This window comes from Flagellimonas marinaquae, from assembly GCF_003992675.1.
GTDB lineage: Bacteria > Bacteroidota > Bacteroidia > Flavobacteriales > Flavobacteriaceae > Flagellimonas > Flagellimonas marinaquae.
In genome coordinates, this window is sequence record NZ_RZMZ01000016.1 from 115,344 (window position 1) to 230,686 (window position 115,343).

Here is a 115,343-nt window from a genome sequence, read left to right on the forward strand (position 1 = left end):
CTTATTGCGATTGAACTGATTTTAGCTTCCATAGAAAACATTATGTTCCAAACCCTTTCAGAAGAAGGTAAGGAACGTTACCTGGAAGCCAAGAGCAAGAAGTTTGAATGGACATGGGCCAAAAACCTCATGGAAAGACTGACGCGGAGCCGCTCCATAGAGCGCGAGGGCGAAATTGTCCTTGACCATAATTACGATGGAATCCGTGAGTTGGACAATGTATTGCCTCCTTGGTGGGTATATCTGTTCTACGCAACCATTGTTTTTGGCGTCGTTTACCTTGTACGGTTCCATGTAATAGGCGAATACGACCAGAAACTGGAGTACGAGCAAGAAGTGGCCGCAGCACAGCAGGCCATAGAGGAATACAAGAGAACGGCCAAGGATTTGGTCGACGCCAGCACGGTTGAGTTCCTTTCGGGAGAATCCGACCTAGCAGCAGGTGAAAAAATATTCCAGACCAATTGTGTGGCTTGTCACATGGCCGATGGTGGCGGCGGAATTGGCCCAAACCTAACCGATAAATATTGGATTTTGGGCGGTGGTATCAAAAATATCTTTACCACTATTTCCGAGGGAGGACGTGATGGAAAAGGCATGGTGGCATGGAAACAAACCTTAAAGCCAGCCGAAATGGCACAAGTAGCCAGTTACGTCATGACTTTGGGAGGAACCACACCAGCCAATCCAAAGGAACCTGAAGGAGAAATATGGGTAGACCCCAATGCTCCCGAAGATGCCAATGGTACCGAATCTGAAATGGAAGAAACTGCACCGGCAGAAATGGAGCAGGCCACAGATTCAACAGAAGTTGCCATGAATTAGTCCCTAACCGGGCAATTCGGCAACAATTATTATCCATAAACCACAAATGCGATGGAAGAGAATTTTAGGGATTCCATAGGCACAATCACACAAGAAGGTAAAAGGAACTGGATTTTTCCAAAGAAACCCAGCGGAAGGTACTATGATTACCGAAAGTATGTTAGTTACTTTCTGCTGATTTTCTTGATTGCAGCTCCCTTTGTCAAAATCAATGGGCACCAATTTTTGTTGTTCAATGTACTGGACCGAAGGTTCAATATTTTTGGGCTTCCGTTTTGGCCACAAGATTTTCATTTGGTGGTGGTGTCCATGATCATTGGAGTGATTTTCATCGCACTCTTTACGGTGGCTTATGGCCGTATTTTTTGTGGGTGGATGTGTCCCCAAACCATTTTCTTGGAAATGGTCTTTCGTCGTATCGAGTATTGGATCGATGGGGATAGGGGAGCACAGATGCGATTGGCCAAGGCTCCGTGGACGGGTAAAAAGCTTAGGAAAAGACTGTTGAAGTGGTTCATCTTCTTTGTCATCTCCTTCTTTATAGCCAATATATTTTTGGCCTATTTGATCGGAAGCGATCAGCTGTTGGCCTATATTACCGATGGGCCCACGGCACACATGGGAACCATGATTCCCTTGTTGATTTTTACAGGAGTGTTCTATTTCATTTTTGCATGGTTCAGGGAGCAGGTTTGTATTATTGCTTGCCCTTATGGTAGATTGCAGGGAGTTCTTTTGGATGATAAATCCATCGTTGTCGCCTACGACCACAAACGTGGAGAAGGTGAAAACGGACGAAAAAAGTTCAGAAAAAACGAAGATAGGGAAGTCTTGGGGCATGGTGACTGTATTGATTGCCTGCAATGTGTAAACGTATGTCCCACGGGAATAGACATCCGCAACGGAACACAGTTGGAATGCGTAAACTGTACGGCCTGTATTGATGAGTGCGACCATATTATGGAAAGTATCGATAAACCCAAAGGGTTGATCAGATACGCCAGCGAGGACGAGATCACCAATAAGAACAAATTTAAGTTCACCGCCCGTATGAAGGGATACACTGCCGTACTCGTGGTTTTGATAGGGGTTTTAGTGGGAATGCTGTTCATGCGGAACGAAATCGAGGCAAACGTGCTCCGCTTGCCGGGACAGTTATACGAGCGTAAAGCGGACAATATCATCAGCAATGTGTATACCTATAAATTGGTGAACAAGACCACCAAGGATATCGAAAATGTGTCCTTTAAACTGATGTCTCACAATGGCGAAATCAAAATGGTATCACAGGACACGTTCACGGTTCCTGCTGAAGAACTTGCGGAGGGAACGCTATTTATAGAAATAAACGCTTCCGCACTCAATGGCGATAAGGATCAACTTGAAATTGGTGTTTACAGCGGAGAAAAACTCATAGAAACTACGGTGACACAGTTTTTGGCACCGAGAAGTTATAATTAAAAAAGAAAACGATGAAAATCAATTGGGGAACCGGAATCGTGCTGGCATTTATTGGCTTCATAGCCTTTATCCTATATTTTGTGGTAAGGATGAGTACCGATGATAGCGCCAACCACGATTTGGTGACGGAAGAGTATTATAAAAAAGAGTTGACCTATCAACAGCAGATAGATGCCTCAAAAACCGCTACCGAAATGGATGCCAACCTCACCGTTGAGAAAACGGATAAGGGTTTGGTCATCTATTTTCCAGAACGTTTCGACCCCAAAAAAATAAGTGGAACAGTGTCCCTATATAGACCGTCTAACAAGCACTTGGATACCAACTTTCCTATAAGTTTATCCAATACACATTTGCTCATACCTGACAATCGCTTGGTAGACGGTCGCTGGGACATTTCCATAGACTGGAATTACGAAGGTAACTCCTTTTTGCATAAAGAAAAACTGGTGTACTGATCATGATGACCTCTGCTTTGGTTTTGGGACTTTTGGGAAGTCTGCACTGTTTGGGCATGTGCGGACCCATAGCCTTTATGCTGCCTTTGGACCATGGCAATACGATAAAAAAGACCACGCAGCTTTCCATTTACCATTTGGGAAGATTGTTGGCTTACGGAATCATAGGAGTACTTTTTGGCTTTTTGGGAAAAGGATTGGCTCTCTTCGGGATACAACAAAAGCTTTCCATCGGGATAGGGGCCCTCATGATTCTTCTGGTACTGATCCCAGGGAAGTACATGAACGGGCATAAATTTTTATCACCTGTTTACTCCATTATCGGTAAGGTGAAATCCAAACTTGGGGCAGAGCTCAAAAAAAAGACTCCCGATACCTTTTTGACCATAGGCTTTTTAAACGGCTTTTTACCCTGTGGCTTGGTTTATATGGCCCTTTTGGGAGCCATTGCTATGGGCAGTCCCATTGAGGGCGGACTTTACATGATGATTTTTGGTCTGGGAACTGTACCGTTAATGTCGGCGGTGGTCTATTCCAAAGGAATGTTCAGTGGCCCCATTAAAGCTAAAATTCAAAAATTGATACCGGTATTTGTGGTGATCATAGGTATTTTGTTTATTATACGTGGACTTGGATTGGGAATTCCCTATGTTTCCCCCAAGGCGGCCCCTGCAGATGCAGTTACGGCGACCATAGAATGCCATCAACCCTAAAAATATAATCCAAAATGAAAATAACATCAGCGGAAGAAGCGGTAGGAATTGTAAAATCAGGAGACCGTGTCTTTTTCCAAGGAGCGGCAATGACGCCCAACGAATTGATTGATGCCCTATGCGAGCGTCACAGCGAATTAAAGAATGTTGAAATTATATCCATCCATACTGAAGGTGATGCCAAATATACAAGGGAACCCTATTGCGAAGCCTTTACCCTTAATGCCTGCTTTGTGGGCGGCAACGTCAGGACCTTTGTAAACACTTATATGGGCGATTATATCCCAGTATTCCTGAGCGAGATACCTTGGTTGTTTGCCGATGAATACTTGCCCTTGGACGTAGCCTTTGTTCAAGTGTCGCCACCAGACAAGCATGGGTATTGTTCTTTGGGGGTTTCCGTGGATGTGGCTTTGCCCGCCATCCGAACCGCTAAAAAAATAGTGGTACAGATCAATCCTCAGGTGCCTAGGACCCATGGTACAGGTATTGTCCATGTGGATGAAATCGTATTTGCTACAGAGGTCAATAGGCCCATACATGCACACCTTCCTACTGAACCTTCCGAAGTGGAGCAGGAAATAGGAAGACATGTGGCATCCTTGATTGAAGACGGTGCAACCCTTCAAATGGGAATCGGTAACATTCCCAATGCGGTATTGTCCAACCTGGGCAACCACAAAAACCTTGGTATCCACACCGAAATGTTCTCTGATGGGGTTTTGCCCCTGTTGGAAAGTGGAGTGATCAATGGGAAGGAAAAGGCGGTAAAACGCGGTAAAATTGTGAGCTGCTTTGCTGTGGGCTCTCAAAAATTATATGATTTTATAGACGATAACCCTATTTGTGATTTTAGAGACTCTGGATATACCAACGACACGGCCAGAATCCGAAGAAATCCCAAAGCAACCGCCATTAACAGTGCCATAGAAATTGACCTTACCGGCCAAGTCTGTGCCGATACCATTGGAGGGTACCAGTTCTCAGGGGTAGGGGGGCAAATGGATTTTATGAGGGGAGCCTCGCTTTCCAAGGGAGGAAAGCCCATTATTGCCATGTCCGCTACCACCAAAAAAGGCGTTTCCAAAATAACCCCATTTTTAAAACAGGGAGCGGGTGTGACCACCACTAGGGCCCACATGCACTATGTGGCCACCGAATATGGCGTGGTAAACTTGTTCGGCAAAAACCTAAAACAGCGTGCCAGCGCTTTAATTTCGATTGCTCATCCCGATCATAGGGAAGATTTGGAAAGAGCGGCTTACGAAAGATTCCACGGTTAGGTAGAAAGGCAAAAATAAAAAGGGGGCAATTTTAAAATTGCCCCCTTTTCGTTAGAATTACACGAAACCAATCAAAAATGTAATTCATTAAATCTTAAAGGTGATTACAGGTGCTTTGGCATGGTTGGCAATGTCTTCGCCAATGCTTCCCATAAAAAAGTGGGATAGCCCTCTTCTTCCATGGGTAGGGATGCCAATAAGATCTGCATCAATTTCGTCACTATAATTGAGAACGCCCTTTTCAACGGTATAATCGTTGAAAATCTCCACAGTCAGATCTGTTTGGGCCTCTTTAAGGAAAGTGTCGATTTTGTTTTGGGCATCGGTGGTGCTCAAAAACTCATCACCAGGAGTGTTTATGTACACCATATGTAATTTTGAGCCAAGGATTTTTGTCATTTTTTGGGCTTTTTTCAAAGCGGGGACACTTTCTTTCTCAAAATCACAGGCAAAAACGAAGTTTTTGGGATCAAAATCATCCGACTCATTCCCTTTGATGACCAGTACAGGCACATCTGATGTACGAACGACTCTTTCGGTATTGGAGCCAATAAAGATTTCTTCCAATCCATCGACACCATTGGAACCCATCACGATGAGGTCGGCCTCATACTTTTCGGCTACTTCGGCCACTTCACTAAACACCTTGTAATGCTTGATAATGGGAGTCAGTTTTATTTCCTTGAGATAGGGTTGGTCCAAAAAGTCGGCAAATCTTTGCTCACCGAGTTTGATAAGGTGCACCACTTGTTCTTGCGAAATATATCCGGACTCTCCCATAATGGCAGGGGAAAGTTCCAGCATGTGGAGTACAAAGAGCTCAGCTTTTTGCTGTTTTGCTAATGAAGCGGCCACTTTTAGGGCCTTTTCTGATTGATTTGAAAAATCAACCGGTACAATAATACTTTTCATCTTGTTGTTTTTTTAGGTTAAACGGTCATGGAAAATATTCGGGTATCTGGTTTTTTTCTTTGCAGTTTAAGGTCAAAGGCCATACTAATGTTTCTTACAAATGGCCTTCCCTTATCGGTTACTTTGATGTGTTGGTTGTCCAGTTCTACCAATCCGTCTTTTTCCAGTTCGGAAAGGTTGGCCAATACCATATCAAAATCTACCGATTGTTCATCTTTGTCATTCCAGCTGGTCTCAAACCGGCACATGATATTTAGGATATGCCTTCTCAAGATTTCATCTTCTTCATTAAGGATATGTCCTCTAAAAATAGGGATAACTCCATGTGAAACCAAACTCTGGTATTCCTCCACATTCTTCACATTTTGTGCAAATCCATACCAACTATCGCTAATGCTGGAAGCGCCTAAACCTACCATAAGCTTGGTCTTGGACGGGGTGTAGCCCATAAAGTTTCTGTGCAGTGTCCCATTTTCCAAGGCCTTGTACAGACTGTCCGTTGGCAGCGCAAAATGGTCCATTCCCACATCCTTATATCCAAATTCGGTGAGCATTCGCTTGCCCATCTCATACTGGGCCTTTTTCTCTACGGATGATGGCAAATCTTCTTCCTTATAACCACGCTGTCCATTTCCTTTGAGCCATGGCACGTGCGCATAGCTATAAAAAGCGATCCTATCTGGTTTGATGGCGTTGGTTTTTATGATGGTGTTTTCTACGTCATCACAATTTTGGAACGGAAGTCCGTAAATGATATCGTGTCCAACCGAGGTATACCCGATTTCCCTGGCCCAATCGGTTACATTCTTTACATTCTCGAAGGGTTGTATCCTATTGATGGCCCGTTGCACGGTAAGGTTGTAATCCTGTACTCCAAAACAGACCCTTCTGAACCCTACATCAAAAAGAGCTTGTAGGTGTTCCCTTGTCGTATTATTGGGGTGTCCTTCAAAACTAAATTCGATATCATCGGTTTTGGTACTCATCCGAACAATTCCCTCGATCAAGATCCTTAGATTTTCTGGAGAGAAAAAAGTGGGTGTCCCGCCGCCCAAATGGAGCTCTTTTATAACGGGTTTTGAACCCAAAAGGTCAACATACAACTCCCACTCTTTTAAAACCGACGTAATATAGGGTCGCTCCACCTCGTGGCGCTTGGTAATCCTTTTATGACATCCACAAAACGTGCACATATGCTCGCAAAAGGGCAAGTGAATGTAAACACTGATACCCTCTTCGGGATTTTCTTGGAATGCCCTGAGTACACTCGAATTCCATTTTTTGCCTGAAAAACTTTCAATGTCCCAATAGGGCACAGTAGGATAACTCGTGTATCGAGGGCCCGGAACATTGTATTTTTGAACTAATCCGCACATAAGCTGCATACCTTTACATTATAAGCCAAAAGTACCGTTGATGGTTCTTATAAAACATGATAATTGTCAGGATAACTACCTAAAAAGCCCACAAGACCAATCAATCTACTGACAAGTATCATATGTTGGACCTGATTGATGGCGTACTTTTATAGGAAGGAGAAGTAGGCACAAACTTAGGTCCCATGGGAGAACATATTGCAAAAAGCGCATTCAACGAAGAAGAGCGGAAACTATTTGTACAGCAACTGATCGATGATATCCAAGCCTTGGAGACCATGATCAAAAAAGGGTTGATTGAAGATGATATTGTGCGAATAGGTGCCGAACAGGAAATGTGCCTCATCAAAGACGATTACAGGCCAGCCTCAAATTCCTTGGATATCCTAAAGGATTTGGACGACCCGCACTACACCACAGAATTTGCGACCTATAACATTGAAGCCAATCTAGATCCCATCACGTTGGAAAGGGATTGTTTTGGTGCCATGGAAACTCAACTGACCGGATTGGTGGAAAAGGCAAAACAATCGGCAAAAAAGAATGGAACTAGGGTGTTGCTTACGGGGATTTTGCCCACCATCAGTAAAGATGAACTGGGTATGGACTTTATGACGCCCATACCTAGGTATTTTAAGATAAACGAAGTTTTAAAGGCATGGCGTGGAGATGATTTTACTTTACGCATCAAAGGAGCTGATGAACTTTCGCTCCACCACGATTCTGTTCTTTTTGAAGCGTGCAACACCAGTTTTCAGCTGCATCTCCAAATACCTCCAGAAGATTTTACCAAAAGTTACAATTGGGCGCAGGCCATTTCTGGTCCGGTTTTGAGCGCGTGCTGTAACTCGCCTTTGCTTTTGGGCAAGGAACTTTGGCGGGAGACACGGATTGCGCTTTTTCAGCAAAGTTTGGATACCCGGGTTTGGACCAAGGCCTTGAGGGAGGAAGTGGCAAGGGTAGGTTTTGGGGAGCGTTGGCAAAAGCACTCCGTGGCCGAAATTTTTAAACAGGATGTTTCTACCCATCGCATTTTATTGACCAAGCCGATTACCCAAAATTCGTTGGAGTTACTAGAGAAGGGCCAAATACCGAAATTGGAAGCACTGAGTCTGTTCAATGGCACGGTGTACCGCTGGAACCGTCCCTGTTATGGAGTTGGCAACGGGAAACCCCATTTGCGTATCGAGAACAGATACATTCCAGCAGGACCTACAGTTTTGGATGAAATGGCCAACTTTGCCTTTTGGGTCGGGCTAATGGCCGGTAGACCACAGAAATATGATGATATGCCCAGTCTAATGGATTTCAGGACTGCCAAGCTCAACTTTTTGAGGGCAGCAACGAGTGGCAGACATGCCATGTTTTCATGGATGGGAAAGGATATGACAGCCAAAAAAATGATCAGGGAAGAACTTCTGCCCATTGCCTATGACGGCCTCCGAAAATTCCATGTTGATGAAAGGGATATTGAACGACTTTTGGGTGTGATCAAAGCAAGGACCGCCGGCAATACAGGAGCCGAATGGCAGATCCATAATTTTAGGGAACTTTGTAAACAGATGAAATTGGACAGTGCGATTGTGCAATTGACCAGATCAATGTATAAAAATCAGCAGACCAACGTTCCTGTGCATCAATGGAAGCCTATCGAGAACATGGGAGAGACCAAGGAAGCCTTTAAGTGGGTCAACCAGATCATGTCCACCAAGCTTATGAAGCTTTATGAGGATGATTATGCGAATTTGGCCCTCTCAATCATGCAATGGAACAATATTCATCACCTCCCCGTGGAAAACGGGAAAGGTGAGCTCGTTGGCTTGCTTACCTGGAGCCATATCGAAAAGTTTGAGCAATTGGACAAGAAGGGAGCCAGGGTAGGGGATATCATGGTGAAGGATGTTATCACCATAACGCCCAAAACTGAGATAAGCAAAGCAAAATCATTGATGGACGAGTACAAAATTGGATGTTTGCCCATCTGTGTGGACACACATATTGTGGGGATCATCAGTAAAGTTGATTTGAAGTAGTATGGTATTGGTTCATAGCACGGCATTGGATGAAACGGTAAAAATTGATAGGGTCATTGATCATATTCGTGGAAGACCGGGAGGTCCTACCGTTGTTTTTTTTGGTGGGGTACACGGTAACGAAACAGCTGGGGTTTTCGCATTAAAGGAAGTTTTTAAAGAGCTTAAATCGAACAATGTCCCTATTGATGGTGAGATTTATGCGATATCTGGAAACTTGGGAGCGCTCACTACAAGACAACGGTTCCAGGACGAGGATTTGAACAGGATCTGGTTTTCGGAACGAATCACAAGGATTGTGGAGAAAAAGGAGATTCACAATAAGGAAGAAAAAGAACTCCATGACTTGTATGTTCTGATAGATTCCATCCTGGAAACAGGAAACCCTCCCTTTTATTTCTTAGATCTGCATACCACCTCGGGTGATACATCACCGTTTATGGTGCTCAACGATAGTTTGTTGAACCGCACCTATGCGTCGCATTACCCATTGCCCATTATATTGGGGATTGAGGAGTATTTAAAAGGAGCCCTATTGAGTTATATCAACGAGTTGGGTTATGTGTCGTTAGGTTTTGAAAGCGGGCAGCATGACGATGATAAGGCAGTGCATAATTGCATTGAGTTTGTGCGGTATTCCTTGGCGTTGGTCGAATCGATGCCCGTTTCTTCCGAAAAACTTAAGGAATTAAAAGAAACTGTTGCCGGATTCAGTGTTCCGCGTCACCGGTTTTTTGAGATTTATCATCAGCATGATATTGGTCCCGATACAACCTTTGAAATGTATCCTGGTTATGTCAATTTTCAAAAGGTACCCAAAGGCGCTCCGTTGGCTTCGGTGGATGGAGTAGCTCTCAAAACCACAAAAACCCGACAGATTTTTATGCCGCTCTATCAAAAACAGGGGAATGAAGGATTCTATTTTATTCGCCCAATTCCCCAATTTGTATTGTGGCTTTCCAAAAAGCTACGAAGGTTTAAGGTAGACCATATTTTGGTAAAACTTCCGGGAGTTTCTTGGGCTGACAATAACAAGGACACTTTGTTGATAGACCTCCGTATTGCCCGGTTTTTTGCCAAGCCCTTTCTGCACCTATTGGGTTATAGGGCCCGCAGGTACGACCACGCGCACCTCATCGCCAAGAACAGGGAAAGTGCCTCTAAATCTCACGAGTATAGCAAAACCACTTGGTTTAGGCCATAAAAAAAAGGCCCAAGAACTGTCTTGGACCTTTAGGTATAAAGGATAGTTGGCTTTAATTTGCTTTCATGACAAAGTTGATGGGAATGCTGTATTTAACACTTACGGCCTTACCTCTTTGCTCGCCAGGCTTCACTTTGGGCAAGGAAGCGATGATACGCTCCGCTTCTTTTTCCAAAAGTTTGTCCGGACCTCTTTTTTGTATGTTGGTCACCCGGCCTTTGGAATCAATCACAAATTGAAGATATACCCTTCCGGTAATGCCCATATCCAAGGCGGCTGGGGGATAGGAAAAGTTCTTTTTGATATGCTCTTGAACTTTCTGATTAAAACACTCTTTTCGTTCAGCTTGGCTTTGAAGGTTTTCACAGCCCGGGAACACAGGTACATTTTCAATAACGGCAAAGGGTATTACTATGTCCTCTTCGACCTCTTCTACATTTACATCCTCGATGCTTACCACGGCATCCTCGATAAAGGTCTCTTGGCTACTCTCGGTGCTCTCTATTACGGTCTCTTTTACATCTTCCACGTCCTCTACGATCTCAATGACATCAGGAGCTGATGGCGGTGGTGGAGGCGGTGCGGTGCGGATTACTTCTGTAATGGGTACATCTTCCTTAAGTTCGTCGGTTACCTGTACAACTTCTGAAACTTTGGATTCCTCGTCATAGAACTTTACTTCAAAGGATTGCCATGTCATAAACAATACGGAAGTAAGTCCTATCATAAAATAAAGACTGCTATTTCGTCCTATTTCTGCGTTTGGGTTCTTTTTTGGTTTCATGACTTCTACTATTTAACTCTGTTAAAGGTAGCCTTCTTCAGTAACGCAAAATATGATAATAATCAGTTTTTGATAGGAGTAAGAATTTTGCTTTCAGAAAGTTACATAGGTCAATCCGTCAAAAGTGCCATATCCTTTTGGGTAAGATCAATAAAGAAAGAGATACTTAATCGTATCATATGGTCGCTGGAATTACTGAATTTATGATTGAAGTATCCGATGTCTGCCTTGATTTCCTTGCTCATCTGACGACCGAAACCAACAAACACTCGATTTTGGTTAAATATATCTCCGTCCATACTAAGAAACAGTTCGTCAAAGGCTTTAAAATAGAAACCATTTTGGATAGGTCGAACATATTGTAGCCGGTATCGAACCCTATTATTTACCTCTGGCGCCTCACCGCCGATCCAACGCCTATTCTCAAATCGTATCCGATGGGAAAATGAATTATCGTTGAATTTGGAATTTAAAGTGTATTCACCGTACAGCCAGAGCTGATTGGTATTTGCTACGGTATTGGTTTCCAAATAAGAATTGGAGTTGAGCAGGGCAAACCCACCAGTAAGTTCTGAGTTTTGACCTGTTTGATACGAAGCGCCCGTCCTAAAGAAGAAAAATCCATACCTGTCCAGCATGTGGTGGTGCCGAATGATGCCTACAGCCGGTATGCTCCAATCTTCATGTACCTTGGCTGTGCCACACAGTAATAGCCATGAGCCATACTCGTTTTCTTCAGGATGCTGTGCGAGAAGCGATTGGGATAGCAGGACGGAACATATAAAGGAACAAACCCATCCAAAAAAATACTTTGCAAACCCCATGGTCAATCGTTTTTGATTGTTGGAGTACAAAGTTTTTCATTAAAATGCTCGACAAAGTATGACGCATGTCATAGAATGACTTTTTCAATAAAAAAGTGGTGCAGCTTAGGCTTGTTTTTTCTTTTCATTTTCCCAGATGAGGGCTGCAGCACCACAGATGGCGGCAGTTTTGCCCTCCATGCTCGAATGTAGCAGCTTTACCTTGCCCTTGTACACATCTAGTAGGAATCCGTTGAAATATTTTTCCAAAGGCGTCATGATCCATTTACCGCTATTGGTGAGTCCGCCCATTAAAATAAACGCTTCTGGTTGGGTAAAAGCGGTGAAATTGGCCAGTGCCTGCGCCATGATGCGAGCGGTATAGTCGAACGCCTTTAGGGCAATCTCATCCCCTTCCTCCGCAGCTTGGGTAATGTCCTCCCCATGTAAATCGTTGTAGGCAATATCCCTAAAACGGCTATCTACCAAGTATTTGCTCTGCATAAACATTACCGTTCGCTTAAGGCCGGTAGCGGAAACATAGGCTTCCAATCCGCCCTTTACACCCAATCCGGTCAATCTCCCATCGCCCATGGTCATGTCCACATGGCCCAATTCGCCTGCAAAGCCATCATACCCATCAATCAACTGACCGTTGGCCACAATCCCCGCACCAAAACCGGTACCGAGGGTGATCACGATAAAATCGGTCATGTTCTTGGCGCCCCCAAATAGCATTTCGCCTAGTGCAGCTGCACTGGCATCGTTCATGATACGTATGGGCATGGGCATGCGCTTTTTTAACTTCTCTACCAAGGGAACGGTGCCCTTCCACAATAAATTACTGGCATTTTCAATAGTACCGTTTTTGCTGGAGGCATTGGGTGCGCCAATGCCGCAGCCAATCACATTGGCCTCTTGTCCCAATTGGGCCAATAACTCATCGGAGGTAGACTTTATTTTGTTCAAATACTCTTCCAAATTGGGGAAATCCTTCGTTCTAAAAAAGGTTTGTTCGTGGCATACACCCTGTTCATCAACAAGGCCTATCTTGGTTTTGGTACCACCAATGTCTATCCCAATGACTAAATCCATAACTAAAGCGGTGTTGTTTTGCGGTTTTTAAATATAACCAAAAAAGGTGGCAATAAAATAACCCTCTCGACTTTTATAACGCCCGTTTTTTTGCTAATATCAAGGAAAAGTTGAAAATACTGACTTCTGTCATGTTTTAGGTCGAAGCCTGATTCTACTTTTGAAAACAAATACAATTAATTAACAATCTTAGGTATGAGCAGTTTAAAAAAAGTATTGATTCCATTTGATTTTTCTGAGGCATCGGTAAATGCCTTGGAGTATGTCGTCAATTTTATAGGCACCCAAAGGTCGATTGGTATTTTAGGCCTTTACGTGGGCACCATGCCCTTGAGCGAAGCGGATAACGAAAAGCTCCGCAAGGAGTTTTCGCAATTGTTGGATTCGTTCAATACAAAGTTGAAGGTTTCTCCTGAGTTCACTACAGATACAGGGGAAGTGATCAGCACCATTCTTTCGGTCCAGGAAAAGAGCAATGCCGATTTGATCATGATGGGCACCATGGGTGATAAAATCACCGATGAGGCTATCACCAATACATCAAAATTGGTTTTAAAGGCAGATTGTCCGGTCCTCGCCATTCCCTATGGCACAGGAATAAAGGAGCCCCAGAACATCGCACTTGTGATGGGAGGAGAAAAAATTGAGGATAAAGCGGTGTTGGAAACCCTGTTGGACATGGCTCGCTCTTTTGATGCCAGGATTCATGTGTTGACCATTTATAAAGAATCCATATACGATGAGGAGGCCATTAAGGAATCCAATGAAAACCTGTTGCAGTACTATTTGGAGCATTTTTATGCGGACCATACCTTTATTAAAAGTGAGGATGTGGAGCAAGGGATATTGGACTACATCAAAGAGAAAAAGATTGATATGTTGACCATATTGCCCCGTAACCACACCGAAAAAAGTACACCTTCGGAAGGTAGGCTCACAAAACTGTTGACCCTGCACTCCGAGATTCCGGTGCTGGCACTGGACTAACCCTTTGAAATATCTAGCATGCTGCCACTGCTGATTATTCTTGGAATTACCATCATATTGTTTATATGGGGCAAATTCCCGCCCGATGTTGTGGCTCTCATGGCCATGTTATCGCTCTTTTTGACCGGTATTTTAGACCTTGGCGAAACCTTGGCGGGATTCAGTAATCCCACCGTAATTATGATTGCAGCCCTTTTCATCATTGGTGAAGGGCTCTCCAGAACAGGATGGACTGCTATGGCCGGACAGTTTTTTGTGAAATGGGCACGTAGGAATGTTTCCCGACTTTTGGTGATCGTCACCTTAGGGTCCAGTCTGTTATCGGGATTTGTTAGCAATACGGGAACCGTGGCAGCTTTGCTGCCAGTAACCGTCACTGCCGCATGGAACGCAGGCACTCTGCCTTCAAAATTGTTGATTCCAGTGGCCTTCGGTTCCAATACGGGCGGATTGTTGACCCTGACAGGGACACCGCCCAATATTATTGTGAGCAATGCCTTGGCCCAAAATGGTTTTACGGGCTTTTCGTTCTTTGAATTTGGATTGATAGGAGTGCCATTGCTCCTTATCTCTATCCTTTATTTTCGATATGTTGGCCACAGGCTGCTTCCCGAACATCGGACGAACAACAAACCCATGGCCATTGATCAGGAAATGCATAAGTGGATCGAAAATTACAGTATCGGGGACAACCTATATCGTCTACGAATTCGTTCCATGTCGCAATTGATCAACACCAAGATTGGGGATTGGAATTTTGAATCGGAACATAAGGTATCCGTAATGAGGCTAAAACGAAGACATCCCAACAAGCTCCAAAGGATTCCCCAATTTGTGGAAATGCCGGGCTTGGATACGGAAATGCGATATCACGATATCATTACCGTAAAGGGCGAGCCCGAGGATGTGGATAAGTTGGTCTTGAAGTTTCATTTGGGTGTAATCCCGTTGAAACCCGAGAAGGATATGCTCAAAAAAGAGTTGATCAACCAAGAGGTGGGCATGGCAGAAATGATCATTACCCCAAAATCGGTTTTTGTTGGGAAAACAGTACCCTTAGGCCACTACCTCAAACAGGCAGGAGTGCAGCTTTTGGCAGTTTCGAGGGATAATGCCCCATTAATGGGAAAAATCAAGATCAAAGCAGGTGATGCCTTTGTAATCAGGGGGCAGTGGGAAAACATTATTGCCCTGAAATCCGTGTATGAGAACTTGGTGATATCGGGAAGTCCGGAAGCACTGTCCAAAAACGTAGACCAATTGACCACCAAGAGTTACATTGCCTTGGGCACTTTGGTGTTGATGGTCCTTCTCTTGGTGCTGAATGTATTGCCGGGTGCCATGGCGGCCCTCATATGTGCAGGGATAATGATGTTGACCGGATGTGTGCCCATTTCCAAGGCATACCAAGGGATAAGTTGGACCAGTGTGGTGATGATTGCTGCCATGATTCCCATGGGATTGGCGTTGCAAAAAACAGGGGTGGCTCAACTTGCCGCAGAAAGTCTGGTAAGCAGTTTGGGAAGCATCCATCCGGTGGCCTTATTGGCTGGAATTTTCCTGTTGACCGCAGCCTTTAGTCAAACCATCAACAATTCGGCAACTGCGGTGTTGATGGCGCCGATAGCCATCATTGCTTCGACCACATTGGGAGTTTCGCCAAAACCCTTTATGATCGCGGTAGCCGTGAGTGCATCTACGGCATTTTTGACCCCGGTAGGCACTACCACAAACGCTATGGTGATGGTGGCGGGAGGATATAAATTTATAGATTATGTAAAAGTGGGCGGCCCGTTGCTCCTGCTTTTCTTTATAGCAACATTAGTATTGGTTCCATGGATATGGAGCTTCTAACCATTAAAATCGAAAGATATGAGCACAAACAAAGATCTTGGTAAGTACGGATTAAAAAATGTCACGGCGCAATGGAACCTGGACGCGGAGACATTACAACGACTGACTGTGGAAAAAGGTATGGGTGTAGAAACCGAAAATGGCACTCTATGCATCAATACCGGAAAATTTACTGGACGTTCTCCGAAGGACCGTTTTTTGGTGAAGGACGATTACACAAAGGACAAGGTATGGTGGGGCAGGATCAATAAGGCCGTTTCACCCGAAAACTTTGATAAATTATATGATGAGGTGGTCAACTATCTTAGCGGAAAGGAAGTTTTTGTCCGAGATGCTGCGGTATGCGCCGATCCCAAATATAAGATGAACGTAAGAACCATTACGGAATACCCATGGTCCAACTACTTCATCAAAAACATGTTCTTGAGATTGGATGAAAGCGAATTGGAGAATTTTGAAGAAGAGTGGTTGGTATTGTGCGCTCCAGGGTATGAGACAGACAAGCCAGCCGAACACGGAATTTTGAGCGGAAACTTTTCTATACTTAACTTCACCAAAAAAATTGCCTTGGTGGCTGGTTCGGCCTACACAGGAGAGATGAAAAAGGGTATTTTTTCTGCTCTGAATCTTATTCTTCCCACGGAAAAAGAGGTTTTGCCAATGCACTGCTCCGCCAATGTTGGCGAAGCTGGCGATACCGCCATTTTCTTCGGACTTTCCGGAACGGGAAAAACTACTTTGTCCGCTGACCCTGAGAGAAAACTTATCGGGGACGATGAGCACGGGTGGACCAAGGAGGATACCATATTCAATTTTGAGGGAGGATGCTATGCGAAGGTGATTGACCTGACCGAAGAAAAGGAACCCGATATTTATAGGGCCATACGCCCAGGGGCACTCTTGGAAAACGTGGTGTTCAAAGAAGGCACCAAAGAAGTGGATTATTTTGATAGCACGATCACCCAAAACACTAGGGTAAGCTATCCCATTCATCATATCGACAACATTCAGGAGCCATCTTATGCTTCCAACCCCAAAAATATCTTTTTCTTAACTTGTGATGCCTTTGGCGTTTTGCCACCTGTCGCTAAATTGACCCCAGGTCAAGCAGCGTACCATTTCATTTCGGGCTATACGGCCAAGGTGGCGGGAACGGAAGCAGGGATTACCGAGCCCGTCCCATCGTTCTCTGCCTGTTTTGGGGAGCCATTTATGCCTTTGCACCCAGCGGTATATGCCGAAATGTTGAGTGAAAAAATGAAGGCATCGGGAGCGAACGTTTGGTTAATCAATACCGGGTGGAGCGGCGGACCCTACGGAGTGGGATCCAGGATCAAGCTGAAATATACCAGAGCTATGATTTCTGCCATCTTGGAAGGTAAATTGGATGATATTGATTATGATACACATCCCATTTTTGGCCTACATATGCCAAAGTATTGTCCCGGCGTTCCAACCGAAATTTTGGACCCGATGAACACATGGCTGCAAAAAGGAGCCTATGTGAGCAAAGCAATACAGTTGGCACATTCGTTCCATATCAACTTTGATAAGTTTGCAAGCCAAGCTACCGAAGAGATTATGAACGGTGGACCACTGATCGATTCGCACCATAGTTTGACAGAACACCTTTAACATATTATATAAGTGACCGATAAGAATAGATTCAACATAGAAAGCTTAGGGGCGTCCAATTTCCGGTCGCCACTACAATTGAGTACGATTAAGGGAGACAACATCTTTAATTTTGTAAGTGATGGGGATAGGTTGGTATTCGACCCTTCCATTTCTTACTTTAATCACTGCCTGACCAATAAAGAGGAACCAGTGTGTCTGGAAAAGGCTGGTCCAAGACAAGACCTCTTTTTTGATGCCAAGAACACTACGGCGGCCATAGTCACCTGTGGTGGCTTGTGCCCGGGAATCAACAATGTGATCCGTGGACTGGTCATGGCACTTCATTATTTCTATGGAATCAAAAAAATTATTGGTATTCCCTACGGCTACGAAGGGCTGAATCCAGATAAAGGACATGAACTTGTGGAACTGACACCGGATAAGGTGAAGGATATCCATCAATTTGGAGGAACTTTTTTAGGGTCTTCCCGTGGTGCACAGGATGTGTCGGTGATGGTGGATACCTTAGAAAACAATCAAGTGGACATGCTGTTCGCCATAGGCGGTGATGGCACCTTGAAAGGGGTGAACGCCATTGGTGAGGAAATCGCCAAACGGAACGGTAAGATCAGCGTGGTCGGCATACCAAAAACCATCGATAATGATATCGATCTCATCGATGAGTCTTTTGGTTTTGAGACAGCTTTTGATGTGGCCAGCCCTATTTTACGCGATGCCCATAATGAGGCCACGGGTGCCTTCAACGGAATTTCCATCATCAAACTCATGGGAAGGGATAGCGGCTTTATAGCGGCATCAGCGGCACTGGCCATGCCTGTGGTCAATTTTGTACTGATACCCGAAATGGACTTTTCCTTGGAAGGGGAACATGGCTTTTTAAAAATTTTGGAGGAGCGATTGGAGCAGAAAAAACATGCCGTAATCGTTGTGGCCGAAGGGGCCGGACAACAATTGTTCACCAAAAAAGAGGAAGTGAAGGACGCATCGGGGAACGTCCAGCATCAAGACATTGGGGTTTTCCTAAAGGAAAAAATAGCAGACCACTTCAAAGGGAAAAGGCCGGTCACCATCAAATACATAGACCCTAGCTACATTGTGAGATGCGCTCCGGCCAACTCCAGCGACAGTGTCTACTGTAGCAGATTGGCCTATCACGCAGTACACGGGGCCATGGCCGGAAAAACCAAGTTTGTGGCCAGTAAGATCAACAACCGGTACGTTTATGTTCCCATTACCGAAGTGACGAAAAAGAGAAAAAAAATCGATTTGGAAGGTGAGTTTTGGTTCTCGGTGCTACAAAGTACGGGACAGCCATTTTCGTTGGGACAATAATCGGATTTAAACTGACAATTGTCATTAAATTTAAAATGAAAGGGTCATAGATTTGACCATAATCAAAACAATAATCATGGAAGTACATGTTCAATATCAAAAGATGATGACCAGCGATGCGCTGACCCAATTGTTAATGAAAAAGTTAGAGGGGCTGGAACAAAAATATAGTTGGTTGATCAAAGCCAATGTGCTGTTCAAGACCGAAAATGATAAAACAGGAGAGGGTAAAATCTGTGAAATAGAATTGAGTGCCCCTGGTCCACGAATTTTTGCCAAATCCGATACCGACGATTTTGAAAAGTCCATGTCCAAGACGATAGACGACCTCAAAAGGCAGTTGGAGAAAAGACAGGCTACCTTTAGCACACACTGAACAAAAGTGAAGTCCTTGCTGCACACGAATCTATAAATCTATACAATGAAAGCGACATTAATCGGTCTAAGTCTTCTGCTCCTTATGGGATGCTCGTCCACCAAATTGGTGGGTACATGGAAGAATCCGGATACCGTAATCTTTGATGCCTATCAAGTACTGGTAGTCGGAATGACACAGGAAGATGCCACTCGTGTGGAATTTGAGACCAAATTTGCCGATGCGCTTAAGAGTCAAGGTGTAGATGCCGTGCGCAGCATTGACCTTTTTGATGTGGAATTTACATCTGCCGAACGATCTGAACAGGAATTGGCAGAAGTAGAGGAGCAGCTATTGGATAAAGGGTTTGATGCCATCCTTTTCACCAAGCTTGTGGGTACGGAGAACCGAAGGACCTTTAAAGAGCATCTCAATGACATGGACAAATTGTTCATGCGATTCAGTACGGATTACCTGGAGCACCAAGACATCTATTACGACCCTGAGTACTACGATACTTTTAGTATTTATCACGCGGAGACGTCGCTCTACTGTATTTGTATTGGAAAGGAAATAGAACTAATTTGGAGGGGAGAGGTTAATGTTACCGAACCCAATAACATCAACAAAGCAATTGATTCCTATATCAAATTAGTGACAAAATCAATGGGAGAGGTAGATGTGATTTTTTAAGACGACATTCCCAAGGCCTCCAAAACCCCTAAAAAGTCCAAAACAATCAAAACCGGAATTGCGATCAGAATAACAATCAATATGAAAACCATGATGCGCAAAAAACCGACCATAAGTTTGTTGCCAAAGCTAATTTCATCTGCCATAATAGTGTAATTTCTTTCAATTTAAGAAATTATTTGCGCATTCCCTTTATTTTCCATTGTACTATTCGACTAACGGATGGATTTGCGGCATGTGCTGTAAACCAATTATTTGGAGCGTTCGTTTTTACGGCTGAGCAATTTGCCTAGCTCTTCGAGGCTAATTCCCTTGGTCTCCGGCATCATAAAGATGACCCACAGCAATTGGAGCACCATCATAACGGCAAAGAAGATAAAGATGGGCCAGGGATTATCCTTAAAAATCCCAATCTCGGCATCAAGAAAAGTTGGGGTGAGTAATGTAATGAGTGCGGCAAAGACCCAGTGTGTACCTGTTCCCCAAGATTGTCCGTAGGAACGCACCTTATTAGGGAATATTTCGGAAATGAACACCCAAATCACTGCACCCTGCCCCACAGCATGCGAGGCGATAAAAATCAATATAAAAGTGAGCAGCAATACCGAACTTGCACCGGAGTAAAAGCACCAGCCCACCATGGCCAAGCTAATGATGTAGCCAATGGAACCGATATACATTAATTGCTTGCGCCCAAGCTTATCGATCAAGGAGATGCCCACAAAGGTGAATATGAGATTGATGACCCCTATGGAAATGGAACTAAAGAGTGATTCGCCCGAAGCAAGGCCAGCACGTTCGAGAATTTCAGGAGCGTAGTACAGTACAAAATTGATGCCCGACAATTGATTGAAAAAGGCAATCAAGAAGGCCAGCATAAGTGGTTTGTTATACTTTCCTGAAAACAGGCTGTCTTGTTGCTTTTCAGTGGTCTCCACCAAAGCGATTTTGATTTCTTCCAAATGTATAGACGCCCTGTCCTTGGCGATGCCCAATAAGGTAATGGACTCCATCACGATGGCATCGGCACGATTCTTCATGAGCAACCATCTGGGGCTGTTCGGTATTTTAAATACCATTAGGGTGTAGATCAAAGCAGGTAGCCCTTCAATGCCCAACATCCAGCGCCAAGCGATGCTTTCATCAAAAATAATCCCAATGAGATAGTTGGAAATAAATGCGATGAGGATACCAAAAACAATATTGAACTGGTACATGGCCGTCAACCGGCCCCGGGTCTGTGCCGTGGAAATCTCCGAAATATAAACCGGAGCCGCAACGGAGGATGCTCCTACGCCAATACCACCGATAAATCTGAACAGTGAAAAACTGTACGGTTCAGGAGCAAACGCAGAGCCAACTGCCGACGCAAAATAGAGGATTCCAATCCAGAACAAGGTTTTCTTGCGTCCCAACCTATCGGTGGGAATCCCGCCAAAAAGCGAGCCCAACACCGTTCCCCAAAGGGCCATGGACATGATAAAAATACCGTGGAACGTAAAAATGGAATCGCCCAAGAACCAGTTGGTCTGCCAAATTTCCTTTATGGGCTGGTTGGCACCGGAGATCACAACGGTGTCGAACCCAAACAAAAAGCCCGCTAGGGCCGCCGTCAACGAAATTCTAAAAATGCGCTTGTCCATGTAGGTTGAATTTTGCTAAAGCTAACCAAATTTTACAAAACCGTGGAAATGTATTTCATGATCAAATCGGACGCCCCCTTGTTGGAGTTGATGTAATCCGAATTGATTTTCCCCTTATTTTGTAGCGTGGTCGGATGGTCGAGCAAATCTTTCATCAAATTGATAAAACTGTCTTTGCTGGAAACTGGAACTATACCTCCTGCCTTAACCAGGTCTTCTGCTTCCTTGAAGCCTTCAAATTGCGGGCCTATGACAATGGGTATCCCAAAAACCGCTGGTTCCATGGTATTGTGCAATCCTGTGGCAAAGCCACCGCCCACATAGGCAATATTGGCATAACTGTAAATCTTGGTCAATAGCCCAATAGTGTCAATGATCAAGACATCCACTTCCTTTAAATTTTGGTTGCCCAGTTCGGAATAGCAAACCGTATTTTTTTTGAGTGCGGCGGTAATTTTATCAATATGCGACGGCTTAATTTGATGTGGGGCAATCACCAACTTCAATCGTTCTTTAGTATGGTTGATGTAATCGATAAGGATGGCCTCGTCTTCCGGCCAAGTGCTCCCCGCAACCAAACACAATTGATTGTTCTTGAAACTGTCCATAAAATCCAACCGATTGTTGCGTTCCAGAATTTCCGATACGCGGTCCAGTCGGGTATCGCCTCCCACTTGCGCGTTTGCAATGCCAATGGACTCCAATAGCTTTTTGGAATCATCATCCTGCACAAAGTATGCATCGAATTTTTGAAGGCTTTTCCGCATAAACCCACCATAGGCCTTAAAATAGATTTGTCTTTTGGAAAAAATGGCCGATATCAAAAGGGTAGGAATGTTTTGTTTTTTTAACTGATGTAGATAGTTGGGCCAAACCTCGTACTTCACAAAAATGGCCAGTTCGGGTTGTACCAGTTTCAAAAAACGTTTGGCGTTGGAAAGATGGTCAATGGGCAGATAGACCACCACATCGGCTGCTGGGGTATTCTTTTTTACCTCATAACCGGAAGGTGAGAAGAAACTGAGCACTAATTTATGGTTGGGATATTGGGAGCGCAAGCGCTCCAAAATGGGCAATCCTTGCTCAAATTCGCCCAAAGAGGCTACATGCATCCAAATGGTTATGTCCCCAGGAGCCAATTTTTCTTTCAAAATGGAGAACGTTTGCTTCCTGCCATGGACAAACAACTTGATCTTGGCATTGAAAAGGGCGACCACATGTAGGCCTAACCAGGTAATGTTGATGAGAATATGGTAAATAAAACGCAAAGACATCTTTTTTGCTAAAATACATTCTTTCGGTCAGAGGCCATTATAGCATCTTAATTTCTTAATTTTGAATCATTAATTTATTCGGATGAAAAAAATTCAAATGGTTGACCTCAAAGGTCAGTATGAAGGCATAAAAACAGAGGTCAATGAAGCCATAGCGGAAATCTTGGACTCTTCCGCGTTCATAAATGGTCCACATGTGCAAGCGTTCCAAAACGAATTGCAGGATTATTTAGGGGTAAAGCATGTGATTCCATGTGCAAACGGAACCGACGCCCTCCAAATATGTATGATGGGACTTGGATTAAAGCCAGGTGATGAGGTGATCACAGCCGATTTCACCTTCGCCGCAACCGTAGAGGTGATTGGTCTGTTACAATTGACGCCGGTTTTGGTAGATGTACGCCAAGATACTTTTAATATCGATGTCAACGCTATTGAAAAGGCCATTACACCAAAAACCAAGGCCATTGTGCCCGTCCATCTATTCGGGCAATGTGCCGATATGGATGCGATTATGGAACTGGCGAAAAAACATGATCTCTATGTAATCGAGGATAATGCGCAAGCCATAGGTGGATCTTACTTCTCCAAAGATGGTTCCAAGCAAAAGGCGGGTACCATTGGGCATATTGGAGCCACCTCTTTTTTTCCATCCAAGAACCTAGGCTGTTATGGGGACGGGGGTGCCATCTTTACCAATGATGATGATTTGGCACATATCATTCGTGGAATCGTAAATCACGGGATGTACAAAAGATATTATCACGATGTGGTCGGTGTCAATTCCCGATTGGACTCCATTCAGGCAGCGGTATTGCGTGCCAAGCTTCCCAAATTGGATTATTATAACCAGAAGCGTTGGGAGGCAGCATCAAAATATACCAAGGCATTCCGAGGCCAAGAGCATATTGTGCCGCCGCGCATACCTTGTGAATGCGAAATCGGGAAAAGTCTTTGCGACTGTCATGTGTTCCACCAGTACACCCTTCGTATTTTGAACGGAAAACGGGATGGTCTTGTGCAACATTTGAACGATAACGACGTTCCCTGTGGTGTGTATTATCCAGTACCACTGCATAAACAAAAGGCCTATGCCGATGAACGATACAATGAAGATGATTTCCCTGTGACCAACCAATTGGTAAACGAGGTGATTTCTTTGCCCATGCATACGGAGCTGGATGATGAACAAATTGATTACATAACCAATTTGGTTATCGACTTTGTAAACAAATAAACATGAAAATACTTGTAACTGGTGGTCTGGGCTTTATTGGTTCCCATACTGCAGTGGAACTCCAGAATGAGGGCCATGAGGTGGTCATTGTGGACAACCTCTCCAATTCTTCCAAGGATGTTTTGGATGGTATTATCGCCATAACGGGAAAAAGACCCATTTTTGAAGAATTTGACCTACGTGAAAAATCAAAGGTTCAAGATTTCTTCACTAAACACAGCGATATTGCAGGTGTTATCCATTTTGCAGCATCCAAAGCGGTAGGGGAAAGCGTGGAAAACCCATTGTTGTATTATGAGAACAATCTTGGGGTGCTGGTCTACATCCTTCAAGAGCTAAAGAAAAAGAACGGTGCGAGTTTTATTTTCAGTAGCTCCTGTACCGTTTATGGCCAAGCGGACCAAATGCCGATTACCGAATCCGCCCCGGTTAAACCTGCCGAATCCCCTTACGGAAATACCAAACAAGTGGGAGAAGAAATTATTCGGGATATCTGCAAGGTAACACCAGAACTTAAGGCGATTGCCCTTCGATATTTTAATCCTATTGGAGCGCATCCTTCCGTAAAGTTGGGTGAATTGCCCATTGGAGTGCCCCAAAATTTGGTTCCTTTTATCACACAAACAGGGGTTGGGTTGCGCAAGGAGCTCTCTGTGTTTGGAGATGACTACCCCACCGAGGACGGCACCTGTATTCGAGATTATATCCATGTAGTGGATTTGGCAAAGGCCCACGTTGCAGCCCTTCAGCGATTGTTGGAAAACAAAAATGAAAGCAACTACGAGGTTTTTAATTTGGGCACAGGAAAAGGCAGTTCCGTATTGGAGGTAATACAGAGCTTTGAGCGTGTTACTGGTGAAAAGTTAAACTATAAAATTGTGGGTAGGCGGCCAGGTGATGTCATTCAGGCGTATGCCGATACCACCAAGGCCAACCAAGTATTGGGGTGGAAAGCAGAATCCAGTTTGGACGATGCCATGAAATCGGCCTGGGAATGGGAGAAAAAGGTAAGAAACGCCACATAGGTCGTCCTAAATTGCCTTTTTTATCGTAGATAAGGTATGCTGTCCAACTTTACAAACAGTCTGGAGTTGCTGGAAGCGGTCCAGCAGGAACAACTCTATCACAAATTGCTACATCAGCTCAAAAAGGATTTTGAATTGGCCAATGTGCCTATAAATATCCCTATGGACATTGCTCCCGAAGAGCTCAAAAGCACCATTCACGAGAAAGTCTATTTTCTAATGGTGGAAAAGTTCCCCGAATATCTAAACCTTTTGTATGTGGTAGATATTTCTGAAAAGGAAGTCAAAAAAATAGCTCCCGCCGATGTGGTCGACATTTCGGCGGAAGTATCTTTTTTACTGTTGAAACGGGAATGGCAAAAGGTATGGTACAAGGCCAAATATAGCCGCTGACCTAGCATCAGACTTTTACGTAGATACCTTTCTTGTCCATAATATAGCCTACCAGCCAGCAGGTGAGCATCACCCAAAGCGCAAACAGGAACGAGCCTACATAGCCTCCCGACCAAGAGATGAATATGGTATCGGCTATCCAACTGTACAGCGACTGCCCATTCACATCAATGGCAAAAAGGGTAATGATGAAAAGTTCTGACAAGAGATAAATGAACAAGGTGTTTTTGCCAAAGACCTCAAAAAAGTAACTCCATCCCTTTGTTTTTTTCATATCGAGGAAATAGATGAGAATGGCTATCACAAAAAGGTCGATACCACAGGTGAGCAAAACAAAGGAGCTGGTCCACAGTTTTTTATTGATGGGCAAAATAAGGTCCCAGGCCAAGCCTGCAAATACAAGTGCACAACCGACCATCATCAATTTGGCAACGGTTTCGAAGTTTTGGCCATTGTTTTGGATAAACCGTCCGGCCAAGTACCCTATAATCACGTTGACAATGGCAGGAAGCGTACTCAATAATCCCTCGGGGTCAAAAGGTATGCCCTCTCCTTTGTACATATGGTCAGTACCTATCAGCCATTGGTCCAGTTGCAGCACGGCATTCCCGGTCAAGGTAAGATCACCAAAGCCTATCAAAATAAGATGGTAGCCCACCAAAAAGGCTACGCTGAGCCATATGGCAGTTCTGGTCTTCACAAAGTGAAGAATGATCGAGGCAAACATATAACAGAGTGCGATTCGCTGTAAAACTCCAAAAATCCGTGTTTCGGAAAAAGGTTTTAGCTGGCCGTCGTCAAAAAACGGGTACCAGTACATCAAAAAGCCCAACAAAAAGATGATGGCCGTTCGCTTCAATATTTTTTTGAAAACAGCGGATTGCCCCATGCTTTCGTACTTCTTCATGCTAAAGCTCATGGAATTTCCCACCACGAACAAAAAGGTGGGAAAAACAAGATCGGTCAAGGTAAAACCGTTCCATTCGGCGTGCAACAATGGGGAAAAGGTAGTAGCGTAGTTCCCAGGAGAATTTACAATGATCATCAAGGCGACATCCAGACCCCTGAAGACATCCAAGGAGAGGTATCGATTTTTAAATAAGGACATATTGGTTTGATTAGTTGGCCCTCCAAGTTAAATTATTTTTAGTTTCCCCTGTTAATTTCAGTTAAAAATTTCATTTTTAGTGCTATCCTGTTTATTCTGTGATATAGTTGTAAATTTGAAGAAGAATTTATGGGCAATGCGAGCATATGAACGCTAAAACCCGTATTTTTGACAAAATTTTCCATAAAGTTTTGGAGAAACAGAAAGAATGGACAAATATTCATTTTTAAACGCTGCGCATACATCATTCTTTGCGGAGCAATACGATAAATATCTAACGAATCCAGATAACGTAGAGCCCAGTTGGAGGGCTTTTTTTCAGGGTTTTGATTTCGGTTTGGAAGGTTCCTTGGAGGATTTGGGCATCGACTCGGATAAGAGTGGCATGGTCGTACTCACCAATGGAAGAAAGGTGGAAATGCCGGAAACCCTGCAAAAGGAGTTCCAGGTCATCCGTTTGATTGACGGATACCGCTCCCGGGGGCACCTCTTTACCAAGACCAACCCCGTTAGGGAAAGGAGAAAGTATGAGCCAACCTTGGAAATCGACAATTTTGGACTTACGCAAGAGGACTTGGATACCGTTTTTGATGCCGGGAAAATCCTAGGAATAGGTCCCGCATCCTTGAAAGAGATCATCCGTCACTTGGAGAGTATCTATTGTGATGCCATTGGGGTGGAGTATATGTACATCCGAACCCCGGAGCGTATTCAGTGGATTCAGGATTGGCTCAACAAGAACGATAATCATCCCGATTATACACCGGAGGAGAAGAAGAACATTCTTAGAAAATTGAACGAGGCTGTATCCTTCGAGAGCTTTTTGCACACCAAATATGTGGGACAAAAGCGTTTTTCATTGGAAGGTGGAGAATCCTTGATTCCTGCTTTGGATGTGATTATTGAAAAGGCCGCCGACCAAGGGGTGAAACAATTTGTGGTGGGGATGGCCCATAGGGGTCGTTTGAACGTGCTCACCAATATCTTTGGGAAATCTCCCAAGGATATTTTTAGCGAGTTTGATGGAAAGGATTACGAGGAAACCATCTTTGATGGGGATGTGAAATATCACTTGGGATGGACCTCCAAAAGAGAGACCGACTCAGGGAAAATGGTCAACATGAACATAGCCCCGAACCCATCGCACTTGGAGACCGTCAATTCCATAGTTGAAGGTATTGCAAGGGCCAAGCAGGATAGAGATCACGGCGACAATATTTCTGAGGTGCTCCCTATTTTGATTCACGGAGATGCCGCCTTTGCTGGGCAGGGTGTGGTGTACGAAGTGATACAGATGGCCCGTTTGGAGGGCTACACTACGGGAGGTACCATTCATATTGTGGTGAACAACCAAATTGGATTTACCACGAACTATTTGGATGCCAGATCATCAACCTACTGTACCGATGTGGGCAAAGTGACCCTTTCCCCGGTACTTCATGTAAATGCTGACGACGCAGAGGCAGTGGTGCACGCCACAACCTTTGCCTTGGAATATAGAATGCGTTACAAGCGCGATATTTTCTTGGACCTGTTGGGTTACCGTAAATACGGGCACAACGAGGGTGACGAACCCAAGTTTACACAGCCCCTATTGTACAAATCCATTTCCAAGCATAAAAATCCAAGGGATATTTACGCAGAGAAGTTGATTGCTGAAGGCATTATCGACGAGAACTACGTTAAAGAGCTAGAGGAAAAATACAAGAACGATTTGGAGGAGAACCTTATGGATTCCCGTAAAATCGAGAAGACCAGGATAACTCCGTTCATGCAAGATGAATGGGAAGGGTTTGAGCAGGTAACCGAAGAGGTGATGCTGCAACCCATGGATACTTCGTACGACCTCAAAAAATTGGATGAAATTGCCAAGAGTATCACCAAACTTCCTGAGGATAAAAAATTCTTGAGGAAATTGGAACGATTGGTGGAGGGCCGTCATCAAATGTATTTTGAGGACAACAAGCTGGATTGGGCCATGGGTGAGTTGTTGGCTTACGGCTCATTGATTGAGGAAGGCTATGATGTGCGTATGACAGGTCAAGATGTGGAAAGGGGAACCTTCTCGCATAGGCATGCGGTCATCAAAACCGAAATGCACGAAGAAGAAGTGGTGTTGTTGAATGAAATGGGTGATAACCAAAATGGGAAGTTCCACATCTATAACTCATTGCTTTCAGAATATGCAGTGATGGGATTTGATTATGGTTACGCCATGGCAAGCCCAAAAACATTGACCATTTGGGAGGCTCAGTTCGGTGATTTCAGTAACGGTGCCCAAATCATCATTGACCAATATCTGTCATCCGCAGAAGACAAATGGAAATTGCAAAATGGATTGGTACTTCTCTTGCCGCATGGGTATGAAGGTCAGGGAGCGGAGCACTCATCTGCCCGCATGGAAAGGTACTTGCAATTGTGCGCCAAGGACAATATGTTCGTGGCCGATGTGACCACGCCTGCCAACTTGTTCCATCTCTTCCGTAGACAAATGAAGGCCAATTTCCGTAAGCCATTGGTGGTTTTTACGCCTAAAAGTTTGTTGAGGCACCCCAAAGTGGTTTCCACTAAGGAAGAAATGGCCAATGGAAGTTTCCAAATGGTTATAGATGATGCAGATGTTAAGGCTAGCAAAGTGAAGACATTGGTATTCTGCACCGGTAAGTTCTACTATGATCTTTTGGAGAAAAGAGAGGAGCTTGGACGGGAGGAAGATGTGGCTTTGGTCCGTTTGGAACAATTGTTTCCACTGCCAGCCAAAGAAATGCGAAGCATTATCAAAAAATACAAGAATGCAGACGACATCGTATGGGCCCAAGAAGAGCCCCGAAACATGGGAGCTTGGAGCCATATGTTGATGCATTTGGACGAAGCTAAGCAATTTAGGGTGGCTTCCCGAAGATTCTATGGCGCCCCTGCAGCAGGTAGTGCCGTGCGCTCCAAAAGACGTCATGCCGAAGTGTTGGAATACGTTTTTGACAAGAGCAAGGACAATATGCAAATAAGATAATATCACGATTAAACGATAAATAGAATGGTTTTAGAAATGAAAGTTCCCTCACCAGGGGAATCCATTACAGAGGTAGAGATTGCCGAGTGGTTGGTCGAGGATGGAGACTATGTGGAGAAGGACCAGGCCATAGCCGAGGTAGACTCGGACAAGGCTACATTGGAGCTTCCTGCCGAGGAGAGCGGAATTATTACCCTTAAGGCCGAAGTAGGCGACGCTGTTGCCGTTGGTGAGGTAGTTTGCCTTATTGATACAAGCGCCAAAAAACCAGAAGGTTCATCTGGTGATTCTGGTAAAAAAGAGGAGTCCAAAAAAGAAGAGCCTAAAAAGGAAGCACCCAAGAAAGAAGAGCCCAAAAAGGAAACCTATGCTTCTGGGACACCATCGCCAGCGGCCAAGAAAATATTGGATGAAAAAGGTATTGAACCTTCATCCGTATCCGGTAGCGGAAAAGATGGCCGTATCACCAAGGATGATGCCGTGAAGGCCAAGCCATCCATGGGTACGCCCACCGGAGGCAACCGTGGTGAGAGCCGTTCTAAACTCTCCATGCTTCGCCGAAAAGTAGCTGAGCGATTGGTATCTGCCAAGAACGAAACGGCGATGTTGACCACTTTCAACGAAGTGGATATGTCCGCTATTTTCGAGTTGCGTAGCCAATACAAGGAAGAGTTCAAGGAAAAGCACGGGGTGAGTCTAGGATTTATGTCCTTCTTCACCAAGGCCGTTATCCGCGCTCTTCAAATGTATCCGGCCGTTAACTCCATGATCGATGGTAAGGAAATGATCACCTACGAGTTCTGCGACATCAGTATTGCGGTTTCAGGACCCAAAGGTTTGATGGTTCCCGTTATCCGAAATGCGGAGAATTTGACCTTCAGAGGTATCGAATCCGAAGTAAAACGATTGGCCATCCGTGCCAGGGAAGGAGAGATCACCGTGGATGAAATGACAGGGGGTACCTTTACCATTACCAACGGAGGTGTGTTCGGTTCCATGTTGTCCACCCCGATCATTAACCCGCCACAAAGTGGAATTTTGGGTATGCACAACATTGTGGAACGTGCCATTGTTCGAGATGGTGCCATTGCGATTGCTCCAGTAATGTACGTAGCGCTTTCTTATGATCACAGAATCATTGATGGTAAAGAGTCCGTTGGATTCTTGGTGGCTGTGAAAGAAGCATTGGAAAGTCCAGAAGAATTGCTGATGGACGGTAACGTGAAAAAAGCGTTGGAATTATAAATAAATGTCACCTCGAGCACAGTCGAGAGATTTATAAAACGAATGCCTTTACTTTTTTAAGTAGAGGCATTTTTTATTGTAGTCGATTACCGCTTTTCCCTTTTTGAGAAGATCTGCGCCAATAATCCCATCTACCGGCAGGGCATTATGCGATACCAACGCTTGGTTGACATGGGTAAGATCAAAAAGAACAACCTTCTGCTTTTTCTTTTTCCAGTCGCCAATCTCGATTTTGTTTTTATTGGAAATTAAGGTTTCCATTTCTGTGGCCCCCGCTCCGGCAGCTTTTATGTCCGTCGCCTCCGATAGCATTTTAAAAAACTCGATTTTGTCCATCCCCACACAGGTGTTGGAGGCTCCTGTATCCAAAATAAATTTACCAGTAACCCCATTAATGCTGGCCACCAACTCAAAGTGGTTGGTTTCGGTCAATACCAAAGGTATTTTAAAGTAGTCTTTGGATTTGAGGAATTTTTTGAGGGATGCCATATTAGTAATTTAGAAATGTCATGCTAAGCGCAGTCGAAGCATCAATGGTATAATTTAGAAACAAAGTTTTGGGACGTCTAAGATAACCCTATTTTTGTGTTATGTGTAAATCCAATTTCAGTAAGATTTTCAGAGGTATTCTCTTTTTGGCTATGTCGATCTTTGTATCCTGTGGAGGGAACCACCGTCAGGAAATTGATTCGGTTGAAATTGCCAATAGTTATATCGACGCGTTGAATACATCGGACTATAATGAATTGGTAGGGCTTTTTGTGGACAGCATTCGTTTTAACGAAATGGATTATGTTCGAACCTTTAGTCGGGAAGAGTATCGCTCCTTGTTTCAATGGGATTCTGTGTTTGCGCCAACATATAGAATTTTGAGTGTGAAGAAGGTTGGGGGAGAGCTTCATCTTAAAGTGTCAAAGGAGTGTGAAAGGATTAACTTTTTGCATGAAAGCCCCTTTGTTACCAATGAAATTATGCAAATCAAGGATGGAGGTATTTATCGAATCGATATTATCGAATATGTTGATTTTAATGATTCCCTTTGGGTAGGGAATCGGGAAAGACTAGTGTCTTGGATTGAGAAGAATCATCCAGAGCTCAATGGGTTTATTTACGACCAGACCAAAGAAGGGGCTCTCAAGTTTCGAAAGGCAATAGCCTATTATAAGAGCAACAGAGATTTCAATAACCGGCAAGAAAATAACTAAATGGATTCTCGCCTTCGCGAGAATAGCATAACTATTACATATGATCATAACCGATACCCATACCCATTTATATAGTGAAGCTTTTGACGAGGATAGAGATGAAATGATGCAACGGGCCTTGGATGCCGGAGTGAAACGGTTTTTTGTTCCCGCCATTGATTCTACTTACACACAGCCCATGTTGGATTTGGAAACCAATTATCCCGATAATGTGTTTTTGATGATGGGGCTGCACCCAACGCATGTCAAGGATAATTATAAGGACGAGTTGTCCCACGTAGAAGAGTGGTTGTCGAAGAAAAAATTCTACGCCGTGGGCGAAATAGGGGTGGACCTGTATTGGGACAAAACCACATTAAAAGAACAGCAAGATGCTTTTGCCTATCAGATTCGGTTGGCAAAAAAGCACCAACTCCCCATTGTAATCCATTGCCGCGATGCCTTTGATGAGGTGTTCGAGGTATTGGAACAGGAAAAAGGGGAGGGGCTCTTTGGGATTTTCCATTGTTTTACCGGAACCTTGGAGCAAGCACACCGTGCCCTTTCCTATAATATGAAATTGGGTATTGGGGGCGTGGCCACCTTTAAAAATGGTAAAATCGACCAGTTTTTAAATGAAATCGATTTGAAACACATCGTTTTGGAAACAGATGCGCCCTATTTGGCCCCTGCGCCCTATCGCGGCAAACGAAACGAAAGCTCTTACATAATAAAGGTTTTGGAAAAGCTATCATCTATATATGGTATGCCGGAAGAGGATATTGCAGCGATTACCACAGAAAACTCCAAAGAAATATTCGGAATCTGATCTATGAAAAACAAGACCAATATATTGCTGATCTATACAGGGGGTACCATCGGTATGGTGAAGGATTATAAAACCGGAGCCTTAAAGGCGTTCAATTTTGAGGAATTGGTCAAGAACATTCCAGAACTGAAGCAATTGGACTGCAACTTGAGAGGAGTTTCGTTCGACAATCCTATCGATTCCTCCAATATGAACCCCCATTATTGGGCCGTAATTGCATCTATCATCGAAGAACATTATGAGGACAACGATGGCTTTGTGGTCCTACACGGGAGTGACACCATGAGTTATTCCGCATCTGCGCTTAGCTTTATGTTGGAGAATTTGCAAAAGCCGGTCATATTTACAGGCTCCCAGTTGCCCATTGGCGACCTGCGTACCGATGCGAAAGAAAACCTGATTACATCCATCGAAATTGCCGCCCTTCGAAAAAAGGGTAAACCCGTGTTGCAGGAAGTTGGACTTTATTTTGAGTACAAATTGTACAGGGGCAATCGCACCACCAAAATCAACGCGGAACATTTCGAAGCCTTTGATTCTTTAAATTATCCACCGTTGGTGGAATCGGGGGTGCATTTGAAAGTGCATTACAACGATTTGATCAAAAAGGAGACCAAAAACAAGTCGTTGCAAGTCCATAAAAAAATGGACAATCGGGTAGCAATACTCAAACTGTTTCCCGGAATCAACCAAAATGTGCTCCATGCAGTACTGAACATTCCAGATTTAAAGGCCTTGATCTTGGAAACCTATGGAGCAGGGAACGCGCCCATGGACGATTGGTTTTTGGAAGCCATCAAAAAATCGGTAGAAAATGGATTGCATATCATAAACGTGACACAATGCTCAGGAGGAAGTGTTTTTATGGGACACTATGAAACGAGCGAAAAGCTCAAGGAGATGCAACTGGTTAATGGCAAGGATATTACAACCGAAGCAGCCGTTACAAAAGCGATGTACCTATTGGGGACGGGGGTTCCCGACAAATTGTTCAAGACAATTTTTGAGACACCGCTACGTGGTGAAATGGTGTAAAATTAACGCTCCAAATTTCTATAACTGATTATTTTTTTGTTTATTGGTCGCCCTAAATGAAACAATAGAGAGGTGGCCGAGTGGTCGAAGGCGCACGCCTGGAAAGTGTGTATACACCAAAAGTGTATCGAGGGTTCGAATCCCTTCCTCTCTGCAAGGTATTTTAGTTTTTCTATTATAAAATTTTTATATCTTTAACATTATTAACTAACTAAATTTAAGTTTAAGTAAAATGAAAAAAATATCCTTTACTCTGGCTGCTGCCGGAATGTTTGTGATGGGAACTACAACTGCGTCTGCAGCAATGTTGCAAGAAGAAGCTGAAGCCAGCAAAGGTTTCACCCAGGTATTGAAAGAGCAATTTATCCAAGGGGGACCTGCCTTCATGGGAATCGTATTGCTATGTTTGATCTTGGGATTGGCAGTTGCCATCGAAAGAATCATTTATTTGAATTTGGCCACTACCAATTCCACCAAATTGAAGCAACAAGTTGAGGACGCTTTGGCTTCAGGAGGTGTAGAAGCAGCCAAAGAAGTATGTAGAAACACTAAAGGACCTGTTGCGTCTATCTACTACCAAGGTTTGGATAGAGCTGATGAAGGTTTGGAATCTGCTGAAAAAGCAGTTGTTTCTTACGGAGGTGTGCAAATGGGCCAGTTGGAGAAAAACGTATCTTGGTTGTCCCTGTTTATCGCCATTGCTCCCATGCTAGGGTTCATGGGTACGGTAATCGGTATGATTCAGGCCTTCCAGAAAATTGCAGCTGTAGGTAACTTGAGTGCTTCCCTTATTGCGGGAGATATCCAGGTGGCGTTGTTGACAACCGTATTCGGTTTGATCACGGCGATTATCCTTCAGATTTTCTACAACTATATTATTGCTAAAATCGATAGTATCGTAAATGACATGGAAGACAGCTCAATCGCTTTGATCGACATGTTGGCTGCCCACAAGAAGTAATTACGAATTAAAAACTATCGAGAATCATGAATAAAATAGTTAAAATATTGCTCATCGTCATCGGATTGGTAGCTGCCGTACTTTGGTTCTCCCTTCCTTCTGCCGATGATCCAAGCGCCATCAACAGTGGAGCCATGAACTTTATGTTCGTTATTATGTACATCCTGTTGGCCATTGCCGTAATCACTACGGTAGTCTTCGGGTTTGCAAAATTGTTCTCCACAAAAGGAAGTTTAAAGAAGGCCCTTTTCGCCATAGGTGGATTGGCCATCGTGGTAGCCGTTTCTTATGGGCTATCATCTGATAATATGGCCGTGGTCGAAGCAATGTCCGAAAGGGGCGTAGAGACTACGGAAGGAACTGTGAAAAACATCGGAATGGGATTGAACGTATTCTTCATCCTAACAGCAATAGCTGTAGTTCTGATGGTAGTACCAGGTTTGAAAAAAATGTTTGTAAAGTAAAAAGTTGAATTATGCCTAGAAGAAAAGGAGCACCGGAAGTAAATGCCGGCTCCATGGCGGACATCGCATTCCTCTTGCTTATCTTTTTCTTGGTGACCACCACCATAGAAACGGATGCAGGATTGGATAGGATGTTGCCGCCGATAGAGCCGCCAGATCAAGATGTTGTAATTAAGCAGAAAAACATTTTTACTGTAAACATCAACAAGAATGGACAGCTTTTGGTCGAGGATAATTTGATGGAAATGAAGGACCTTAGAAAGGCCGCCACCGCTTTCTTGGAAAACGGTGCGGACGGTACCTGTACTTATTGTAAAGGTAAAAAAGACCCATCTTCGTCAGATAACCCAACCAAAGCCATTATTTCGTTGAAGAACGACAGGGAAACCAAGTATAGCACCTACATTACGGTTCAAAATGAATTGGTAGGAGCCTATAATGACTTGCGTAACCGTGAAGCACAGCGTTTGTACGGTAAGGATTTTACCGATATGGAAGCGGATTATTTGGATCCGGAGACTCCATCAAGCATTAGAGATGACCTGAAAGACAAAGTGAAGCGTATCCAAGATATGTTCCCACAGAAGCTTTCAGAAGCAGAAACAACAACCAATTAAAACTATTTAATATGGCTAAGTTTACCAAAAAGAAGGATGGCGATTTGCCAGCGGTATCAACAGCTTCGTTGCCGGATATCGTTTTCATGCTACTGTTCTTCTTTATGACAGTAACCACAATGAAAGATAGTTCGCTAATGGTTGCCAATACCCTTCCCAACGCTTCTGAAATCAAGAAGTTGGAGAAGAAGGATCGTGTTATTTATATTTACGTGGGAACACCTACGCAAGAATATCAAAAGGTTTTTGGTACTGAACCAAAAATCCAATTGAACGATAAGTTTGCCAATGTGGACGAAGTAGGTTCGTTTATTTTGGCAGAACGCGCAAAAAAACCGCAAGAACTTCAGAACGTATTGACTACTGCTTTGAAAGTGGATAAGGATGCCAATATGGGCCTTATTACCGATATCAAGCAACAATTGAGAGAAGTGAACGCCCTAAAGGTAAATTATACGACCTATGAGGGAGACGCTTTTAACAATCTACAGTAGACAATAACTTAGATTTAGTGGGAAACGCTCCAAATTTTTAATTTGGGGCGTTTTTTGTTTTAAATTCACTTATGATTCGTTTTATAAATCAGTTAATGATTGGCGCATGTGCCCTGTACTCGGTTTCGACTTGGGGACAGTCCTCTGTGGATAGTATCCAAGAGTTAGATCAAAACTATTTGGAGGACCAATTTTATGTTGGTGTGGCCTATAATGTGTTATTGGATGCACCTGATGACATGGGGCAGCGCAATTTTTCCTATAACCTGCAAGCGGGATTTATCAAGGATATACCATTAAATCAAAGACGAAATTTTGGGTTGGGCATAGGAATTGGGTACGCGGTCAATTCGTATTATTCAAATTTGGTGGCATCCGAAGAAGGCAACCAGGTCACCTATAGTGTAACGCCAGATGTTGGTTTTAACCGCAGCAAGCTCGAAACGCATGCTGTTGAATTTCCATTGGAACTTCGTTGGCGCACCTCTACAGCTGCCGATTATAAGTTTTGGCGCGTATATGCCGGAGTAAAGTTTGGGTATGTTTTCTCGGGCCGGTCTAAATTGGTGATGGATAGTGGCAATGAATCATTTTCCAATCCGGATATCCAAGAGTTTCAATATGGCTTGATGCTGAATTTTGGATACAACACGTGGAATGTACACGCCTATTATGGTCTGAATTCCCTGCTCAAAGATGGAACCACATTGAACGAGGCGCCCATCGATGACTTGAACATACTTCGTATCGGTCTTATTTTTTATATCCTATAACCAATATTTCAGAATGATAAGCTGGGAGCAACTTCCCAGTAGAAACCCTATCAATAATTCGTTGGCAGTGTGCGCACGCAAGTATAGGCGGGACGTTGCCACCAAGCCCGTACAAAGAGTAAACAAACTAATGGCAGTGGTAATGTTGATTTCAAAATGGATGCTCAAGGCCACCAGAAAGGTCAAGATGCTCCCCATGCCCAAAAGGTGCATACTTGTTTTAAATTTGAAGAACAATAGGATAAGTGTTGCAGAAGTGGCCGTCAATAGTCCCGTAAAATAGTAAAAGAGCTCGTGTACGTAATTATTGGGTATTACCTTGTACAATATCATTAAAAAAATGATACAGCTAATGTAAAGCGGGTATTTGCGCTCTTGGACCGTAGGAAGGAAAATCGAATGGATGATTCCTAGGTTCTTTAAGATCAGAAAAAAGATAATCGGAATGATTACCGTAAGAATAAATATGGGGAGGATGTTGCCGCTCTGGGTTTCCAAGGTACTATACGGGGCCACCAGAAAATAAGCAATCGTGCCTCCAATCGGGATAAACAACGGATGGAACAGGTACGATATAATGTGGAATATGTGGCGCATCAAATTTCTTTTCGTAGTCGGGCTACCGGTATGCCCAACTGTTCCCGATATTTGGCGACTGTTCGCCGGGCAATCGGATATCCCCTTTCTTTGAGAATCTTGGCCAGCTTTGCATCGGTAAGGGGCTTCTTCTTCTCCTCGTCGCGAATAACGGTTTCCAATATCTTTTTGATTTCCTTGGTGGATACATCCTCGCCCTGCTCATTTTTCATCGCCTCGGAAAAGAAATCCTTGATCAATTTAGTGCCGTAGGGGGTGTCCACGTATTTACTGTTGGCCACCCGAGATACGGTGGAAACATCCATGTCAATCCTATCTGCGATATCCTTCAAGATCATGGGGCGTAATTTCCGCTCGTCCCCGGTCATAAAGTATTCTTTCTGATATTCCATGATGGTGTTCATGGTAATATACAAGGTCTGCTGTCGCTGGCGGATGGCATCAATGAACCATTTGGCCGCATCCAGCTTTTGTTTGATGAACATCACCGTATCCTTTTGGGATTTCGACTTTTCCTTGGCGTTTTTGTACCCTTCGAGCATATTGCTATATTCTTTGGATACGTGAAGCTCTGGTGCATTTCTGCCATTTAGGGTAAGCTCCAGCTCTCCATCCACTATTTTAATGGAAAAATCGGGCACGATGTGCTCTATCATCCGGGTGTTGCCAGAGTAGGAGCCTCCCGGTTTTGGGTTCAGCTTTTCAATTTCCGAAATGGCTTCCTTGAGTTCTTCTTCCGAAACGTGATGTTTTTGGATGAGCTTGGCATAATGCTTTTTGGTAAAATGTTCAAAGGACCGCTCCAAGATGCTAATGGCCAATTCTATCGAAGGTTTTGGCTCCTTTCGTTTCAGCTGAATGATCAAACACTCGTCCAACGATCGGGCTGCCACGCCCGGGGGGTCCAAGTCTTGAACCATCCTTAAAACCTCCTTGATCTTGTCCTCTTCCACATAAATGTTCTGGGTAAAGGCCAAATCGTCCATAATGTCCGCGAGGGGCCGGCGGATATAGCCGCTTTCATCCACACTGCCCACTAAAAACTCTGCAATGGCCCATTCTTCATCGTCCAGATACACCGTATTGAGTTGATTGAGCAAGTATTGGGTAAAGGATATTCCTGCTGCGTAAGGCACTTGCTTATCCTCATCGTCCGCACTGTAATTATTGGTTTGGGTGCGGTAATCTGGGATTTCGTCGTCACTGAGGTAATCATCGATATTGATTTCCTCGGTGTCGATATTTTCGTTGTCCTCCGACTCATCATAGGTATCCTCGTACAGATCATCCAGGTTGTCCGTTTCCTCTTTGCCACTCTCCAAGGCAGGGTTTTCCTCCAGCTCTTGTTTCAAACGCTGTTCAAAAGCCAATGTAGGCAGTTGAATCAGTTTCATGAGCTGAATCTGCTGTGGAGACAGTTTCTGGGAAAGCTTAAACTGTAGATGTTGCTTCAGCATATAAATTGATGAATTGGAATCTTACCTTTTAAAATACTAAAATCAAATTAAAACTCCGCATTTTGCGGTGTTCTAGGGTAGGGTATCACGTCTCTAATGTTGCCCATGCCCGTAGCAAATTGAACCATGCGCTCAAATCCAAGACCAAACCCACTGTGTACCGCGGTCCCAAATTTCCGGAGGTCCAAATACCACCAAAGTTCCTTGGCGTCAATGTCGAGTTCCTTGATTTTTTGTTCCAGCACATCCAAACGTTCTTCCCGCTGCGAACCACCAACTATTTCACCAATTCCTGGGAAAAGTACGTCCATGGCACGAACGGTCTTACCGTCGTCATTCAGGCGCATGTAGAACGCTTTGATGTTGGCCGGGTAATCGAACAGGATTACGGGGCATTTAAAATGTTTTTCCACCAAAAAGCGTTCGTGCTCACTTTGTAAGTCAGCACCCCACTCTTCGATAGGGAACTGGAATTTTTTCTTTTTGTTCGGTTTGCTGTTCTTCAAGATATCAATGGCCTCGGTATAGGAAACCCTTTTGAAATTGTTTTCCACCACAAACTTCAATTTTTCAATGAGTGCCATTTCGGACCGTTCGGTCTGTGGCTTGCTCTTCTCCTCTTCCAATAGGCGTTTTTCCAAGAACTCAAGATCATCTTGGCAATGGTCCAGCACATATTGAAGTATGTATTTGATGAAATCCTCTACCAAATCCATGTTGGCATCCAGATCATAAAATGCCATTTCGGGCTCTATCATCCAAAATTCTGCCAGGTGACGGGATGTGTTGGAGTTTTCTGCCCTAAACGTGGGGCCAAAGGTGTATACTTTGCCCAACCCCATGGCATAGGTCTCTGCTTCCAACTGTCCGGACACGGTCAAATTGGTTTCCTTGCCAAAAAAGTCCTCGGTGTAATCTACCTCCCCAGCATCGTTCAAAGGCGGATTCTTTTCATCCAATGTGGTTACCCTGAACATTTCTCCTGCACCCTCGGCATCAGAACCGGTAATGATAGGGGCATGCATATAATAAAATCCATTTTGCTGAAAGTAGCTGTGAACTGCAAAGGACAGCACCGAACGGATGCGCATTACGGCCGCAAAGGTATTGGTACGAACCCTAAGATGCGCCTTCTCCCTTAAAAACTCCAAGGAATGTTTTTTGGGTTGAATGGGATAGGTCTCGGGATCTGCCGTTCCGTGCACGAATACATCGGTGACCTGGATTTCCACGCTCTGTCCTCGGCCTTGGCTTTCTTCCAAGGTTCCGGTGACCTTTAGCGCGGCCCCAGTGGAAATTTGCTTTAAAAGTGCTTCGTCCAAATTTTCAAAATCCACCACACATTGCATGTTGTGAATGGTTGAGCCATCGTTCAAGGCAATGAACCTGTTGCTTCTAAATGTTTTTACCCATCCATTTACTTCAACGGAGTCTCCTACGGGCTGCTTTTCCAGCAATTCTTTTATGGAATAAGAAATCATTCTAAAACTATCTTAATTGAGTCGGTAAAGATAGGTTTTTGATAAAAAATGATGGCAATGGAATAGCCTAATTTATGGGAGTTTCCGTTACTATTTGTCCTTGGGATTGTCTTCGTCCTTGGGCAAAATGTCTATTTGTGGCTTTTTGAGCACCTGCTTATTGGCAATGCTTCGTTCCAAAGAGAGCAATAAGGATGGTAATAAGATCAAATTGGATAACATGGCAAATAGCAGTGTGGCCGATACCAGACCTCCCAAAGCCTTGGTGCCCCCAAAGCTGGAAACAATGAACACCGAGAACCCAAAGAACAGTACGATGGAGGTATAGAACATACTTACACCGGTTTCGCGAAGGGCTGCATACACCGAACGTTTAATGTGCCAACGATTGGCCGCCAACTCTTGACGGTATTTGGCCAAAAAGTGAATGGTGTCGTCCACCGAAATACCAAATGCAATACTGAACACCAAAATCGTTGATGGTTTAATGGGCACTCCTAAATACCCCATGACTCCTGCGGTGATGACCAAGGGCAGCAGGTTGGGTACCAACGAAATAATCACCATTTTATACGAGCGGAACAGATATGCCATGAATAGGGAAATGAGTCCAATGGCCAAGGCAAGGGAAAGCAGGAGATTCTTGACCAAGTATTTTGTTCCTTTTAGGAACAAGAGCGCTTTGCCCGTCATAAAAACATCATAGCGATCAGCTGGAAACTGTTTGGCAATGGCTTCCTGTACATCTTTTTCTATTTCTTCCATGCGGTCGATTTTTACATCGCGCATGTAGGTGGTCAAACGTGCGGTTTGGCCAGTACTGTCCACAAAACTTTGTAAAAGGTCCGTGCCTCCAGTGGATGACTTTTGCACGGCGTTCATGATAAACGTGTTTTCTTGGCTGGTGGGCAGTTGATAGTATTTAGGTATGCCGTTATAAAAGGCCTGCTTGGAATATTTCACCAGATCAACAATCGAAATAGGTCTGGACAGTTCCGGGATTTCGTCGATAACGGTTCCCAATTGGTCCATTCGTTTAAGGGTCGATGGTTTCATCACGCCGTTTTTCCGCTTGGTGTCGACCACAATTTCCATGGGCATGATGCCGTCAAATTCGGCTTCAAAAAATTGGATGTCCTTATAAAAATGACTGTTTTTGGGCAAGTCCTCAATCCTACTTCCGGTGATGCGCATTTGATAAATCCCAACAATGCTCAATACCAAAATGGCTACTGTGGTAATGTACACCGCAATTCTGTGGTTACGCACCATATTTTCCATCCAGTTGACAAAAATATCCATCCATTTTTTGTTCAGGTGCTTCAAATGCTTGGTCTTTGGAAGCGGCATAAAGCTGTAAATGATGGGTATGATCAACAAGGAAAGAATAAAAATTCCCACAATATTGATGGAAGCAACGATACCAAATTCTTTGAGCAGGTCACTATCCAAAATGATAAAGGTTGCGAAGCCCGAAGCTGTCGTAATATTGGTCATTAAGGTGGCGTTTCCGATTTTGGAAATCACCCGTTGCAGGGAAAGCGCTTGGTTCCCGTGTTTTTTTACCTCTTGTTGGTATTTGTTGATAAGGAAAATGCAATTGGGTATACCGATGACGATGATCAGTGGCGGAATAAGGGCGGTAAGGATGGTAATCTCATATTTGAGCAGTCCCAAAATACCGAAGGCCCACATGACCCCAATGATCACCACACACATGGATATAAAGGTGGCCCTAAAACTTCTGAAGAAAAAGAAAAAGATGATGGAGGTTACCAAAAGCGCTCCCACGATAAAAATTCCTATTTCGTCCACAATGGATTTGGTGTTCCACGTTCGGATGTAGGGCATCCCAGAGACGCGAACGTCCAATTGGGTCTCTTGCTCAAAATTTTCCACAAGGTCGGCCAAGTCATTGAGGATAAACTCGTTCCGAACTGCGGTATTCATGATGTCCTTGTCCAGATACACCACTGTTTGTATGGTTCCGCTTTCGGGGTTGTAGACCAGATTGTCGTAAAACGGAAGTTCGTTGAAAAGGTGGTTGGTAAGCGAATCAATCTCCTGTTTGGTCTTTGGGGCGGACTTGATCAAAGGATTCATCACAAAGGTCTGTGTCTCCGAATCCTTGACGAGTTCTTTTAGGTTTTCCAAAGAAATCACGTAGTCCACTTCGGGGAACGCATCTAGCTGTTTACTGAGCGTGTTCCAACGGTTGAAGTTTTTGGGCGTGAACAAAGCCGAATCCCGAATGGCCAAAACGATGGCGTTGCCCTCTTCGCCAAATATTTGGGTAAATGCATTGTATTGAATGGTTGCGGGATGGTCGTCGGGAAGTATATTGGCCTCGGTATTGGAAAACTGCATGTTTTTCCATTGCAAGGCCAAGAATACGGTCATTCCAACGACGCCAAGTAGAATAAGAATCCTATTGCGGAGAATAATACTTGCGACCTTAGGCCAAAATCCTTTAGTGAGCTTTGCTACCATGTGGGTTTTGTTGGGCGCAAAGGTAGAAAATGATATGTTGTGTTCCTAGGAAAGGACCCTACCAAAACCCAAGTTTTATACCTTCATGATTTCCGCTTCTTTTGACGATAGGATGTTATCGACCTTATCACTATAGGTGTCGGTCAATTCCTGTACGTCTACTTCGGCGTTCTTTAAAAGGTCCTCCGATATATCCAATGCCTTAAGTTCTTTATTGGCATCTTGTCGAGCGCTCCGGATACTTACCTTGGCATCTTCTGCTTCGGCCTTGGCCTGTTTTACCAATTGTTTTCTTCGTTCCTCTGTCAATGGGGGTACATTAATAATGACCATTTCTCCATTGTTCATGGGATTAAAGCCCAAATTGGCGTTCATGATGGCAGTTTCTATCTCTCCCAAAAGATTTTTTTCCCATGGCTGTACGGAAAGGGTTCGTGCATCAGGGGTATTGATGTTGGATACTTGAGAAAGTGGGGTCTGTGATCCATAGTAATTCACCATCACAGTAGAGAGCATCATGGGGCTTGCCTTGCCGGCCCTAATTTTGGTCAATGCTTTTTGCAGGTGGGCGATACTGGCCTCCATGCTTTCTTTGGTGCTGTCCAGAATAAATTTTACTTCTTCGTCCATAACATTCAAATTTATAAAATTGAAACCAAATTGTGCGTCAGTTTACACATTGACCACGGTTCCTATATTTTCTCCAGATACTATTTTGTTCAAGTTGCCTCGGGTATTCATATCGAAGACCACAATGGGCAGTTCGTTTTCTTGGCTTAGGGTAAACGCGGTGGTGTCCATGACCTTGAGTCCTTTGGAAAGCACTTCGTTAAAGGAAATGGAGTCAAACTTGGTGGCATCTTTGTGTTTCTCCGGGTCAGCAGTATAGATACCGTCAACACGGGTACCTTTTAAAATCACATCTGCCTTGATTTCGATGGCCCGCAATACGGCTGCGGAATCGGTGGTGAAGTAAGGATTTCCCGTTCCTCCTCCAAAAATAACGACCCGTCCTTTTTCCAAATGGCGGATGGCCCTACGCCTAATAAAGGGTTCTGCCACTTCATTGATTTTGATGGCCGATTGCAACCTGGTCTGAACGCCTTTGAGTTCGAGCGCGCTCTGCAAAGCCAAACCATTGATGACGGTGGCCAACATGCCCATATGGTCGCCTTGGACCCGGTCCATTCCTTGGCTTGCCCCGGCGAGACCCCTAAAAATGTTGCCTCCTCCAATTACGATGGCGACTTCAACACCTTTGTCGATTACCGATTTTATTTCTTCGGCATATTCGTCCAATCGCTTGGCATCTATACCGTATTGTTGTTCGCCCATAAGGGCTTCCCCGCTCAATTTTAATAAAATTCTTTTGTAATGCATTTAGAGTTTCTTGAAGTCCGGACAAAAATAATCAAAATTATTTATGGGATAGGAAGAATTGCAGGTTTGATGCGGACATAAAAAAACCGCTTCTTTTTGGGAAGCGGTTCGTTTATTTATGCGTGTGGTGAATTAACCCAATGCCACTCTTGTGAAACCAGTCACCTCCAAATTGGAGTCTACGGATTTTACATATTGGGCAACACTTTGCTTGCTGTCTTTAATGAAATCTTGGTTCACCAAAGTATTGTCTTTAAAGAAACGCTTCAATTTTCCTTGAGCGATTTTGTCCAACATTTCCTCTGGCTTACCTTCTTGACGCAATTGATCTTTTGCAATTTCAATCTCTTTGTCAATGATGGATTGGTCAACACCTTCTTCGTTCAAGGCGACCGGGTTCATTGCGGCAGCTTGCATGGCTACATCTTTGGCAGCTTCGGCAGCACCGTCAACATTGGCGGACAAACCTACCAAGGTTGCGATTTTGTTCCCTGCGTGGATGTAAGATCCTACGAAAGGAGCGCTCAATCTTTCAAAGCTTCCGATTTCGATTTTCTCACCGATTACACCAGTTTGCTCGGTCAATTTATCAGCAACGGTCATTCCGTTGAAAGAAGCGGCTAGAAAGTCTTCTTTCTTGTCAAAACCTAGTGCCAAATCGGCCAAATCGGTTGCAAGTTTTACAAAGCTATCATTCTTGGCAACAAAGTCGGTTTCACAGTTTAGGGAGATAACCACTCCTTGTGTATTGTCATCGTTTACCTTTGCGATGGCAGCACCTTCGGATGAATCTCTGTCAGCTCTTTTTGCTGCAACTTTTTGACCTTTCTTTCTTAGGATTTCGATGGCTTGGTCAAAATCTCCTTCAGCTTCAACCAAAGCTTTTTTACAATCCATCATTCCAGCTCCAGTAGCTTGTCTTAGTTTATTTACCTCTGCGGCAGTAATCTTTGCCATTTTTTCTTTCTTTTTAAATTTTATGTAAAGTAAAACACTATCAAAGTGTTTTGGTTTAGGACAATGTTAAATCAACAGGTTTATTCAACTCCGCCTTTAACGCTGTCTTGCCATTCCTTTAGTTCGTCCCAGTTGCCATCGGCAGCCATTTTGGCCTGTTTTGGCCAAGATGTTGGGTCCAAGTGAGCTAATGTTGAACTGGCTTCGGTCAAGATTTCCTTGATTTTTTCAGCGTCAGTGTCCGCTAGTGCAGCGTAAGTACTTAGTCCATTGGCAACCAATGCCTCTGCAGCTTTTGGCCCAATACCTTCAATTTTGGTAAGGTCTTCTGGCTTGGCTTCAGTCTCCTTTTTGGCAGGCTTTTCCTCAGCAGGCTTCTCTTCCTTGGTTGGTGCGGCCTCGGCTTTCTTAGCAGGCTTTTCTTCAGCAGCTTTTTCCTTTTTCTTTGGAGTTTCCTCTACGGCATCGGTAGTGTCTTCGTCCTTGTCCTTTCCACTTCCTTTGTCATTTTTGCGCTCTTCCAATCCTTCAGCAACGGCTTTGGTTACGTGCTCCAAGATAATTTCAATGGATTTACCAGCATCATCGTTGGATGGGATGGCGAAATCCACATCGCGAGGGTCGGAGTTGGTATCTACCATGGCGAAAATTGGAATGTTCAATTTTTGCGCTTCTTTTACGGCGATGTGCTCACGCATGGTGTCCACAATAAATAGGGCACCTGGCAAACGGGTCATATCTGCAATGGAACCCAAGTTTTTCTCCAACTTGGCACGCAAACGGTCTACTTGCAATCTTTCTTTCTTGGAAAGAGTGTTGAATGTTCCGTCCTTCTTCATGCGGTCGATAGCGGCCATTTTTTTGACAGCCTTACGAATGGTGACGAAGTTGGTCAACATACCACCGGGCCACCTTTCGGTGATGTACGGCATGTTCACTTTGGATACTTTGTCCGCTACAATGTCCTTTGCTTGTTTTTTTGTGGCTACAAAAAGGATTTTTCTTCCTGAGGCGGCAATTTTCTTAAGGGCTTCGTTGGCCTCTTCAAGTTTTGCAGCTGTTTTGTAGAGATTGATAACGTGAATCCCGTTACGCTCCATGTAGATATAGGGAGCCATGTTGGGGTTCCACTTTCGTGTTAGGTGTCCAAAATGCACACCTGCTTCCAGTAAGTCTTTTACTTCAATTTTACTTGCCATTTTTTGTACTTAGTTTACGTTCCGTTGTAAGTAGCAATGCGCTGGTGGTCACAACTTAATGTTCGCCCAGCCCATTTAGATGCTAAACTAGTTTCCAAAAAGTCGAAATGTATATTCCCTTTTGGAACAACGACAACTTGGTTAAAAATTTAACCCTGAAATATGTACGCTTTCAGGGTTTTCAATGAACTTATATATAGTTGGGTGCGATACCCAATGTATATTAACGCTTGGAGAATTGGAATTTCTTACGGGCTTTCTTCTGACCGAATTTCTTTCTTTCCACCATTCTTGGGTCTCTTGTCAATAGACCTTCTGGCTTAAGAATGCCTCTGTTTTCCGCATCGATTTCGCACATAGCTCTTGACAAAGCCAAACGAACGGCTTCTGCCTGACCTGTGATACCACCTCCGTAAACATTTACTTTTACGTCATAGTTACCTTCAGTTTCTGTAAGGGCGAAAGGCTGTTTTACTTTGTACTGCAATGTGCCAGTAGTAAAGTAATCGTTAAGATCTCTCTTGTTTATGGTGATGTTTCCAGAACCTTCGGAAACATATACTCTGGCTACAGCAGTTTTTCTTCTACCTATCTTATGAACCACTTCCATTATTTGTAGTCGTTTAAGTTTATAGCTTTTGGTTTTTGCGCTTCTTGTCCGTGCTCGGCACCAGCATACACCTTTAAGTTTCTGAATAGATCCGCTCCAAGTTTGTTTTTTGGAAGCATTCCTTTTACAGAGTTTTCGATAATACGCTCAGGATGTTTGGCCAATAAATCTTTAGCGGAAGTGGAACGTTGTCCACCTGGGTAACCAGTATACCTTAGATATTCTTTCTCATCCCACTTGTTGCCGGTCATGTCGATTTTCTCAGCATTGATAACAATTACATTGTCTCCACAATCAACATGGGGCGTAAAGTTGGTTTTGTATTTCCCTCTAAGTATTTTGGCTACTTTAGACGCCAATCTTCCCAAGGTCTGTCCTTCAGCATCAACCAATAACCATTGTTTGTCAACAGTAGATTTATTGGCGGAAATAGTTTTATAACTTAATGTATCCACTTCTCGAATATTATTGATTTAATAACCTTTCCCGAATAACGGGCTGCAAATGTACAATTATTAGATTGAATTACAAACGGTTGATTGGGAATATTTTTCCACTTTTTTCAATTTGGATAGGAGTGCAAAAATACCCTCCAAATGATAACCGTATGAAACGTTAAAAATACCTTAAAATTCTGAGACACTGTAACTCTGCCTGATTTTGTGGGTCTTTATCGTATCAACCTAATCAAAAAACGAACAAGTGAAGTATGCAGTCCTGGTTTTCGCGACCCTTCTTTCTATTTCCAAAAGTCAAGCACAGGATTCCACCGAGGTAGTCGTTAAAAAAACATATACCACCCACGATTTAGGTGAATATGCCGCACCCACTATCAATGGTATTTTGGAAGATGAGGCTTGGAACCTTGTGGATTGGGCCGGCGATTACATTGAATGGCAGCCCGATGAGAACACTCCGCCCAGTCATCAGACCAAGTTTAAAATACTATATGATAGCAAGAACCTATATATAGGTGTACGCTGTTATGATGATGAGCCCGATAAAATCGTAAAAAGATTGTCTCGAAGGGATGGCTTCGATGGTGATTGGGTAGAGTTCAACATTGATAGCTATTTTGATAAGCGTACCGCCTTTTCATTTACCATCACCGCTGCAGGGGTCAAGGGAGATGAGTTTATATCCAACAACGGCAATAATTGGGATTCGAGCTGGAATCCCATCTGGTATGCCAAATCCCATGTGGACGATGAAGGCTGGACGGCCGAACTACGGATACCTTTAAGCCAGTTGAAATTTGGCAGTGCGGAGGAGCAGGTATGGGGGTTTCAGTCCACCCGACGTTTTTTTAGGGACGAGGAACGCTCACTTTGGCAGCGAAAACCCGTGGATCAGCCCGGTTGGGTCAGTGAATTTGGGGAACTCCATGGATTAAAGAACATCGAACCCCAGAAACAACTCGAAATACAGCCCTATACGGTAACGAATACAGAGACTTATGAGGCAGAAGAAAACAATCCGTTCCGGGATGGGAGCGAAAATAACCTGACGGTAGGACTCGATGCCAAGATCGGTATTACCAACGACCTTACTTTGGATTTGACGGTAAACCCAGATTTTGGACAGGTGGATGCCGACCCATCGGCCATTGCGTTGGATGGTTTTCAGATTTTCTTTCAAGAACGGCGGCCATTTTTTGTGGAGAACAAGAACATTTTTGATTTCAGTGTTTCCCAATCACAAGCAGGAAATACTTTTGGTTCCGATAATATCTTCTATTCCCGAAGAATCGGTAGAAGTCCGCAAGGCTACCCCAATACCGCGGACGGCGAATTTGTAAATCAACCAGATAATACCCCGATTATTGGAGCGGCCAAGTTTAGCGGCAAGACCAAGGATGGATGGGCCATTGGCGTACTCGAGAGCGTAACGGCCCAGCGAACTGCGACGATTTTGAATGGCAATGGCGATACCCGGGATGAAATGGTAGAGCCATTGACCAATTATTTTGTGGGAAGGCTTCAAAAGGATTTCAATGAACGGAACTCCTATATTGGCGGTATTGTTACGGCAACAAATAGAGAAAGCTTACCAGAACAGCTCAATTTTTTACATGATGCGGCCTACACAGGCGGACTGGACTTTAAACACCAGTGGGCCAATAGGGATTGGTACGTGGGCGGCAACATCACTTTGAGCCATGTGCGCGGGAGCCAAGAAGCCATAACCAATACTCAGGAATCCATCACCCATTTGTTCGGAAGGGTAGGGGCGGACCATGTAGCCGTGGATACCACCAGAACATCATTGACGGGTACCGGGGGCAATGTGCAAATAGGAAAGATTGGCAATGGCCATTGGCGTTTTGAATCGGGAGTCACCTGGCGTTCGCCCGAACTGGAACTCAATGATATCGGTTTTCAACGCCAAGCAGATGATGTACGCCACTATACTTGGATAGGTTATCAAACCCTAAAACCCGATAGTACCTTTAGGCGGGTGGGCATCAACTACAACCATTGGTCAGCATGGGATTTTCAAGGGAATCATAATTATATGCAGTTTAATACCAACAGCTGGCAAAACTGGAAGGGCAACTGGAATACCAACATAGGTTTCAATTTTGCACCGATTGAATACTCCAACTTTGCTTTGCGGGGCGGTCCACGGCTTAGGCAATCCCCTTGGATGAGTTTTTGGAACAGTATCAACACCGATAACCGGAAAAAAATGCGTTTTTCCTTTTTTCACAATGGAAGAAAGGCTCTGGATAATTCCATAAAGACCTATTATATTGAAGGAGGCTTTGTGTACCAACCGATAAATGCCCTACGGATTTCCGCATTTCCAAGTCTGCAAATCAATAACGATCAGTTGCAGTTCATCAATAATTTTGATGATGTCAATGGTTCGCCGCGCTATCTGAATGGGGAAATCGACCAACGTACTTTGAGCATGTCCATTCGGTTGAATTATACCATCAATCCCAACTTGACCATTCAATATTGGGGACAACCATTTATTTCCCGTGGACGCTATTCCAATTTTAAGCATATCACGGACCCGGTTGCCAAGACCTTTGCGGATAGATTTGTGCAATACACGTCTGAACAGACCGAGCTTTCCGAAGGTACCTACACCATTGATGAAGATTTGGATGGTATAACCGATTTTAGTTTTGACAATCCAGATTTTTCCTTTGTGCAGTTCCGTTCCAACTTGGTCATCCGATGGGAGTACATTCCAGGGTCGGAAATATTCTTGGTATGGTCGCAAGATGTGTCAAGGAATGGTGACCCGACGAATGGACTGCTTTCCAGTTTGGGGGACAACATTTTTGGACAAAAACCACAAAACATCTTTTTGTTGAAGGCTACGTATCGGTTTGTGCTTTAATTGTCATTCCTGCGAAAGCAGGAATCCATGTAACTTGATTGAAATTTGTCAATTCGAGTGATTTTAGAGCCAAAGTGAAAAAATGGTATCGAGAATCAGAATTTCAAATGAAGCCTGTTCTCGATACTTTTTCCTAAAGGAAAAAACTCGAACTGACAATTAGATTCCTGCCTTCGCAGGAATGACATTTAGGATGTTGTGATTTTCTGAAGCGCCTTTACCAGAGCAGCATTCGCCTCTGCATCGCCTATGGTAATCCTCACCTTGCCTGGAGCGCCAAACTGTGAAACAGGTCGCACCATGATACCTTCTTCCATCATTTTATCCGTGAACTCCATTTCGGGAAGTGGCGGGTCGATGATAAAAAAGTTCGCTTGACTGGGCCAGTACTTTATTCCTAGTTGGTCAAATGCTTTGGCGATATAAGTTCTACCTTCCAGAACGGTCTTCACGGTTTTGGCAATGAACTCCTTGTCGTTCAAGGCTCCAATGGCAGCCTCGATGGAAGTCAACGGCAACAAAAAAGGTTTGTGGATCAATCGCACATAATTGGCAATGGTGGCTGTGGTGTAGCCATATCCGATGCGCTGTCCTGCCAAACCATAGGTTTTGGAAAAACTGTTCAGTCCAATCACATTATGACCTTGCAGCACGTAGGGCAATGCCGTAACATAATCGGCTGCATCGGCGAAATGACGATAGACTTCATCAAACACCACCACAATGTTTTTGGGAACACGCGCCATAAAATCGTCCATCACCGCTTTTGGAATATAGGTGCCCGTAGGGTTGTTGGGGCTGGTCAGGAAAATAATCTTGGTCTTTTCGGTGATGGCATTCAAAATACCTTCTACGTCCAAATCGTAATTGGGGGCCAAGAGCGGAATATCCACTTGGTTTGCACCATACCACCTTGAAAAAACGGAGTAGGGCAGGAAGCAGGGATTGGAAAATATCACTTCGTCCCCCTCGTTGATAAAGGCGCGGAGGACAATATCAATGACCTCCGACCCGCTATTCCCGCACAAAAACTGGTCGGCACTCAACTGACCGTCAAAATCCTGGACCAAGGCTTCGCGCAAACGGATATCGGTCTGGTCGGGATAGATATCGACCTTATCGAGTGCAGCTTTCATGGCTGCTAAGGCCTTGGGCGATGCTCCCAAAGGATTCTCGTTGGAGGACAACTTATAAATTTTTTTATGTGATGGTGGAATGTTTTTTCCACCTTTATAAACCTCTTTGGGCACCAAATGGGCCTTAAAAATGGATGTAATATCTTTTTGCATTTAACTTTCGATTAAAAAATTTTTCAAATCCCTTCCTCCATGTAATACCCGCACAATGCGTACCCTTGCCTTTATTTTTCTATAAAAGATGATATGGGAGTTGTAAGGAAAACTGTAAAGGCCTTCTTTAATTTCATTTCTTTTCTTCCCAATGTCAGGGTTGTTGGCGATTGCTTCAAAATGTTCGTTTAATCCAACCAAATATGCAATGGCTTGTGTGGAACCGAATTTGATTTCACCATAAGCGAAAATAGCTTCAATATCATTATCCGCTTCTTGCGATAATACATACCCATCAATCACCCCTTCCTCTTTGAAGCAATAATTTCTTCCATCGTTCTTGGGCTATCCGGTCCGTTCCAACCTTTCTCGATTTCCCTTCTAAGGTCATCAATCACTTTTTCCCTGTAAATTTTGTGCAGGCGCAAGGCATCGCGTATCACTTCGCTATTGTTCTGGTATTCCCCTGTTGCCACCTGTTGGGTGATATATTCTTCCTGTTTTTTTGTAAAACTGATGTTCATAATACTCTTAGTCTTTAAAATCAAAATTACAAAAAATGTCCAAAATTGATAAATATGGACATTACAAGCTCTCCGCAAACAACAAATAGACCATGGCCTTTTCAGTATCGCCCTTTTCCAAAAGCTGTTTGGCTAGGGAGTGCAGTTCGGTTTTGGATTTATTTTGAACTCCATCAACCTCAATAACAGTTTTAATTGCTTCGGTAGTGGGCAATTGTTCCAAATTTCCCAATCGGCCTAAATTATTCCCTGTGAGCACATCGCTCTCACGAATCCCTTTGGGCAATGCATCAACACCAATACCTTGACTACGAATGGGCTTTGGAATCTCAAACAAGGACTCTTTTATGGCTCGGATATACCAGTTACCCCCCATACGGCCCACCAAATCCAACTTTTCGGTGTCCAGCACATCATTCGTTACGTATTCATCGTTAATGTGGATCATGTCCACTTGGGCGATGATCAAATTTCCTGCCCCGGGTGTTTGGGCAATTTCCACTACTTCCAAAACGGTGCATTCAAAGGAAACAGGAGCCTCGCCAACACGGGGCGGTTTTACCTTCACGCTAGGTACTTCGGTAAAGCCGGCTTTCACGAATTCGTTGACTCCTTTGTCGTACGCCGTGCTGGAGAGCGACATTTGCTCCGCCATTTTGTGGTTCACTACATTGATGACCACTTGGGGTACTTCAATCACATTTTGATGCGTATGTTTTAAGGAATTGTCCCTGCCACTACGGGTTGGAGAAAATACCATCACTGGTGGATTGGAACTAAAGACATTAAAAAAACTGTACGGGCTCAGGTTTACGTTGCCTTCGGCGTCTACGGTACTGGCAAAGCAAATAGGCCTTGGGGCCACGGCAGTGGACAAAATGGTGTACAGTTCCGGTTGGGGTATGGTAGTTGGGTCTATGGTTTTGATCATATTTTGGTTTTCTATCATTTCCGCGAAGGCGGAAATCTCAATTCATTTTATATCCAGGTGACTTCGACTTCGCTCAGTCACCATTCAGTAGCTTCGATTAAGCTCAGCCACTAAAATTATTTAGCAGGCAACACTTTAGCGGAGACTTCGCCAAATCCGACCCGAATATCGCCATTTTGGGCATAACCTCGCATCGTTACCGTGTCGCCATCTTCAATAAATTTACGTTCGCTTCCGTCTTTTAGTTTGATGGGTTTCGTTCCTCCCCAAGACAATTCGAGCATGGAACCAAAACTGTTTTCCTCTTTACCGGAGATGGTTCCTGAGGCCATCATATCACCGATATTGATGTTACAACCATTTACCGTATGATGCGCCAATTGTTGGGCCATGTTCCAGTACATATATTTGAAATTGCTTGAGCAAACCGTAGTTTCTTCACCGTCTTCTGGTTTGATGCCCACTTCTAGGTGGATGTCGTAGTTTTTGGCGCCATCAAATTGTAGATAGGGCAAAACTTCGGGTTCTTGTTTGGGCCCTGCTAATTTGAAGGGTTCCAAAGCTTCCAAAGTAACCACCCAAGGAGAAATGGAAGAAGCAAAATTCTTGGCCAAAAACGGGCCAAGCGGTACATATTCCCATTTTTGGATATCACGTGCCGACCAATCGTTGAACAATACCAGCCCAAAAATGTAATCTTCCGCATGTGCAGTGGATACCGATTCACCTAGTTGGGTCTCCTTTCCGCAAATAAATCCCATTTCCAGTTCAAAATCCAAACGTCGCGTAGGGCCAAAAACTGGACCTTCTGAATCATTGGGCTTTGTTTGACCCTTAGGTCGATGAATGGGTTGTCCGCTCACGATAATGGAACTTGCCCTACCGTGATAACCCACTGGAATATGTTTCCAATTGGGCAAAAGTGCATTCTCCGGGTCGCGGAACATTTTACCTACATTGGTAGCGTGCTCCAAGCTGGAATAAAAATCGGTATAATCACCAACGGCAACGGGCATATGCATGTGGGCTTCGGATTGCTTCACAAAAAGTTCGGGCTTTCCTGCCAAAACGGAAGTATCATCCTTGATCCAATGCTGGATTTTTTTTCGGACACGGGTAGTGATTTCTTTCCCGAGTGAAATAAAATCGTTGAGGGTATCCTTTTCCAACAAGGCGGTGTTGAAGTCAAACACATCCAGTTCGGCTACGGCGGCCAAATCCAAAATATATTCGCCCACCGCGACGCCTACCCTTGGACTTATATACTTGGTGGAAAAAATCCCAAAAGGAATATTGTGAATCGAAAAATCTGAATTTTCGGGTATTTCTATAATCATCTGATGGTAAATATGTCAGCTCGAGCGCATTCGAGAGCAATACTTAGGCCTTCTTTTCTCGACTGCGCTCGAAATGACAGAAGGCCGTAATGAATTTATGTTACTCCAACCACGATTTATAATACTTGCCATCATCGATTTTGAGGGCGTTTTCTGTAATCTGTAAGGGTTTGAAGGTGTCTATCATCACTGCCAGTTCCTCTGTTCCTTTTTTGCCGATACTTGCCTCGTAGGTGCCTGGGTGCGGCCCGTGGGGAATACCCGCTGGGTGCAACGAAATGTACCCTGGTCCTATGCCTGTCCGGCTCATAAAATCCCCATCCACGTAATACAGCACCTCATCCGAATCTATATTGGAATGGTTATAGGGTGCAGGTATGGATTTTGGGTGATAATCATACAGCCTTGGGCAGAACGAACAAACTACAAACGCACCGGTCTCAAAAGTCTGGTGCACAGGTGGTGGTTGGTGCACGCGGCCCGTTATCGGTTCAAAATTGTGGATGGAAAATCCGTAAGGGAAGTTGTAACCGTCCCATCCCACTACATCAAAAGGATGTGTGGCGTAAACGAGTTGGTGCAACATACCCTGTTTTTTGATTTTCATCAAAAATTCGCCTTTTTCATCAAAGGTTTGAAGGTCTTGTGGCAATTTGTAGTCGCGCTCACAAAAAGGGGAGTGCTCCAATAGTTGTCCAAACCAGTTGCGATACCGTTTTGGGGTGTAAATAGGATGGAATGATTCGGCAAATAAAATACGGTTATCCTCTGTATCAAACTCTATCTGGTAAATCATCCCGCGTGGAATGATGAGGTAGTCCCCATATTCGAACGGAATGTTGCCCAAAAAGGTCTTCAAAGTTCCCGACCCTTTGTGGATAAAGAGCATTTCATCGGCATCGGCATTTTTATAAAAATAGTCGGTAACCGATTTTCTGGGTGCTGCCAAGCCAACGTGAACATCGTTGTTGACCAAAAGGGGTTCGCGCGATTCCAAAAAGTCATCTTTGGGTGCTACATCAAAACCGATGAACTTACGGCTGGTAATGTTCTTTTCCACAGCGATTTTTGGGCTTGCGTCCACAGCTTTACCTATTTCCTTGACCTGTGTGGGTCTGTGGATGTGGTAGGAAAGTGAGGACATCCCATCAAAACCGATAGTGCCAAAGAGCTGTTCGTAATAAAGCCCGCCACTAGGTTTTTCGAATTGGGTATGCCGCTTTTGCGGAATTTTCCCAAGTTTATGATAAATAGGCATTTTTTTCCGTTTTGACTTTAAAGTTATGGGTTATGAACCTGAAATTCAAAAGCTCATAAACCATTTCTCTTCACTTCTGATTAATGCAATGTGCCACGTAGCTCCTGCTCACGTTCTATAGCTTCGAACAGTGCTTTAAAGTTACCTTTTCCGAAGGATTGTGCGCCCTTTCTTTGGATAATTTCGAAGAACATGGTCGGTCTGGGTTCCACAGGTTTGGTGAAAATCTGAAGCAAATAGCCTTCATCATCGCGGTCTACCAAGATACCAAGCTCCTTCAAGGGGGCAATATCCTCATCGATTTCCCCAACACGGTCGGTTACCGCATCGTAATAGGTAGCGGGCACTCGTAGGAATTCCACGCCTCGGCTTCTAAGGTCGCGAACGGTTTTAATGATATCGTCCGTAGCCACTGCAATATGTTGTACCCCTTCGTCTTCGTAGAAATCCAAATACTCTTCTACTTGTGATTTTTTCTTTCCTTCGGCAGGTTCGTTGATAGGAAATTTGATGCGCCCATTTCCATTGCTCATTACTTTGCTCATCAAAGCAGTGTAATCGGTGGAAATATCATTATCATCAAACGAAAGGATATTCTTGAATCCCAATACATCTTCGTAAAACTTTACCCAATGGTTCATCCTGTTCCACCCTACGTTACCTACCATATGGTCTACAAACTTTAGACCGGTTGGTTCTGGATTATAATCCGGGGTTTCCCATTTTTTAAAGCCAGGTAAGAAAGTTCCGTTATAATCTTTGCGTTCCACAAAAATATGTACGGTCTCCCCGTAGGTGTAAATTCCAGAACGCACCACTTTTCCATCTTTGTCCTCCTCAACTCTGGGCTCCATATAGGATGTGGCCCCTCGTTCCATAGCATTATTGTACGCTACAGTGGCATCATCCACCCACAGGGCCACCACTTTTACGCCATCGCCATGCTTGTCGATGTGCTTTCCTATCTCGGTTCCACTTTTTAAGGGTGAAGTAAGTACCAATCGGATTTTATCCTGTACCACCACGTAGCTTTCACGGTCTTTGAGTCCTGTTTCGAGTCCCGCCTGTGCGTAGGATTGAAACCCAAAGGCGGTTTTGTAGTAGTGTGCCGCTTGTTTGGAATTCCCCACATACAGCTCCACGTAATCGGTGCCGTTGATAGGCATGAAGTCTTCTGAGGTATTTGCTTCTTTTGGAAGTGTTGATGTTTGCATGATTCGTTATGTTTTTATGGTTTAGTCTTATTTTGTTGCATCAACAACAAAAATAACAAAATCGGAACATGAAAGCGATTTTACGAACAGAAAATTGCGTTAAAATTCATACTGGCCATCGCATGAAGGCATACTAATTCGGAATCCCTATTTTTGTAGCTATTTTTAAGTCCATGCTCAGTCGAATAGATGATATACAGGGAATGGGGTTCCATTTGGATTTGGTGCTCCGTAAGATTCAAAGGGCCTATCTGCGCAAGTTTACTGAACTTGGGGTGGATACGACCATTGAGCAATGGGTAGTGCTCTATCGTATTCATCAATTGGGCGATGATGCCAGCCAGCGCGATATTGTGAACGAAAACTTTCGGAACCGCGCCACGACCTCACGCGTTATCGGTGGTCTGGAGAAAAAAGGATGGATTTCCAAGACTCGATTTAAAGGTGACCAAAAAAGGTTTAAACTGGAATTGACCCCAAAGGGGCAGGAAATATTAGACCTTACCTTGCCCAGTGCACTCGAGTTAAGGAAGTTGGCGATAACAAACGTGGATGCTTCGGAGTTCGAAACATTCATAAAAGTGTTGGACCAAATTGGGGAAAACTACGAAGAAGATACAGGCCAGTAGTCAAAAGTTAGCTTGGCTATCGTTATCAAACCAATCAGAAGAATCAATATTAAGCTGATTTTCCTAAATTTTTCCTGCGGAATGTAATGCAATATTTTTTTGCCCAAATATGTGCCCACCAAGCCGATTGCGAACAAAAAGGGTAAATAGGTCAGTTCTTCTTTTCCAATGTAGCCATTGCCGTAGTAGACGAAGGTGCGTGAAAAATCAATCATAAAATCAATAAATGCCGAGGTGGCGATAAAAGCACTTTTCTCCAAATTGAAGGCTGCCATGGTGAGTCCTCGAATAGCTCCACCCGTACCCAGAAGTCCTGCCGAAAACCCAGATAAGGTCCCTCCAATAATGGAGTTTTTTTTATTGGGAAGTATCACAATTTCGCTTTTGATCAAGAACAAAAGACTAAAAACCACAAAGAATACACCCAAGACGATTTCTAGCGTGGCACTATCCGCAATTTTGGAAAGAAATCCACCTATGATAACGAAAAGTACCGACGGAACCCCTATGTAAAGGAGTAGCTTTTTGTCCAATCCCTTTTTGAACAAAAAAATCTTACTGACGTTGCTGGAGAGGTGAAAAATGGCCGTCATGCCCAGAACGGAATAAAAATCAAAATAAAAATTCCCCAAGGGTACAAAGAATACCGATGAGCCAAAGCCTCCAATGGTCCCGATAATTTCAGCAACCATGGCCAACAACAAAAAGAAATAGTTGATTTTCATACGAAGGAAAGATAGTGCGAGATTGTATATAGCGTATGATTTTATGCCATTTTACCCTAAAGAAATCTTAAAAAATGGATTTAAGGTTAATTCAGCATAGAAACTGGATAATCTATTGGACGTAGGGACCATAAAACCACCGCAACTTTGTACCCGTATAACTTTTAGATATACAAAGCTATGAAGACAACAAATGTTTATCCAACTATATGGGCTACACCCTATTACACTCCAAGTGTGATGGCGGGTTGGTACGAAAGGAGTACCCAAGTAGCTGAATTGATTTTGAAAAATGACGTCGTAAACGACCTCAAAGTTTCGGAAATGAACCTTAATATCACCAAATTTTCAGCTATAACCGAAAATGGTGAGGAACGTTTTATTGTTGATTTTCCCGGGCAAAATCTGGTAAATCTGAAGGGAGTGGCCTCTGGGAATTTTATTCATTCCAAAAGCGTACTTTCCCTACCCGAAGGTACATACACCGCATTCCGATTTTATTTAGCGGACTGGGGCAACCAGTTTATTTATGAAGATGGGGTAGAGGAATCTGCCAACACGTTCAACCGTTTGGATTTCCACATTGAGAACGGATTTGTGGTGGAAAATAGCAAAACTCCAGAAGTAAAGTTGTGGTTTGACTTTGCTCCCTACCAGTGGAAGCGACACTTAAAACCGCTTACGGATTTGTTTATGGGGAGCAAAAGTCAAAGGCCACGATTGGCCAATAGTTTCGGCAATTGATCCATAGGCTATGAAAAGGAATGAAAAAGGCACCGTTTGGTGCCTTTTTTAGTTTGAAGTGTCTTAAAAATTATTGATTGCCCTCTTCATCATAGCCTGCGGGCCGTTTCCATCGCACAGGGGCATCAGGTTCTGGTTTCATTATAAATTCTTGGGTTTCCAAAAGCTTTAATGCTTCTCGGACGGCTCTTTCTAATTGGGGATCCTTTCCCGCAACAACATCTTTTGGGGCTTGGATCACCTCGATGTCGGGAGAAATGCCTTTTCCTTCCACATCCCATTCCCCATCATTATTGTAAAAGCCGCCTCGGGGAGCTACCATTCGTCCTCCATCAATAAAGGGAGGGGTGTCCCAAGTCCCAACAAGTCCACCCCAAGTTCGGGTTCCTACCAAAGGCCCCAATCCTTTTTCCTTGAACATATAGGGCAATAAATCCCCTCCAGACCCCGCACGTTCGTTAATAATCATCACTTTTGGACCCCATATTCCAGCTATGGGACTGGTCCAAGGACGATTTTCATTGGCTTTACTGTTGAAATATCCAAAAGGTTCCCTGGACATGATGTCGATCATATAATCTGCTGCCGAACCGCCACCATTGTTACGCTCATCTAAAATGACCCCTTTCTTATCCTGTTGGGAGAAGTAGTACTTGTTGAAACTACGGAAGCCATTGCCACTGGTGTTGGGGATGTACACATAAGCCAGTTTTCCGCCTGACATTTGGTCTACCTTCCTTCGATTTTCTTCCACCCAGTCCATATACCGTAGTTGATACTCGTTGGCAACGGGTTTTACGGTGAGCATTCGCGAACCGTCCATACTTGGTTTGCTGTTTACTTGGATGTTGATGGTACGGTCTGCAGTCTGGGCCAATAAATCATACATATTCTTGTCGGCCGATAGTGCTTTGCCGTTAATGCCCACAAGGTAATCCCCTTCCTTGACATCCAAGCCTGGCATGGCCAAAGGAGCGCGCAACTCTGGATTCCAGTGTTCTCCGGTATATATTTTTTTGATTTGATAGTAGCCGTTGTCCAGTTCAAAATCTGCACCCAAAAGGCCTACCGGTACTCGGTCCACATCGGGCATATCCCCTCCAGAAACGTAGGAATGACCAATGGCCACCTCTCCACTCAGAATATCGACCACATAGTTAAGGTCGGTTCTGTGTTTTACGTGCTTGATCCACGGTTGGTACCAGCTGTAAACTTTGTCCCAAGGTGCCCCGTGTACATTATCGACATAGAGAAAATCCCTCATGTATCGCCAACCCTCCTTAAAAATTTGTGCGTACTCCGCTTGGGGGTCAATTTTTATTTGGGCATCGATGCTGAGTTTGTCCTCTGGTTTGGGTGGGGCTTTGGTATCGGTAATCATCCAACCGCCTGAATTTTTGACCAATGCATATGTTCCATTCGTTGAGGTTCGCATAAAGTTAACGCCATCGGCAAAATCAGTGGCCTTTTCCTTCGCAACATCATAAGAATGCACTTTTAGGCCAGGAGTATTGGGAACTGCTTCAGCCACAAAAATTTGCTTTTCGGGACCAGGCTGTAAAAACTGATAGTCCCTAGCAGGAAGCTCCAACGCGACCACCCTATCCTGAATGTTGGTAAAATCGATTACCACTGGCTTGGATGTCGATTCTTCTTCTTTTTTGTCATCCTTTTTTGATTTGGGTCCCTTGTCCGACGAGTTTTCTTCCGGTTTGGAGCTTTCTTCGTCCGTTTCGGGAAGGTTCGGGGCCTTGCCCGAAGCACTCAATACCAAAGCGTACAAACTTCGGGTAACTCTGGGGTCATAAGAGCTCATATCCAGCCAACCTGAAGCTAGGCCGTAATCGGTACTGGCCAAAAAGTACAAGTATTCGCCGGACACATCCCAAATAGGACTTGTAGCATCAGCCGTTCCTTCCGTTACCTGAACCGTTTTTCCGGTTTGGGTGTCGTAAATAAAAACGGCTTTAAAATGACTGTCCTGTTGTTTTTCATAGGTAATCCAGCGGCTATCGGGCGACCAAACGGGATTCATGGTCCTGTTCGGGTGGGCATAACGGTCTGTATCAACCTTGACCACCTTTCCCGATTCAATATTCACATACCACATATTGTAATCCGTGTCCGTATAGGCAATCAGTTTTCCGTTTGGGGACCAATCCGGTTGAAAGTAGAAGGTCGGGTTTTCCAAAGGATAGGATTTCTGGTCATTCCCATATTGATCGGAAACCACCAATTGATATTCCCCGCTGCGGTCGGAAAACCATGCTATTTTATCGCCTTTGGGCGACCACACGGGATACCGATCCGCCACCCCAGAGGATTGGGTGAGGTTTCTCCAGCTACCCTCCTCTTTGGGAAAGGTGAAAATATCGCCCCGATGTTCAAAGATGGCCCTTTTTCCGTTAGGTGAAATGTTTGCGTTTCTCACGGAATTTGCGGAAACCTTCTCCCATCGCTCTCGGCTAAAGTTCAGATCGCCCTTGACGGTTATGGTCAAAGGATTACTTTGTTTTGTGGCGAGGTCCATCAGGTGCAAGCGCCCCCCTTGTTCATACACCAGTTGGTTGTCAAGGACATCCAAGTTTTTTACATCAAATTTTTTGTGAAACGTAATCTGTTCCTCGGTCTTGGTATTGATATCAAAGCTCCATACATTACTGGTATAATCACGTTCGGATAGGTAGTACACCTTGTTGCCCGACCACACGGGGTACAGATGGCGTTCCTGGTCCAATTGAGGGGTGGTCATCAATTCATAGGTGTCCAAATTCACGATCCAAATGGGCATGGCCTGTCCACCACGATAGTTTCGCCATTCGGGATCCCACGAAGTGATAGGGGTGTAGGCGATATATGAACCATCCGCAGCGATATTACCATAAGCCCCTCTGGGAATTTCCAAGGCTTTGGGCAGTCCTCCGTTTGGTGAAACGGTAAAAAACTGACTGGTCATGGTCGGTCTTGCATTTCGGGTGGAACGAAACAGGATATCACCTTCGGGGGTCCAACCTTGTACTTCGTCCATGGCAGGATGAAAAGTAATCCGTTTGGGTGTGCCCCCGTCCGAAGGTATCACGTACACATCGCTGTTCCCATCGTACTCTGCCGTAAAAGCGATCCATTTCCCGTCCTTGGAAAAACGAGGGTCAGATTCGTTGCCTACCCCACTCGTAAGGCGTTGGGCTTCGCCACCGCTAAGTGGGGCTTTCCAAAGGTCGTTGGCGTGTACAAACACCACGGAATTATTGCTCAACGTGGGCTCACGCAACAATAATGTGCCCTCTTGGGCCGTCAGTTGTATCATTGCCAGTAATGCAATTCCTAAAATATATATTCTTCTCATTGGATTGGTTTGAGGTTACTAACTAATTATTGGGATACTTCCCTAGTGCCTTAAAAATACATAAAACAAGGGAGGAGTTGTCCGACCAAGGTATAAAAGCTGATTCAAGAGGATAACGTCCGCAACCGCTTCAGTTTTTCCAATACTTCGTAGACCGAAAAGCTTCGCGCAAAGCGGTACATTTCCTTGTCGTCTACCTTGATGATGACTACCGGAAGGGTAAAGACCATTGATTGTCCGGTAAACGCTGCTTCCTCCTCCACATCCACCAAACGGATGTCTACTTTTGGGAAGTTTTCCTGTACGGCCTCAAGGAGTTTAGGCTTCAACACCTTGCAGACCCCACAGGTTTTGCTGGTAAAATAAATCAGTTCCGTCATGTGATACTTCAAGTTCGAATTACCTAATAATTGGAATATTCAGTGGGGTACAAGAGCCATATATCAGCATGGTTCACATTATTTTCATATTTGGGCATGACAATCAGTTCCTTCCATTCTGGAGAATCCACAAAAGCTTCCCAGTTCTTGTCCCTAGTGGCCATATCGGCATGGGTGGTCATGTACATTAAATTGGGCATTTTGGGCCCGGAGAGCACTTCACCGTAAAATACAGCGTTAAATCCCAGTCGGTCAAACAGCTTTACTTCTCCTCCCGCATTGAACATATCCACTTTGTTCCAATAATATTTTTCCGTAGGAGATTCATAACTACGTAGTTCATAAATCCGCTCCGATCTTGGACTCTCCAAATTGGGTGTTTTCATCTGCGGCATATCTGCAAAGGCGCGCATCAGGATGGATTGGATATGATCGTAAGGTGGGTTGTCGTAATTTGCATCGATATAGGCGCTGCCAGCGCTCATATAAGTGCTGTCTTTCATGATGTTTTCCTCCAATGCGCGGAACTGTTCCAAATCTTCAAAAGGTAATAGCACATAGGTTTTCTGTACCGTATCGGTTTCGGTTGGACGTGATTTAAAAACCCCGATCTTGTCAATACCCTGTCTTTTTGCAGCAGGCATGAACGTGTTTTGGAGGTAGTTGTCCACTGTGGCCACTTGTTCCTCGGAGTTGAAGGAATAGATTTTCAGTTGATAGAATTCACGTTGATCTGATGTGGTCTCCGGTGATTGGGTGGTTTCCTCGGTTTCGGGTTTCGGGTTGCCGCAGCTTGCCAGGATGCAACAGGCCAATAGCAGTTTGATAGTTTTCATGTAGCGTAGTTTGGTTATAAAATAGGATGCCCCAAGATACGGATTAAATCAAAGAGGTTTGGAACAGTTTCGGATGTGTTTTTAACCTCTTTTCTTCGAAGCCAAGGCTATTAACCCTAAAATGGGACCTATGGACAAAACCATGTAAACCATGTTGGAGCCGGTCCATATTCGAACTTCATTTACCAATTGAATGCTGACAATGGTAATGGCAAATCCAATACAGTTCACAATGGTTAGAGCGGTGCCTTTGATCTCTGCGGAAGCGTTTTGGGCCACCAAGGTGGAGAAGAGAGGGGAATCGGCAATTACGACCATGCCCCAGAATAGTAAAAAGGCGATGAAAAGGGTGGTTGACCCCTGCATGAAAAGTAAGGGTGAAATCAAACAACAAACCCCAGAGAGGAGAAGAGCGATGGAAGCTACGCGTTTGGTTCCGGCCACTTGGGACAGATAACCGCCCAATACGCAGGCCAAGCCACCTACGGCAATAATGACAAAGGACAATAAGGGAATGGGAAAGTGGGTGTTTGGATGGGCAAGCGCATAGATTTGCAGCATGATCGGGACAAAGGCCCAAAAAGTATACAGCTCCCACATGTGGCCAAAATAGCCGAAGGCGGCCGAGCGAAAATTTCGGTTTTGGAACACTTGGACGAAGGCGGATAATTGAAGCTGTTGGCTCCGTTTTCGGTAAGGGCCATTGGGAACGAGCGCAATCATCAGGCTGCCGCCCAAAACGGCCAAGCCGGAAGTGGACACCAAAACGGTATTCCACGGCAGGGTATGGGTCATTTCCTTGAGCAAATGGGGAAATGCGGTGCCGACCACCAGCGCACCGACCAAATAACCGAGGGATTTGCCCAATCCTTTTTCGTAGTAATCGGCGGCAATCTTCATGCCTACGGGGTAGATGCCCGCGAGAAAAAAGCCCGTCAAAAACCGAAAGGATAAGATGCTCGCCAGTCCGTTACCGTCCCAAACCACACCCAAATTAAAGAGTGCCCCCAAAACAGCACAGCCAAAAAATACCTTGGATGGCGAAAACCGATCAGCAATGGATAACATGGCAAATACAAGGGTACCGAGGATAAACCCAAACTGCACTGCTGAGGTTAAATGTCCCACCGCACTTTCACTTAACCCAAAGGTGGCAACCAAATCACGCATGACTCCATTGCCCGCAAACCAAAGCGAGGTGCAGCAAAACTGCGACAACACGATGACGGGGAGGATGTGTTTGGAGGGTTTCATTTTTTTTGGAGTTCAACTAGTGAAAAATGTGGTAATAATAAATTATTTGATATTTGATTCATCCATATAATCAAAGTCTAGCTCAAAAGCTTGATTGATAGAATCAATATTTTTTATCACATAAGTAAGCTCTCCTTTTTCAAATGCCTTCTCACCCATATAATCGATGGGCTGGATAAAATACTTTCTATTCTTAGTATCAAAGAATCTTACAAACCCATAATGAAATGCAGATTTAACATGAGTCCATTCTGTTTGAGTATTCTTGGCAAGAAAATTGTAAGTCAAAGCTGTATCCGGTAAGCCTATAGTTATGTCCTTAAGATCAAATTCAGATGTATTTTTAAGACTGAATTTTAAGCTTCTAGTTGCTTTAATTTGATTTTCTATGGTTTGGTTGTTTTCATTTCCTTTGTTGATGTGGGAAGGAATGAAAAGACGGATAGCACCGATTATCCCAAAAAGAATAAAGAATGTCAGATATATCTTTTGGTATCGGGTTAACGGTTCTTTTTTTAATCCTTTTTGAAATTTTTCATGACCTTTTCCAAACTTCTTTAGTTCAATCCCTTTTTCTGTCAATTTGAAATAACCACTATTGTTTGCTGGTTTACCTATAATTTTAAAATATCCATGATTGACTCCAAAGGATTTTATTTCATCACATAAATCCAGAAATTCTTCTCTTTCATTTGCTGATTTTGGATTGAACTCATCGAAAAGGGTATTATTAATAGAGAATAATCCAGAAGGGTCAGATAATTTATTGACGGTAAAATCAAAATACTTTGTCACCTCTTTTTCATTCATTTACACTATTTTGATAATTCTCATTAAAGGTTAGGCTTCTAATGCGCCTCTAACCAATTCTCACCAATGCCCACTTCCACATCTAGCGGCACGGAGAGTTTATAGGCATTCTCCATTTCCGATTTGATGAGCTGTTTCATTTCTTCCAACTCGGGTTTGTAACAATCAAACACCAATTCATCGTGAACCTGCAGCAGCATTTTGGTCTTGTACTTTCCTTCGGAAAGCTTTTTATGGATGTTGATCATCGCAATTTTAATGATGTCCGCGGCACTTCCTTGAATGGGGGCATTCACGGCGTTTCGCTCTGCGGCACCGCGCACCACTTGGTTCCCCGCGTTGATGTCCTTTAAATACCTACGGCGCCCCAACACCGTTTGCACATAACCATGCTCACGGGCAAAATCTACCTGCTCGCTGATGTAATTGCGTAATTTGGGATAGGTCTTGTAGTAGGTGTCGATAAGCTCCTTGGCTTCGGAACGGCTCAAATCCGTTTGGTTGCTCAACCCGAAGGCCGACACCCCATAAATAATCCCAAAGTTCACCGTTTTGGCGTTGCTACGCTGTTCGCGGGTCACTTCGTCAATCGACACATTAAATACTTTGGATGCCGTGGAAGCGTGAATGTCCTCCCCATTTTTAAATGCGGAGATCATCGTGTCCTCCTCGCTCAGGGCCGCGATAATACGCAACTCAATTTGGGAGTAATCCGCCGCCAAGAGGACGTAATTCTCGTCCCTTGGGATAAAGGCCTTACGCACTTGCCGTCCGCGCTCAGTACGGATGGGGATGTTTTGCAAGTTCGGATTGTTGCTGCTCAAACGGCCTGTAGCGGCTACCGTTTGCATATAATCGGTATGCACCCGACCTGTTTTTTGTTGGACTTCATTCGGCAGGGCATCCACATAGGTGCTTTTTAGTTTGGCCAATCCGCGGTAGTCCAGCACGTTTTTGATGATTTCGTGGTCCTTTGCCAAGTAGGACAGTACATCTTCCGAAGTGGAATATTGACCTGTTTTGGTCTTTTTCGGCTTATCCACCAGTTTCAACTTGCCAAAAAGGATGTCGCCCAATTGTTTGGGGGAGGCAATGTTGAATTCTTCGCCTGCATCAGCATAGATTTTCTTTTCCAGTTCCGCAATGTCCTTTTCAAGCGCTGTTGAAAGGTCGTTCAAATAAGCCTTATCCAAATTGATGCCTTCCAACTCCATATCTGCCAATACGCGGAGCAACGGAATTTCAATCTCATCGAACAATGTATCCGTTTGGGCTTCCTTGAGTTCTGGAGTAAATTTCAGCCCCAGTTGAAACGTGATATCTGCATCCTCCACAGCATATTCCGTTTGTTTTTCCAAAGGAACCTCGCGCATACTGAGTTGGTTCTTGCCCTTTTTTCCGATGAGTTCGGTGATGGAAATGGGTGTGTAGTTGAGGTAGGTCTCGGACAGCACATCCATATTGTGGCGCATATCGGGGTTGATGAGGTAGTGGGCCAGCATGGTATCGAACAATTTTCCTTTGACCTCCACCCCGTAGTTTTGCATCACTTTGATGTCATATTTGAGGTTTTGTCCCACCTTTTCAATGGTTTCCGATTCAAAGAAAGGACGTAATTTTTCAATCAACGGTTGTGCATCATTTTGATTGTCGGGGAAGGGCACATAAAACCCTTTGCCGGGCGACCAACTAAATGAAATACCCACCAATTCGGCTTCCAGCGGATTTAGGGAGGTAGTCTCGGTATCAAAACAGACGGAGGGTTGCTTCATCAGCATTTCCAGAAAGAGTTCCATCCCTAAACCATCCTGCACGTTCTGATAAAAGTGGGGAACGTCGCCAATGGTCATGCGGCTGTTCACATCTTTGATGGTGGCCGCGGCCTCCGACGGGTCGCCACCAAAAAGGGTAAACTGACCACTGCCCGCTACTTTGGCCTCTTTCTTGGCGGTTGGGGTGCTCGTCACTTGGGTGGTCGCTTCCGCTTCTTCGGTAAATAATTTGATGAACTGGTCCTTGAGCCTACGGAATTCGAGTTCTTCAAAAATCTCTTGGACCTTTTCGGCATCGGGCGGACACATTTCGTAGTCTTCCGCATGGAATTGTACGTCACAGTCCGTTTTGATTTCTGCCAATTGTCTGGATAAACGGCCCAACTCGGCATGCTCTTCCACCTTCTCTTTCATTTTTCCCTTGAGCTGGTCGGTATTGCTCAACAGCCCTTCCATTGAATCGAACTGTTCGATGAACTTTTTGGCCGTTTTGTCACCTACACCGGGCAGTCCAGGAATATTGTCACTGGCATCGCCCATCATTCCTAAATAATCAATGACCTGTTCGGGGCGCTTCACGCCAAAGCGTTTTTGCACTTCGGGGATACCCCAAATTTCGATACCGTTTCCCATTCGAGCTGGACGGTACATAAAAATATTCTCGCTCACCAATTGCCCAAAATCCTTGTCAGGCGTTACCATGAACACCTTGTAGTTCTCTTTTTCGGCCTGTTTCGCCAAGGTACCGATAAGGTCGTCGGCCTCGTAGCCTTCCAATTCCACAACGGGAATCTTCATGGCCTTCAAAATCTGCTGAATATAGGGAACGGCAATACGGATGGCATCAGGTGTTTCATCCCGATTTGCCTTATAATCTTCGAACATTTCGGTCCGCTCTACGCTGCCTCCCTTGTCGAAGGCCACGGCCAAATGGTCGGGCTGTTCGCGCTTGATCACATCAAAAAGGGAGTTCATAAACCCCATAATGGCTGAGGTGTCCATCCCTTTGGAGTTGATTCGTGGGTTCTTGATCAGGGCATAGTAGCCACGGAAAATTAGCGCGTAGGCGTCTAAAAGAAACAGTCTTTTTTGGTCAGACATTTTATTCAGATATCAATGTTCAATAAAAAATAATGGTCCCCAGAATAGGGTAGGGATTAAAAGTACGAATTGCTGTTTAAAAGATATGAGAATTGAGATATTAGATTTGAGAGGATTTGATTTTAGCCTTAAAAGACAAGAGACAAGACGGATAAAACCAGCCGTCCTGATTCTTGAATCTAAAAGCGTAGCGCTCTTGGTTCTGATATCTATTCGTAGAAGCTCACGACTTCTCGGTTCTCGTGTCCATTGGCAGAATACTCCCGATAAGTAAACCCGGGATGCACGCAGTAACCGCCTGTTTCCCCATTTTTGTTGATGGCCAAAAACCCAATTTGGAAATCCTTTCGGCCTGCATTTTTTTTCATGATACGTTTCACGCCTTCCTCACAGGCTTCCTGCGGACTTTTGCCCTGTCGCATCAATTCCACGATCAAGAAACTGCCCACCGTTCGGATGACTTCCTCACCAACACCAGTCGCCGTTGCCCCTCCTACTTCGTTGTCGATAAAGAGTCCTGCCCCAATTATAGGAGAGTCGCCAACACGTCCTGCTACTTTGTAGGCCATGCCGCTTGTGGTACAGGCTCCAGCAATATCCCCATTTTCATCAATGGCAAGCATGCCAATGGTATCGTGGTTTTCAATATTGATGGTGGTTTCGTATTGCGATGTTTTTAGCCACTCTTCGTACTGTTTTCGTGTGCTATCGGTCAGCAGGTCCTCTTTTGGAAAGCCCTGTTCGTACGCAAACTTCTCAGCACCCTCTCCCGCTAGGATGATGTGTGGGGTCTCTTCCATCACTTTTCTGGCCACGGAAACCGGATGCACAATATTTTGCATACACACCACCGAACCACAATTCCCATCCTTGTCCATAATACAGGCGTCCAAGGTCACGTTTCCATCGCGGTCGGGACGGCCGCCTTTGCCCACCGTCTCGTTGGTTTCATCCGCTTCTTCTACCCTAACGCCTTGCTCCACGGCGTCCAAGGCATTTCCGCCAGAGTTAAGTACTTCCCAAGCTTTCTCGGTAGCATTGAAAAAGTTCCAGGTGCAGACCACAATGGGTTTGATGGGATTGGAAGTGGGAATTGTTGCAGCGGGAGCTACTTCGGGCTTCGGTTCTGTTTTACAAGCGACCAAATTGGAGGCAGCAACCAATCCGGCAGCGGAAAGGCTGGAATTTTTAAGGAATTTGCGTCGTTCCATCGGTTGGTATGTTTACTTTTATATATGTTAAATATACAATATGCTGGTAGAAGTTTGCGCCAATTCGTTGGAATCGGCAAGGAATGCGGAAAGGGCAGGAGCAGACCGGATTGAACTTTGTTCGGAGCTTGGAGTGGGCGGTATAACGCCCTCTGCTGGTTTGATGCAATTGGTAAAAAGGGAGCTGACAATTCCCATACATGTTCTGATTCGTCCAAGAGGTGGTCATTTTACCTATTCGGATAGCGAGTTTGAAGTGATGAAATCTGATATTTTAGCTTGTAAAGCGTTAGGTGTTGACGGCATTGTTTCTGGAGTTTTGACTGAAGATTTTTCGGTTGATGTTGCACGGACAAGGACCCTAGTTGAGTTGGCCAATCCGATGCACTTCACCTTTCATCGGGCGTTTGATTGGGTTGCAGGTCCTTTGGAGGCTATCAAGCAGTTGGAAGACCTGGGTGTGCAAACGATTTTAACTTCAGGAGGCGAAACCGCTGCTGACAAAGGCATCAAAAATTTAGGGGATTGGCAACAAAAAACATCGATGACCCTAATGGCTGGGGGAGGCGTATCGCCACAAAATGCAGCAAACTTTAAGGCTATCGGACTTAAGGCGATTCATTGTTCGGGTACTTCCTTCGGAAATCAGTTGGACCTAAGTGGAAAAATCAGCATGAATTCTTCCAAACATTTGGCGGAGGACCAAGTGGCCGTTTCCAATTTGGATATTTTGTCTGCTATTGTGCGTGCCGTTAAATAAATTTAAAAACCACTGTTTAATAGTAGATTAGCCCTAATTTTGTAAAAAAATTGTATGTCCCGATTTATCGTTTTGGCAGTTCTCTATGTGGTGTTGGCCGTTTATGGCTTTCAGGCATTCCGGACACTTTTTAAGAGCCCGTTGATGCAATGGAGTTACGTAGTGCTCTTTTTGGCTGCCTTGATTTTCTTGACCGTTAAGGTAATGACCTACGACCCTGGTGATGGCTTTAAGGGTACTGCTGCCATTGCGGGTACCATTTTTGCCGCTTTCTTTTTGTTGGCCTTGGTATTGGGTTTCTTTCTATTGTTGGAAGATATAATCCGTGTTATAGGTTATGGGTACAACAAGATTGTAGGGATTTCAGATTCGGATGCCGGGTATTTTCCTTCGCGAAGAAAATTTATTAGTGGTATTGCCCTTGGTTTGGCAGCATTGCCTTTTGGGGCGTTGTTGTACGGCATGTACCGTGGTAAATATAATTATCAAGTACTAAAATATGAGCTGGAGTTCGACGACCTTCCGGATGCCTTCCACAATTATCAAATCACACAGATTTCCGATGTGCATAGCGGTAGTTTTGATGATTATAAAAAAGTGGAATATGGGGTCAATCTGATCAACGAACAACAGAGTGATGTCATCTTTTTTACTGGGGATATTGTGAACAACCGCTCCACGGAGTTGGAGCCTTGGAAGGAGGTTTTTTCCCGTTTGGAGGCCAAGGATGGATTGTATTCCATTTTGGGCAATCACGATTATGGGGATTATGCTGTTTGGGATACCGAAGAGGAGAAAGCACAAAACTTGGAGGATTTAAAGGCCATGCAAAAGGAAATGGGCTTTGATCTCTTGTTGAACTCCAACCGCTTTTTGGAGAAAGATGGCCAAAAAATTGCATTGGTAGGCGTAGAAAATTGGGGTAGAGGTGGCTTCAAGAAGGCCGGCGATTTACAAAAGGCAAAAGAAGGTGTTTCCCCAAAGGATTTTAAAATATTGTTGAGCCACGATCCCTCCCATTGGGAAGATGTGGTGCTCCATGACGACTACCATTTCCATTTGACCTTAAGCGGGCATACGCATGGAATGCAGTTCGGTGTGGAAATTCCAGGTTGGGTGAAGTGGAGCCCTGTTAAATGGCGCTATAAATATTGGGCAGGTATCTACAAAGAGTTGGACCAATTCATCAATGTGAACAGAGGTTTTGGTTTTATAGGTTACCCTGGCCGTTTTGGCATTTGGCCGGAGATTTCCGTAATCACTTTAAAAAAGAGGGGGCTAACATAAATGGATTCCCTACGGTTGTCTAAAGTCCACGGACTGTAAAAACATTCACATTTTTTCTTACATTTGACTGTAAACCTTAGAATACATGTCCAAATTCGGAGAACTCATAGATTTACAGGTCCCAGTTTTGTTAGACTTTTATGCGGAATGGAACGAGCAATCGACCGCCATGCATCCCGTGCTGAGCGATGTGGCAGCTGCCCTCGGTGACAAGGGCAAGGTCATAAAGATTGACGTGGACAAAAACAAGGAACTTTCCCAAGCCTTGCGAATTAAAGGACTTCCTACCTTGATGATCTATAAAAAAGGGGAGATGGTATGGCGGCAGAGCGGTGAGCAGGACGCCAACACATTGATTGGAATCCTTAATGAATATATCAAATAAAAAAAGCGAGGTGTTGGCCTCGCTTTTTTTATGCTATTGTTCTTCTTCTGGGATAATGGATTCCGGAATAGTATCGGGTGCATCCAATAGAACAGAATCTTCCATATCCGGGTCTATGGGAATGGGTTCATCCATTACATCCTCTTCTTCATCTACAAATTGGGAGAACATATCGATGTATTCATTGAAGATGATAGTTTCAGACTCGGCCAGTTCTTTGTCCCCGTTTTCAATGAGGATGTCGATGTTCCTTCGGTAGGCCTGCATATCGGACAGGATGTCGTCTATTTTATCGTATTGCTCATCCAAGGGAATGTTGGCGTAATATTCCAGATGTTCCTGATATACTTTCTTGAGTTTGCCGAACAGCTCACGGGCCTTTTCGGTTTCGCCCACTTTGTAATAGCCATCCACAAAAGGTTCCACAAAGGCATAGAAACCATAGTGGTCCACAGGCATATTGTCCATGGCAATATTGATAACATCCTTCGCCTTATCAATCTTGTTTTCCGCAATCATGGTCTCCATCAATCGAGCCAAATTACTGCGGAAGGAAAGCCCCTGTGAGCGGGTTTGTGGATCGTGGTAAATATCATCACTACCAGAGTTGCCCCAATCCCAATCCTTTACAATGTCGTACATCAACTCGGAATCGATGCGTCCCATTTCGAAGGAATTACGGTTAGGGGTTTTTATCGGAACCAATTTGTATACCAGACCATCCAATTGGAGGTAATCCTTCATCCAAATATATTCGGCACTGTCAAAACTTCCTCCGGAGAAATAGATGGGTCGTTTCCAATCGTTGTTGGCAATAAGGTCCAGCATCATAATCCTGTTTTTGGCCAAAGCGCTTTGAGGCAGGTCAATATCGATGTAATCCACAATAAGTGCAGAATCCTTTTCCTTTACCAATCCGCTTTCCAGCACATTTTGCTTGTTGACCGGAATCCTGATTTTATTGGTAGGATAGTACACAATATCCAAGGTGCTTTCTGAGTAATTGCTCAAATCGGCTCCTTGATTGGACAAGATGTGCCTGAATTTTGTCTGGGGCTTGTCGCTGCCTATCCAGTTTACAAAATCCTTGATGTTCCACCTATTATCGGTGATGCCTTGATAGTAAACCGCATCTCGGGTTCCGTAGCTGTACTTGTCATGCGTCAATTGTGACGGGATGGGGTCGCTTTCATACGCCTTTCGTTTCATTTGGTCGATGTACCAGTCGGTAGCGAAAAGGCTTGTGTTGATGACACGGACATCTGTTCTGTAATTTTCAATTTCCTGTGCGTACCAAATGGGGAAGGTGTCGTTGTCGCCAATGGTAAACAAGATGGCACCTGCGTCCTCTTGGCAGGAATCCAAATAGGCTTTTGCGGTTGCCGGGGCGGTATATCTGCCAGAACGATCATGATCATCCCAGTTTTGGAAGGCCATCAACAATGGTACGGCCAACAAGCAAATCGTGGTTATGGCCGGTGCAGCAATTTTGGCGGATATCAACTTTTTAAATTCTTCAAACAGTCCATAAACCCCGATGCCTATCCAAATACAGAAGACATAAAAAGAACCTACGAGGGAATAATCCCTTTCCCGTGGCTGGAAGATATAGGGATTCGTATAAAATTGAATGGCAAGGCCTGTGAACATGAAGAACACGAAGAGTATCCAGAACTGTTTCGGGTTACGTGATATTTGGAACACAATGCCCAAAATGCCCAAAAGCAAGGGCAAAAAGAAATAGGTGTTGCGTCCCTTGTTGTTCTTCCAGTCGCTTGGCAGGTTTTCTTGGCTTCCCAATCGGATGCTGTCAATAAAATTGATACCGCTAAGCCAATTTCCGTTTTCATCATACCTTCCCTGCACATCGTTCTGCTTCCCGACAAAATTCCACATAAAGTAGCGCATGTACATATAGCTGAACTGGAAATCAAAAAGATACTCCAGGTTTTGGCCCAAAGTTGGGGGCTGTACCTCGATATATTCCCCGAACTCCCTTAAAAAGCGGATATATTGTTCGGTGTCCAGCTCTCCTTGGGAGTAAGCTGTTTTAAACTGGTTGACGGCTTCCCGTAGATCATTGTTGGAGATATATTCGGATTTTATCCGAAAATCCAAGGCACCGAAATATTTCATGTAATTCTCAGCATGCTGGTCGCTCCACATCCGCGGCAAAAGGCCCACGTGTTTTTCATTGGGTCCGGGTATGGCGCCCTTGTAATGGTTCACCACCACATATTTTCCGAGCTCTAGGTCTTTTTCGTACTTGGGGCTATCGTCCCGGTCCTCTCCCGAAGGTGCAAAGGCATCCGAATAATAGGCCCCATACACTGGGCTGTCCACTCCAGGGTACTGTTCCCTATTGTAGTAGGCCAAAAGGGCCCGTGCATCGGCAGGGTTATTTTCATTCACCACCGTTTTGGCATTTGCCCGGATAGGTAGCATCAACCAAGAGGAGAACCCTAGAATGAGGAACATGAGGCATAATACCACGATATTGGCATTGTAGTAATTATACTTTCGGGTATACTTCAAACCAAAATAGAAGGCGGCTACAAAAAGCAGCCCCATGATGATGGATCCTGAATTAAAGGGTAGTCCAATCTCGTTGATAAAAAATACTTCGCTCCAACCAAAAAGCTCCAAAACGTAGGTCAAGGAGAATTTGTAGACCAAAATCAAAATGCCGACAACGATGATATTGGCCAGCAAGAAGTTTTTGACGGTGGTGGTTTTGTATTTTTTGAAGTAATAGAGCAGCCCTATGGAGGGAATAGCCAAAAAGCCCATGAACTGTATCCCGAAGGTAAGGCCAACCACAAAGGAAATGAGCATGAGCCAACGGTGCCCACGTGGATCGCCCAGATTGTCTGTCCATTTGAGTCCCAACCAAAGCAAAAGTGCCATGATCAGACTGGCCATACCGTATACTTCGGTCTCTACTGCATTGAACCAAAAACTATCTGAAAAGGTAAAAGCAAGCGCACCGACCAGTCCACTTCCCAAAATGGCAATGGCATTACTATTGTTTATTTCGGCCTTTTTTCCGACCAACTTGCCCACTAGGTTGGTAATGGTCCAGAAGGTGAACAATACGGCAAAGGCGCTGGAAACGATGGACACCGAGTTGACCATAAGTGCGATCTTGGTTTCATCCCCAAAGGCGAACATGGCAAAAAATGCTCCGATCATTTGCAGCAAAGGTGCTCCCGGTGGGTGCCCTACCTGCAACTTGGCAGCGGTGGAAATGTATTCCCCTGCGTCCCAAAAACTTCCCGTGGGTTCTACCGTTAGAGCGTACACTATAAGTGCTATTGCGAAGGAAACCCACCCAAGGATGGTATCCCATTTTTTGAAGTCTTTTGCAAACATAATAGTTGGTTATTAACCGAATTGTGGCGAATTTAGTAAATCTAGGACAGAAGCCTAGCCCTTTTTGGAAAACCTTTAACACGGGAATGGGATAAAAATCGCGTGTATTCTTTTCAAAAATATTTGTTGATACCAAAGTTTGTTTTAAATTTGCACGCTCAAAAGCTGATAGCATTTAGCTTTTATGGTACTGGCCTATGGTGTAATTGGTAACACAGCTGATTTTGGTTCAGTCGTTCAAGGTTCGAGTCCTTGTAGGCCAACGAAAATGCCCCGCAAAATGAACATTTGCGGGGCTTTTATTTTTGGGTCATGCTATAATTGACTATTCACTATCGAAGAGCGCATCGATTTTGGCAATGGCATTTTCGTAGTGATACTTGGTCATTGTATCCACATTCGCATTTTTGGCCCTGTTCAGGGTTCTTTTCAGTGTAGCGAGCTCTCCGCGTACCAGCGTTCGCACATCAGAAGTTTCCACGTTATAATTGGAAACACCATCTTCGGTGAGCAAATCCGCCATCTGTTCCAAATAAGTGTTTTGCAGGTTTCTGCGGTACAGTTCCACATTTCTGTTTCGATACGCTTCGCTCCACAGCCCTTTTCTTAAATCGCTCAACATTTCGTAAGCGCTGTAATTGTCGTCTTGGGTCGTTTCGGAATTGATCAACCTGCCCAAGGTGCGCAGTCCCATCAACTGGTTGAGTTGCGAAGCTTGTACCCTTCGTATCTTTTCAAAGTATGCCGTATGGTCAATGTTCTGCAGTACGGAAGTGTCTAAAAGCCATTTGGGTGTTTCAAAAATGTTTTCCTGTAACCACTCCATCGATTTACGCTGTTCCTCTGCGCTGAGGGCTGTATAGACCGTACCTTCTTGTTCTGGGGTCTTGATGTTTTCATACACACCTCCAACGTTGCGGGCCACATGCCGCACATATCGATTGAAAACTCCCAAAAGTTCCCCGTAAAGTTCTTCCAAATCGTCATAATCGTTGGTTTGGTCCGAGGTCCACGAAGGTAGTTGTGTCATTACATATTTTAAATTTTTGATGCCGTAAGTGCTCCCTTTTATGGGGTCATCACCAATGCACTCTGTCTGCGATTGCGGGTCAAAATAACTGGACTGACGGCCATATTTGAATTTGGGGTCTCCTGCTTTTTCCAAAATCCATTGGTTCAGCACCTCTTTTTCGTCCTCAGGTTCTTGGATGTTGGGCAGCCATCTGTATCCCCAATTGACGGCATAGTGATCGTAGGGTCCCATTTGGCGAATGAAACGGATATTCTCATCCCCAGGCTGTGCCACATAATTGTATCGGGCGTAATCCATGATACTTGCGGCGATACCGTTCTTTTGTGTGAAACTGCCACTACGGAGCGAGTCTACGGGATATGCATAACTGGCTGCCATGTTGTGCGGGAAGCCTAGGGCATGTCCGACTTCGTGGGCAATCACCATACGCATCATTTCGCCGATTTCCTCATCAGGTGTGTCCAAGGTACGTGCCGATGGGTTGGCGGCCCCGGTTTCCAACAAATATCGGTTACGATAGCTGCGAAGGTGATTGTGGTACCAAATAATATCACTTTCAATAATTTCCCCACTTCTAGGGTCGGATACGCTGGGACCTACCGCATTTCGTGTGGTGCTTGCCACGTACCGCACTACGGAATAACGGATGTCCTCGGGACTAAACTCTGGGTCCTCCTCTGGGGTTGGCGCGTCCTTGGCGATTATCGCATTTTTGAATCCTGCCGTTTCAAAAGGTTTTTGCCAGTCTTCGATACCTTGTTTAATGTATTTTTGAAGGTTTTCCGGTGTCCCAGGGTCCAAATAGTAGACAATGGGTTTTACAGGCTCTACCAATTCGCCCCGTGCATAGGCTTCTGGGTCTTTGGGTTCCAATCGCCAACGGCGAATATATCTTTTTTGGTCGGCCTTTAGCTTTGGGCTGCCATAATCAATTTGTGAAACCGTAAAGAAGCCTACCCGTGGATCGTCCAATCTAGGTGTCATGGGTTCTTCGGGCAACAATATCATGGATTGGTTCATTTGCAGGCTGATGGAACCTGTGTCCGAAAAAGAGGGCGGTTCGGAAGCATCGTAGGTAAAATCTTGTTTGACCTCAATGTTTTCAGGAAAACTCTTAATGCTGTTGATGAAACTACGGGACTGGTCCAGTTTTTTGACCTTGTAGCGTTGCCTTAACCTGGAGGATAATCCGCTGATAGCTGCCACATCGGTGGTAAAGAGTTTATCCACTTGAATTACCGCGGCAGTGGAATCTGCATTGAAGGCTTTGATATCAAAAGCAAACAATATGGGTTCAAAATTGTTGACTTTCACCGAACTGCTAATGGCCTTGCTGCTGTCGGCAATGTTGGAATACGATATTACCCGAAGTAAAATCTTGTTTTGGTAGCGTTGCCAGTGCACCACTTGCTCATTGGTCTTTGATCCCGCATTGACGTAACCTCCTCCAAGGTTATCGGGGATTTGAGCTATCCGGCTTACCCAAAGCATGTCCTTTTCCAACAGGTTGAAGGGAATTTCGTAAAAGTAATCCTGTTCGATTTGGTGAACTTTGAACAAGCCTTCGTCGGTAATGGCATCCTCGGTGACGACATCACCATATTTTTTGATGCCGTTTTTGTCTTTTTTAGGTTTTTCTGCAGTGGCTTCCTTTTTGGTTTTACTCTTCTTCTTGCCAAAAAGTTGGGCTTGGCCAGAATGGGTCAATACAATGGAAAAGAGTCCAAAAATCAGGAGTTTTTTAATCATGGTGGGTTATAATTTAGATTCCAAAAGGGGACAAAGTAGGAAAAAGTAAGCTAACCTATTTTCTTTTTATGAAAGATTAACAAGTGGACCCTTGTGAGCGAATTTTGGAGATAATTTTCGTCCTAGAATGCTAAATAGTTGGTTCAAGAAAAGATAAGAGCCACTGTTGGTAAAGTCAATTTGTTGTTACACACATTGTTTGTCGGCAGTGGGAATGGGCCTGTAGGTGTAGTATTGGAGCACTTCCTCCAACGCCATTTTAAGCGCCTTGTTTATGGGCATTACCTTGGTCCCCAATTGAAAATCTATTTGGCCCAGCTGCATATAGTAATCTGTGAACACGGGTACGTACATTCCTTCTGAAATTGCCTTTTGGGTGGCCAGGTAATTTTCTTCCTGATTTTCCTTAATGATTTTGCATGTGGCCAAGCGTAGGTTGCCATGCTTGTCGCGGTTGGCCGCGTAGCCGAACAGTCTACAGATAAGGCCTCTGTGCTTGTAACTGCCACAGTGCCCTTTTCCAACTATGGAAATAGGGTTAAGGATAAAACAGGTCGTTCCCGGATTACCGCTCAAACTCATGAGGGCATCCTCTGCCTTGCCAGATAAAAAAAGATGGAAAGCCCAGGGTAGAAACTCCAAGGGTGAAGCATCGATATTGGGATAAGTACAACATTTTCCACAACCCGAAACACAACCAATTCCAGATTTTTTTTGGAATTGTTCGGTTTCTTTCTCCAATTGATCGAACAACCGTTCGACCAATCGGACTTTCTGTTCCAGTGTCATTTTGCGGCACCGAAATTATATCATATTTCGATATGCGATCAAAAAATTTTTAAAAAAATGATGGGATGAAAATCAGGGCTTAAATGGGTAGTTCTTTTGGCATTCCCGATTTTGATGAAAGTTTGCAAAACTCTATTGGTTAGGAGCAAATAGTTCAACTACCTCTTGTCTACCTTCCAGCTCCATTTTTCCTAAGGATTTGAAGGTGATGGTATCGGATTTTTCAACTTCCGTCGCCAAGTGACCGGAAATTAAAAGGTCTTGGTCAAGGGTCTTGCACAGTTTTTGGATACGTGCGGTGACATTGAGTACATCACCGGTAAAGAATATTTCTTTTTTTAGCGCGCCAATCTCACCAGTGGTTACTTTTCCCAAGTGAAGACCAGCCCGGAAAGATGGTACCATACCATAAGTGGTGCTAAAGTAATCTGATTTTTGTTGCAGACTGACTTTCATGGCGTTGAAACAGCGGATGCAATTATGGTTTTGCAAGCCATCGTTTTGCTTCCATGTGATTACGATTTCATCGCCCACATATTGGTACACTTCACCTTTGTATTGGATGATGGCCTCGGATAACTGATTGTAGTAATCACTCAAAAACCGGAAATAGGCTTTGTGGCCCAATTGCTCGGCAAGAGAGGTGGAGGATTTCATATCCAAAAACATGAAAACCCTGGATTCCTCCTTGGGGCTATGGTATTTGCCAGAGAAAAAATTCAGTAATACTTGATGTCCGAGGTGTTCGCTGATGCCAGCATAGAGCAGGGATACAAAAATGCTGAAGGACAATGATACCATAGTGCTCAGGAAAGTGGTACTGGAGAGGTAGTGGGCAAACTTTTCCCATACTTGATTTTCAAATAGGGAGCTATTGGATTCAATACTGGCAGCAATAGGAAAGGTAATCAGGTTGATGAGCAACATGAACAATACGTAGAATCCCATTTTATACAGGATTTTTTGTCCGAAGCTTTTGGACTTGAACCGCTTGCCCATCCAAAGTACTTCTACCGAACCCATCAATATTCCTACAAGGAAAACAGCTAAGGAAGCAAAGAGCAAAATGCTCCATGTTACGGTGATGTCGGTTTCTGGGCGTTGGTTTTCGTAGCCTGTGGCCATGGATTCTATGAGAAGTATAAACCAGCTCAAGACCAGCCAAATGATTCCGAAGGGCAAAATGCGCTTTAGATGGTAAAGGGTTTTCGGGTTTCGAAAGACGTCCATCCGTTAAAGATAAGACGATTTTGTATTTCTAGTTCTTGTTTACCCGATAGGTGACGCCCCTGTTGGTAATCACCCTGCCCGCTTTCATGGTCAAGACGGCCTCGTTGGAGGTCAATAGAGTACAACTTCCGCTGCTATTGGAAACAAGTACTCTGAATATGTACCCATCTTTATTGCTATCCGGTGATAATATCGTCAATGTGGCCGTTTGGGTGCCAGAGTATTCGGAACCATCAATAATAGGTGCAAAGTTGCTTCCTCCGTCGGTGCTTAGTTCCCATTGATAGGTGTCCACATTGCTGGCGGATACGGTGAAGCTGCCATTATTTCCAATGACCACGGTCTGGTCTGTGGGTTGGGTGTCGATTGCGAAAGGAGCAACAGTAATGATCTGTTCCACATCGAGCGAGTTGCCCGCTGCGTCGGTAATGCGATATGTTCTTGTAATGGTTTCTGGGTTGCTCCCGCCATCACTAACGTCACCTAAGAAGGTAACCGTTGGATTTGGGTCGCAATTATCCGCTTCATCGGTAATTAAACTAATGTCTGCTGTTGGAATATCATCCGTACAGTTTACCGTGATGGGAGCTGGGGCACTGGCCGTTGGTGCAACAGATTCCACGGTTATGGTCGTAGTGGCTGCCAAATCGGGATACGGTGGGTCTCCAGGCATTCCTCCATATTCCACTAAGTAGCCTTTAGGTTGATAAACTCCGCTGTTGGCACCAGTATTGGAAAGGTCGTTCCAGGATCCTGGAAGCCCTACACCCGGTGCTGTAATATGAGCGTAATCTTCATTTCCTGAGTTGTTGGGTTCGCCCGAGTTCCAGAATTCGTAACCAAATGCTGTTCCGCCTGAACCTCCTCTCCAGAATAGTGTGCCTGCTTCAGGTCCTGTTACCCAGTACCAATCGCCTTCGAGTGCAGCATCACTGGCTCCAATCCAACCCGCCCCGGGGGCTTGCGACCCCAAAAGGTCGGATTCATCTTGAACGGAGATAGTTGCCAAATACCCCTGAAGTCCGTAAAACGTACGTAATGCTGCCGCATCCCTGGCGGCAGTCCACGTGATGCCTTCGGACGGTACGTACTCATAATAATGACCTGTAGACTCTAGGTAGTTGGCTATGTTCATTACTATAGAAAAAGTTCTTGTTTCACCAGCGGTTACGGTTGCGGTTGTTTCAAACACCACCGCGCTTATAGCTGCCTCAAATTCTGCCAAGGTTGCGGGTCCATTGAGCAAGAGTCTTCCTTCGGAAGTGTCCCAACTGGCTGAAATATTCTGATGGGTACCCGTTAGGCTCAGGACATCTCCCGAAACATCGTAGTTCGAAGTCACTTGAACATACACAGCATCCAGGGTGCTACTATCTGGATCGGTGATTTCCACAGTTTCAACCACGGGTATGGTATCTCCAGGGCAGAACGTCTGGTTTCCGGTAGCGGTGATGGAAGGTGGTTCGTTGTCATCAAAAGTATCGTCCCTAAAATCCAAATCGCCCCCTGAGGCAACATCCCCATCGGAATCTGGGAGCAATATGGACCCTCCATTGGTATTCAAAGGGTTATCAATGGTGCCTCCTGGGTCACCATATCCAGTGGTATCGTCCAAAGTATTGTCAAGTCCGTCGCCATCACTGTCAGAACCTGAGAGTGTCAAGGTTGCTTCTGTGGTATCGGGCGAACCGTCGTTATCACTATCGGTGTCCATAAAGTCGGGTGTGCCATCCCCATCCGTATCAACTGCGGATAGACCGCTTGCCTCGTAGGCATTGTCAAGACCATTGCCATTGGAATCGCTTCCTGATGGAGCTGTGTAACCCAAAGAAGTCTGGGCTTCCACATTATCTGGAATGCCATCTCCGTCACTATCCAAGTCTTGGTAGTTCGGAATACCGTCGCCATCGGTATCTACAGTGGTACAGTCAACTGAGCCACCATAACTGGCACCATAGACTCTGGCGCCAACCTGCCACGCAATTACCTTAATATATTGTAGGCTACTTCCGTTTACGGTAAAAGTGACTTCGCGGATAGAACCTGGTGTAGTGCCATTGGCACTAGCCAACCAGCCGTTGTTGCCACCACCTGCCGAAGAGCGTTGTATTTGCATATCTGTACTGGAAACAGCAGGGTCTGCCCCGACAAATACACTAACCGATGTTCCAACGGGTACCGGTTGGGCAAACTGTAGTAATATTTCGGACTGTCCTTGATAGGTGGAAACTGCATTGGCGGCAAAGGTGGTACCTGGACTACCCTCAGCGTTGGAGGGATTTGTGAAGAACTGGAGATTGGTAGCGTTTTGTACAAAATTTCCGCTTGCTCCCCCACATTCATCGGTATCGAGAATGCCATCGTTGTCATCATCCACATCCGTTACATCATCCACGCCATCACCATCAAGGTCAGAGCTGCCTCCGCTACAGGTAGAGTACAGTTTGGAAAATGGTATTTGTTGTTTGGAAATGGAAGGTCCTTGATATTGTACTGTCAATGTCTCACCACCACCGTTCTCAAAAAACAACACGGTGATGTCGTGCAATCCCGCAGTTAAGGAAATGTTTCCCGAACGTTCTTGTGAGCTATGAAGTCCATCATTGTCCACGACTTCCGTTCCGTTGATAAATAGTTTGGAGCCATCGTCCGAAGTGGTATAAAACGTATAAGTTCCGGGTGTATCAATTTGTATAAAACCGCTGTATCGAATACCAAAGCTGTCGGAGTCTCCCGGATCTTGTTGGTTTTGAAGGGCATCCACATCAAAACTAGTGTAAGAGCCTGAGCCCAGAAATCCTGAGGTAGGAATGTTATCGACCGTGTTTCCAGATGGTGTGCCATCGTAAAACTCGAAATCAACCTCCCCATTGCATATGCCTGAGGTGCCCTCTACCAAAACGTTATCTATAAAATACTGTTCGTCATTGTTGTCGTTATCCATGCGTACCCTCACCTCCAACGAGGAGTTTCCTGTGGCAGATATGGTAAAGGAGTAGGAAGGAGCCAATGGATCGGAGTCAGAACCCGAAGCATTCACAAATTGCTGCCAAGACCCCCCATCCACGCGGTATTCCCCTATCAAATAATCATTGCTATTATCCATTTCGTCCTCATCGTCTACCCAAGTATCCATACTGATGCTGATAACATCGTATCCAGAAATGTTGATGGTACTGGTTTCCCATGTACCTTCCGCATCCAAGTTGCGAGCTCTCAGGGCATTGTTTCTGGTGGATAGTCTATTGCCGCGATTTGTACTCCAAGTGCTGCCGGATGCCCCAGTAGCTGTTCCGTTTTCGGTACCGTTGGAATAGTTGTTGAAGTTTTCACTCCAAAGCGTGGTCTGTGCAAAAGATAGTGTTGTTCCTAAAAGAAAGAGTGCGAAAAACAGCATCCATCTTAAGGGATAATGATTCTTCTTGGTGTTGAAGAAAGAGGTTGAGGCCATGTACTCCAATAATTAAGGTATAAATTTACGTTTCAACGATTCGATGGAAAATATTTGTTGTGAACTGTCCCAAATCAGGTGTTAAACATTTAAATGTATTGGTTGCCTGGATTTGGCCAAGAGATGAATCACGAAGCATGCAAATGGTAATAGACTGAAAAATAGTGAGGTCGGCCTTATTTTTGTTTTGGAATGGGTTGCACGGGCGATATTATTTGTTGTATATTTGCAAAACTGAACGGATATAGAAGTATTCATGAGGGGACCTTGAGTCCCCTCTTTTATTACTTATTTTTCATTTATGTTGAAGGAAAAAGTGGAAATGTTGCTGAACAAGGCTTTGGAGGAAAATCCATCCTTGTTCTTGGTCAACCTCACTATAGGTGCCGATAACAGTATCAAAGTGGTATTGGATGGAGATCAGGGCGTCAGTTTACAGGATTGTATGGATGTAAGTAGGGCCATTGAGCACAATTTGGACCGTGAAGAAGAGGATTTTTCCTTGGAAGTGACCTCTGCAGGAGCAACATCCCCACTAACATTGCCGCGTCAGTACAACAAAAATATAGGAAGAAAATTACAGGTGAGAACCACCTCCGGAGAGCTGGAGGGAACATTGGTGGGAGCCTCGGAAAATAGTATTACTTTGGAGTGGAAGGCACGTGAGCCGAAACCCGTGGGAAAGGGAAAAGTTACAGTACAGAAAAAGCAGGAAATCGCATTTTCTGATATTCAACAGGCAAAAGTTAAATTAAAATTTTAATTGTAGTAGAAAATGGAAAACCTAGCGCTCATCGAATCCTTTTCGGAATTTAAGGACGATAAGTTTATTGACAGGGTGACCCTTATGGCGATTTTGGAAGAAGTGTTCCGAAGTGCGCTCAAGAAAAAGTTTGGTTCTGACGACAATTTTGATATCATCATCAACCCGGACAAAGGGGATTTGGAGATTTGGAGAAACCGTGTGGTTGTTGAAGATGGGGAAGTAGAAGATCCCAACGAAGAGATTTCATTGTCCGAAGCCCGTAAGATCGAGCCCGATTTTGAGGTGGGCGAAGATGTATCAGAAGAGGTGAAACTTATTGATTTGGGTAGAAGGGCCATTTTGGCATTGCGCCAAAACCTGATTTCCAAAATCCATGAGCACGATAATACCACGATCTACAAACAATTCAAGGATCTGGAGGGTGAAATTTATACGGCTGAGGTGCACCATATCCGTCACCGTGCCGTAATTTTGTTGGACGATGAAGGAAACGAAATCATCCTTCCGAAGGAAAAGCAAATTCCATCGGATTTTTTCCGCAAGGGAGACAACGTTCGTGGAATCATTGAGAGCGTAGAGCTTAAAGGGAACAAGCCGGCCATTATTATGTCGAGGACGTCCCCTAAATTCTTGGAGCAATTGTTCTTCCAAGAAATTCCCGAGGTGTTCGATGGTTTGATCACCATTAAAAAAGCAGTTCGTATTCCGGGAGAAAAGGCCAAAGTGGCCGTGGATTCTTACGATGACCGAATCGATCCTGTTGGTGCCTGTGTAGGTATGAAGGGATCACGGATTCATGGAATCGTGCGCGAATTGGGCAATGAGAACATCGATGTTATCAACTGGACCAACAACCCACAATTAATGGTGACAAGGGCGTTGAGTCCAGCCCGTGTGTCTTCCGTTAAATTGAACGATGAGAAAAAAACTGCCCAGGTGTACCTAAAGCCAGAGGAGGTTTCCAAGGCTATTGGTAGGGGAGGGCATAACATACGACTGGCTGGTCAATTGACTGGTTATGAAATAGATGTGTTCCGTGAAGGCGTTGAGGAAGATGTGGAGTTGACCGAGTTTTCTGATGAAATCGAAAGCTGGGTAATCGAAGAATTCAAGAAGATTGGATTGGATACCGCACGCAGCGTTTTGGAACAGGATGTAAATGATTTGGTACAGCGTACCGATCTAGAAGAAGAAACAATCCAAGAGGTGGTTCGCATCCTCAAGGAAGAATTTGAAGATTAGGCTTATATTAGCAGCGAAAATTTAGGGCAAGTAAAATAATTTATGGCAGATAATCCAACAATACGACTTAATAAAGTTCTCAGAGAATTGAACATTTCACTGGATAGGGCGGTCGACTACCTGGCTTCGGAAGGGCATGAGGTAGAGGCTAGGCCTACCACCAAGATATCCAATGAGGTGTATCAGGTTCTGTTGGATGAGTTTCAAACAGATAGGAGCAAAAAGGTCGCTTCCAAGGAAGTGGGCGAGGAAAAGCGCAAGGAAAAGGAGGCCATCCGAATCCGAATGGAGAAAGAGCAGGAGGAGCGAAGGTTAGCCAAGGAGAAAAAGGAGGCCGAACAGCAAGTGGTTAAGGCCAAAGCAGAGCTTTCCGGACCAAAGACCGTAGGTAAAATCGACCTGGACAAAAAACCAGAGAAGCCCAAAACAGAGGAACCCAAGGAAGAGGCTCCAAAAGTTGAGCCCGAGAAAGCCAAAGAGGAAACCCCTGTTCAAAAAGAAGAAGAAAAACCAGCTGCCAAAGCTGAAGAACCCAAAACAGAAGAAGTTGCCGAAACTTCGGAAGAAGCTCCTTCAGATACGATAAAGACGAATTACCAAAAACTTTCAGGGCCCAAAATTACCGGGGATAAGATCGATCTTTCCCAGTTTAACAAGCCCAAAAAGAAAAAGGTAGAAGATAAAGGGGGTAACAAGGGTGCTTCATCCGATAGCGGAGATCGAAAAAAACGCAGAAAGCGGATAGTCAAGAGTGGACCGCAAGCAGGTGGTGCGCGAAATAATAGAGGCCCTGCGGCAAGAAAAGGACAACGTTCTTCCGCGCCTAAAGTGGAGCCTACAGAAGAAGAAGTACAAAAACAAGTACGGGAAACCCTTGAAAAGCTTCAAGGTAAATCCAGTAAGGGTCGCGGAGCCAAATACCGTAGGGAAAAACGAGATCAGCACCGTCAACAAACGGAAAAGGATCTGGAACAGCAGGAACTGGAAAGCAAAATCCTAAAGGTGACCGAATTTGTTACCGTTAATGAACTTGCTACCATGATGAATGTTTCCACAACCCAGATCATCTCCGCCTGTATGTCCTTGGGCATTATGGTTACGATGAACCAGCGTTTGGATGCAGAGACCCTTTCCATTGTGGCTGATGAGTTTGGTTACGAAGTTGAATTTGTTACCGCAGAAATAGAGGAGACCATAGAAGAGGTCCAAGATAGTCCGGAAGACCTAAAGTCCCGTGCGCCGATTGTTACTGTTATGGGGCACGTAGACCACGGTAAAACATCTCTTTTGGATTACATCCGACAGGAAAACGTAATTGCCGGAGAAAGCGGGGGAATTACCCAGCATATTGGTGCTTACGGAGTTGCTTTGGAAGACGGACAGCGAATAACCTTCTTGGATACCCCAGGTCACGAAGCGTTTACCGCAATGAGGGCCCGTGGTGCGCAGGTTACCGATATAGCGATTATCGTAATCGCCGCTGATGATGACATTATGCCACAGACCAAAGAGGCCATTAGCCATGCGCAAGCTGCTGGTGTGCCCATTGTGTTTGCCATTAATAAAGTGGACAAGCCTACGGCCAACCCTGATAAGATCAAGGAAGGACTTGCTGGGATGAATTTGTTGGTAGAAGATTGGGGCGGTAAAGTACAGTCGCACGACATTTCTGCCAAAACAGGACAAGGAGTCAAAGAGCTTTTGGAAAAAGTTTTGTTGGAAGCCGAGTTACTGGAATTGAAAGCCAACCCAAAACGATTGGCAACAGGAACCGTTGTGGAAGCCTTCTTGGATAAAGGTAGGGGCTACGTGGCCACTATATTGGTTCAGGCAGGTACCTTGAATATAGGAGATTATGTATTGGCCGGAACTTGTAGTGGTAAGGTAAAGGCCATGCAGGACGAAAGAGGAAAAAGCGTTAAAAGTGCAGGGCCGTCCACACCTATCTCAATCTTGGGATTGGATGGGGCGCCACAGGCAGGGGATAGGTTCCATGTACTCGAAGATGAGCGCGAAGCCAAACAGATTGCAGCCAAACGTTCTCAATTACAGCGCGAGCAGTCCGTTAGAACACAACGACATATTACATTGGATGAAATCGGACGAAGGATCGCTTTGGGTGACTTCCAAGAGCTGAATATTATCCTTAAAGGTGATGTGGATGGTTCTGTCGAGGCCTTGACGGATTCTTTCCAGAAGCTGTCTACGGACGAAATCCAAGTGAACATCATCCATAAAGGGGTAGGTGCCATTACCGAATCCGACGTGTTGCTGGCCAGTGCCTCAGATGCGATTATTATCGGATTTAATGTGCGGCCTATGGGCAATGCCAGATCAATTGCGGATAAGGAGGAAATCGATATCAGGACCTACTCCATTATCTACGATGCCATCAATGACTTAAAAGATGCGATGGAAGGGATGTTGTCCCCCGAAATGAAAGAAGAAATCACGGGTAATGCCGAGATTCGGGAAACCTTCAAGATTTCCAAAGTTGGAACCATTGCAGGTTGTATGGTCACCAGTGGTAAAATCTTCAGGAACTCACGTATCCGTTTGATTCGTGATGGAGTGGTCATATACACCGGAGAGTTGGCATCCTTGAAACGATTCAAGGACGATGTCAAGGAAGTATCCAAAGGATATGACTGTGGATTACAGATCAAAAATTATAATGATATAAGGGAGGGCGATATTGTAGAAGCCTTCCAAGAAGTAGCAGTGAAGAAAAAACTGTAACGGATATAATTCCTAGAAAAAAACCCGCTCAATGAGCGGGTTTTTTTATGATTTCGTTGCTTTTTCCTCGGGTTTTAAGAGCATGGCATCCGGGTATTTTTTTCGGACCTCCAAGTACTTTCGCTCGGCCTCTAGTTTTGTTTTGAACTTGCCCAGCCTAACCCTATAAGTGGGCGATTCAAACTCTATCTTGGAATACCAATCTGGAAAATCGACCTCTACTTGGTTCAGTAGGTCTTGGGCCTTTTGGTAATTGCCAAAACCCACCTGAATTTGATAAAATCCCGTGTTGGCGTTGGCCTTGGTATAGAGCTTTACCAGCTCATTGATTTTTGGGTCTTGTTGAATGGTCACTTGTCCATCCTGTGCCATAATCTGGGTTGCCATGCCTAGTAAAATGACAGTAAATACAGCAGTTTTCATGTGATTTCTATATTGAATGATGTAAGCTTGTTGCAAATGTAGATTATTAAAGATTAAACAAGTCGAACCGAAGTTATTTAGAATCTTTATAAATTATGAGTTATGAATACCTTAAGATTTCAAAAAATACCTTTATGTCTTACTTTTGTGCTCATTCTTGGTAGGGTAAAAAGCTATTGCGCTCAAACTCAATAGAAACAATCATGCCAAAGATTTCGATAGAAATTTCACGAATATGAAAAAGGTTTTATACCGTCATTTATTTTCTAAAGTTTTAGGTTTATCGCTCCTATTTTTTTCATCATCTTTTTATGCGCAGGAAGAAGCCGAGGCTTCTGCTGAACCCGCCGCCGAACAGGCTGCGGAGGCCACAGGTGGGGACCCTGTAAAAGGGAAGCAGCTCTTTAATCAAAATTGTGCTGCATGTCACGCCTTGGACAGGAAAATGACCGGTCCTGCATTGGCCAATGTGGAGACTCGACTCGCTGAGGAAGAAGGCTTGGATAAGGAGTGGCTCTATTCTTGGATCAAGAACAGTGCTGGCATGATCGCTTCGGGTGATGCGTATGCCAACAAAATTTACGCAGAGTACAATCAGGCGGCCATGACCGCATTCCCAACCTTGTCCAACGAGGACATCGATAATATTTTGGCCTATACTGCCGCTCCGCCAAAGGCGCCTGCTCAAACTGCTGCAGCAACACCTGCAGGTGGTGAAGGTACAGGTGGTTCCAGTTCAGGAATCTCGAATGAGATGATACTGGGAGCTTTGGCACTAGTGTTCGGCCTGTTGGTTGTGATGTTGATCTTGGTGAACAAAACCTTGCGCAGAATCGCGGAGGCCAACGGTGTAGTGCTTGAAAGGGAAAAAGAAAAGCGACTGCCCCTTTGGAAAGCGTTTGCCCAAAATCAATTTTTGGTTTTGGTGAGCGTTGTCTTCCTATTGTTGGCAAGTGCTTACTTTGCTTACGGCTGGATGATGCAGGTTGGCGTAGACCAAGGTTATGCCCCAGTGCAGCCGATACATTATTCCCACAAAATCCATGCTGGGGACAACAAAATCGAGTGTAAATACTGTCACTCATCCGCAAGGGTGTCGAAACATTCCGGAATACCATCCCTAAATGTTTGTATGAACTGTCACAAATCCATTTATGAATACACTGGAAACCCAGAAGGTCCATCTGCTGAGGATTTGGCCAATGGGTATACCAATGAATTCTATACCGGTGAGATTAAAAAGTTGTACAAAGCTGTTGGATGGGATGAGGAAAATCAAAGCTATACTGGCGAAACCCAGCCAGTAGAATGGGTGAGAATCCACAACTTGCCCGATTTTGCATATTTTAACCACTCACAGCACGTATCTGTGGCAGGTATTGAATGTCAAACGTGCCACGGTCCAGTAGAAGAGATGGAAATCATGTATCAGCATGCGCCATTGACCATGGGTTGGTGTATCAACTGTCACCGCGAAACCAATGTTAAGATGGAGGGCAATGAATATTATGAAGCAATTCATGAAGAATTGTCCAAAAAGTATGGTGTGGAGGAACTTACAGCTGCAATGATGGGCGGTTTGGAATGTGGAAAATGTCACTATTAATTAAAAGAAGATAATCTCAGATATATCGTATGGCATCAAACAAAAAATATTGGAAAAGTGAAGCGGAGTTGAATCCGAACGATTCCATTGTTGAGGCGCTAAGAAACAACGAGTTTACAGAAGAGATTCCCGTTGATGATTTTTTGGGGGATAAGGAAACCTTGTCTGCCTCGAATACGTCCCGTAGGGATTTCTTGAAATATGTAGGTTTCAGTACCGCCGCGGCTACGGTCGCAGCTTGCGAAGGGCCTGTCAATAAGTCTATCCCTTACGTTGTCCAGCCGGACAGGATTGTTCCAGGTGTGGCCAACTACTACGCCACTACCATCGCGGACGGTTTTGATTTTGCCAGTATTTTGGTAAAAACAAGAGAAGGAAGGCCTATCAAAATTGAGAACAATACCGATGCCAAAGTCAATGGTGGAGCCAATGCCAGGGTGCAGGCTTCCGTTTTGACCTTGTACGATAGCAAGAGGGTTCAGGGGCCGATGGCCAATGGAGAGCCTGTGGATTGGAATGTATTGGACGCTACCGTAAAGGCAAAGTTAAATGCTTTGAAAGGTACCAATAAGCAAGTAGTGCTTTTGACGCAAACTTATGCGAGCCCATCTACAACAAAATTGATTGCGGAATTTAAGACGGCCTACGGAGAGAATGTGAACCATGTGGTCTACGATGCCATTTCCGAAGATGCTGCACTTAACGCATATCAAAAAGCTTACGGCGAGCGTGCCTTGGCCGATTATGATTTTCAGAAAGCTGATTTGATTGTTTCCTTCGGGGCCGATTTCTTGGGAGATTGGCAAGGTGGGGGCTATGATTCAGGTTACGCCAAAGGGCGTGTACCAAAGAATGGTAAAATGTCCCGCCATATCCAAATGGAGTCGAATATGTCGTTGACTGGCGCCAACGCCGATAAGCGATATCCGATGACCCCAACCCAACAAAAAATTGCCTTGGCCAAATTGTATGGCAAATTGAATGGCAGTAATGTGGGTGGAGGAACTTCTGATGTAGATGAAGCTGTAGATAAGGTTGCTGCTGAAATTAAGAAGGCAGGCAGAAAAGCGGTTGTGGTGAGCGGTCTTAATGACGAAAACGCCCAAACCGTCGTATTGGCCATCAATAAACTGCTGTCCAGCGAAGCTTTTGATCCTGAAAAACCAAAATATGTGCGCCAAGGAGACACAGCCAAGGTCAATAAATTGGTGGCGCACATGAATGCAGGGCGTGTTGGTGCATTGATCATGGATGGAGTGAATCCAGCCTATACATTGCCCAATGCAGAGGAGTTCTTGGCCGGACTTGAAAAGGTCGATTTGTCTGTAGATTTTGCCTACACCAATGATGAAACAGCGCAAGCATCAACTTATGTTGCTGCCGCTTCACATTATTTGGAGTCTTGGGGCGACACACAATTTAAGAAAGGACATTACAGTTTGATCCAACCGGCTATCCGTGAGTTGTTTGATACGAAGCAGTTTCAAACCGCTCTTTTAACATGGATGGGCGTTGAAAAAACATATTACGAGTACCTTAAGGAAACTTGGGCAGCCGATGTGTTGCAAGGTGGTTCTTGGAACAAGGCATTGCAGGATGGGGTGTATGAGGCACCTTTGATGATGGACGATGCTGCTGCTTCCGAGCCTGCTGCCAATACCGAAGACGAAGAGACGCAGCCGGAAATTGTTCCGATCGCTTCTGCTATCCGTGCCTTGGTCAACAGCACGAGTACTGGTACCGAATTGGTACTCTATTCCAAGGTGGGAATGGGTGACGGTCGTCAAGCCAACAACCCATGGTTGCAAGAATTCCCTGATCCTATTTCTAGAGTGTCTTGGGATAACTATGTGACCGTTTCCAAAGCGGACGCTGAATCTTGGGGACTTGAAAATACCATTGTTGCCGATGGTGGACTTAACGGTAGCTATGTCAACTTGACTGTTGATGGTAAGGTGCTGCAAAATGTACCTGTTATCGTTCAGCCAGGTCAGGCCGTAGGAACTGTGGGTCTATCCTTTGGATATGGTAAAAAGGCCGGTATGCAAGCGGAGATGGCAACCGGAGTGAATGCATACACCTTGTATGCCAACTTCTCGGATGTACAAACCGTTACCGTTGAAAAGGCTTCTGGAACACACGAGTTTGCTTGTGTTCAGTCCCAAAAAACCCTTATGGGTAGAGGGGACATTATTAAGGAGACCACACTTGAAATATTCAATACCAAAGATCACGCGGAATGGAATCCCATGCCTCACGTATCGTTGAACCATCAGGAAATTCCTGTGACTTCACCAGATGCTGATCTTTGGGAGGAATTTGATAGAAGTATAGGACACCACTTTAATCTGTCCATTGACCTTAACGCCTGTACTGGTTGTGGTGCCTGTGTGATAGCATGTCATGCAGAAAACAATGTGCCGGTCGTTGGAAAGACGGAAATCCGTCGTTCCAGGGATATGCACTGGTTGCGTATTGACCGTTACTATTCTTCTGAGGATACTTTTGAAGGAGATAACGAGAAGAAGGAAGAAATGGACGGCCTTTGGGGAGATAAAGGATCTCTTGGTGGCTTCAGGGAGATGGAAGACCCATCCACCAATCCACAGGTGGCCTTCCAGCCGGTAATGTGTCAGCACTGTAACCACGCACCGTGTGAAACGGTATGTCCGGTGGCTGCCACTTCCCACAGTAGGCAAGGTCAAAATCATATGGCTTATAACCGTTGTGTAGGTACGAGATACTGTGCCAACAACTGTCCGTATAAAGTTCGTAGGTTCAACTGGTTCTTGTACAACAACAATGACGAGTTCGACTTCAACATGAACAACGATTTGGGTAAAATGGTACTCAACCCAGATGTTAACGTACGTTCCAGAGGTGTGATGGAAAAATGCTCCATGTGTATCCAAATGACCCAAAAAACCATCTTGGATGCCAAGAGGGATGGAAGGGTCGTTAAAGATGGAGAGTTCCAGACTGCCTGTTCCGCAGCATGTAATAATGGTGCCATGGTATTCGGTGACATCAATGACCACGATAGCAAAGTGGTCGAGCTGAAAGAAGATAAGAGAATGTACCATTTGTTGGAGCATGTGGGCACCAAACCGAACGTGTTCTATCATGTAAAAGTGAGAAACACCAACGAGGCTTAATCAATAAAAAAAGAAGTAACTAGAAGATAAATTATGGCGTCGCATTACGAAGCACCTATTCGAAAGCCCTTAGTGGTCGGAGACAAAGGATACCACGATGTAACAGTGGACATTGCCCGTCCGGTTGAGGGAAAGGCCAATAAACAATGGTGGATAGTTTTCTCCATTGCCTTAGTGGCATTCCTCTGGGGTCTAGGATGTATCATTTATACCATTTCTACAGGTATTGGGGTTTGGGGTCTTAACCGAACCGTAAACTGGGCCTGGGATATTACCAACTTCGTTTGGTGGGTAGGTATCGGTCACGCAGGTACCCTGATTTCAGCGGTATTGTTGCTCTTCCGTCAAAAATGGAGAATGGCGATCAACCGCTCCGCTGAGGCGATGACCATCTTTTCCGTTGTTCAAGCGGGATTGTTCCCAATCATTCACATGGGTCGTCCATGGCTAGCGTACTGGGTATTGCCCATTCCCAACCAATTTGGTTCGCTATGGGTCAACTTTAACTCGCCTTTGCTTTGGGACGTGTTTGCGATTTCGACCTATCTTTCCGTATCCTTGGTGTTCTGGTGGACAGGTTTGTTGCCAGATTTCGCAATGATTCGTGACAGGGCCGTAAAACCTTTCCAAAAGAAAATTTATAGCTTGTTGAGCTTCGGTTGGACAGGACGCGCAAAGGATTGGCAACGTTTTGAGGAAGTTTCCTTGGTATTGGCTGGTTTGGCCACGCCTTTGGTACTTTCCGTGCACACCATTGTATCTTTTGACTTTGCTACATCGGTAATCCCAGGATGGCATACCACCATCTTCCCGCCTTACTTTGTTGCGGGAGCGATTTTCTCTGGTTTTGCCATGGTGAACACCCTTTTGATCATCATGCGAAAGGTATGTAGCCTTGAAGCCTACATTACGGTGCAGCATATAGAATTGATGAACATCGTAATCATGATAACAGGTTCCATCGTTGGATGTGCCTATATCACGGAGTTGTTCATCGCATGGTATTCCGGTGTGGAATACGAGCAATATGCCTTCTTGAACAGGGCAACAGGACCTTACGCATGGGCTTATTGGGCCATGATGACCTGTAACGTGTTCTCACCCCAGTTTATGTGGTTCAAAAAATTAAGGACCAGTATCATGTTCTCATTTTTCATCTCCATTGTGGTGAACATAGGGATGTGGTTTGAGCGTTTTGTGATCATCGTTACTTCCTTGCATAGGGATTACTTGCCATCTTCTTGGACCATGTTCTCCCCAACCTTTGTGGATATTGGAATATTTATTGGAACCATCGGATTCTTCTTCGTGTTGTTCCTATTGTATTCAAGAACATTCCCGGTAATTGCACAGGCCGAGGTAAAATCCATTTTGAAGGCTTCTGGAGAGAAATACAAAAAACTAAGGGAGGCTGGTAAACCAATGTACGAAATGCCGCAAGGCGTGAACAGGGTGGTGAGTTACGATGAGCCCATTACGGACGACGTGTTGATGGGTGAACCAAAACCTACCGTTGGCGATAAAGTCGGTGTATCCGAGCTGTTGAGCTCCATTGGAACCTTTGATGCGGCCATGGAAACCCCTGACGATTTAAAGAAAATAAAAGGAGTTGGTCCAGAGATGGAGCGCACTTTAAACGAGATAGGCATTTTTACCTATGCACAGGTCGCCAGAATGACCGAAAGAGAGTATGATTTGCTAGACTCTATTACCGGAAGGTTCCCAGGCCGCGCACAGCGTGACGATTGGGCAGGTCAAGCAAAGTTGTTAAACGATAAAAAATAATTATGGCATCAAAAGTTATACAAGCACTTTACAACGACGACGATGTGTTGATGCATGCTGTAAAAAAGGTTAGGGCAGAGCGACATCATATCGAAGAGGTGTACACTCCTTTTCCAGTTCACGGCCTAGATAAGGCTATGGGATTGGAGGACACTCGAATCGCCATCACCTCTTTCCTTTATGGATGTTTGGGATTGGCAGTTGCCATAGTTATGATGAACTATATCATGATTGAGGATTGGCCCCAAGATATTGGAGGTAAGCCAAGCTTTAGCTATTTGGAAAACATGCCGGCCTTTGTGCCCATCATGTTTGAGCTTACAGTTTTCTTTGCGGCCCACTTGATGGTAATCACATTCTACCTAAGAAGTAAAATGTGGCCCTTCAAAAAAGCGGAGAACCCTGACAAGCGTACTACCGACGACCATTTTTTGATGGAAATTGGCGTACATGACAATGAAAAGGAACTTGCTGATCTGTTGTGGGAAACAGGTGCAGTGGAAGTAAAAGTTACAGAAAAGGAGTCTTAATACTATGAAGCAATTAGGTAAAATAAGTGTTGTTTTGGTTTTGGTTTGGTTCGCTGCATCCTGCGCGGATAAGAACAGGCCAAACTACCAATACATGCCAAACATGTACGAACCCGTAGGATATGAGACCTACCAAGGTGTGGACAGTGGATTGTTTCCTGACGGTACGTCGGCCCTGTTGCCTGCCGAAGGAACCATTTCCAGAGGATACATGCCCTATGAGTTCGAAAACACTCCGGAAGGTAAGGAGCTTGCAAGGATGGACAACAGTCCATTGGATTCCCTTAACCAAGAGGAAAATTTGGCCAGGGGAGCAGAGTTATATGCCATTTATTGTGCCATTTGCCATGGTGTAAAAGGCGATGGGCAAGGTACCCTTGTAAAAAGAGAAAAAATATTGGGTGTTCCCAGCTACGCGGATGCAGCAAGAAACATTACAGTAGGATCAACATACCACACCGTTTACTACGGATTGAACTCCATGGGCTCCTATGCCTCGCAGTTCGCCAATGAGAAAGAAATGTGGCAAGTATCCGAATACGTGATGAAGTTAAAGGAAGACCTAACAAAATAATAGGATAAGAAGAAACTATGTATACCTTTTCAAACAAACTTAGACTAGGATCTTTCATAGCCATGGGGCTTGGATTTATATTCCTTGTAATTGGTTTTATGTCTGCCCCATCAACCGTGGAAGAAGCCAAGGCCATGGTGGCAGTCCACGATGATGGCCATGGTGGAGGGCATGCAGAGGAAGCTGCCGCTAGCCATGCAGAAGAGCAGGGACATGGTGGTGAGGCCGCTCATGGTGAGGCGCACGATGCTTCCCACGATGAGCATTTGTTGCACCAATTGCAAAACAGACCTTGGTCCGCACTTTACGTAGCAGCCTTCTTTTTCTTTATGATCTCATTGGGTGTATTGGCCTTTTATGCCATCCAACGGGCCGCACAGGCTGGTTGGTCCCCATTGTTGTTCCGAGTTATGGAAGGTATCACAGCGTATCTCGTGCCCGGTGGAATTATTGTATTCGTAATCTTGCTATTGTCGGCACTGCACTTCAACCATATGTTTGTTTGGATGGATGCCGAGACTGTGGCGCACGACGAATTGCTGCAAGGTAAAGCAGGATACTTGAATCCAACCTTCTTTTTGATAAGGGCAGCTATTTTCTTGGGTGGATGGATTTTCTACCGTCAATATTCAAGAAAACTGTCTTTGGCACAGGATGAAGCCGATGACAATAGCAACTTCGTGAAAAACTTTAGATGGTCGGCCGGTTTCTTGGTATTCTACCTAGTTACCGAATCCATGATGTCATGGGATTGGATCATGAGTTTGGATCCACACTGGTTCAGTACCCTTTTCGGATGGTATGTATTTGCCAGTATGTTCGTATCAGGAATCACCGTGATAGCTATGGTAACCGTTTACCTGAAATCAAAAGGATATTTGGAGCAAGTTAATGATAGCCACATCCACGATTTGGCCAAGTTCATGTTCGGTATAAGTATTTTCTGGACATATCTTTGGTTCTCACAGTTTATGTTGATTTGGTATGCCAATATTCCTGAAGAGGTAACCTATTATATCGCACGTTTTGAAGACTACCAGCTACCATTCTTCGGAATGTTGGTAATGAACTTTGTTTTCCCATTGTTGGTGTTGATGAACAGCGACTATAAAAGGGTGAACTGGTTTGTGATCATGACGGGTATCGTAGTACTTTTTGGCCACTATTTGGATATATTCAATATGGTAATGCCTGCAACGGTTGGTGACCAGTGGTTCATTGGTCTTCCAGAGATTGGCGGTATTTTGTTCTTTGGTGGTTTGTTCGTTTTCTGGGTATTCACCGCTTTGACAAAGGCACCTTTACAACCCAAACGAAATCCGTTTATTGAAGAGAGTAGACATTTTCATTATTAATAGAATACGATTTAAGTCTTAGATAGATATAAAGATGACTGCATTATTAACATTTACTGTTTTAGCTCTGGTTGCGATAGCCATTTGGCAAATGACCAAGATTTTTGAATTGTCGCAAACTAAAACAGAACGCACTGAGATAGCTAATGATTCCGATAACAAAAACAACGGCTACCTGTTGTTTGCGTTCTTGATTTTCATCTATGGAATCACCATTTTCAGTTTTGCCAAATATTCCAAGATGCTTTTGCCAGATGCAGCATCAGAACACGGCGGGGATTACGATCAGTTGATGTGGGTCTCCTTTGCCATTATTTTCTTTGTGCAGACCATTACGCAAGCGCTCTTGCACTATTTTGGTTACAAGTACCGCGGACAAAAGGGAAGAAAAGCACTCTTTTTCGCAGACAACGATAGATTGGAGTTTATCTGGACCATCATTCCAGTAATTGTATTGGCGGGTTTGATTCTTTGGGGATTGTATACTTGGACCAATATTATGGATATCAATGAGGACGATGATCCGTTGGTTATCGAGCTCTATGCCCAGCAGTTTAACTGGACAGCCAGATACGGTGGCGAAGACAATGTTCTTGGAGAGGCAAATGTGCGGTTGATTGATATCAACAGAGCCAATGTCCTTGGATTGGATGAGTCCGATCCGAATGCAGAGGACGACATCATTGTAAAGGAACTGCATTTGCCCGTAGGGAGAAAAGTAAATTTTAAAATGAGGTCGCAAGATGTATTGCACTCCGCTTACATGCCGCACTTTAGGGCACAGATGAACTGTGTTCCGGGTATGATTACCCAGTTTTCGTTCACGCCTACGGTGACCACGGAAGAAATGCGTTTGAACCCTGATGTTGTGGATAAGGTAAAAAGGACCAATGCCCTTAGGGCCGAGTGGGCTGCCGAAGGCAGACCGAATAGTGACCCATGGGAGTTCGACTACGTGCTGTTGTGCAATAAGATTTGTGGTAAGTCACACTACAATATGCAGATGAGGATTGTTGTAGAGACCGAGGAAGAGTATAACAAGTGGTTGGCCGAGCAAAAGACCTTTAAGGAAACCGTGATGGTAGATGAAACAGAAGGAGCAGAGGTTGCCGAGAAAGGATCTAGTGCTGGGGAAATGGAAACCGCGTCGGTAGAGTAAAAAACAAAAAAAAAGAAATAACGAAAAATTAATTGGATTATGTCTGAAGCTCATGAAAGTCACCATGATCATCACGATGATCACGGACATCACCATAAGGAAACCTTCATAACGAAATATATTTTCAGTCAAGACCATAAGATGATTGCCAAGCAATATCTTATCACAGGTCTCATTATGGGATTCATCGGAATTGCAATGTCCCTATTATTTCGAATGCAATTGGCATGGCCAGGGGAGTCCTTTGCCATTTTTGAAGCAGTATTGGGCAAATGGGCACCGGATGGGGTAATGGATGCCGATATTTATTTGGCATTGGTTACAATCCACGGTACCCTCATGGTATTCTTTGTGTTAACGGCCGGTTTGAGCGGTACGTTCAGTAACTTATTGATTCCATTGCAGATTGGAGCCAGGGATATGGCATCCGGATTCTTGAATATGGTATCGTACTGGTTGTTTTTCATTTCATCCTTTATTATGATTTGCAGCTTGTTCGTTGAAGCCGGACCCGCTGCAGCTGGATGGACTATTTATCCTCCATTGAGTGCATTGCCTATGGCGCAACCAGGTTCAGGGATGGGTATGACCCTTTGGTTGGTATCCATGGCCATCTTCATCGCATCCTCTTTGTTGGGATCGTTGAACTATATCGTAACGGTAATCAACCTCAGGACCAAAGGAATGTCTATGACCCGTTTGCCATTGACAGTATGGGCGTTTTTTGTAACAGCAATTATCGGTGTGATTTCATTCCCCGTGTTGTTGTCAGCAGCACTATTGTTGATTATGGATAGAAGTTTTGGAACCTCTTTCTTCTTGTCGGATATCTTTATCCAAGGAGAGGTACTGCACTATCAAGGTGGATCACCAGTATTATATGAGCACTTGTTCTGGTTCTTGGGTCACCCAGAGGTATACATTGTATTGTTACCTGCCCTTGGTATTACCTCCGAAGTAATGTCAACAAACGCCAGAAAACCAATTTTCGGATACAGGGCGATGGTCGCCTCAATTTTGGCGATTGCCTTCTTGTCCACCATCGTATGGGGTCACCATATGTTTGTATCGGGTATGAACCCATTCTTGGGCTCGGTATTTACATTCACCACCCTATTGATTGCGATACCATCAGCCGTAAAAGCATTTAACTATATCACCACACTGTGGAAGGGTAACCTCCAGCTGAATCCAGCGATGTTGTTCTCGATTGGACTGGTTTCCACATTCATTACAGGAGGTCTTACAGGGATTATCCTTGGGGATAGTACCTTGGACATCAACGTGCACGATACCTACTTCGTAGTGGCTCACTTCCACTTGGTAATGGGTATATCAGCGCTTTATGGACTTTTCGCAGGGGTATACCATTGGTTCCCCAAAATGTTCCAAGGTCGTATGATGAACAAGAACTTGGGCTATGTACACTTCTGGATAACCGCAGTCTGTGCGTACGGAGTATTCTTCCCGATGCACTTTGTGGGTATGGCAGGGGTGCCACGTCGTTACTACGAGAACACGGCCTTCCCAATGTTCGATGAATTGACCAACGTGCAGGTATTGATGACCGTGTTTGCAATCATAGCAGGTTTGGCACAGTTGGTATTTGTATACAACTTTATCTCCAGTATTTTCTACGGAAAACGAGGACCAGTCAACCCTTGGAGTTCCAATACCTTGGAGTGGACAACACCTCAGGAGCACATCCATGGAAACTGGCCAGGAGAAATTCCTCACGTGTACCGCTGGGCATACGATTACAGTAAAACCTACGAAAATGGGGAGTACATCATTGCAGGGCAGGATTTTGTGCCGCAGAACGTACCACTGCAAGCGAACGAGGAAGAGCTCAACCATTAAGATGTAGATTCATAGATTTTAAAAGGCCCGTTCCATATTGGACGGGCTTTTTTTATGATGATATTTTTTGAAGTGAATTGTATATCTTTAAATGCATTTCCCCCATAAATGAAACGAACTATCATGAAAAAGTTGCTTATTCTATTGTTGATAGCATCTCCACTTTGGATGCAGGCCCAACGTAAACCCAAGATCAAGGGTAGCCGCATTGTCACGCAGGTTAGTGAGGAACTGCCGCCTTTTGATGCCATAGTGCTGAACGATGATCTCGAAATCAATTTAAAAAAGTCATTTGGTCCAGGGTTCCACCTTATAGCAGATGACAACCTGATTGATGTCCTCAAATTTGAGGTACAAGACGGAACCTTGGTCATCAGTTCTTATTATAACATCACTGCCAAGAAGCAACTGGAAATTACAGTCGATTACACCGAACTAACGGCCATCACCGTAAAAAATGGAAGTATGGTCTCCAAGGATGTCATTGAATCCAATGAGCTGTTTGTGGATGGCTTCAACAATGCCAAAATGGATATTAAGGCCAATGCGGCCGTAATGGATATCAATTTGGAAGACACGAGCAGTGGTGATTTTCACACCGAAGTAGATTCTTTGAACATCAATTTGAACAAAAGGGCACAGGCGTATGTGTATGCCCAAATCAATACCGGAACCGTGGATTTGGAGGGGAATGCTTCCCTCGCTATGGAAGGCACATCGGACAAGATACAGATGAATGTTATGGACTACGCCAAGTACAAGGGCGAAACCATGCAGATCAGTTCATGTGCTCTAGAATTGGTAGGAAATGCGAGCGCTCGGGTGTATGCCTTTGGGGATATCAACATTAAATCCACAGGAGATGCCAGTATCTACCTTTATGGCTCCCCAAAAATCACTATTGAAGAGTTTTTGGGAAGACCCCAATTGATTAAAAAGGAAGACTAACCCTGTTGGGCAATGGGCGCGGTTAGGCAATGGTCGGGAATACCGAAGCCGTCCACCAAAACCTCGATATGTGGCCTCAATTCAGTGGATAAACGCTCCACACGTTGGCGTATCGCCTTTGATTTAGTACCGCCAATATAACCTTGCTCCAGATACCATCGTGCATCCGAATTGATTTGGTCCAAAGCATAAAGGCACCCCAATTTCTCCAAAAGTCCTCGATATTTTACATCTGTCACATTTTGATACCGTTCGCAGAAAATAGAATAGGCCAACTCTACGCTATAAGCTTTTCCCAAGGCCAACAAATGGGTCTGCACCTTTAAAAATGCTTGGTAGGATGGTATTCCTTTTTTTATATAGTTACGAATACGCATGGCCAAGGTATAGGTCAATCTTCTCGTACGATAGTCGAACGCATGTTTATGAAACTTTGGATTGTACAGATGCTCTGCATCCACTTTGTTGGAATAAAGAGGATTGATGGCCGTTAATTTGTCCGAAAGTTGCGTCTGTAAAAGTTTGAGGACCGAAGCAAATCCTGCACTGTTGAACTCAGCACGAAAATCGGATAGGATGCCTTTGGCAGCCAACTGAAGGAGTACGGTATTGTCCCCTTCAAAAGTGGTGAAGATATCCACGTCCCCTTTAAGGTCCGCAATGCGATTTTCCAATAGATAGCCTTTTCCACCACAAGCCTCGCGACATTCTTGTATGGTTTCGTTGGCAAACCAAGTGATGATGGACTTCAATCCAGCCACTTGCGTTTCGATGACCCGTTTGTCGGGTTGCGACTCATCGCTGTAGCGCTCCATCATTTCATCCAAGGTAAAGTGGTATACATAGGCACCTGCAATGGCCGGCGTGAGTCTGATCTGATGGGTGGGATAATCCATGATCAGGTCTTCCTGTATTTTAACATTGTCGTTGAACTGCCTGCGGTTCAGGGCATGTTTTACCGCAATGGCAAGAGCCATTTTGCTGCCTCCTAAGGCGCCTCGGGCCACGCATATACGTCCGCCGACCAAGGTCCCCAGCATCGTAAAAAACCGCTTGTTCGGATTCTTAATGGAAGAAAAGTAGGAGCCATCCTCCTTGATTTCTCCGTATTTGTCCAACAAGTTCTCCCTTGGGACCTTCACACTGTTGAACCAAATTTTTCCATTGTCCACCCCGTTCAGCCCCAGTTTATAACCGTTGTCCTCAATGGTTACGCCCTCAAGCAGTTCATGTTGTTCATTTCTAAGCGGCACCAAAATGGCATGGACACCTTCATTTTTTCCATCTACGATCAGTTGGGCGAAAACTGTGGCTATCTTGGAGTGCAACGCATTGCCGATATATTCCTTGTTGTCATTTTTACCAGGTGTCTGAATAATGATGCTATCCGATTCTTTTTCGTAGGTGGCCGTAGTTTTAATGCCCCGTACATTGGAACCGTGACCGGTTTCCGTCATGGCAAAGCATCCCAACAAATTCGTGCTGCCTGCATCCGTCAAATAGCGGTCGTGATGCTTCTTTGTTCCCAGTTTTTGGATACTTCCGCCAAACAACCCAAATTGCACACCGAACTTAACGGCCAAACTGCCATCCACAAACATCAAGTGTTCAAAAATGGCTGCGTACGAAGGCATATCTCCCGTTCCGCCGTAGGCATTAGGGTAGGCCATGGCACCGTAGCCTGCTTCGCCCAATAACTGGACTTGGTGCAACACTCTTTTCCTGAAGACATCCTTATCCCGAAGAATTTTCCAAGTAAAATCAGGTTGGTCCAGAAATCGCCTGAACTCATTTATGACATCCAGATGATTTCCCTTTAAAATATCATCCAGAACTTGGGCTTTATACTCATCGGAAGTTTTTTCGTGCACTACTTCCACATCAAAAAGGTGGTTGTAATGGTTGGGTTGTATCCCCAAATGAACTTCAATGTGCTTTAATTGCTCATTGATATCCTTAGTGCCCACTATTCGTTGGCTGAGCGAAGTAAGGGGGTAGGTATCACTTTCAATGAGCTTTACTTCAGAATGGTCAATGGTAAGCTTCCAGTTCTTGATTTCACCATCCTTTGGCGGCTTATCTTTGATCAACCACTTTTTTAATTGTTGTTTTTGCTTGGCGTTGATGGAATTATCGCGTTCGATGGCATTCTGGACCACGGATACCTCTGAAGCCGAAAGTAGGTCGTCCGACCAAATGACATAAAAAAATGGGATGTATTGTAGAATTCCTTCGGAATAAGTGGTTGTCAACATAGTTGCAGCTTAATAGATTTGTGCCTTTTCTAAGATAAGCCATAGAATCAAAAGAACCCACCCCAAGTGTATTTTTATCAGGATCGTTTTAGGTCGCAGGGTTTTCAGTTATATTTGTTGAAGCATGAACGAGAATCTAGATCCATCCGCAGAAAATTTTTCCCCAGAAGAGCTCGATATTGAGAGAGCTTTGCGCCCCGTCAGTTTTGACGATTTTACGGGTCAGGCACAAGTATTGGAAAACCTAAAGGTGTTTGTGCAAGCGGCCAACCTTAGGGGGGAAGCATTGGACCATACGCTGTTCCATGGTCCTCCTGGATTGGGTAAGACCACCTTGGCCCATATTTTGGCTAATGAACTTGGGGTTAACATTAAAGTGACTTCGGGTCCGGTACTGGATAAACCAGGGGATTTGGCGGGGTTATTGACCAATCTGGATGAACGTGATGTCCTTTTTATTGATGAAATCCATAGGTTGAGCCCCATTGTGGAAGAATATCTGTACTCGGCTATGGAAGATTATAAGATTGATATTATGATCGAGACGGGTCCCAACGCCCGTAGCGTACAGATCAATCTAAGTCCATTTACCTTGATAGGGGCGACTACCCGTTCGGGCTTGCTTACCGCACCGATGAGGGCCCGTTTTGGCATTCAGAGCCGTTTGGAATATTACAACACCGAATTGTTATCTACCATTGTGGAGCGGAGTGCCGAAATATTAAAAGTACCCATCACCACGGATGCGGCCATCGAAATTGCTGGAAGAAGCCGGGGAACCCCCAGAATATGTAACGCCCTGTTGCGAAGGGTACGCGATTTTGCCCAGATTAAAGGGAATGGCAGTATTGACCTTGAAATATCGCAGTTTGGTCTCAAAGCGCTCAATGTGGATGCCCACGGCTTGGATGAAATGGACAACAAGATACTTACCACCATCATTGATAAATTCAAAGGTGGCCCCGTAGGAATCACCACCTTGGCCACGGCAGTGTCCGAAAGTGCCGAGACCTTGGAAGAGGTGTACGAACCTTTTTTGATTCAACAAGGGTTTATCATGCGTACGCCAAGGGGCAGGGAGGTCACCGAACTTGCCTACAAACATCTGGGTAAAATGAAAGGTGGCACACAAGGCGGATTGTTTTGACTTCCTGCGTAACTTTTTTAAATCTTTTCGTAATTTTCTAGCTTGTTCGGTTTTTTGGAGTGATGCACAGGCATTCCCTAAAAGCTGTACAATACCCAAACCTTACTGTATAGACCTACCCAGCATGATTTGAAATGAACCATGGGAAACGCTTCACATGTCGACCCGACGCATTCGGGTGCATCCAGTACCGCTGCCAAACAAATTAAAAAGTTGTGTTGGCAACTGGGCATTGGTATGGTTTTAATGCTTGGATTAGGTTTCTCCATAGTACTTATCGGATTTGGTGATGTACTCCACCCGAAGGGGTATGTGAAGTTACCGGATGATGTCTATTATCTAGACTACAATGTGTATCATCTTTCCAATTCCGACAAAAATCAAAAAATCAAGGAAGGCTTTGAAATTTTCAGGAACACCTCCGCCCACATTGGGCCCAAGCAATCAGATTCCACTCAGGTGTTTGCGGGGAATAACCTGGCTTGTGCCAGTTGCCACTTAAATGGAGGCACAAAGCCCTATGCCGCACCCCTGATAGGAGTGGTCAAAAGATTTCCCCAATATCGGGGACGAGAGGATAAAATGGGAACTATCGAAGAGCGTATCAATGGATGTTTGGAACGTAGCATGAACGGAAGGGTCATGCCTGACGATAGTGAAAAAATGAAATCATTGTTGGCCTATCTGGAATGGTTGGGTAGGGCTGTTCCATCAAACGGAAAAATTGAAGGACAGGGATTTTTGACCATTGAAATCCCCAATAGGGCAGTGGATTTGAACCACGGTGAAACTGTTTTTCAAAACAACTGCGTGGAGTGTCACGGTACGGACGGGCAAGGACAAACCCAAGAGGACGGTAGCTATTTATACCCTCCTTTGTGGGGCAAGGATTCGTATAACAATGGAGCGGGAATGACGCGGGTAATCACCGCAGCACAATTCATCAAGAGCAACATGCCCTACGGTACCACATACGATAATCCGGTTTTGACAGATGAGGAGGCATACGACGTGGCAGGATATATCAATCAAAAGTTGCGACCAACGAAGCCCAATCGGGAAGTGGATTTCCCTGATTTGGTGAAAAAGCCCGTTTCTACACCTTATGGTCCCTATTCCGATGATTTTAGCGAGGAGCAGCACCAATTGGGGCCGTTCCAACCCATTATGGACTATTATCAAGAGGAATACAACATCATCAAAACCAAATAATTTTGGTTCGGGCAGCGTAAAACTATTCCTATCTTCGTGTCATGAGCATCCAAAAACATACCCAACTCATCAAGGCTGAGGCCAAGCGTCTCGGATTTTTGTCGTGTGGTATTTCCAAAGCGGGATTTTTGGAAGAGGAAGCGCCCCGTTTGGAAAAATGGCTCAACCAGAACATGCACGGGGAAATGCAGTACATGGAAAACCATTTTGATAAGCGATTGGACCCCACCAAATTGGTCGAAGGTTCCAAATCGGTGATTTCCCTTTTGCTGAACTACTTTCCTTCGGAACAGCAAAATCCAGACGCCTATAAGATTTCCAAGTACGCCTATGGGACGGATTATCACTATGTGATAAAGGACAAATTGAAAAACCTTCTTCATTTCATTCAAGAAGAAATAGGTGAGGTGCACGGAAGGGCCTTTGTGGATTCAGCTCCGGTTTTGGACAAGGCATGGGCGGCAAAAAGTGGCCTGGGGTGGATCGGGAAAAACAGTAACCTCCTTACCCAGCAAGTAGGCTCCTTTTATTTTGTGGCCGAGCTTATCGTGGACCTGGAATTGGAGTACGATACTCCGGTAACCGACCATTGCGGGACCTGCACGGCCTGTATCGATGCTTGCCCTACCGAAGCCATTGTGCAGCCGTATGTGGTGGACGGCAGTAAATGTATCTCCTACCTGACCATTGAGCTTAAAAATGAAATTCCTTCGGAATTTGATGGCAAATTGGATGACTGGATGTTCGGTTGCGATGTTTGCCAGGATGTGTGTCCTTGGAACCGATTTTCCAAATCGCACAGCGAACCTTTATTTGACCCGAATCCCGATTTGCTTTCCTTTACAAAAAAGGATTGGGAGGAAATTACCGAGGACGTGTTCAAGAAAATCTTTAAGAAATCCGCAGTGAAGCGAACAAAGCTCTCCGGATTAAGGCGTAACATCGACTTTCTAAAAGAATAGCTCCCAAGGTTCAATCAAAATCAAAAAGTAGGCTTTCTGAACGATAAAAAATGCTATATTGAGCAATATTTTTGAAGGATTCACATTTTTTCAAAGGTGATATTGCAGACCAACTAAAGGGATAGTATGATCAAAATCAAAAAGCCCAAACTCAGTTTTTGGCAAATTTTCAACATGAATGTCGGGTTCCTCGGAATCCAATATAGTTTTGGACTCCAGCAAAGTGCCATTAATCCCATTTTCCTCTTTTTGGGTGCAGAAGAGGAACTGTTACCCATTTTAAATATTGCAGGACCTATTACAGGTTTAATCGTCCAGCCCATTATTGGTGCTATATCTGATAAAACATGGTCGCCAAAATGGGGTAGGCGAAAACCGTTTTTCTTGATAGGTGCCCTCATGGGCAGCATCTGTCTGTTCTTGTTTCCATTGAGCCCAGCCCTATGGTTCGCTGTGGGATTATTATGGATTTTGGATGTGGGGAACAATATGGCCATGGAACCCTATCGTGCCTTTGTGGGCGATAAGTTGCCCGAATCACAGTTCAGTATTGGGTATCAAATGCAGAGCCTTTTTGTAGGCGCAGGTATCTTGTTGGCCAATGCCTCCATCTTCCTGTTCCAAGATTGGTTCGGAGGAGGTCAAGAGGTTGAGGGTGCGGTGCCGAAATGGTTGTACTATTCATTTTTTATAGGTTCTTTCCTTTCCATAGCCACTATTTTATGGTCGGTGGCAAAAACCCCCGAAATTCCTCCTACGGATGAGGAGTTGGCAGATATCAACAAACATAAAGCCCTGCCATTTGCCGAACGTTTTAAGGTCCCGTTTGTGGAAATAGCCGATGCGGTAAAGGAGATGCCCAAGTTTATGTGGAAACTCTCCGCTGTATATCTATTTCAGTGGTATGCCCTTTTTGTATATTGGCAATTCATTACGCCCCTATTTAGGGTTTCCTTGGGTTATGACACCTCGGAAGCAGCAGCACAAGCGGCTAAAATGAGTACCACCTATAACGTGGTCACAGCAGTGGTTGCTTTGGTATTGGTGCCGTTGACCATGCGTTTTGGGGGTAAGAAAGTGTACGCGCTCAGTTTATTTGGAACAGCAATCGCATTGTTTTCTATACCCTATATTCAAGATCCGGTATATGTGCTGTTCCCCATGGTACTCTTCGGTATAGGTTGGGCCGCCATGATGGGTATACCGTACAGCATGGTTTCCAAAATTGTGCCCCAAGAACGCAGAGGGGTGTATATGGGTATTCTGAACATGATGATTGTAATCCCAATGGGTATCCAGACCCTATCTTTTGGCCCTATCTTTAAAAATCTTCTGGGTGGAAATTCGGTGAACGCTATGTTGTTTGCAGGAACCTGTTTTGTCATTGCATCGGTTCTTGCCATGCGGCTCAATGTAAAAAAGGCAAAAGAGGAGTATCCGTTGGATGCCTAATCAAATGGGAATGGCCTTGGGCCAGGATTAATTTCAGAATTTTCGATCTAGACCAAAATTGATATTGGGGATATTCCTATAAAACTATGGAATACCCTAACTTTACCCATTCATTTTTTGAATATATGAGCAAGGAAAAGCAAAGACGCGAAGCATTACTGTATCACGCAAAGCCACAACCCGGAAAAATAAAGATTGTACCCACCAAGCCTTATGCCACCCAACGGGATTTGGCATTGGCGTATTCTCCCGGAGTGGCGGAGCCTTGTTTGGAAATCGAAAAGAACAAGGATGATGTTTACAAATACACTGCGAAAGGAAACATCGTTGCGGTTATCTCCAATGGAACCGCTGTTTTAGGATTGGGCAACATAGGTCCAGAAGCATCCAAACCAGTGATGGAGGGTAAAAGTTTGCTTTTCAAGATTTTTGCGGACATTGATGGTATCGACATCGAGCTGGACACTACCGATGTGGAGCAATTCATACAAACCGTAAAGACCATTGCTCCCACCTTTGGCGGCATCAACCTAGAGGACATAAAGGCACCGGAGGCTTTTGAAATAGAACGCCGTTTGAAGGAAGAGCTCGATATTCCCGTAATGCACGATGACCAGCACGGTACCGCGATCATTTCAGCAGCGGCCTTGTTGAATGCTCTGGAAATAGCGGATAAGAAAATGGAGGACGTTAAGATTGTGGTAAGCGGAGCTGGGGCAGCAGCAGTTTCATGTACCCGCTTGTACAAATCCTTCGGAGCTAGAGCGGAGAATATTGTGATGTTGGATAGTAAAGGGGTTATCCGAAAGGACAGGGAAAACCTTTCTTTGGAAAAGGAAGAATTTGCCACACACCGAAAAATAGATACCTTGGAGGACGCCATGAAGGATTCCGACGTATTCATCGGACTTTCCATTGCGGATATTGTCACTCCAGAAATGCTTGAGTCCATGGCGGAGAATCCTATCGTTTTTGCCATGGCCAACCCGAATCCAGAGATCGAATACAATTTGGCGATGGATACCCGAGAAGATATTATCATGGCCACAGGTCGGTCCGATCATCCCAACCAAGTAAATAATGTTTTGGGTTTCCCCTTTATTTTTAGGGGTGCACTCGATGTAAGGGCGACCAAAATCAATGAAGAAATGAAGATGGCCGCGGTACGTGCCTTGGCCGATTTGACCCGTGAACCGGTCCCAGAGCAGGTAAATATCGCTTATGATACCACCCGATTGACTTTCGGCAGGGATTATATCATACCAAAACCCTTTGATCCACGGTTGATTACAACCGTACCTCCAGCCGTAGCCAAAGCTGCCATGGATAGTGGAGTGGCAAGACTGCCCATCCAGGATTGGGACAGGTACGAGGAAGAGCTGTACCAAAGATCGGGCAACGACAACAAAGTGGTCCGACTGCTCCATAACAGGGCCAAAGTCAATCCGAAACGTATTGTTTTCGCCGAAGCGGAGCTTCTGGATGTCATGAAAGCGGCACAGATTGTCCACGATGAAGGAATTGCAACTCCTATTCTATTGGGACATAAGCCAACCATTGAAAAACTTAAGGAGGAGTTGGAGTTCGATGCCGAAGTTCCGATCATTGACCCACGTTCCGATGAATTCAGCGAAATGCGCACGAGGTATGCACTCAAACTCTGGGAGCTCCGAAAGAGAAAGGGCGAAACCAAATACAGTGCCAGGGTAAACATGGGTAAACGCAATTACTTTGGTGCTATGATGCTTAAGGAAGGTGATGCCGATGGTATGATTTCGGGCTATTCGCGCTCGTATCCCAAGGTGCTCCGACCAGTTTTTGAGGTATTGGGGCGGGCCAAGGATGTAAAGAATGCCAGCACGGTCAATATTATGATCACCGATAGGGGACCCTTGTTTTTGGCAGACACCTCCATTAACATAGATCCCAATGCGGAGGAATTGGCAGAAATTGCCCAGATGACTGCCAATGTAGCCCAGACCTTTGGCTTTAACCCGGTCATGGCATTGCTTTCCTATGCCAATTTTGGTTCATCGAGCCATCCAAATGCCCAAAAAGTGAAGGAAGCGGTAAGAATTCTGCACGAAAGGAACCCAGATTTAGTGGTCGATGGCGAAATCCAAACCGATTTTGCATTAGATCCAGAATTGAGTAATAAAAACTTCCCGTTTTCCAAAATATCCGGTAAAAAGGTCAACACCTTGGTGTTTCCCAACCTAGAATCGGCCAACATTACCTATAAATTGTTGAAAGGGCTAAACAACGCCGATTCCATTGGACCGATTATGGTAGGCTTGACCCGTGCAGCACACATCCTGCAATTGGGTGCCAGTGTGGACGAAATGGTGAATATGGCCGCAGTAGCAGTGATAGATGCCCAAGAAAGGGAGAAGCGAAGAAAAGCAAAAATGCAAGGAGAATAACCAAAACCAAATCAACCGCCCATGATTACCCACTTAAGAGGGAAGCTGGTAGAGAAGAATCCAACATATGCCATTGTGGAATGCAATGGAGTCGGGTATTTTTTGCATATTTCATTGCATACCTTTTCTCTACTCAAGGATGAGGAAAATATCTTCATTTATACCGATTTATTGGTCAAGGAAGACTCGCATACCTTGTTCGGTTTTGCCGAAAGAGCCGAGCGCGAGGTGTTCCGTTTGTTGATATCCGTTTCGGGTGTCGGGGCAAGTACCGCACGAACTATGTTGTCCTCCCTGTCCCCATCCGAAGTTAGGGATGCCATTGCCAATGGTGATGTGCCCACAATCCAGTCCATAAAAGGGATTGGAGCCAAAACGGCCCAGCGTGTCATCTTAGACCTTAAGGACAAGATTTTGAAGGTGTACGACATAGGCGAAGTTTCACAACAATCAAACAATACAAATAAAGAAGAAGCGTTATCTGCATTAGAGGTTCTAGGATTTACCAGAAAGCAATCCGAAAAGGTAGTCGACAAGGTAGTTTCCCAAGATGCTTCGTTAAGCGTAGAGAACATTATTAAACTGGCGCTGAAAAATTTGTAACTAGTTTGAAAAAAGGGGCAAAACCAATACTTAAACCAACACGTTTTAAGTACATTTTCTTTGTTGTTTGTTTGCTGTCCGTTTCCATTTTGCTGGGACAGGACACCAATGAACAAGCTCAGGATTCCACGAAAACGGGAGTTGAGCTCGGCCGCCTTATTCTCGAGAATCCAGATAGCATTGTTGCCAAATATACCTACGACCCTAAGACCAACACCTATGTTTACACGGAAAGTGTTGGCGATTTCAATGTGAATTACCCTGTAATCCTTACGCCAGAACAGTACTACGATTTGGTGGAAAAGGAGCAGATGAAAGCCTATTTTAAGCAAAAGGCCGATGCCTATTCCGGCAAAAAAGCGGGAAGTGACGAAGCGCGTAAAAACCTACTGCCCAATTTCTATGTCAACAACAACTTTTTTGAGACCATTTTTGGGGGCAATACCATCGAGGTGATTCCGCAAGGGTCCGTGGCCATGGACCTAGGGATCTTATGGCAAAAAAATGATAACCCGGCGCTTTCGCCCAGAAACCGGACCAACCTTTCTTTTGACTTTGATCAGCGCATCAGTTTGAGTTTGCTTGGGAAAGTGGGGGAACGGCTTCAGGTGACCGCTAATTATGACACAGAGGCCACATTCGATTTCCAGAATTTGGTAAAACTGGACTATACCCCAACGGAGGACGATATCCTTCGGAAAATTGAAGTAGGTAACGTGAACATGCCGCTCAACAGTTCCTTGATCACTGGTGCACAAAGTTTGTTTGGTGTGAAAACACAGCTTCAATTTGGAAGAACTACGGTTACTGCGGTCTTTTCAGAACAACGTTCCCAGAACAATACCGTGGTGGCACAAGGTGGAGGTACGGTAAACGAGTTTGCCCTCACCGCTTTGGATTATGACGAGGACCGTCACTTCTTCCTAGCGCACTATTTTCGTGATAACTACGATAGGGCCTTGGAATTCTATCCCTTTATCCAGACCCAGGTGCAGATTACCCGCTTGGAGGTTTGGGTAACCAACCGTAATCAACAGACGCAAAATGTCAGAAATATAGTGGCCATCCAAGATTTGGGAGAGGCCCTTTCCGATAATACCCGTATCGGTATCAACAACGGCGACCCAGCAGGCTTTTTCAATGGTTCCGCCGTAGCAACAGGGCTTCCACAGAATGCTGCCAACGCTTATGATCCCAATCAAATTGGGAGTGGTGCCTTGACGCCTGCCATACGGGATATCGCCACGGCAGAATCTGGTTTTAATGTTCCTGGGTACAGCGTAAACGAAGGATTTGATTATGCCATTTTGGAAAATGCCCGAAAGCTGGAACCTGGACGGGATTATGAGTTCGATTCCCAATTGGGGTATATCTCGCTTAGCCAAAGTTTGAGCAATGATGAGGTGTTGGGTGTGGCCTTTCAGTACACCTTTGGTGGACAGGTATTCCAAGTGGGGGAATTTGCCAATGGTGGGGTTGACGCCACCACCGTACCGCCCAATTCCAATTTGATAGAAAACAATGCATTGGTATTGAAGTTGCTCAAAAGTAACATTACCAATGTTCAGGATCCCATTTGGGATTTGATGATGAAAAACATTTATTCCACGGGAGCCTATCAATTGAGCCAGGAAGATTTTAAACTCAACATCCTGTATTCCGATCCAACGCCAAGAAACTACATCACCCCTGTTGACCCTAACGCAGGTTGGCCATCCGGGTTGGAAGACCAGATTTTGCTCAACGTTTTCAATTTGGACCGTTTGAACATTTACAACGATGTGCAGGCCGGCGGGGACGGATTTTTTGATTATGTGGAAGGCATTACCGTGGATTCCCAATCGGGCCGGATCATTTTTACCAAAGTGGAACCGTTCGGGGAATACCTTTTTGAACGTTTAGGAGGCGGGGTTTATGATGTAGAGGAAGATCAAGGATACAATCCGAACCAACGAAAATATGTGTTCCGTAACATGTATGCCAAGACCAAGGCGGCCTCGTTACAGGATGCGGAAAAAAACCGCTTCCAGATCAAGGGTCGGTACACCTCACAATCCAATAATGGAATTCCCATTGGGGCGTTCAACGTACCGCAGGGTTCTGTTACCGTTACAGCGGGTGGGCGCCAACTACAGGAAGGTATCGACTACACCGTCAACTATCAGGCAGGAACGGTTCAGCTGTTGGACCCCAGTTTGGAGGCGTCCAACACACCCATCAATATATCGGTGGAGAACAATGCCGTTTTTGGTCAGCAGACCCGACGTTTTGCTGGGGTGAATGTGGAGCACAAGTTCAACGAGAACTTTGTTTTGGGCGGAACCCTCCTCAATTTGAACGAACGTCCTTTGACCCAAAAATCAAACTATGGAATTGAGCCAGTCAACAATACCATTTTTGGACTGAATGGTAACTTTAGCACGGAAATTCCTTTCCTAACCAGATTGGCCAATAAATTACCGAACATTGATACCGATGTACCATCCAATTTATCATTGAGGGGCGAGGTAGCTTTTTTAAGACCCAATTCACCAAAAAATGCCGATTTTAGGGGAGAAACGACCACCTATTTGGATGATTTTGAAGGAGCCCAGGCACTGATTGACATTCGTTCTTCCTTGGGATGGAGCTTGGCGAGCCCGCCGGTGGAATTTATAAATGATAGAACCGGTATCGATGTGGGCTTCGAGCGGGCCAAAATGGCCTGGTACACCATCGACCCCATTTTTTACACGAACCAACGCCCCGCAGGAATGTCCGATAACGATATTTCCTCAAACGCGACCCGTAGAGTTTTTATAGATGAGGTCTTTACCGAAACAGATATTGCCCAGGGACAAACGCAGGTACAGAGCACATTGGACATTGTGTACTACCCTAATCAAAAAGGACCATACAACGCCAACCCAAGTTTTGAAACGGAAACGCCCAGCGCCAAATGGGGTGGTATCATGCGGCCTTTGAGCAGCACCAATTTTGAACAATCCAACGTGGAATTTGTGCAGTTTTGGGTGTTGGACCCCTACATTGACGGGGAAACAACCGATGCCAATGTGGGTGAATTAGTACTTAATTTGGGGAATATCTCCGAGGACATCCTTAAGGAT

General features: G+C 44.6%; 93 protein-coding genes and 2 tRNA genes (2 of these 95 cut by a window edge). 53 read left to right on the plus strand and 42 right to left on the minus strand.

Annotated elements, in window-relative coordinates; genetic code table 11:
• The 5 genes in view from EO130_RS14250 to EO130_RS14270 are tightly spaced (at most 51 nt apart) and all read left to right on the plus strand, a layout consistent with a single transcriptional unit that may run on beyond the window.
• Positions 1-825: the 3' portion of a cbb3-type cytochrome c oxidase N-terminal domain-containing protein gene (locus EO130_RS14250; protein ID WP_127142206.1), read on the plus strand. 150 nt of this gene lie to the left of the window's left edge; 825 of the gene's 975 nt are visible here — the last part of the coding sequence; its start codon lies beyond the left edge, outside the window; the stop codon is at positions 823-825.
• A 51-nt stretch (positions 826-876) separates the two neighbouring features.
• On the plus strand, positions 877-2,286 hold the full coding sequence (ccoG, locus tag EO130_RS14255; RefSeq protein WP_127142207.1) for a cytochrome c oxidase accessory protein CcoG: 1,410 nt from the start codon (positions 877-879) through the stop codon (positions 2,284-2,286).
• An 11-nt stretch (positions 2,287-2,297) separates the two neighbouring features.
• Positions 2,298-2,744: a FixH family protein gene (locus EO130_RS14260; protein ID WP_127142208.1), complete on the plus strand. Its 447-nt coding sequence runs from the start codon at positions 2,298-2,300 to the stop codon at positions 2,742-2,744.
• A 2-nt stretch (positions 2,745-2,746) separates the two neighbouring features.
• Positions 2,747-3,457 carry a sulfite exporter TauE/SafE family protein gene (locus tag EO130_RS14265; RefSeq protein WP_127142209.1) on the plus strand — a complete coding sequence of 237 codons (711 nt, stop codon included), beginning with the start codon at positions 2,747-2,749 and terminating at the stop codon, positions 3,455-3,457.
• A gap of 14 nt (positions 3,458-3,471) precedes the next feature.
• Positions 3,472-4,740, plus strand: a complete 1,269-nt coding sequence (locus EO130_RS14270; RefSeq protein WP_127142210.1) for an acetyl-CoA hydrolase/transferase family protein — start codon at positions 3,472-3,474, stop codon at positions 4,738-4,740.
• An 87-nt stretch (positions 4,741-4,827) separates the two neighbouring features.
• On the opposite strand, the gene EO130_RS14275 is transcribed toward EO130_RS14270, so the two are convergent.
• Both EO130_RS14275 and hemN read right to left on the minus strand, forming a co-directional pair.
• Positions 4,828-5,652, minus strand: a complete 825-nt coding sequence (locus EO130_RS14275; protein ID WP_127142211.1) for a universal stress protein — start codon at positions 5,650-5,652, stop codon at positions 4,828-4,830.
• A 17-nt stretch (positions 5,653-5,669) separates the two neighbouring features.
• Positions 5,670-7,028, minus strand: coding sequence for an oxygen-independent coproporphyrinogen III oxidase (hemN, locus tag EO130_RS14280; RefSeq protein ID WP_127142336.1), 1,359 nt, complete (start codon positions 7,026-7,028; stop codon positions 5,670-5,672).
• A gap of 185 nt (positions 7,029-7,213) precedes the next feature.
• Here hemN and EO130_RS14285 point away from each other — a divergent pair, with 185 nt between their 5' ends.
• Together EO130_RS14285 and EO130_RS14290 are read left to right on the plus strand one after the other, a co-directional pair.
• Positions 7,214-9,061: a CBS domain-containing protein gene (locus EO130_RS14285; RefSeq protein ID WP_127142212.1), complete on the plus strand. Its 1,848-nt coding sequence runs from the start codon at positions 7,214-7,216 to the stop codon at positions 9,059-9,061.
• 1 nt (position 9,062) lies between these two features.
• Positions 9,063-10,265, plus strand: a complete 1,203-nt coding sequence (locus EO130_RS14290; protein WP_127142213.1) for a succinylglutamate desuccinylase/aspartoacylase family protein — start codon at positions 9,063-9,065, stop codon at positions 10,263-10,265.
• A gap of 52 nt (positions 10,266-10,317) precedes the next feature.
• Here the strand turns inward: EO130_RS14290 and EO130_RS14295 are convergent, their stop codons facing one another.
• The 3 genes from EO130_RS14295 to EO130_RS14305 form a co-directional block, all read right to left on the minus strand.
• Positions 10,318-11,049, minus strand: coding sequence for an energy transducer TonB (locus EO130_RS14295; RefSeq protein ID WP_127142214.1), 732 nt, complete (start codon positions 11,047-11,049; stop codon positions 10,318-10,320).
• A gap of 110 nt (positions 11,050-11,159) precedes the next feature.
• A complete protein-coding gene (locus EO130_RS14300; RefSeq protein WP_127142215.1) occupies positions 11,160-11,873 on the minus strand; it encodes a DUF2490 domain-containing protein in 714 nt (237 codons plus the stop codon).
• 105 nt (positions 11,874-11,978) lie between these two features.
• Positions 11,979-12,947 carry an ROK family protein gene (locus EO130_RS14305; protein ID WP_127142216.1) on the minus strand — a complete coding sequence of 323 codons (969 nt, stop codon included), beginning with the start codon at positions 12,945-12,947 and terminating at the stop codon, positions 11,979-11,981.
• Between the two features lie 195 nt (positions 12,948-13,142).
• Here EO130_RS14305 and EO130_RS14310 point away from each other — a divergent pair, with 195 nt between their 5' ends.
• The 6 genes from EO130_RS14310 (at position 13,143) to EO130_RS14335 (ending at position 19,806) form a co-directional block, all read left to right on the plus strand.
• Complete coding sequence (locus EO130_RS14310; RefSeq protein ID WP_127142217.1) at positions 13,143-13,934, plus strand: universal stress protein; 792 nt, start codon at positions 13,143-13,145, stop codon at positions 13,932-13,934.
• Between the two features lie 18 nt (positions 13,935-13,952).
• Positions 13,953-15,788, plus strand: a complete 1,836-nt coding sequence (locus tag EO130_RS14315) for an SLC13 family permease (RefSeq protein ID WP_127142218.1) — start codon at positions 13,953-13,955, stop codon at positions 15,786-15,788.
• 18 nt (positions 15,789-15,806) lie between these two features.
• Entirely contained in the window at positions 15,807-17,423 is a 1,617-nt protein-coding gene (pckA, locus tag EO130_RS14320) for a phosphoenolpyruvate carboxykinase (ATP) (RefSeq protein ID WP_127142219.1), read from the plus strand.
• A gap of 12 nt (positions 17,424-17,435) precedes the next feature.
• Positions 17,436-18,758 (plus strand): ATP-dependent 6-phosphofructokinase, encoded by a 1,323-nt coding sequence (locus EO130_RS14325; RefSeq protein WP_127142220.1) that lies wholly within the window; start codon positions 17,436-17,438, stop codon positions 18,756-18,758.
• 76 nt (positions 18,759-18,834) lie between these two features.
• Positions 18,835-19,134, plus strand: coding sequence for an HPF/RaiA family ribosome-associated protein (locus EO130_RS14330; protein ID WP_127142221.1), 300 nt, complete (start codon positions 18,835-18,837; stop codon positions 19,132-19,134).
• A 45-nt stretch (positions 19,135-19,179) separates the two neighbouring features.
• Positions 19,180-19,806 carry a hypothetical protein gene (locus EO130_RS14335; RefSeq protein WP_127142222.1) on the plus strand — a complete coding sequence of 209 codons (627 nt, stop codon included), beginning with the start codon at positions 19,180-19,182 and terminating at the stop codon, positions 19,804-19,806.
• Here the strand turns inward: EO130_RS14335 and EO130_RS15505 are convergent.
• The 3 genes from EO130_RS15505 to EO130_RS14345 all read right to left on the minus strand — a co-directional run bounded on the left by EO130_RS15505 (position 19,803) and on the right by EO130_RS14345 (position 22,723).
• Positions 19,803-19,952, minus strand: a complete 150-nt coding sequence (locus EO130_RS15505; RefSeq protein WP_164732945.1) for a hypothetical protein — start codon at positions 19,950-19,952, stop codon at positions 19,803-19,805. The two genes, EO130_RS14335 and EO130_RS15505, sit on opposite strands and share 4 nt — an antisense overlap.
• A gap of 105 nt (positions 19,953-20,057) precedes the next feature.
• Positions 20,058-21,449 (minus strand): sugar porter family MFS transporter, encoded by a 1,392-nt coding sequence (locus tag EO130_RS14340; RefSeq protein ID WP_127142223.1) that lies wholly within the window; start codon positions 21,447-21,449, stop codon positions 20,058-20,060.
• Positions 21,450-21,481: 32 nt separating this feature from the next.
• On the minus strand, positions 21,482-22,723 hold the full coding sequence (locus tag EO130_RS14345) for a 3-deoxy-D-manno-octulosonic acid transferase (RefSeq protein WP_127142224.1): 1,242 nt from the start codon (positions 22,721-22,723) through the stop codon (positions 21,482-21,484).
• A gap of 82 nt (positions 22,724-22,805) precedes the next feature.
• Between EO130_RS14345 and EO130_RS14350 the strand changes: the two genes are divergently transcribed.
• From EO130_RS14350 to EO130_RS14360, 3 genes are read left to right on the plus strand one after another with little or no spacing between them, the layout of a single operon-like run.
• Entirely contained in the window at positions 22,806-23,960 is a 1,155-nt protein-coding gene (locus tag EO130_RS14350; RefSeq protein WP_127142225.1) for a DegT/DnrJ/EryC1/StrS family aminotransferase, read from the plus strand.
• Between the two features lie 2 nt (positions 23,961-23,962).
• On the plus strand, positions 23,963-24,985 hold the full coding sequence (gene galE / locus EO130_RS14355) for a UDP-glucose 4-epimerase GalE (protein WP_127142226.1): 1,023 nt from the start codon (positions 23,963-23,965) through the stop codon (positions 24,983-24,985).
• Positions 24,986-25,021: 36 nt separating this feature from the next.
• Positions 25,022-25,378, plus strand: coding sequence for a hypothetical protein (locus tag EO130_RS14360; RefSeq protein ID WP_127142227.1), 357 nt, complete (start codon positions 25,022-25,024; stop codon positions 25,376-25,378).
• Positions 25,379-25,385: 7 nt separating this feature from the next.
• Here EO130_RS14360 and EO130_RS14365 read toward each other — a convergent pair whose 3' ends face one another.
• Entirely contained in the window at positions 25,386-26,486 is a 1,101-nt protein-coding gene (locus EO130_RS14365; RefSeq protein WP_127142228.1) for an acyltransferase family protein, read from the minus strand.
• Between the two features lie 208 nt (positions 26,487-26,694).
• Here EO130_RS14365 and EO130_RS14370 point away from each other — a divergent pair, with 208 nt between their 5' ends.
• Positions 26,695-29,496 carry a 2-oxoglutarate dehydrogenase E1 component gene (locus tag EO130_RS14370; RefSeq protein ID WP_127142229.1) on the plus strand — a complete coding sequence of 934 codons (2,802 nt, stop codon included), beginning with the start codon at positions 26,695-26,697 and terminating at the stop codon, positions 29,494-29,496.
• Between the two features lie 24 nt (positions 29,497-29,520).
• Complete coding sequence (gene odhB / locus EO130_RS14375; RefSeq protein ID WP_127142230.1) at positions 29,521-30,741, plus strand: 2-oxoglutarate dehydrogenase complex dihydrolipoyllysine-residue succinyltransferase; 1,221 nt, start codon at positions 29,521-29,523, stop codon at positions 30,739-30,741.
• A gap of 48 nt (positions 30,742-30,789) precedes the next feature.
• Here odhB and EO130_RS14380 read toward each other — a convergent pair whose 3' ends face one another.
• Positions 30,790-31,230 (minus strand): retropepsin-like aspartic protease family protein, encoded by a 441-nt coding sequence (locus EO130_RS14380; RefSeq protein ID WP_127142231.1) that lies wholly within the window; start codon positions 31,228-31,230, stop codon positions 30,790-30,792.
• 152 nt (positions 31,231-31,382) lie between these two features.
• On the opposite strand from EO130_RS14380, the gene EO130_RS14385 reads away from it, so the two are divergent.
• The 9 genes from EO130_RS14385 to EO130_RS14425 all read left to right on the plus strand — a co-directional run bounded on the left by EO130_RS14385 (position 31,383) and on the right by EO130_RS14425 (position 37,098).
• The gene (locus EO130_RS14385; protein ID WP_127142232.1) at positions 31,383-31,946 is read left to right on the plus strand and encodes a hypothetical protein; all 564 of its coding nucleotides are present in this window, start codon (positions 31,383-31,385) and stop codon (positions 31,944-31,946) included.
• A 40-nt stretch (positions 31,947-31,986) separates the two neighbouring features.
• The gene (locus EO130_RS14390) at positions 31,987-32,754 is read left to right on the plus strand and encodes a TatD family hydrolase (protein WP_127142233.1); all 768 of its coding nucleotides are present in this window, start codon (positions 31,987-31,989) and stop codon (positions 32,752-32,754) included.
• A 3-nt stretch (positions 32,755-32,757) separates the two neighbouring features.
• Positions 32,758-33,789: an asparaginase gene (locus EO130_RS14395; RefSeq protein ID WP_127142234.1), complete on the plus strand. Its 1,032-nt coding sequence runs from the start codon at positions 32,758-32,760 to the stop codon at positions 33,787-33,789.
• Positions 33,790-33,855: 66 nt separating this feature from the next.
• Positions 33,856-33,943 (plus strand) — tRNA-Ser (locus EO130_RS14400).
• 78 nt (positions 33,944-34,021) lie between these two features.
• On the plus strand, positions 34,022-34,750 hold the full coding sequence (locus EO130_RS14405) for a MotA/TolQ/ExbB proton channel family protein (protein WP_127142235.1): 729 nt from the start codon (positions 34,022-34,024) through the stop codon (positions 34,748-34,750).
• A gap of 26 nt (positions 34,751-34,776) precedes the next feature.
• Complete coding sequence (locus EO130_RS14410; protein WP_127142236.1) at positions 34,777-35,214, plus strand: hypothetical protein; 438 nt, start codon at positions 34,777-34,779, stop codon at positions 35,212-35,214.
• An 11-nt stretch (positions 35,215-35,225) separates the two neighbouring features.
• A complete protein-coding gene (locus tag EO130_RS14415; RefSeq protein ID WP_127142237.1) occupies positions 35,226-35,831 on the plus strand; it encodes an ExbD/TolR family protein in 606 nt (201 codons plus the stop codon).
• 11 nt (positions 35,832-35,842) lie between these two features.
• Positions 35,843-36,325 (plus strand): ExbD/TolR family protein, encoded by a 483-nt coding sequence (locus EO130_RS14420; protein ID WP_127142238.1) that lies wholly within the window; start codon positions 35,843-35,845, stop codon positions 36,323-36,325.
• A gap of 71 nt (positions 36,326-36,396) precedes the next feature.
• The gene (locus EO130_RS14425; protein ID WP_127142239.1) at positions 36,397-37,098 is read left to right on the plus strand and encodes a porin family protein; all 702 of its coding nucleotides are present in this window, start codon (positions 36,397-36,399) and stop codon (positions 37,096-37,098) included.
• Here EO130_RS14425 and EO130_RS14430 read toward each other — a convergent pair.
• The 10 genes from EO130_RS14430 to rplM form a co-directional block, all read right to left on the minus strand.
• A complete protein-coding gene (locus EO130_RS14430) occupies positions 37,093-37,695 on the minus strand; it encodes a hypothetical protein (RefSeq protein WP_127142240.1) in 603 nt (200 codons plus the stop codon). The two genes, EO130_RS14425 and EO130_RS14430, sit on opposite strands and share 6 nt — an antisense overlap.
• The gene (gene rpoN / locus EO130_RS14435) at positions 37,695-39,152 is read right to left on the minus strand and encodes an RNA polymerase factor sigma-54 (protein WP_127142241.1); all 1,458 of its coding nucleotides are present in this window, start codon (positions 39,150-39,152) and stop codon (positions 37,695-37,697) included. The genes EO130_RS14430 and rpoN overlap by 1 nt, the downstream gene beginning before the upstream one ends.
• Before the next feature lie 47 nt (positions 39,153-39,199).
• Entirely contained in the window at positions 39,200-40,633 is a 1,434-nt protein-coding gene (gene asnS / locus EO130_RS14440; RefSeq protein ID WP_127142242.1) for an asparagine--tRNA ligase, read from the minus strand.
• A 90-nt stretch (positions 40,634-40,723) separates the two neighbouring features.
• A complete protein-coding gene (locus EO130_RS14445; protein ID WP_127142243.1) occupies positions 40,724-43,123 on the minus strand; it encodes an efflux RND transporter permease subunit in 2,400 nt (799 codons plus the stop codon).
• 75 nt (positions 43,124-43,198) lie between these two features.
• A complete protein-coding gene (gene frr / locus EO130_RS14450) occupies positions 43,199-43,753 on the minus strand; it encodes a ribosome recycling factor (RefSeq protein ID WP_127142244.1) in 555 nt (184 codons plus the stop codon).
• Between the two features lie 42 nt (positions 43,754-43,795).
• The gene (gene pyrH / locus EO130_RS14455) at positions 43,796-44,503 is read right to left on the minus strand and encodes a UMP kinase (protein WP_127142245.1); all 708 of its coding nucleotides are present in this window, start codon (positions 44,501-44,503) and stop codon (positions 43,796-43,798) included.
• A gap of 132 nt (positions 44,504-44,635) precedes the next feature.
• The gene (gene tsf / locus EO130_RS14460) at positions 44,636-45,460 is read right to left on the minus strand and encodes a translation elongation factor Ts (protein WP_127142246.1); all 825 of its coding nucleotides are present in this window, start codon (positions 45,458-45,460) and stop codon (positions 44,636-44,638) included.
• 80 nt (positions 45,461-45,540) lie between these two features.
• A complete protein-coding gene (gene rpsB, locus EO130_RS14465) occupies positions 45,541-46,659 on the minus strand; it encodes a 30S ribosomal protein S2 (protein ID WP_127142247.1) in 1,119 nt (372 codons plus the stop codon).
• Positions 46,660-46,882: 223 nt separating this feature from the next.
• Positions 46,883-47,269 carry a 30S ribosomal protein S9 gene (gene rpsI, locus EO130_RS14470; protein ID WP_127142248.1) on the minus strand — a complete coding sequence of 129 codons (387 nt, stop codon included), beginning with the start codon at positions 47,267-47,269 and terminating at the stop codon, positions 46,883-46,885.
• A complete protein-coding gene (gene rplM / locus EO130_RS14475; RefSeq protein ID WP_127142249.1) occupies positions 47,269-47,724 on the minus strand; it encodes a 50S ribosomal protein L13 in 456 nt (151 codons plus the stop codon). The genes rpsI and rplM overlap by 1 nt, the downstream gene beginning before the upstream one ends.
• A 247-nt stretch (positions 47,725-47,971) precedes the next feature.
• Between rplM and EO130_RS14480 the strand changes: the two genes are divergently transcribed.
• Positions 47,972-50,623 carry a DUF5916 domain-containing protein gene (locus tag EO130_RS14480; protein WP_127142250.1) on the plus strand — a complete coding sequence of 884 codons (2,652 nt, stop codon included), beginning with the start codon at positions 47,972-47,974 and terminating at the stop codon, positions 50,621-50,623.
• A 188-nt stretch (positions 50,624-50,811) separates the two neighbouring features.
• Here the strand turns inward: EO130_RS14480 and EO130_RS14485 are convergent, their stop codons facing one another.
• From EO130_RS14485 to hppD, 7 genes are all read right to left on the minus strand, one after another.
• Positions 50,812-51,912, minus strand: a complete 1,101-nt coding sequence (locus EO130_RS14485) for a pyridoxal phosphate-dependent aminotransferase (RefSeq protein WP_127142251.1) — start codon at positions 51,910-51,912, stop codon at positions 50,812-50,814.
• On the minus strand, positions 51,913-52,215 hold the full coding sequence (locus tag EO130_RS14490; protein ID WP_127142252.1) for a type II toxin-antitoxin system RelE/ParE family toxin: 303 nt from the start codon (positions 52,213-52,215) through the stop codon (positions 51,913-51,915). It lies immediately after the preceding gene.
• Positions 52,212-52,436, minus strand: a complete 225-nt coding sequence (locus EO130_RS14495) for a type II toxin-antitoxin system ParD family antitoxin (protein WP_127142253.1) — start codon at positions 52,434-52,436, stop codon at positions 52,212-52,214. Before EO130_RS14495 ends, EO130_RS14490 begins: the two co-directional genes overlap by 4 nt.
• A gap of 61 nt (positions 52,437-52,497) precedes the next feature.
• Complete coding sequence (locus EO130_RS14500; RefSeq protein ID WP_127142254.1) at positions 52,498-53,367, minus strand: flavin reductase family protein; 870 nt, start codon at positions 53,365-53,367, stop codon at positions 52,498-52,500.
• A gap of 116 nt (positions 53,368-53,483) precedes the next feature.
• Complete coding sequence (gene fahA / locus EO130_RS14505; protein WP_127142255.1) at positions 53,484-54,704, minus strand: fumarylacetoacetase; 1,221 nt, start codon at positions 54,702-54,704, stop codon at positions 53,484-53,486.
• Between the two features lie 100 nt (positions 54,705-54,804).
• Positions 54,805-55,962: a homogentisate 1,2-dioxygenase gene (locus tag EO130_RS14510; protein WP_127142256.1), complete on the minus strand. Its 1,158-nt coding sequence runs from the start codon at positions 55,960-55,962 to the stop codon at positions 54,805-54,807.
• Positions 55,963-56,042: 80 nt separating this feature from the next.
• Positions 56,043-57,176, minus strand: coding sequence for a 4-hydroxyphenylpyruvate dioxygenase (hppD, locus tag EO130_RS14515; RefSeq protein ID WP_127142257.1), 1,134 nt, complete (start codon positions 57,174-57,176; stop codon positions 56,043-56,045).
• Positions 57,177-57,349: 173 nt separating this feature from the next.
• Between hppD and EO130_RS14520 the strand changes: the two genes are divergently transcribed.
• Positions 57,350-57,805, plus strand: coding sequence for a MarR family winged helix-turn-helix transcriptional regulator (locus EO130_RS14520; protein WP_127142258.1), 456 nt, complete (start codon positions 57,350-57,352; stop codon positions 57,803-57,805).
• Here the strand turns inward: EO130_RS14520 and EO130_RS14525 are convergent.
• Positions 57,781-58,530, minus strand: coding sequence for a sulfite exporter TauE/SafE family protein (locus EO130_RS14525; RefSeq protein WP_127142259.1), 750 nt, complete (start codon positions 58,528-58,530; stop codon positions 57,781-57,783). The genes EO130_RS14520 and EO130_RS14525 overlap by 25 nt on opposite strands.
• Before the next feature lie 180 nt (positions 58,531-58,710).
• Between EO130_RS14525 and EO130_RS14530 the strand changes: the two genes are divergently transcribed.
• Positions 58,711-59,274: a hypothetical protein gene (locus EO130_RS14530; RefSeq protein WP_127142260.1), complete on the plus strand. Its 564-nt coding sequence runs from the start codon at positions 58,711-58,713 to the stop codon at positions 59,272-59,274.
• A gap of 70 nt (positions 59,275-59,344) precedes the next feature.
• Here EO130_RS14530 and EO130_RS14535 read toward each other — a convergent pair whose 3' ends face one another.
• The 7 genes from EO130_RS14535 to EO130_RS14565 all read right to left on the minus strand — a co-directional run bounded on the left by EO130_RS14535 (position 59,345) and on the right by EO130_RS14565 (position 69,984).
• The gene (locus tag EO130_RS14535; protein WP_127142261.1) at positions 59,345-62,620 is read right to left on the minus strand and encodes a S41 family peptidase; all 3,276 of its coding nucleotides are present in this window, start codon (positions 62,618-62,620) and stop codon (positions 59,345-59,347) included.
• 104 nt (positions 62,621-62,724) lie between these two features.
• Positions 62,725-63,000, minus strand: coding sequence for a thioredoxin family protein (locus EO130_RS14540; RefSeq protein ID WP_127142262.1), 276 nt, complete (start codon positions 62,998-63,000; stop codon positions 62,725-62,727).
• Positions 63,001-63,023: 23 nt separating this feature from the next.
• Positions 63,024-63,836 (minus strand): NIPSNAP family protein, encoded by an 813-nt coding sequence (locus EO130_RS14545; RefSeq protein WP_127142263.1) that lies wholly within the window; start codon positions 63,834-63,836, stop codon positions 63,024-63,026.
• 81 nt (positions 63,837-63,917) lie between these two features.
• The gene (locus EO130_RS14550; protein WP_127142264.1) at positions 63,918-65,090 is read right to left on the minus strand and encodes an MFS transporter; all 1,173 of its coding nucleotides are present in this window, start codon (positions 65,088-65,090) and stop codon (positions 63,918-63,920) included.
• Positions 65,091-65,132: 42 nt separating this feature from the next.
• Positions 65,133-65,900, minus strand: a complete 768-nt coding sequence (locus EO130_RS14555; RefSeq protein WP_127142265.1) for a hypothetical protein — start codon at positions 65,898-65,900, stop codon at positions 65,133-65,135.
• A 38-nt stretch (positions 65,901-65,938) separates the two neighbouring features.
• Positions 65,939-68,773: a DNA polymerase I gene (gene polA / locus EO130_RS14560; RefSeq protein ID WP_127142266.1), complete on the minus strand. Its 2,835-nt coding sequence runs from the start codon at positions 68,771-68,773 to the stop codon at positions 65,939-65,941.
• 209 nt (positions 68,774-68,982) lie between these two features.
• On the minus strand, positions 68,983-69,984 hold the full coding sequence (locus EO130_RS14565) for an isoaspartyl peptidase/L-asparaginase family protein (protein ID WP_127142267.1): 1,002 nt from the start codon (positions 69,982-69,984) through the stop codon (positions 68,983-68,985).
• Between the two features lie 40 nt (positions 69,985-70,024).
• Between EO130_RS14565 and EO130_RS14570 the strand changes: the two genes are divergently transcribed.
• From EO130_RS14570 to EO130_RS14580, 3 genes are all read left to right on the plus strand, one after another.
• Positions 70,025-70,744, plus strand: coding sequence for a copper homeostasis protein CutC (locus EO130_RS14570; RefSeq protein ID WP_127142268.1), 720 nt, complete (start codon positions 70,025-70,027; stop codon positions 70,742-70,744).
• Positions 70,745-70,798: 54 nt separating this feature from the next.
• The gene (locus EO130_RS14575) at positions 70,799-72,031 is read left to right on the plus strand and encodes a metallophosphoesterase (protein ID WP_127142269.1); all 1,233 of its coding nucleotides are present in this window, start codon (positions 70,799-70,801) and stop codon (positions 72,029-72,031) included.
• Between the two features lie 85 nt (positions 72,032-72,116).
• Positions 72,117-72,416, plus strand: coding sequence for a thioredoxin family protein (locus EO130_RS14580; protein WP_127142270.1), 300 nt, complete (start codon positions 72,117-72,119; stop codon positions 72,414-72,416).
• A 33-nt stretch (positions 72,417-72,449) separates the two neighbouring features.
• Here the strand turns inward: EO130_RS14580 and EO130_RS14585 are convergent, their stop codons facing one another.
• Positions 72,450-75,788, minus strand: coding sequence for a glycosyltransferase family 117 protein (locus EO130_RS14585; protein ID WP_127142271.1), 3,339 nt, complete (start codon positions 75,786-75,788; stop codon positions 72,450-72,452).
• A gap of 191 nt (positions 75,789-75,979) precedes the next feature.
• Here EO130_RS14585 and EO130_RS14590 point away from each other — a divergent pair.
• Positions 75,980-76,051: transfer RNA gene (locus EO130_RS14590), tRNA-Gln, on the plus strand.
• 62 nt (positions 76,052-76,113) lie between these two features.
• Here the strand turns inward: EO130_RS14590 and EO130_RS14595 are convergent.
• The 4 genes from EO130_RS14595 to EO130_RS15555 form a co-directional block, all read right to left on the minus strand.
• Entirely contained in the window at positions 76,114-78,570 is a 2,457-nt protein-coding gene (locus EO130_RS14595) for a zinc-dependent metalloprotease (protein WP_127142272.1), read from the minus strand.
• A gap of 186 nt (positions 78,571-78,756) precedes the next feature.
• Complete coding sequence (locus tag EO130_RS14600; protein WP_127142273.1) at positions 78,757-79,359, minus strand: YkgJ family cysteine cluster protein; 603 nt, start codon at positions 79,357-79,359, stop codon at positions 78,757-78,759.
• Positions 79,360-79,491: 132 nt separating this feature from the next.
• Positions 79,492-80,589, minus strand: coding sequence for an adenylate/guanylate cyclase domain-containing protein (locus EO130_RS14605; protein WP_127142274.1), 1,098 nt, complete (start codon positions 80,587-80,589; stop codon positions 79,492-79,494).
• A 28-nt stretch (positions 80,590-80,617) separates the two neighbouring features.
• Positions 80,618-84,040 carry a PA14 domain-containing protein gene (locus EO130_RS15555; protein ID WP_206513158.1) on the minus strand — a complete coding sequence of 1,141 codons (3,423 nt, stop codon included), beginning with the start codon at positions 84,038-84,040 and terminating at the stop codon, positions 80,618-80,620.
• A gap of 301 nt (positions 84,041-84,341) precedes the next feature.
• On the opposite strand from EO130_RS15555, the gene rimP reads away from it, so the two are divergent.
• From rimP to infB, 3 genes are read left to right on the plus strand one after another with little or no spacing between them, the layout of a single operon-like run.
• Positions 84,342-84,803, plus strand: coding sequence for a ribosome assembly cofactor RimP (rimP, locus tag EO130_RS14615; RefSeq protein WP_127142275.1), 462 nt, complete (start codon positions 84,342-84,344; stop codon positions 84,801-84,803).
• A 12-nt stretch (positions 84,804-84,815) separates the two neighbouring features.
• Complete coding sequence (gene nusA / locus EO130_RS14620) at positions 84,816-86,048, plus strand: transcription termination factor NusA (protein WP_127142276.1); 1,233 nt, start codon at positions 84,816-84,818, stop codon at positions 86,046-86,048.
• A 42-nt stretch (positions 86,049-86,090) separates the two neighbouring features.
• Positions 86,091-88,787, plus strand: coding sequence for a translation initiation factor IF-2 (infB, locus tag EO130_RS14625; protein ID WP_127142277.1), 2,697 nt, complete (start codon positions 86,091-86,093; stop codon positions 88,785-88,787).
• Between the two features lie 45 nt (positions 88,788-88,832).
• On the opposite strand, the gene EO130_RS14630 is transcribed toward infB, so the two are convergent.
• The gene (locus tag EO130_RS14630) at positions 88,833-89,210 is read right to left on the minus strand and encodes an SPOR domain-containing protein (RefSeq protein ID WP_127142278.1); all 378 of its coding nucleotides are present in this window, start codon (positions 89,208-89,210) and stop codon (positions 88,833-88,835) included.
• A 235-nt stretch (positions 89,211-89,445) separates the two neighbouring features.
• Between EO130_RS14630 and EO130_RS14635 the strand changes: the two genes are divergently transcribed.
• The 9 genes from EO130_RS14635 to EO130_RS14675 all read left to right on the plus strand — a co-directional run bounded on the left by EO130_RS14635 (position 89,446) and on the right by EO130_RS14675 (position 102,182).
• Positions 89,446-90,816 carry a c-type cytochrome gene (locus EO130_RS14635; RefSeq protein WP_127142279.1) on the plus strand — a complete coding sequence of 457 codons (1,371 nt, stop codon included), beginning with the start codon at positions 89,446-89,448 and terminating at the stop codon, positions 90,814-90,816.
• A gap of 29 nt (positions 90,817-90,845) precedes the next feature.
• Entirely contained in the window at positions 90,846-93,971 is a 3,126-nt protein-coding gene (locus EO130_RS14640) for a TAT-variant-translocated molybdopterin oxidoreductase (protein WP_127142280.1), read from the plus strand.
• A gap of 33 nt (positions 93,972-94,004) precedes the next feature.
• Entirely contained in the window at positions 94,005-95,756 is a 1,752-nt protein-coding gene (nrfD, locus tag EO130_RS14645; protein WP_127142281.1) for an NrfD/PsrC family molybdoenzyme membrane anchor subunit, read from the plus strand.
• Between the two features lie 2 nt (positions 95,757-95,758).
• Positions 95,759-96,286, plus strand: a complete 528-nt coding sequence (locus EO130_RS14650; RefSeq protein WP_127142282.1) for a DUF3341 domain-containing protein — start codon at positions 95,759-95,761, stop codon at positions 96,284-96,286.
• Positions 96,287-96,290: 4 nt separating this feature from the next.
• On the plus strand, positions 96,291-96,860 hold the full coding sequence (locus tag EO130_RS14655; RefSeq protein ID WP_127142283.1) for a c-type cytochrome: 570 nt from the start codon (positions 96,291-96,293) through the stop codon (positions 96,858-96,860).
• A gap of 17 nt (positions 96,861-96,877) precedes the next feature.
• Positions 96,878-98,215, plus strand: a complete 1,338-nt coding sequence (locus EO130_RS14660; protein ID WP_127142284.1) for a quinol:cytochrome C oxidoreductase — start codon at positions 96,878-96,880, stop codon at positions 98,213-98,215.
• A gap of 34 nt (positions 98,216-98,249) precedes the next feature.
• Complete coding sequence (locus tag EO130_RS14665) at positions 98,250-99,374, plus strand: cytochrome c oxidase subunit II (RefSeq protein ID WP_241244372.1); 1,125 nt, start codon at positions 98,250-98,252, stop codon at positions 99,372-99,374.
• 39 nt (positions 99,375-99,413) lie between these two features.
• Positions 99,414-101,234, plus strand: coding sequence for a cytochrome c oxidase subunit I (locus EO130_RS14670; protein WP_127142285.1), 1,821 nt, complete (start codon positions 99,414-99,416; stop codon positions 101,232-101,234).
• A gap of 123 nt (positions 101,235-101,357) precedes the next feature.
• The gene (locus EO130_RS14675) at positions 101,358-102,182 is read left to right on the plus strand and encodes a GIN domain-containing protein (protein WP_164732946.1); all 825 of its coding nucleotides are present in this window, start codon (positions 101,358-101,360) and stop codon (positions 102,180-102,182) included.
• Here EO130_RS14675 and EO130_RS14680 read toward each other — a convergent pair.
• Entirely contained in the window at positions 102,179-104,437 is a 2,259-nt protein-coding gene (locus tag EO130_RS14680; protein ID WP_127142287.1) for an acyl-CoA dehydrogenase family protein, read from the minus strand. The two genes, EO130_RS14675 and EO130_RS14680, sit on opposite strands and share 4 nt — an antisense overlap.
• 124 nt (positions 104,438-104,561) lie before the next feature.
• On the opposite strand from EO130_RS14680, the gene ruvB reads away from it, so the two are divergent.
• The 7 genes from ruvB to sov form a co-directional block, all read left to right on the plus strand.
• The gene (gene ruvB, locus EO130_RS14685) at positions 104,562-105,584 is read left to right on the plus strand and encodes a Holliday junction branch migration DNA helicase RuvB (RefSeq protein WP_127142288.1); all 1,023 of its coding nucleotides are present in this window, start codon (positions 104,562-104,564) and stop codon (positions 105,582-105,584) included.
• Between the two features lie 141 nt (positions 105,585-105,725).
• Complete coding sequence (locus EO130_RS14690) at positions 105,726-106,796, plus strand: c-type cytochrome (protein WP_241244373.1); 1,071 nt, start codon at positions 105,726-105,728, stop codon at positions 106,794-106,796.
• A 41-nt stretch (positions 106,797-106,837) separates the two neighbouring features.
• Positions 106,838-107,758, plus strand: coding sequence for a tRNA epoxyqueuosine(34) reductase QueG (gene queG / locus EO130_RS14695; RefSeq protein ID WP_127142289.1), 921 nt, complete (start codon positions 106,838-106,840; stop codon positions 107,756-107,758).
• Between the two features lie 126 nt (positions 107,759-107,884).
• On the plus strand, positions 107,885-109,210 hold the full coding sequence (locus tag EO130_RS14700) for an MFS transporter (protein ID WP_417935521.1): 1,326 nt from the start codon (positions 107,885-107,887) through the stop codon (positions 109,208-109,210).
• A 125-nt stretch (positions 109,211-109,335) separates the two neighbouring features.
• Entirely contained in the window at positions 109,336-111,633 is a 2,298-nt protein-coding gene (locus EO130_RS14705) for an NADP-dependent malic enzyme (RefSeq protein WP_127142339.1), read from the plus strand.
• A 21-nt stretch (positions 111,634-111,654) separates the two neighbouring features.
• Positions 111,655-112,236 carry a Holliday junction branch migration protein RuvA gene (gene ruvA / locus EO130_RS14710; protein ID WP_127142290.1) on the plus strand — a complete coding sequence of 194 codons (582 nt, stop codon included), beginning with the start codon at positions 111,655-111,657 and terminating at the stop codon, positions 112,234-112,236.
• 5 nt (positions 112,237-112,241) lie between these two features.
• Positions 112,242-115,343 carry the 5' end (the start) of a T9SS outer membrane translocon Sov/SprA gene (gene sov, locus EO130_RS14715; protein ID WP_127142291.1) on the plus strand. Its footprint extends 4,002 nt past the window's final position, so the window shows 3,102 of its 7,104 coding nt (coding positions 1-3,102); it begins with the start codon at positions 112,242-112,244; the stop codon falls past the right edge of the window.

What these genes read in the sequence shown, in the direction of transcription:
- ccoG (WP_127142207.1), top strand. Translation starts at nt 877, where the DNA reads ATGGAAGAGAATTTTAGGGATTCCATAGGCACAATCACACAAGAAGGT.
- EO130_RS14260 (WP_127142208.1), top strand. Translation starts at nt 2,298, where the DNA reads ATGAAAATCAATTGGGGAACCGGAATCGTGCTGGCATTTATTGGCTTC.
- EO130_RS14265 (WP_127142209.1), top strand. Translation starts at nt 2,747, where the DNA reads ATGATGACCTCTGCTTTGGTTTTGGGACTTTTGGGAAGTCTGCACTGT.
- EO130_RS14270 (WP_127142210.1), top strand. Translation starts at nt 3,472, where the DNA reads ATGAAAATAACATCAGCGGAAGAAGCGGTAGGAATTGTAAAATCAGGA.
- EO130_RS14275 (WP_127142211.1), bottom strand. Translation starts at nt 5,652, where the DNA reads ATGAAAAGTATTATTGTACCGGTTGATTTTTCAAATCAATCAGAAAAG.
- hemN (WP_127142336.1), bottom strand. Translation starts at nt 7,028, where the DNA reads ATGTGCGGATTAGTTCAAAAATACAATGTTCCGGGCCCTCGATACACG.
- EO130_RS14285 (WP_127142212.1), top strand. Translation starts at nt 7,214, where the DNA reads ATGGGAGAACATATTGCAAAAAGCGCATTCAACGAAGAAGAGCGGAAA.
- EO130_RS14290 (WP_127142213.1), top strand. Translation starts at nt 9,063, where the DNA reads ATGGTATTGGTTCATAGCACGGCATTGGATGAAACGGTAAAAATTGAT.
- EO130_RS14295 (WP_127142214.1), bottom strand. Translation starts at nt 11,049, where the DNA reads ATGAAACCAAAAAAGAACCCAAACGCAGAAATAGGACGAAATAGCAGT.
- EO130_RS14300 (WP_127142215.1), bottom strand. Translation starts at nt 11,873, where the DNA reads ATGGGGTTTGCAAAGTATTTTTTTGGATGGGTTTGTTCCTTTATATGT.
- EO130_RS14305 (WP_127142216.1), bottom strand. Translation starts at nt 12,947, where the DNA reads ATGGATTTAGTCATTGGGATAGACATTGGTGGTACCAAAACCAAGATA.
- EO130_RS14310 (WP_127142217.1), top strand. Translation starts at nt 13,143, where the DNA reads ATGAGCAGTTTAAAAAAAGTATTGATTCCATTTGATTTTTCTGAGGCA.
- EO130_RS14315 (WP_127142218.1), top strand. Translation starts at nt 13,953, where the DNA reads ATGCTGCCACTGCTGATTATTCTTGGAATTACCATCATATTGTTTATA.
- pckA (WP_127142219.1), top strand. Translation starts at nt 15,807, where the DNA reads ATGAGCACAAACAAAGATCTTGGTAAGTACGGATTAAAAAATGTCACG.
- EO130_RS14330 (WP_127142221.1), top strand. Translation starts at nt 18,835, where the DNA reads ATGGAAGTACATGTTCAATATCAAAAGATGATGACCAGCGATGCGCTG.
- EO130_RS14335 (WP_127142222.1), top strand. Translation starts at nt 19,180, where the DNA reads ATGAAAGCGACATTAATCGGTCTAAGTCTTCTGCTCCTTATGGGATGC.
- EO130_RS15505 (WP_164732945.1), bottom strand. Translation starts at nt 19,952, where the DNA reads ATGGCAGATGAAATTAGCTTTGGCAACAAACTTATGGTCGGTTTTTTG.
- EO130_RS14340 (WP_127142223.1), bottom strand. Translation starts at nt 21,449, where the DNA reads ATGGACAAGCGCATTTTTAGAATTTCGTTGACGGCGGCCCTAGCGGGC.
- EO130_RS14345 (WP_127142224.1), bottom strand. Translation starts at nt 22,723, where the DNA reads ATGTCTTTGCGTTTTATTTACCATATTCTCATCAACATTACCTGGTTA.
- EO130_RS14350 (WP_127142225.1), top strand. Translation starts at nt 22,806, where the DNA reads ATGAAAAAAATTCAAATGGTTGACCTCAAAGGTCAGTATGAAGGCATA.
- galE (WP_127142226.1), top strand. Translation starts at nt 23,963, where the DNA reads ATGAAAATACTTGTAACTGGTGGTCTGGGCTTTATTGGTTCCCATACT.
- EO130_RS14360 (WP_127142227.1), top strand. Translation starts at nt 25,022, where the DNA reads ATGCTGTCCAACTTTACAAACAGTCTGGAGTTGCTGGAAGCGGTCCAG.
- EO130_RS14365 (WP_127142228.1), bottom strand. Translation starts at nt 26,486, where the DNA reads ATGTCCTTATTTAAAAATCGATACCTCTCCTTGGATGTCTTCAGGGGT.
- EO130_RS14370 (WP_127142229.1), top strand. Translation starts at nt 26,695, where the DNA reads ATGGACAAATATTCATTTTTAAACGCTGCGCATACATCATTCTTTGCG.
- odhB (WP_127142230.1), top strand. Translation starts at nt 29,521, where the DNA reads ATGGTTTTAGAAATGAAAGTTCCCTCACCAGGGGAATCCATTACAGAG.
- EO130_RS14380 (WP_127142231.1), bottom strand. Translation starts at nt 31,230, where the DNA reads ATGGCATCCCTCAAAAAATTCCTCAAATCCAAAGACTACTTTAAAATA.
- EO130_RS14385 (WP_127142232.1), top strand. Translation starts at nt 31,383, where the DNA reads ATGTCGATCTTTGTATCCTGTGGAGGGAACCACCGTCAGGAAATTGAT.
- EO130_RS14390 (WP_127142233.1), top strand. Translation starts at nt 31,987, where the DNA reads ATGATCATAACCGATACCCATACCCATTTATATAGTGAAGCTTTTGAC.
- EO130_RS14395 (WP_127142234.1), top strand. Translation starts at nt 32,758, where the DNA reads ATGAAAAACAAGACCAATATATTGCTGATCTATACAGGGGGTACCATC.
- EO130_RS14405 (WP_127142235.1), top strand. Translation starts at nt 34,022, where the DNA reads ATGAAAAAAATATCCTTTACTCTGGCTGCTGCCGGAATGTTTGTGATG.
- EO130_RS14410 (WP_127142236.1), top strand. Translation starts at nt 34,777, where the DNA reads ATGAATAAAATAGTTAAAATATTGCTCATCGTCATCGGATTGGTAGCT.
- EO130_RS14415 (WP_127142237.1), top strand. Translation starts at nt 35,226, where the DNA reads ATGCCTAGAAGAAAAGGAGCACCGGAAGTAAATGCCGGCTCCATGGCG.
- EO130_RS14420 (WP_127142238.1), top strand. Translation starts at nt 35,843, where the DNA reads ATGGCTAAGTTTACCAAAAAGAAGGATGGCGATTTGCCAGCGGTATCA.
- EO130_RS14425 (WP_127142239.1), top strand. Translation starts at nt 36,397, where the DNA reads ATGATTCGTTTTATAAATCAGTTAATGATTGGCGCATGTGCCCTGTAC.
- EO130_RS14430 (WP_127142240.1), bottom strand. Translation starts at nt 37,695, where the DNA reads ATGCGCCACATATTCCACATTATATCGTACCTGTTCCATCCGTTGTTT.
- rpoN (WP_127142241.1), bottom strand. Translation starts at nt 39,152, where the DNA reads ATGCTGAAGCAACATCTACAGTTTAAGCTTTCCCAGAAACTGTCTCCA.
- asnS (WP_127142242.1), bottom strand. Translation starts at nt 40,633, where the DNA reads ATGATTTCTTATTCCATAAAAGAATTGCTGGAAAAGCAGCCCGTAGGA.
- EO130_RS14445 (WP_127142243.1), bottom strand. Translation starts at nt 43,123, where the DNA reads ATGGTAGCAAAGCTCACTAAAGGATTTTGGCCTAAGGTCGCAAGTATT.
- frr (WP_127142244.1), bottom strand. Translation starts at nt 43,753, where the DNA reads ATGGACGAAGAAGTAAAATTTATTCTGGACAGCACCAAAGAAAGCATG.
- pyrH (WP_127142245.1), bottom strand. Translation starts at nt 44,503, where the DNA reads ATGCATTACAAAAGAATTTTATTAAAATTGAGCGGGGAAGCCCTTATG.
- tsf (WP_127142246.1), bottom strand. Translation starts at nt 45,460, where the DNA reads ATGGCAAAGATTACTGCCGCAGAGGTAAATAAACTAAGACAAGCTACT.
- rpsB (WP_127142247.1), bottom strand. Translation starts at nt 46,659, where the DNA reads ATGGCAAGTAAAATTGAAGTAAAAGACTTACTGGAAGCAGGTGTGCAT.
- rpsI (WP_127142248.1), bottom strand. Translation starts at nt 47,269, where the DNA reads ATGGAAGTGGTTCATAAGATAGGTAGAAGAAAAACTGCTGTAGCCAGA.
- EO130_RS14485 (WP_127142251.1), bottom strand. Translation starts at nt 51,912, where the DNA reads ATGCAAAAAGATATTACATCCATTTTTAAGGCCCATTTGGTGCCCAAA.
- EO130_RS14495 (WP_127142253.1), bottom strand. Translation starts at nt 52,436, where the DNA reads ATGAACATCAGTTTTACAAAAAAACAGGAAGAATATATCACCCAACAG.
- EO130_RS14500 (WP_127142254.1), bottom strand. Translation starts at nt 53,367, where the DNA reads ATGATCAAAACCATAGACCCAACTACCATACCCCAACCGGAACTGTAC.
- fahA (WP_127142255.1), bottom strand. Translation starts at nt 54,704, where the DNA reads ATGATTATAGAAATACCCGAAAATTCAGATTTTTCGATTCACAATATT.
- EO130_RS14510 (WP_127142256.1), bottom strand. Translation starts at nt 55,962, where the DNA reads ATGCCTATTTATCATAAACTTGGGAAAATTCCGCAAAAGCGGCATACC.
- hppD (WP_127142257.1), bottom strand. Translation starts at nt 57,176, where the DNA reads ATGCAAACATCAACACTTCCAAAAGAAGCAAATACCTCAGAAGACTTC.
- EO130_RS14520 (WP_127142258.1), top strand. Translation starts at nt 57,350, where the DNA reads ATGCTCAGTCGAATAGATGATATACAGGGAATGGGGTTCCATTTGGAT.
- EO130_RS14525 (WP_127142259.1), bottom strand. Translation starts at nt 58,530, where the DNA reads ATGAAAATCAACTATTTCTTTTTGTTGTTGGCCATGGTTGCTGAAATT.
- EO130_RS14530 (WP_127142260.1), top strand. Translation starts at nt 58,711, where the DNA reads ATGAAGACAACAAATGTTTATCCAACTATATGGGCTACACCCTATTAC.
- EO130_RS14535 (WP_127142261.1), bottom strand. Translation starts at nt 62,620, where the DNA reads ATGAGAAGAATATATATTTTAGGAATTGCATTACTGGCAATGATACAA.
- EO130_RS14540 (WP_127142262.1), bottom strand. Translation starts at nt 63,000, where the DNA reads ATGACGGAACTGATTTATTTTACCAGCAAAACCTGTGGGGTCTGCAAG.
- EO130_RS14545 (WP_127142263.1), bottom strand. Translation starts at nt 63,836, where the DNA reads ATGAAAACTATCAAACTGCTATTGGCCTGTTGCATCCTGGCAAGCTGC.
- EO130_RS14550 (WP_127142264.1), bottom strand. Translation starts at nt 65,090, where the DNA reads ATGAAACCCTCCAAACACATCCTCCCCGTCATCGTGTTGTCGCAGTTT.
- EO130_RS14555 (WP_127142265.1), bottom strand. Translation starts at nt 65,900, where the DNA reads ATGAATGAAAAAGAGGTGACAAAGTATTTTGATTTTACCGTCAATAAA.
- polA (WP_127142266.1), bottom strand. Translation starts at nt 68,773, where the DNA reads ATGTCTGACCAAAAAAGACTGTTTCTTTTAGACGCCTACGCGCTAATT.
- EO130_RS14565 (WP_127142267.1), bottom strand. Translation starts at nt 69,984, where the DNA reads ATGGAACGACGCAAATTCCTTAAAAATTCCAGCCTTTCCGCTGCCGGA.
- EO130_RS14570 (WP_127142268.1), top strand. Translation starts at nt 70,025, where the DNA reads ATGCTGGTAGAAGTTTGCGCCAATTCGTTGGAATCGGCAAGGAATGCG.
- EO130_RS14575 (WP_127142269.1), top strand. Translation starts at nt 70,799, where the DNA reads ATGTCCCGATTTATCGTTTTGGCAGTTCTCTATGTGGTGTTGGCCGTT.
- EO130_RS14580 (WP_127142270.1), top strand. Translation starts at nt 72,117, where the DNA reads ATGTCCAAATTCGGAGAACTCATAGATTTACAGGTCCCAGTTTTGTTA.
- EO130_RS14585 (WP_127142271.1), bottom strand. Translation starts at nt 75,788, where the DNA reads ATGTTTGCAAAAGACTTCAAAAAATGGGATACCATCCTTGGGTGGGTT.
- EO130_RS14595 (WP_127142272.1), bottom strand. Translation starts at nt 78,570, where the DNA reads ATGATTAAAAAACTCCTGATTTTTGGACTCTTTTCCATTGTATTGACC.
- EO130_RS14600 (WP_127142273.1), bottom strand. Translation starts at nt 79,359, where the DNA reads ATGACACTGGAACAGAAAGTCCGATTGGTCGAACGGTTGTTCGATCAA.
- EO130_RS14605 (WP_127142274.1), bottom strand. Translation starts at nt 80,589, where the DNA reads ATGGACGTCTTTCGAAACCCGAAAACCCTTTACCATCTAAAGCGCATT.
- EO130_RS15555 (WP_206513158.1), bottom strand. Translation starts at nt 84,040, where the DNA reads ATGGCCTCAACCTCTTTCTTCAACACCAAGAAGAATCATTATCCCTTA.
- rimP (WP_127142275.1), top strand. Translation starts at nt 84,342, where the DNA reads ATGTTGAAGGAAAAAGTGGAAATGTTGCTGAACAAGGCTTTGGAGGAA.
- nusA (WP_127142276.1), top strand. Translation starts at nt 84,816, where the DNA reads ATGGAAAACCTAGCGCTCATCGAATCCTTTTCGGAATTTAAGGACGAT.
- infB (WP_127142277.1), top strand. Translation starts at nt 86,091, where the DNA reads ATGGCAGATAATCCAACAATACGACTTAATAAAGTTCTCAGAGAATTG.
- EO130_RS14630 (WP_127142278.1), bottom strand. Translation starts at nt 89,210, where the DNA reads ATGAAAACTGCTGTATTTACTGTCATTTTACTAGGCATGGCAACCCAG.
- EO130_RS14635 (WP_127142279.1), top strand. Translation starts at nt 89,446, where the DNA reads ATGAAAAAGGTTTTATACCGTCATTTATTTTCTAAAGTTTTAGGTTTA.
- EO130_RS14640 (WP_127142280.1), top strand. Translation starts at nt 90,846, where the DNA reads ATGGCATCAAACAAAAAATATTGGAAAAGTGAAGCGGAGTTGAATCCG.
- nrfD (WP_127142281.1), top strand. Translation starts at nt 94,005, where the DNA reads ATGGCGTCGCATTACGAAGCACCTATTCGAAAGCCCTTAGTGGTCGGA.
- EO130_RS14650 (WP_127142282.1), top strand. Translation starts at nt 95,759, where the DNA reads ATGGCATCAAAAGTTATACAAGCACTTTACAACGACGACGATGTGTTG.
- EO130_RS14655 (WP_127142283.1), top strand. Translation starts at nt 96,291, where the DNA reads ATGAAGCAATTAGGTAAAATAAGTGTTGTTTTGGTTTTGGTTTGGTTC.
- EO130_RS14660 (WP_127142284.1), top strand. Translation starts at nt 96,878, where the DNA reads ATGTATACCTTTTCAAACAAACTTAGACTAGGATCTTTCATAGCCATG.
- EO130_RS14665 (WP_241244372.1), top strand. Translation starts at nt 98,250, where the DNA reads ATGACTGCATTATTAACATTTACTGTTTTAGCTCTGGTTGCGATAGCC.
- EO130_RS14670 (WP_127142285.1), top strand. Translation starts at nt 99,414, where the DNA reads ATGTCTGAAGCTCATGAAAGTCACCATGATCATCACGATGATCACGGA.
- EO130_RS14675 (WP_164732946.1), top strand. Translation starts at nt 101,358, where the DNA reads ATGAAAAAGTTGCTTATTCTATTGTTGATAGCATCTCCACTTTGGATG.
- EO130_RS14680 (WP_127142287.1), bottom strand. Translation starts at nt 104,437, where the DNA reads ATGTTGACAACCACTTATTCCGAAGGAATTCTACAATACATCCCATTT.
- ruvB (WP_127142288.1), top strand. Translation starts at nt 104,562, where the DNA reads ATGAACGAGAATCTAGATCCATCCGCAGAAAATTTTTCCCCAGAAGAG.
- EO130_RS14690 (WP_241244373.1), top strand. Translation starts at nt 105,726, where the DNA reads ATGGGAAACGCTTCACATGTCGACCCGACGCATTCGGGTGCATCCAGT.
- queG (WP_127142289.1), top strand. Translation starts at nt 106,838, where the DNA reads ATGAGCATCCAAAAACATACCCAACTCATCAAGGCTGAGGCCAAGCGT.
- EO130_RS14700 (WP_417935521.1), top strand. Translation starts at nt 107,885, where the DNA reads ATGATCAAAATCAAAAAGCCCAAACTCAGTTTTTGGCAAATTTTCAAC.
- EO130_RS14705 (WP_127142339.1), top strand. Translation starts at nt 109,336, where the DNA reads ATGAGCAAGGAAAAGCAAAGACGCGAAGCATTACTGTATCACGCAAAG.
- ruvA (WP_127142290.1), top strand. Translation starts at nt 111,655, where the DNA reads ATGATTACCCACTTAAGAGGGAAGCTGGTAGAGAAGAATCCAACATAT.